This window comes from Prevotella sp. FD3004, assembly GCF_000746155.1.
GTDB lineage: Bacteria > Bacteroidota > Bacteroidia > Bacteroidales > Bacteroidaceae > Prevotella.
The window spans coordinates 196,969-312,311 of sequence record NZ_KN050820.1 but is presented as its reverse complement, the minus strand read 5'-3'; the positions used below and the strand labels follow the sequence as shown (position 1 = coordinate 312,311).

General features: G+C 46.4%; 84 protein-coding genes and 2 pseudogenes (2 of these 86 only partly in view). 61 read left to right on the top strand and 25 right to left on the bottom strand.

Annotation, left to right across the window (positions count from 1 at the left end; translation table 11 throughout):
• The 3 genes in view from T325_RS11800 to T325_RS12635 are tightly spaced (at most 20 nt apart) and all read right to left on the bottom strand, a layout consistent with a single transcriptional unit that may run on beyond the window.
• Nucleotides 1-219, bottom strand: the 5' portion of a protein-coding gene (locus T325_RS11800; protein WP_197051347.1) for a glycoside hydrolase family 76 protein. 1,233 nt of this gene lie to the left of the window's left edge; 219 of the gene's 1,452 nt are visible here — the first part of the coding sequence; it begins with the start codon at nt 217-219; the stop codon falls past the left edge of the window.
• A gap of 20 nt (nt 220-239) precedes the next feature.
• Nucleotides 240-1,712: a carboxypeptidase regulatory-like domain-containing protein gene (locus tag T325_RS11795; protein ID WP_051949879.1), complete on the bottom strand. Its 1,473-nt coding sequence runs from the start codon at nt 1,710-1,712 to the stop codon at nt 240-242.
• A 15-nt stretch (nt 1,713-1,727) separates the two neighbouring features.
• Nucleotides 1,728-2,045 (bottom strand): carboxypeptidase-like regulatory domain-containing protein, encoded by a 318-nt coding sequence (locus T325_RS12635; RefSeq protein WP_081911218.1) that lies wholly within the window; start codon nt 2,043-2,045, stop codon nt 1,728-1,730.
• Between the two features lie 209 nt (nt 2,046-2,254).
• Between T325_RS12635 and T325_RS11790 the strand changes: the two genes are divergently transcribed.
• From T325_RS11790 to T325_RS11780, 3 genes are read left to right on the top strand one after another with little or no spacing between them, the layout of a single operon-like run.
• Nucleotides 2,255-4,732, top strand: coding sequence for a hypothetical protein (locus tag T325_RS11790; protein WP_051949878.1), 2,478 nt, complete (start codon nt 2,255-2,257; stop codon nt 4,730-4,732).
• A gap of 53 nt (nt 4,733-4,785) precedes the next feature.
• Nucleotides 4,786-7,431 carry a GH92 family glycosyl hydrolase gene (locus T325_RS11785; RefSeq protein ID WP_036914259.1) on the top strand — a complete coding sequence of 882 codons (2,646 nt, stop codon included), beginning with the start codon at nt 4,786-4,788 and terminating at the stop codon, nt 7,429-7,431.
• Nucleotides 7,432-7,436: 5 nt separating this feature from the next.
• The gene (locus tag T325_RS11780) at nt 7,437-10,676 is read left to right on the top strand and encodes a GH92 family glycosyl hydrolase (protein ID WP_036914256.1); all 3,240 of its coding nucleotides are present in this window, start codon (nt 7,437-7,439) and stop codon (nt 10,674-10,676) included.
• Here T325_RS11780 and T325_RS11775 read toward each other — a convergent pair.
• Nucleotides 10,673-11,698, bottom strand: a complete 1,026-nt coding sequence (locus T325_RS11775) for a glycosyltransferase family protein (RefSeq protein WP_036914253.1) — start codon at nt 11,696-11,698, stop codon at nt 10,673-10,675. The genes T325_RS11780 and T325_RS11775 overlap by 4 nt on opposite strands.
• Before the next feature lie 79 nt (nt 11,699-11,777).
• Between T325_RS11775 and T325_RS11770 the strand changes: the two genes are divergently transcribed.
• Genes T325_RS11770 through T325_RS11755 form a run of 3 tightly spaced genes read left to right on the top strand, consistent with a single transcriptional unit; the run spans nt 11,778 to nt 16,427 of the window.
• A complete protein-coding gene (locus T325_RS11770; protein WP_036914250.1) occupies nt 11,778-13,592 on the top strand; it encodes an aminotransferase class I/II-fold pyridoxal phosphate-dependent enzyme in 1,815 nt (604 codons plus the stop codon).
• Nucleotides 13,589-15,364, top strand: coding sequence for an NAD/NADP octopine/nopaline dehydrogenase family protein (locus T325_RS12955; protein ID WP_081911216.1), 1,776 nt, complete (start codon nt 13,589-13,591; stop codon nt 15,362-15,364). The genes T325_RS11770 and T325_RS12955 overlap by 4 nt, the downstream gene beginning before the upstream one ends.
• On the top strand, nt 15,336-16,427 hold the full coding sequence (locus T325_RS11755; protein WP_036914247.1) for an acyltransferase family protein: 1,092 nt from the start codon (nt 15,336-15,338) through the stop codon (nt 16,425-16,427). Before T325_RS12955 ends, T325_RS11755 begins: the two co-directional genes overlap by 29 nt.
• Here the strand turns inward: T325_RS11755 and T325_RS11750 are convergent.
• A complete protein-coding gene (locus T325_RS11750; protein WP_036914244.1) occupies nt 16,402-17,853 on the bottom strand; it encodes a lipopolysaccharide biosynthesis protein in 1,452 nt (483 codons plus the stop codon). The two genes, T325_RS11755 and T325_RS11750, sit on opposite strands and share 26 nt — an antisense overlap.
• A 195-nt stretch (nt 17,854-18,048) precedes the next feature.
• Here T325_RS11750 and T325_RS11745 point away from each other — a divergent pair, with 195 nt between their 5' ends.
• The 9 genes from T325_RS11745 to T325_RS11705 all read left to right on the top strand — a co-directional run bounded on the left by T325_RS11745 (nt 18,049) and on the right by T325_RS11705 (nt 28,389).
• Nucleotides 18,049-20,466, top strand: coding sequence for a CotH kinase family protein (locus tag T325_RS11745; RefSeq protein ID WP_036914242.1), 2,418 nt, complete (start codon nt 18,049-18,051; stop codon nt 20,464-20,466).
• Nucleotides 20,467-20,528: 62 nt separating this feature from the next.
• Nucleotides 20,529-21,404 carry a YicC/YloC family endoribonuclease gene (locus T325_RS11740; protein WP_036914239.1) on the top strand — a complete coding sequence of 292 codons (876 nt, stop codon included), beginning with the start codon at nt 20,529-20,531 and terminating at the stop codon, nt 21,402-21,404.
• On the top strand, nt 21,405-21,977 hold the full coding sequence (gene gmk, locus T325_RS11735) for a guanylate kinase (RefSeq protein ID WP_036914237.1): 573 nt from the start codon (nt 21,405-21,407) through the stop codon (nt 21,975-21,977).
• A complete protein-coding gene (gene nadD / locus T325_RS11730) occupies nt 21,970-22,503 on the top strand; it encodes a nicotinate (nicotinamide) nucleotide adenylyltransferase (RefSeq protein WP_036914235.1) in 534 nt (177 codons plus the stop codon). The genes gmk and nadD overlap by 8 nt, the downstream gene beginning before the upstream one ends.
• Nucleotides 22,496-24,328: a phosphoethanolamine transferase gene (locus T325_RS11725; protein WP_156097687.1), complete on the top strand. Its 1,833-nt coding sequence runs from the start codon at nt 22,496-22,498 to the stop codon at nt 24,326-24,328. Before nadD ends, T325_RS11725 begins: the two co-directional genes overlap by 8 nt.
• A complete protein-coding gene (locus T325_RS11720) occupies nt 24,325-25,404 on the top strand; it encodes an acyltransferase family protein (RefSeq protein WP_036914234.1) in 1,080 nt (359 codons plus the stop codon). Before T325_RS11725 ends, T325_RS11720 begins: the two co-directional genes overlap by 4 nt.
• Nucleotides 25,401-26,384: an acyltransferase family protein gene (locus tag T325_RS11715; protein ID WP_036914232.1), complete on the top strand. Its 984-nt coding sequence runs from the start codon at nt 25,401-25,403 to the stop codon at nt 26,382-26,384. Before T325_RS11720 ends, T325_RS11715 begins: the two co-directional genes overlap by 4 nt.
• Nucleotides 26,381-26,983, top strand: a complete 603-nt coding sequence (locus T325_RS11710; RefSeq protein WP_036914230.1) for an HAD-IB family hydrolase — start codon at nt 26,381-26,383, stop codon at nt 26,981-26,983. Before T325_RS11715 ends, T325_RS11710 begins: the two co-directional genes overlap by 4 nt.
• A complete protein-coding gene (locus T325_RS11705) occupies nt 26,980-28,389 on the top strand; it encodes a DUF6080 domain-containing protein (protein WP_036914227.1) in 1,410 nt (469 codons plus the stop codon). Before T325_RS11710 ends, T325_RS11705 begins: the two co-directional genes overlap by 4 nt.
• Nucleotides 28,390-28,840: 451 nt before the next feature.
• Here T325_RS11705 and T325_RS11695 read toward each other — a convergent pair whose 3' ends face one another.
• A complete protein-coding gene (locus T325_RS11695; RefSeq protein WP_036914220.1) occupies nt 28,841-31,024 on the bottom strand; it encodes an alpha-galactosidase in 2,184 nt (727 codons plus the stop codon).
• 135 nt (nt 31,025-31,159) lie between these two features.
• Here T325_RS11695 and T325_RS11690 point away from each other — a divergent pair, with 135 nt between their 5' ends.
• The 3 genes and pseudogenes from T325_RS11690 (at nt 31,160) to T325_RS11680 (ending at nt 33,629) form a co-directional block, all read left to right on the top strand.
• Nucleotides 31,160-31,729, top strand: a complete 570-nt coding sequence (locus T325_RS11690; RefSeq protein WP_036914217.1) for a manganese efflux pump MntP — start codon at nt 31,160-31,162, stop codon at nt 31,727-31,729.
• A 64-nt stretch (nt 31,730-31,793) separates the two neighbouring features.
• Nucleotides 31,794-32,558: pseudogene (locus tag T325_RS11685) on the top strand (ABC transporter ATP-binding protein); the annotation flags it as partial.
• Between the two features lie 51 nt (nt 32,559-32,609).
• The gene (locus T325_RS11680; RefSeq protein ID WP_036914210.1) at nt 32,610-33,629 is read left to right on the top strand and encodes a pyridoxal phosphate-dependent aminotransferase; all 1,020 of its coding nucleotides are present in this window, start codon (nt 32,610-32,612) and stop codon (nt 33,627-33,629) included.
• Here the strand turns inward: T325_RS11680 and T325_RS11675 are convergent.
• A complete protein-coding gene (locus tag T325_RS11675; RefSeq protein WP_036914207.1) occupies nt 33,619-34,017 on the bottom strand; it encodes a PaaI family thioesterase in 399 nt (132 codons plus the stop codon). The two genes, T325_RS11680 and T325_RS11675, sit on opposite strands and share 11 nt — an antisense overlap.
• 234 nt (nt 34,018-34,251) lie before the next feature.
• Here T325_RS11675 and T325_RS11670 point away from each other — a divergent pair, with 234 nt between their 5' ends.
• The 4 genes from T325_RS11670 to T325_RS11655 are packed head-to-tail and all read left to right on the top strand — an operon-like array spanning nt 34,252 to nt 39,493.
• A complete protein-coding gene (locus T325_RS11670; RefSeq protein ID WP_156097686.1) occupies nt 34,252-35,142 on the top strand; it encodes a PD-(D/E)XK nuclease family protein in 891 nt (296 codons plus the stop codon).
• A 54-nt stretch (nt 35,143-35,196) separates the two neighbouring features.
• Nucleotides 35,197-37,200: a TonB-dependent receptor plug domain-containing protein gene (locus T325_RS11665; protein WP_081911213.1), complete on the top strand. Its 2,004-nt coding sequence runs from the start codon at nt 35,197-35,199 to the stop codon at nt 37,198-37,200.
• 17 nt (nt 37,201-37,217) lie between these two features.
• Complete coding sequence (locus tag T325_RS11660) at nt 37,218-38,369, top strand: YncE family protein (protein WP_036914203.1); 1,152 nt, start codon at nt 37,218-37,220, stop codon at nt 38,367-38,369.
• 8 nt (nt 38,370-38,377) lie between these two features.
• A complete protein-coding gene (locus T325_RS11655) occupies nt 38,378-39,493 on the top strand; it encodes an ABC transporter substrate-binding protein (protein WP_036914201.1) in 1,116 nt (371 codons plus the stop codon).
• Here T325_RS11655 and T325_RS11650 read toward each other — a convergent pair.
• On the bottom strand, nt 39,485-40,639 hold the full coding sequence (locus T325_RS11650) for a TlpA disulfide reductase family protein (RefSeq protein ID WP_036914200.1): 1,155 nt from the start codon (nt 40,637-40,639) through the stop codon (nt 39,485-39,487). The genes T325_RS11655 and T325_RS11650 overlap by 9 nt on opposite strands.
• 176 nt (nt 40,640-40,815) lie before the next feature.
• On the opposite strand from T325_RS11650, the gene pnp reads away from it, so the two are divergent.
• From pnp to T325_RS11575, 16 genes are all read left to right on the top strand, one after another.
• The gene (pnp, locus tag T325_RS11645) at nt 40,816-43,164 is read left to right on the top strand and encodes a polyribonucleotide nucleotidyltransferase (RefSeq protein WP_036914198.1); all 2,349 of its coding nucleotides are present in this window, start codon (nt 40,816-40,818) and stop codon (nt 43,162-43,164) included.
• A gap of 77 nt (nt 43,165-43,241) precedes the next feature.
• On the top strand, nt 43,242-44,771 hold the full coding sequence (locus T325_RS11640; RefSeq protein WP_036914195.1) for an amino acid adenylation domain-containing protein: 1,530 nt from the start codon (nt 43,242-43,244) through the stop codon (nt 44,769-44,771).
• 11 nt (nt 44,772-44,782) lie between these two features.
• Nucleotides 44,783-45,013, top strand: coding sequence for a phosphopantetheine-binding protein (locus T325_RS11635; RefSeq protein ID WP_036914193.1), 231 nt, complete (start codon nt 44,783-44,785; stop codon nt 45,011-45,013).
• On the top strand, nt 45,000-45,776 hold the full coding sequence (locus T325_RS11630; RefSeq protein ID WP_081911211.1) for an AAC(3) family N-acetyltransferase: 777 nt from the start codon (nt 45,000-45,002) through the stop codon (nt 45,774-45,776). The genes T325_RS11635 and T325_RS11630 overlap by 14 nt, the downstream gene beginning before the upstream one ends.
• 295 nt (nt 45,777-46,071) lie before the next feature.
• Nucleotides 46,072-46,533 (top strand): 50S ribosomal protein L13, encoded by a 462-nt coding sequence (gene rplM / locus T325_RS11625; RefSeq protein ID WP_036914189.1) that lies wholly within the window; start codon nt 46,072-46,074, stop codon nt 46,531-46,533.
• 9 nt (nt 46,534-46,542) lie between these two features.
• Nucleotides 46,543-46,929, top strand: coding sequence for a 30S ribosomal protein S9 (gene rpsI / locus T325_RS11620; RefSeq protein ID WP_036914187.1), 387 nt, complete (start codon nt 46,543-46,545; stop codon nt 46,927-46,929).
• A 120-nt stretch (nt 46,930-47,049) separates the two neighbouring features.
• Nucleotides 47,050-47,865 carry a 30S ribosomal protein S2 gene (gene rpsB / locus T325_RS11615; protein WP_036914185.1) on the top strand — a complete coding sequence of 272 codons (816 nt, stop codon included), beginning with the start codon at nt 47,050-47,052 and terminating at the stop codon, nt 47,863-47,865.
• A gap of 41 nt (nt 47,866-47,906) precedes the next feature.
• Nucleotides 47,907-48,902 carry a translation elongation factor Ts gene (tsf, locus tag T325_RS11610; RefSeq protein WP_036914183.1) on the top strand — a complete coding sequence of 332 codons (996 nt, stop codon included), beginning with the start codon at nt 47,907-47,909 and terminating at the stop codon, nt 48,900-48,902.
• A gap of 87 nt (nt 48,903-48,989) precedes the next feature.
• Entirely contained in the window at nt 48,990-49,607 is a 618-nt protein-coding gene (locus T325_RS11605; RefSeq protein ID WP_036914180.1) for a fumarylacetoacetate hydrolase family protein, read from the top strand.
• A gap of 202 nt (nt 49,608-49,809) precedes the next feature.
• Nucleotides 49,810-53,313: a type IX secretion system sortase PorU gene (porU, locus tag T325_RS11600; protein ID WP_156097691.1), complete on the top strand. Its 3,504-nt coding sequence runs from the start codon at nt 49,810-49,812 to the stop codon at nt 53,311-53,313.
• Between the two features lie 72 nt (nt 53,314-53,385).
• Nucleotides 53,386-54,525, top strand: a complete 1,140-nt coding sequence (gene porV / locus T325_RS11595; protein ID WP_036914177.1) for a type IX secretion system outer membrane channel protein PorV — start codon at nt 53,386-53,388, stop codon at nt 54,523-54,525.
• A 17-nt stretch (nt 54,526-54,542) separates the two neighbouring features.
• Nucleotides 54,543-55,022, top strand: a complete 480-nt coding sequence (gene ispF, locus T325_RS11590; RefSeq protein ID WP_036914174.1) for a 2-C-methyl-D-erythritol 2,4-cyclodiphosphate synthase — start codon at nt 54,543-54,545, stop codon at nt 55,020-55,022.
• A 270-nt stretch (nt 55,023-55,292) separates the two neighbouring features.
• The gene (locus T325_RS11585) at nt 55,293-56,555 is read left to right on the top strand and encodes a fimbrillin family protein (RefSeq protein ID WP_081911210.1); all 1,263 of its coding nucleotides are present in this window, start codon (nt 55,293-55,295) and stop codon (nt 56,553-56,555) included.
• A 77-nt stretch (nt 56,556-56,632) separates the two neighbouring features.
• Entirely contained in the window at nt 56,633-56,761 is a 129-nt protein-coding gene (locus T325_RS12985; protein WP_255327780.1) for a hypothetical protein, read from the top strand.
• Nucleotides 56,762-57,210: 449 nt separating this feature from the next.
• Entirely contained in the window at nt 57,211-58,470 is a 1,260-nt protein-coding gene (locus tag T325_RS11580) for a glycosyltransferase family 4 protein (protein WP_036914168.1), read from the top strand.
• Nucleotides 58,467-59,246 carry a glycosyltransferase family 2 protein gene (locus tag T325_RS11575; protein ID WP_036914165.1) on the top strand — a complete coding sequence of 260 codons (780 nt, stop codon included), beginning with the start codon at nt 58,467-58,469 and terminating at the stop codon, nt 59,244-59,246. The genes T325_RS11580 and T325_RS11575 overlap by 4 nt, the downstream gene beginning before the upstream one ends.
• A 38-nt stretch (nt 59,247-59,284) precedes the next feature.
• On the opposite strand, the gene T325_RS11570 is transcribed toward T325_RS11575, so the two are convergent.
• The 4 genes from T325_RS11570 to T325_RS11555 all read right to left on the bottom strand — a co-directional run bounded on the left by T325_RS11570 (nt 59,285) and on the right by T325_RS11555 (nt 65,275).
• Nucleotides 59,285-61,885: a carboxypeptidase-like regulatory domain-containing protein gene (locus T325_RS11570; protein ID WP_036914162.1), complete on the bottom strand. Its 2,601-nt coding sequence runs from the start codon at nt 61,883-61,885 to the stop codon at nt 59,285-59,287.
• Nucleotides 61,886-61,893: 8 nt separating this feature from the next.
• Entirely contained in the window at nt 61,894-62,586 is a 693-nt protein-coding gene (locus tag T325_RS11565; protein ID WP_081911209.1) for a GLPGLI family protein, read from the bottom strand.
• A 72-nt stretch (nt 62,587-62,658) separates the two neighbouring features.
• Nucleotides 62,659-62,853 (bottom strand): hypothetical protein, encoded by a 195-nt coding sequence (locus T325_RS11560; RefSeq protein WP_036914156.1) that lies wholly within the window; start codon nt 62,851-62,853, stop codon nt 62,659-62,661.
• Nucleotides 62,854-63,436: 583 nt separating this feature from the next.
• On the bottom strand, nt 63,437-65,275 hold the full coding sequence (locus tag T325_RS11555; protein WP_081911208.1) for an alpha-amylase family glycosyl hydrolase: 1,839 nt from the start codon (nt 65,273-65,275) through the stop codon (nt 63,437-63,439).
• A 504-nt stretch (nt 65,276-65,779) separates the two neighbouring features.
• Between T325_RS11555 and T325_RS11550 the strand changes: the two genes are divergently transcribed.
• Nucleotides 65,780-67,294: a PDC sensor domain-containing protein gene (locus T325_RS11550; protein WP_036914153.1), complete on the top strand. Its 1,515-nt coding sequence runs from the start codon at nt 65,780-65,782 to the stop codon at nt 67,292-67,294.
• Entirely contained in the window at nt 67,287-69,200 is a 1,914-nt protein-coding gene (locus tag T325_RS11545; RefSeq protein ID WP_231622233.1) for an ATP-binding protein, read from the top strand. The genes T325_RS11550 and T325_RS11545 overlap by 8 nt, the downstream gene beginning before the upstream one ends.
• Nucleotides 69,201-69,286: 86 nt before the next feature.
• Here the strand turns inward: T325_RS11545 and T325_RS11540 are convergent, their stop codons facing one another.
• The 4 genes from T325_RS11540 to T325_RS11525 are packed head-to-tail and all read right to left on the bottom strand — an operon-like array spanning nt 69,287 to nt 76,693.
• A complete protein-coding gene (locus tag T325_RS11540; RefSeq protein ID WP_081911205.1) occupies nt 69,287-70,654 on the bottom strand; it encodes an Outer membrane protein SusF domain-containing protein in 1,368 nt (455 codons plus the stop codon).
• 16 nt (nt 70,655-70,670) lie between these two features.
• Nucleotides 70,671-71,855 carry a SusE domain-containing protein gene (locus T325_RS11535; RefSeq protein ID WP_036914148.1) on the bottom strand — a complete coding sequence of 395 codons (1,185 nt, stop codon included), beginning with the start codon at nt 71,853-71,855 and terminating at the stop codon, nt 70,671-70,673.
• Nucleotides 71,856-71,879: 24 nt separating this feature from the next.
• On the bottom strand, nt 71,880-73,490 hold the full coding sequence (locus T325_RS11530; protein ID WP_036914145.1) for a RagB/SusD family nutrient uptake outer membrane protein: 1,611 nt from the start codon (nt 73,488-73,490) through the stop codon (nt 71,880-71,882).
• A 23-nt stretch (nt 73,491-73,513) separates the two neighbouring features.
• Entirely contained in the window at nt 73,514-76,693 is a 3,180-nt protein-coding gene (locus T325_RS11525; protein WP_036914142.1) for a SusC/RagA family TonB-linked outer membrane protein, read from the bottom strand.
• A gap of 270 nt (nt 76,694-76,963) precedes the next feature.
• On the opposite strand from T325_RS11525, the gene T325_RS11520 reads away from it, so the two are divergent.
• On the top strand, nt 76,964-77,989 hold the full coding sequence (locus tag T325_RS11520; RefSeq protein ID WP_036914139.1) for a LacI family DNA-binding transcriptional regulator: 1,026 nt from the start codon (nt 76,964-76,966) through the stop codon (nt 77,987-77,989).
• A gap of 35 nt (nt 77,990-78,024) precedes the next feature.
• The gene (locus T325_RS11515; RefSeq protein WP_036914137.1) at nt 78,025-79,326 is read left to right on the top strand and encodes an MFS transporter; all 1,302 of its coding nucleotides are present in this window, start codon (nt 78,025-78,027) and stop codon (nt 79,324-79,326) included.
• A gap of 4 nt (nt 79,327-79,330) precedes the next feature.
• Here the strand turns inward: T325_RS11515 and T325_RS11510 are convergent, their stop codons facing one another.
• From T325_RS11510 to T325_RS11500, 3 genes are read right to left on the bottom strand one after another with little or no spacing between them, the layout of a single operon-like run.
• Nucleotides 79,331-79,807: a DUF4625 domain-containing protein gene (locus T325_RS11510; RefSeq protein WP_036914135.1), complete on the bottom strand. Its 477-nt coding sequence runs from the start codon at nt 79,805-79,807 to the stop codon at nt 79,331-79,333.
• Nucleotides 79,808-79,819: 12 nt separating this feature from the next.
• Nucleotides 79,820-80,239 carry a hypothetical protein gene (locus tag T325_RS11505; protein WP_036914133.1) on the bottom strand — a complete coding sequence of 140 codons (420 nt, stop codon included), beginning with the start codon at nt 80,237-80,239 and terminating at the stop codon, nt 79,820-79,822.
• Nucleotides 80,240-80,270: 31 nt separating this feature from the next.
• A complete protein-coding gene (locus T325_RS11500; RefSeq protein WP_036914130.1) occupies nt 80,271-82,385 on the bottom strand; it encodes a TonB-dependent receptor in 2,115 nt (704 codons plus the stop codon).
• Between T325_RS11500 and T325_RS12760 the strand changes: the two genes are divergently transcribed.
• Nucleotides 82,372-82,575 carry a hypothetical protein gene (locus tag T325_RS12760; protein ID WP_156097685.1) on the top strand — a complete coding sequence of 68 codons (204 nt, stop codon included), beginning with the start codon at nt 82,372-82,374 and terminating at the stop codon, nt 82,573-82,575. The genes T325_RS11500 and T325_RS12760 overlap by 14 nt on opposite strands.
• 405 nt (nt 82,576-82,980) lie before the next feature.
• On the opposite strand, the gene T325_RS11495 is transcribed toward T325_RS12760, so the two are convergent.
• The 5 genes from T325_RS11495 to gltB all read right to left on the bottom strand — a co-directional run bounded on the left by T325_RS11495 (nt 82,981) and on the right by gltB (nt 93,337).
• On the bottom strand, nt 82,981-85,197 hold the full coding sequence (locus T325_RS11495; protein WP_036914128.1) for a glutamine synthetase III family protein: 2,217 nt from the start codon (nt 85,195-85,197) through the stop codon (nt 82,981-82,983).
• 11 nt (nt 85,198-85,208) lie between these two features.
• On the bottom strand, nt 85,209-86,444 hold the full coding sequence (locus T325_RS11490; protein WP_036914125.1) for an LL-diaminopimelate aminotransferase: 1,236 nt from the start codon (nt 86,442-86,444) through the stop codon (nt 85,209-85,211).
• A 5-nt stretch (nt 86,445-86,449) separates the two neighbouring features.
• Nucleotides 86,450-87,268, bottom strand: coding sequence for a diaminopimelate epimerase (gene dapF / locus T325_RS11485; protein ID WP_036914123.1), 819 nt, complete (start codon nt 87,266-87,268; stop codon nt 86,450-86,452).
• A 180-nt stretch (nt 87,269-87,448) separates the two neighbouring features.
• Nucleotides 87,449-88,810 carry a glutamate synthase subunit beta gene (locus T325_RS11480; protein WP_036914120.1) on the bottom strand — a complete coding sequence of 454 codons (1,362 nt, stop codon included), beginning with the start codon at nt 88,808-88,810 and terminating at the stop codon, nt 87,449-87,451.
• A 33-nt stretch (nt 88,811-88,843) separates the two neighbouring features.
• Nucleotides 88,844-93,337, bottom strand: coding sequence for a glutamate synthase large subunit (gene gltB, locus T325_RS11475; protein ID WP_036914117.1), 4,494 nt, complete (start codon nt 93,335-93,337; stop codon nt 88,844-88,846).
• A 921-nt stretch (nt 93,338-94,258) separates the two neighbouring features.
• Between gltB and T325_RS11470 the strand changes: the two genes are divergently transcribed.
• The 18 genes and pseudogenes from T325_RS11470 to T325_RS11385 all read left to right on the top strand — a co-directional run bounded on the left by T325_RS11470 (nt 94,259) and on the right by T325_RS11385 (nt 114,699).
• Nucleotides 94,259-94,606, top strand: coding sequence for a P-II family nitrogen regulator (locus tag T325_RS11470; protein ID WP_036914114.1), 348 nt, complete (start codon nt 94,259-94,261; stop codon nt 94,604-94,606).
• A 45-nt stretch (nt 94,607-94,651) separates the two neighbouring features.
• Nucleotides 94,652-95,905 carry an ammonium transporter gene (locus T325_RS11465; RefSeq protein ID WP_036914111.1) on the top strand — a complete coding sequence of 418 codons (1,254 nt, stop codon included), beginning with the start codon at nt 94,652-94,654 and terminating at the stop codon, nt 95,903-95,905.
• A 34-nt stretch (nt 95,906-95,939) separates the two neighbouring features.
• The gene (locus T325_RS11460) at nt 95,940-96,650 is read left to right on the top strand and encodes a hypothetical protein (protein ID WP_036914109.1); all 711 of its coding nucleotides are present in this window, start codon (nt 95,940-95,942) and stop codon (nt 96,648-96,650) included.
• Between the two features lie 278 nt (nt 96,651-96,928).
• On the top strand, nt 96,929-97,600 hold the full coding sequence (locus tag T325_RS11455; protein ID WP_081911203.1) for a UpxY family transcription antiterminator: 672 nt from the start codon (nt 96,929-96,931) through the stop codon (nt 97,598-97,600).
• A 95-nt stretch (nt 97,601-97,695) separates the two neighbouring features.
• Nucleotides 97,696-99,180, top strand: a complete 1,485-nt coding sequence (locus tag T325_RS11450) for a lipopolysaccharide biosynthesis protein (protein WP_051949872.1) — start codon at nt 97,696-97,698, stop codon at nt 99,178-99,180.
• Between the two features lie 21 nt (nt 99,181-99,201).
• A complete protein-coding gene (locus tag T325_RS11445) occupies nt 99,202-100,476 on the top strand; it encodes an O-antigen polymerase (protein ID WP_197051345.1) in 1,275 nt (424 codons plus the stop codon).
• Between the two features lie 178 nt (nt 100,477-100,654).
• Nucleotides 100,655-101,152, top strand: a complete 498-nt coding sequence (locus tag T325_RS12475) for an acyltransferase (protein WP_181020771.1) — start codon at nt 100,655-100,657, stop codon at nt 101,150-101,152.
• Complete coding sequence (locus T325_RS11435; protein WP_036914099.1) at nt 101,146-101,979, top strand: glycosyltransferase family 2 protein; 834 nt, start codon at nt 101,146-101,148, stop codon at nt 101,977-101,979. Before T325_RS12475 ends, T325_RS11435 begins: the two co-directional genes overlap by 7 nt.
• Nucleotides 101,976-103,103, top strand: a complete 1,128-nt coding sequence (locus T325_RS11430) for a glycosyltransferase (protein ID WP_036914096.1) — start codon at nt 101,976-101,978, stop codon at nt 103,101-103,103. Before T325_RS11435 ends, T325_RS11430 begins: the two co-directional genes overlap by 4 nt.
• An 11-nt stretch (nt 103,104-103,114) precedes the next feature.
• On the top strand, nt 103,115-104,092 hold the full coding sequence (locus T325_RS11425; RefSeq protein WP_036914094.1) for an acyltransferase family protein: 978 nt from the start codon (nt 103,115-103,117) through the stop codon (nt 104,090-104,092).
• Nucleotides 104,093-104,126: 34 nt separating this feature from the next.
• Complete coding sequence (locus tag T325_RS11420; protein WP_036914092.1) at nt 104,127-104,690, top strand: LbetaH domain-containing protein; 564 nt, start codon at nt 104,127-104,129, stop codon at nt 104,688-104,690.
• Complete coding sequence (locus T325_RS11415; RefSeq protein WP_036914090.1) at nt 104,683-105,633, top strand: glycosyltransferase family 2 protein; 951 nt, start codon at nt 104,683-104,685, stop codon at nt 105,631-105,633. The genes T325_RS11420 and T325_RS11415 overlap by 8 nt, the downstream gene beginning before the upstream one ends.
• Nucleotides 105,634-106,005: 372 nt before the next feature.
• On the top strand, nt 106,006-107,658 hold the full coding sequence (locus T325_RS11410; RefSeq protein WP_051949869.1) for a CTP synthase: 1,653 nt from the start codon (nt 106,006-106,008) through the stop codon (nt 107,656-107,658).
• Nucleotides 107,639-109,420 carry an amidophosphoribosyltransferase gene (locus T325_RS11405; RefSeq protein WP_036914088.1) on the top strand — a complete coding sequence of 594 codons (1,782 nt, stop codon included), beginning with the start codon at nt 107,639-107,641 and terminating at the stop codon, nt 109,418-109,420. The genes T325_RS11410 and T325_RS11405 overlap by 20 nt, the downstream gene beginning before the upstream one ends.
• Nucleotides 109,421-109,428: 8 nt before the next feature.
• Nucleotides 109,429-110,514, top strand: coding sequence for a glutamine-hydrolyzing carbamoyl-phosphate synthase small subunit (gene carA, locus T325_RS11400; protein WP_036914086.1), 1,086 nt, complete (start codon nt 109,429-109,431; stop codon nt 110,512-110,514).
• Nucleotides 110,514-112,205 (top strand): annotated as a pseudogene (gene carB, locus T325_RS11395) (carbamoyl-phosphate synthase large subunit); the annotation flags it as partial. The gene carA and the pseudogene carB, both read left to right, overlap by 1 nt.
• Nucleotides 112,206-112,223: 18 nt before the next feature.
• Entirely contained in the window at nt 112,224-113,888 is a 1,665-nt protein-coding gene (asnB, locus tag T325_RS11390) for an asparagine synthase B (RefSeq protein WP_036914084.1), read from the top strand.
• Between the two features lie 166 nt (nt 113,889-114,054).
• Nucleotides 114,055-114,699, top strand: a complete 645-nt coding sequence (locus T325_RS11385; RefSeq protein ID WP_036914081.1) for a helix-turn-helix transcriptional regulator — start codon at nt 114,055-114,057, stop codon at nt 114,697-114,699.
• Nucleotides 114,700-114,728: 29 nt separating this feature from the next.
• On the opposite strand, the gene T325_RS11380 is transcribed toward T325_RS11385, so the two are convergent.
• On the bottom strand, nt 114,729-115,343 hold the 3' portion of the coding sequence (locus T325_RS11380; protein WP_036914078.1) for a PLP-dependent transferase. 618 nt of this gene lie beyond the right edge of the window; only the last 615 of its 1,233 coding nucleotides appear in the window; its start codon lies off the right edge, out of view; it ends in the stop codon at nt 114,729-114,731.

Here is a 115,343-nt window from a genome sequence, read left to right as displayed (position 1 = left end):
GGCCATTTTCATTTCACCACTAATATAATGCTGCATGGCAGCATCAAATAGGATGGTTGCTCTTGTGAGATTTCGAACGCTAATATCGTTATTCTCAACGGGCTGAGGAGTAACGGGCGTGTTAGGGCTATCTGGTAAAATGTCGTTGTTGCTACCGCAACTAGCCGTTGTGGTTATGGCAATGACAAGGCTAGCCATAGTCAGAATTCCTTTTTTCATTTTCTTATTCATATTATTGTTTAATTCAAGTCGATACTATAGATGGTTACCTTATTCTCATCGCCATTCTCCTCGCCCTTATAAACAGCAAGAACAAGTGTTACGTTCTTACCTTTATATTGTGAGAGATCGAATACGAATTTTCCATAGTTCTCAGGGTGTCCTGTATCGCCATTCTTATGCTTGAACTTGATGGTGCCGTCGGGGCCCTCTGCCAGTTCGTCTACTTTCGAATCCTTAGTAGGCTGGAGATATTTCACGTTCATATCATCTGTGATGGCAATCAGTTTGTAGTATGTTGGATAATCACCGAAGTTGCGTGCACGGAGGGTAAATGTCTTATTGTTATCATCGATAGCGAACTTGCTATAGAGATAGCTCTCGGCTTTCGATGTGCTGACAATACCGTTGCCACCACGTGTTTTGATGGTGTAACCCTCGTTAGTGAACACGTCACAGTCCTTGGTGATTGACGTCATACCCCAGTATGCAGCTACGTGCCCTGTCTTATTCCAGTCACGATATGCCCATACATATTCATCACGATCCTTACGTCCATCGTAGGTGCTTATTCCTGTAAACGACTTTCGCTCGTTTGGCATAGTACCACGCACCATCTCTTGTGTCAGATGTAAATCTTCGAGTGCATCATTGATAGGACTACCTGGTAACCAAGCAAGACCGTTGGTGGCTGAAGGTGCAAAGCTGATACGACGCAGTACAAGTTGAACCCACTCGCCAGAATAGTATGTTCCTACGGCAATGGCTATGTCTTTGCCAACATACGCACTGAGGTCGAATACAAAGTTCTTGTAGTTGCCATCTTGGAATGAGATGTTGTCACCCAACTTCTTTGCCTGTGGCTTCGATTCGTTTAAGTCTACAACAACTACATTCCATATTGCAGGCCCTTGATGGGTACGGGCAAAGATTGTCATAATCTTATTATCTTCTGTGATATGCTTTCTACCATATATAAACGTGTTAAGATTTTCCAAATCAGGGGAGCTACTCTTACTTTCATCTACTCTCATCGTGGTCCCCTCATTCTGTTCTTCCCAGTTACCCGTCATATCAAGAGTACACATATAATCGACGCTCCAGTCAAATTGAGGATAGTTGTCGGCATTACGACCACCACGATATTCGTTATACATCCAAGGAGTACATGACTTTAAATCGATCAAAGTTAGCCCTGGTAGGATTTCTTCACCGCCCAGCAAAATATCAGGCAGTTGGGCAATACCGTCTATAAAATCGTCAACCTTCACATTTCGTGTCACAATATTATAGTCGGCATACGAGAACGTTACGGAATAATTGTCTAAGGGTAATTGTGATAGGGTGTAAATACCCTCACTGTTTGTTTGAACAGATGTACCACCTAGAGAAACCGAAACTCCTGCTAAGGGTTTTTTGCCGTTTTTTGCATCAAGGATACGGCCAGTAATACGTGCAGCAGCATAACGCAGGGATGTTCTGACGTAAGCCATACCACCAACCCATGACTATGGTGCTACAGTGCAAAAAACAGTCTGATAGTCTGTTTTGCTAAATGAAATAACATGCTTACCAATAGGCACTCCTACTAAGGTGTAGCTACCAGAGGCATCGGTTGTTGTACTTATGTCGGTGTCAATTACCGTCACTAATACTCCTTGTAGAGGTGAATTATGATCATCAACGATGATACCACTTACATCACCTTCTCCTAAATGATTTGCATCATTGTTGGTGTCGTCACTACAACTGAAGTTGATAAACACCATGAAGCATATTGCGAACAAATATGCTACAATCTTTGAGGTCTTGGTTCTTTGATTCATAAAAATGTTTTTTGTTAATTAGCTATTGTTAGAATCCATTTTAATTATTCTCAGAAATCGAAAAAACGAAATCGGATGCAAAAATAGTTTCGCCAACTTAATCAATGGGTTAATTATGGGTTATTTTACGATTAAAAGTGTTAATCCTAGTTGTATTTATCGTTTTTATCCTTCAAAAATGTTACATTTGCACCACCTAATATAACTGTATGCCCAAATTCTACAAAATACTATTGCTTGTACTGATTATAGGCAATATCATTGAATCATCGGCTCAAGGACTCAGATTCTTGAACCCTACCGACTCTATCGATGGCCGAACCTCGTATGTTGTGTTTAAAGGAAAGAAGCCTGTATTTACGCAACAACTGAATATTTCATTTGACCTTCAGATGCCACGAGTGGATGAGGTGGGATATTTACTGCATCTGATAGATGATAAAAGAGGAGTAAACTATAATCTTTTCTATGACGGAAGAGGTCATGATTGGTTTGAGTTTAATGAAGAGGGTAAGACAACTCTTTTCAGAAGTCATTTTGACAAGAAAGCGTTATTAGATAAGGGTTGGGTTAAGTTCTCACTTTGTCTGGACCTTGACAGGAAAAAGATACTAATGACCATAGACGGAAAACAGACACAGGCTCAAGTGGACAACCTGCCTGCTGTGTTATCACCGATGATAGTGTTTGGACGTTATGATTATCTGATCGAAGTACCATCAGCTATTATCAAGAATTTGCATATTCAAGGAGGTGGAGCAACCGATTATTTTTTTCCTCTATCGCAAAGCAGAAGTAATGATGTGTATGACCAGAACCAGCGGAAGGTGGGGCATGTAGACAATCCGTATTGGGTTATCAATGATTGTTACCATTGGCAGAAACTTGTCAGTATGCATTTCTCAAACAATGCCGGAGCCAATTTTCATCCCAAGCGTCATTTGTTTTATGGCTATACGCGTGACACCTTATTTATATATAATGCAGATAATCACGACATTCTTTATCGTGCTTTCTCGGCAGCATGTCCTGTAGATATTAATCTTGGAATGAATTTCATTGATACACGATCTGATAGACTATATACATACGAGGTGTTCAAATATGATCGGCTAGAAGACAGACCGCGTGATGAACCATCTATTGCCAGTCTGGACCTCAACACATTCGAATGGACGCCAGAGTCTTATGACCAATTACCAACCCAACTACATCATCATGGAAATATTCTCGATACACTAAGGAACAGATTTTGTATTTTTGGCGGATTTGGCAGCATGTTATATTTCCGTAATCTTAACATCTATGACATAAAAGAACATCGTTGGGAAGAAGCCAAAACCCTTAAAACATGCACTCCGCGCTATTTTACTTCGCTTGGTATTGATTCGCAGTGCCGTTATGCTTACATCTTTGGTGGAATGGGAAATGAATCTGGTAATCAGTCTGTAGGTAGACGATATTTATATGATCTTTATCAGGTTGATCTGGAAAACTACTCTACCAAACTATTATGGAGTCTTGAACGGGGGAAACAGCAAAATACTGTGCCAGTTCGCAACATGTTTATCATGGGCAATTATTTCTATACGCTCTGCTATCCAGAAGCTCTTTCTGAATCTCACCTCCGACTCTGCAGATATTCACTTACTGACGGAAGTATGGAGATGTTGGGCGACTCTATTCCCATACAGTCAGATAAAATAGCGACAAATGCCAACATCTACTACGATCCCATCGTAGATAAATTCTATGTCTGTGTCCAGGAGTTCACTGATGATATCGCCTCGACAATAACTCTCTATTCCATTCAATTGCCAGTATTGTCTGATGCTGAGTTTGCCAGAGTCTCAAAGCTCCCCATTGATACCAAGTTGGTATATATTGGAATAACGTTGTTCGCAATGTTTGCTGCTGCATTATTCTATTTGTATTATAGACGTTGTAAGCAAAAGAAGTTGGTAAGGTATAATGAAAAACTTGATGTACAAGTAGCGGAGAGTAGAGCAAATGCCATCTATCTTTTTGGTAATTTTACGGCGTTTGATCGAAAGAATAAAGATATTTCCTATCTCTTTACAGACAAGTTGCGTGAACTGACATGCCTGTTGTTCTGGTACAATAAACGAGGTGGCATCTCTTCAAAGCTTATCGGAACGATGCTATGGGGAGATAAGCCTGCAGACAAGGTTAAGAACTCGCGAAGTGTAATCATGAATCATCTAAGAAAGGTGCTTGAAGAGATAGATGGTATCGAACTGGCTTATGTGGATGGATTCTATCAATTCATCATTAAAAAACCTTTCTATTGTGACTATCTGGACTATGAGCATCAGGTAATGACAGAGACATATACAGAACAAAGTCTGTTGAGTATTCTTCGTCGAGGCAAATTCCTGCAATCACAGAACATGCCTACTCTCGATCAGTTTAAATCAGAAACAGAGCGTGTTATGTCGCCAATCATTCTGCGTCTTATGAAACGTACTTATGCTAATAGCGAGCTGAAGTTGACGTTATATCTGACAGAGGTGATGCTCTACATTGACCCTTATCATATTGAGGCGTTCTCATATCAGATGAAAGCACTGAAACGTTTAGGGAAAGTCTATGAGGCCCAGGATATATCAAGGGCTTTCCACGAGGAGTATATCAAGGCATTTGGCGAAGATTTCACTAATAGCTAAAATATCAGTCTGCTCTTCGCTGTCTTTTGGAGATTTTTTCATATCTTTGCAGCATGAAACTAAAAACAATTTTTCTAACCGCATGGATGCTGTTCGCCTCGATGACTGCTGTGGCGCAAGTATGGCAGTTTGTCGATCCGAGAATAGGTAGCGAGGGTGTAGGACGAACGTTTCCAGGACCTTCGATGCCCTTTGGAATGTGTAAACCAGGCCCTGATTGCACAGTGAAGCCAAACGCTGGTTGGGCGAAGATGCCTGAAGTGGTAACAGGTTTTTCGCAAACTCATGTCAGTGGTACTGGTGGTGGGCAGAAATATGGTAATATACTTATCCAACCAGGTGTCGTGCCTCAGCTCAGAGTGAATGAGGAATTTTCATTAGGCTATTATACGACGACTTTCGAAAATGGCATCCGTACAGAGATTACGACATCAGATCGATGCGCTTTCTATAGAATACATTATCCGAAAAATGGGGAGTTGCTCATTGATGCTACCCACTACTTAGGCAAGAACCCTATACCCGATTTGCGTGAGCAGCAACAGTTTATTGGTGGTGAGGTAGAAGTGGTTAGTGCCCATGAGGTGCGAGGCTATTCGCGGGTTCGCGGAGGCTGGAATAATGGCGAAGCCTATACAGTCTATTTCTGTCTGATGAGCGATAAGCCTTTTATACAGAAGAGCGAAAACACAATAGAGTTTACAGACTCTTTGTTAAATATAAAGGTCGGCATCTCGTATGTCAGTGAGCAACAAGCCAAGCGGAATATTCCAGAGTGCGGCTTTGATGCCCAACTGACACAATTGCGCGAGAACTGGGAGGTCTTGCTGAGGCGTGTTCATATTGATGGCACAGACCAGCAGAAGCGTATGTTCTATACTGCCCTTTATCACACGATGCTGATGCCTGTAGATAAAACAGGTGAGAATCCCAAATGGACAGAAAGGCCTTATTATGATGATTACTATGCCATCTGGGATACCTATCGTTCCAGTTCGCCACTCATTACGCTGATAGACGAGAAACGTGAGGCGGATATCGTTAATTCGCTCATAAATATCTATAAGCGAGAAGGTTATATGCCGGATGCCCGTAGCGGCGACTCCAACGGAAGGACTCAAGGCGGCTCGAATGCAGAAGTGGTTATTGCTGATGCCTTTGTGAAAGGTGTAAAGGGTATCGACTATGACTTTGCCCTTGAGGCAATGTTGAAAGATGCCGAAGTGGATCCTGGAGCAGATCATGAGAAGCACGGACGAGGCGGACTGAAGGAGTATTTGGAGTATGGCTATCTGCCCTATGGCGTCGATCGAGCTGGCACACGAACCATAGAATATGCCTATAACGACTATTGTATCGCTCAGGTGGCGAAAGGTTTGGGTCGCATGGATATCCATGATCGGTATCTGAAACAGTCGCAGAACTGGAAAAACCTCTGGCGTTCTGACTATGAATGGGACGACGTGAAAGGCTACATTATGCCAAAGGACGCAAACGGCCAATGGCTCGACTCTGTGCCCTGGGGTAAGTCGAAAGTCTTCCATCCCACAATACCCTACACCCCAGTAACAAAAGTGGCTCCTTGGTATCTGCCTTGGTGGAGTACGTTTTTCTACGAAGCGCTCTCTGCAGAATATTCATTAAGCATCCCTCACGATGTTGAAGGCCTGATTGAGGCTTGTGGCGGGTCAGAGACCTTCCGCAAACGTTTGGATATGTTCTTCAGTCGTAAACGCTATAACGTGGGTAACGAACCATCCTTCCTCACCCCATGCCTGTATCATTGGATTGGTCGCCCTGACTTGACTTCGGATTGTGTCCGTCAGATTATCGCGGAGAATTACAGCGACCAGCCCGACGGACTGCCTGGTAATGATGATAGTGGTGCCATGTCTTCGTGGCTGGCTTTCCATATGATGGGCATCTATCCCAATGCAGGACAGAGCTACTATCTGTTACATGCGCCATTGATTCCAAAATGGACTTTACAACTCACCAATGGCAAGACGTTGCGTGCAATAATTAAAGGCAAGGGTACTCATTTTGAAAAAGTAACGCTGAATGGCAGACAGCTTGATGGCGCTCGCTTAGAACACGCGGACTTGATGGAGGGGGGAGAACTTGTATTCTACATCTCATCAAAGCGACAGGAAAAAGTGCACTCAGACTATATTCCGAGCACACTCGAGCTTGGGCCTGCTATCAACGGGGCGCAGAAAGTCCAGTTTTCCTCGGAGCAAAGTCCTGCTCCTCTCGGAGCAAAACGCCAGTCGTGTACGCCCTTCTATTCAGGAAAGATTGCTTTTACGCTGAACAAGCAGTTCCGAACATGGCCTCTTACCTATCGTTGGCAAGACAATGTGATGAGCGTCTCCTGTAAAGAGGCAATCTATCAGATACCCGAGTCTGTTGTGGAAAATGGCAAAGGCTTCTGTTGGGAGATGCCAGCAGACGGCGCAGAGTATCAGGTACATGGAACTTTTGCGTTCATCTCTCGTCAAGCTCTCCGCAATTTAAAGGAGAATGGCAGTTTTGTTTATGATGGTATTACGTGGCGACTTTTGGATCAAACGAAGGATGCCTTACATGTTCGTGCTGATATTGATCGTACAGAGATGTGGATTTCACCCAATGAAAGACTTCCTTTGGTGCTTGAAATGCGAAATAATCCATTAGGGATTGATTGGAAAATAGAATAGACATCATGAGAAAACTACTACTTGCTACTTTACTATGCATCTGTGCTCTTGCGAAAGCACAGCAAAAAACAAACGAACAGATGGGAGGCGTATATTATGCCTATCCCGTCGAGAAAACAGAACTTGCTGAGGCTCCTGAGGGTTACGAGCCTTTCTATATATCGCATTACGGGCGTCATGGCTCACGTTGGCTGACAAATGACAATAGGTATCTCTGGGTGAACCAGCATTTCGAGGACAAGAAAAATCTTACGAAGTTGGGTAAGAGTGTTCGCAAGCGATTGAAAATGGTGTGGAAGAACGCTAAAGGCAATGGTGGATTGCTAACACCCTTAGGAGTTCGTCAGCATCGGGGAATTGCTCGTAGAATGTTCCATAACTTTCCACAGCTCTTCACGGCCGATGCTCATCTCACAGCCCATTCCAGTACATATCAGCGTTGTAAGTCGAGTATGAATAACTTCGTGTCTGAGCTGCAGTCGCTCAATCCTTCTATACATATCGACCCAGTCACCCGAGAGGAGGATATGGCTTGGATTGCCTATACCTCACCAGAAGAGAAGGCTTTGGAGAATCGCACCAATGTGCCCTTGATGATATCGCCAGACAGATTCATCAAAGCCCTTTTCATGGATCCATCGAAGATAGAGAACCCAACGAAACTGCTTACAGAACTGCATACCATCGCATCGGATATGCAGGATGTAGAGCTCAATGTTTCGCTTTACGATATTTTTACTCCTGAGGAACTGAAGGCGGTTTACAATAAGAATAATCGTAGCATGACAATAGTTCATGGCGACCTGATTGAGAACGAAGGCATCCCTGCTCGTAGTGCCATCTCTCTTTGGCAACGCATTGAGAAAGAGGTGGATGCGGCAATCGTTCGTGGTGGAACAGGGGCAGATCTTCGCTTTGGGCATGATTCTAATCTCTATCGCCTGATGACGCTGATGGGGATAAAACTTCGAGGTGTAGAAGGAGTAAGAACAGAGCAGTATGATTATATGGATAAGATTCTGCCGATGGCGGCAAATCTCCAGATGATATTCTATAAGAATGCACAAGGTGATGTGCTTGTGCAATTACTGCTTAACGAAAAAACTGCAAGCCTTGGCGAATTTGATTATAAGGCTTTTTATAGTTGGAAAGAATTAAAGCAGAAAGTAAATGACAACATCCATTTCTTTGAACATCTTCGCCAACTGAATGCCTTGAACACAATGGTAGGCACAGCTCCTGCTAACACTAAGACAGCAGGTCTGTTTGGCAAAGGTTCTGAGGAACATGGACAAACCTTGCCTGCAGTACTCGTGCCCAATGGTCAGAACTTCTGGACTCCACAAACTCAAGATACAGAGAAGAAGTGCATAGCACCTTATTATTATACTGACTCGCTGTTTCAAGGCATTCGCAACAGTCACTGGATAGTAGGTGGCTGCACTCAGGATTATGGGTCGTTCACCCTTGCTGCACTTAGTGGCAAACTACGTAAAACTCCCACAGAGCGTGCTACACCCTTCTCGCATTCGCAAGAGGTTTCACATCCTCATTACTATGCAGTCCGTCTGCCTAAAGAGCGACTGAAGCTAGAGGTAACTGGTTCTAGTCACGCAGCCATCTTCCGCATCACGCCAGAGGTGGATGGGCCTATCCACATAGTGCTTAATCATAACAGCGACTACAAGGAGGGCTATCTCGAGATAGACAATTTGGCCAAGACCATCTATGGCTACAACCCTGTGCATCGTATCTATCAGGGTTGGGGCGAACAGACCGGTTTCGAGGGCCATTATCTGTTGCAGTCCTACGATGAAATCAAGGATTTTGGTGTCGATAGTCTTTGCGCTTGGTTTACTTTCGATGGCAAGGCTAGTCAGCCTATCATATTGAAAGCAGCCTCATCGTTCACATCAAAAAAGGGTGCCTATAATAACTTTGCCTTCGAGGCAGAAGCCTACGATTTTGACGGTATGATGGCACAGACAGCCCTGCAATGGATAGACCGCCTACATACCATCGATGTAGAAGACACGAATACTGCTCGCGCCAATCAGTTCTATGGTGCGCTCTATCGCTGTTCGTTCCTCCCTCGCGAGATGAGTGATGTTGACGGCACATATCCCAAGTTTGCTGATGGGACACTCCAGACATCAAAAAAAAGGAAATACTATGGCGACTTTTCAATGTGGGATACCTATCGTGCCTTGCATCCGCTCTATACGCTGATAGCTCCGGACAAAGCTGCTGATATGATGCAATCGCTGGTCACCATGTATGAGGAGGGAGGATGGCTACCAATCTTCCCCTGCTGGAACTCCTATACCGCTGCCATGATAGGCGATCATTGTAGTGCTACTTTGGCTGATGCATATATAAAAGGAGTTCGCAATTTTGATGTAGAAAAAGCTTATGAAGGCATGCGGAAGAATGCCTTTGAAACACCCGTTCTTTTGGAGTATAAGAATGGTATGGGGCGTAGAGCGCTTGAGAGCTATCTGAAGTATGGTTATATACCTTTGGAGGATGGCATAAAAGATGCATATCATCAGGATGAGCAAACCTCGCGCACTTTGGAATATGCTTTTGATGATTTTGCTGTAGCTCAACTGGCCAAGGCTTTAGGCAAAAAACAAGACTATACAGAACTGATGCGCCGTTCAGAGAATTGGCGAAACGTAATTAATCCCCAAACGGGCTACTGCGATGGTCGTCATCAAGATGGAATGTTCGAGAACAACACCGACTTTATCCATCGTAAACCTTATATTACAGAGGGAGCTACTTGTCACTATACATGGTATGTGCCACATAATGTGGAGGGACTGGTTGAAACTTTGGGTGGCAAGGAAAAGTTTGAGGCAAGACTCGATTCTATGTTCACAGCAGGTAGATATTGGCATGGTAATGAGCCTTGTCATCAGATAGCTTGGCTCTATGATTATATTGATAAGCGCGAGAAGACAATCGAGCGTGTGACCCATATTCTCGATACAGAGTATAACGACACTCCTGGCGGACTCTCTGGCAACGATGATGCCGGTCAGATGTCAGCATGGTATGTCTTCGCATCCATGGGTTTTTATCCTGTCTGTCCAGCCACAGATCGCTATATGTTGTCTGTGCCTCGTTTCGAGAAGGTTACGTTGAACCTGATGGATGGCAGGTGTTACACTATTACGCCAACATCCCTGCCAGCAGACAGAAACTACATTACTCAAAGCGAGATTACTCGTGGAAATTAATGGTGCTTCTCTGTGCCCGTCCATTTACGGAGGCGACGAGAGAGGGATTTAAGAATATGTTTGAAGTTCCCATAACGCAGGTTTAGAAAAAGTTCTTCGACAGAATTCTGAACCTTTATCCATGGATGGTTCCAGGCGTTGGCTTTATAAAGACGTTCCAGATATTTTTTATTTTCTGCTACAACGGCAGGGTGTTTCAATGGAAACGGCAATTCATGGCGCATCATGGTAAACATTTTGCGAATCCTGTGTGGTGTGGTTTTCAGTTCTGCAGAGAAATGAGTAGAGTCAGTCATCAGTCCGATGTTATTGATCTGATTCTTAGCTGGCATAATCGCCAAGGAGTCGTGCAACAGCATATCTGCCCAGTAAATCGTCTCAAAGTATTCTTTACCACTCTGACTGTGGTCATGAAACATCTGCAAAATATCGCTGCGCAGATGTCTTTCTCTGACGATACGCTCCAGTTGTCGGTGTTTCTCTGGGTCGCGCATAAAGCCATAGTCTGAATCCCAGCGTTCTGCCACTCGTCGCCACGATGCCCACCCCCAGATGCTAAAGGCTGACGTAAAGAAATAGCTATCCTCACAATCAGGTGATACCTCATCAATATTGAACCCTGCAATCATCGAGATACGTTCGTTATTCTCGTATTTATCGAGCATTTCTTTACAAAATGGGAAGAACGATTGTGAAGGCACCACATCATCCTCCAACACGATGACCTTATCTGCCAGTGAGAAAGCCCATTGGTGGGAACGGAAACCAGAAGGATCGCAGCCTTCGTTATGGTCCAAATAGTTACGATGCACCTCGCATTCCCAGTCGATATTTTTATCGCTTGCAATCTCACGACACGCCTCGACATCTGCCTTATCGCATTCACCGCGAGGGCCGTCTTGATAAAGCAACAACTTAGAGGGACGAGCCTTACGTACAGCTTCAAATACTTGCTTGAAAGTGTTGCTGCGATTAAAAAACAACAACAGAACTGCAATATCGGTTTTGGCAGGATGCTTCATATCAACACTTTTTCGCTGCAAAGATACAAATTTTCCCTAAAAAGTTGTACCTTTGCGCCAAAATAAAGCGTAAACCGATATGCAAGCAATCATTTTGGCGGCAGGAATGGGTCGCAGACTTGGAGAATTGACAAAGGATAATACGAAATGTATGGTTCCTGTTAATGGAGTGCGGCTGATTGATCGTCTGCTTGGACAGCTCTCTCAACTCTCTCTGAATCGTGTCATTATTGTTGTAGGGTATCAGGGACAAAAGCTGATAAACTATATTGGCCATCGCTACGACGACAAGTTGAAGATTGAGTATGCTGATAATCCTATCTACGACAAGACAAATAATATCTACTCTCTCTCACTTGTGAAGAACCAGTTAATGGAAGATGACACTCTGTTAATTGAAAGCGACCTCATTTTCAGCGACCGCCTCTTTTCTATGATTCTTGACAATCCCTATCCCAATCTGGCGCTTGTTGCTAAGTACGAATCATGGATGGATGGGACGATGGTACGCCTTGATGGTGATAACAATATAGTAAACTTTGTACCTAAGAAGGCATTTAAATATGATGATGTAGACCACTACTACAAGACAGTCAACATCTATAAGTTTTCGAAAGCATTCTCGCAGCATAAGTATGTACCTTTTCTTGAGGCCTATTGCCATGCTTTGGGTAACAATGAATACTACGAACAGGTATTGCGTGTCATCACTTTACTCGACAACGCCGAGTTGAAAGCTCTGCCTATAGGTAGTGAGAAATGGTATGAGATTGACGATGTGCAAGATCTTGACATCGCTGAGACTATTTTTGCTGAAGACGAGGAGATGCTCCGTCGATTTAACTATCGCTATGGCGGCCATTGGAGATTTCCCAAGATGCTTGACTATTGTTATCTGGTGAATCCTTATTTCCCAACCCAGCAGATGAAAGATGAACTGCGTAGCAGTTTTGACACGCTGCTTACAGAATATCCTTCGGGCATGTTTGTAAATTCTCTATTGGCAGGAAAGTATTTTGGAATCCGTCAAGATTATGTGGTAGTGGGTAATGGCGCAGCGGAGCTTATAAAAAGCCTAATGGAGGATTCTGATGGTAAAATGGGTGTTATATACCCCACATTTGAAGAATATCCGCATCGCTTGAGGACAGAGAATATTGTTGCTTTTTCACCACGGAACAACAATCTGAAATATACAGAAGACGACCTTATCGCCTTCTTTAGTGATAAGAATATACAGAGCCTGTTGTTAATCAATCCCGATAACCCCTCGGGTAACTTTATTGGCATGGAAGGACTTCAGAAGCTGATTGTTTGGAGTCGAGAGTTGGGCGTTCGCCTGATTGTCGACGAGTCATTTGTGGATTTCAGTGATGATTTTGAGCACAATACATTACTTTCCAATGATATTCTTTCTGCAAATCCTCATCTGGTAGTGATGAAAAGTATCTCTAAGTCGTATGGTGTGCCAGGCTTGCGTCTTGGTGTACTAGCTAGTGGTGATACCGAGCTCATCAAGTGGGTTAAGAAAGATATCTCGATATGGAATATCAACTCGTTTGCTGAGTTCTATATGCAGATTTTTGGGAAATACGAAAACGATTACAAGAAAGCGTGTCGCCAGTTTATAGCTGAGCGTCGGCGTTTTGAGGTACAGCTAAAGCAGATACCTTATATGCGTGTATTGCCAACTCAGGCCAATTACTTCTGTATAGAACTTATTGACAAATACTCTTCTACAGAACTCACTAAACTTCTTTTAGCACGCTATAACATCATGATTAAGGATTGTGATTCAAAGAATGGGCTTAAGGGAAGGAATTTTATCCGTGTCTCTGTTCGCAGTCAGGAAGATAACGATCAACTGATTAGTGCTCTGAAAGAACTGGCATGAAGACTAATGTATGTATCTGTGGTGGCGGCAATTTAGGCCATGTGGTGACGGGATTTCTCGCTGCCCATGATAATTGTGAGGTTTCATTGCTAACGCGCCATCCTGAGCGCTGGCAGAAACAACTGTCTATCAATACTCCCGAAGGAATACATTTGCAAGGTTCTGTCAGTCATATAAGTGCAAATCCTGCAGAGGTGATTCCTGAGGCCGATATCGTGCTGCTCTGTCTTCCTGGTTTCTCCATCCGCGAGGAACTACAATTGATTTGTCCATTCCTTAGCACAAAGACTGCTGTGGGCTCCATTGTCAGCAGTACAGGCTTCTTTTTCGAGGCAAAGGCGACTCTTCCTGCTAAGACTCCGTTGTTTGGCTTTCAACGCGTGCCATTCATAGCACGAACCACAGAGTATGGACGCTCTGCAACCTTGTTGGGCTATAAACCAACGTTACATGTGGCCATCGAGCAGACGGAGGAGAAAGAATCTCTTCGCGCTCTGATAGAGCAACTACTATCTACACCGACGGTGCTGATGGAGAGCTTTTATGAGGTGAGCCTTACAAACAGCAATCCCATTCTGCATCCTTCACGTCTTTACACTATGTGGAAGGGCTGGCATGAGGGCGTAATTTATCCAGAACCCTCCTTATTCTATGAGGAATGGACTGATGAAGCCTCGCAACTGCTCATCGATATGGATCGCGAGTTCTTTAAGTTATTAGACGTACTACCTGTTCGTAAAGGCAGCATCCCCACTATTCTCGACTACTATGAGAGTACCGATGCCCCTTCCCTTACTCGAAAGTTACAATCTATCGATGCCTTTAAGGGTATTCATTCGCCCATGAAGCAGGTTGAAGGAGGTTACATCCCCGATTTTGACAGTCGTTACTTCACGGAAGACTTCCCCTATGGATTGTATATCATTCAGAAGTTGGCTAGAGAATATCATATTAATACGCCCATCATCGATAAAGTGATGGCATGGGGGCTTCGTACTCGTTTTAATCTCGAAGGCTCACTTTTACGTCGCCAGCAAATGCGGATGCTCGAGATATTGCTCGAGGTGGATAAGATATGCAAGAAACATCACATACGCTATTGGCTTAGTAGTGGTACTTTGATTGGCGCCATGCGCCACAATGGATATATACCTTGGGATGATGATCTCGATATAGAGATGCTTCGTTCTGATTATGTGCGATTGATGGAGGTCCTGCCAAAAGAGTTGCCAAACTGGCTCGCTCTTCAGAATAGCGATACAGACCCTAATTATTTCTACTTTTATGCTAAGGTGCGCGATCGTCGTTCTCGCATGCTTGAACAGAACGGTTACGACCGCTTGTGGCAAGAGCAGGGCATCTACATCGATATCTTTCCAATGGAACAGCACCCCATCTGGCTTCATAAACTCACAGAGAAGACCGTGGGCCATATGTATAAGATATGGCGTACGAGTACTAATGATAAAAAGGCAATACGTTCTGTACGTCGTATTTTTAATATAAATAATAAAGTCTTATTCCCGATTCTGCGCTTAATCTGTAAAATACTGCCAGGGAAAGTGATTACAAGTGGCATGGGGATTCCCTTCCATAACCCTCGATATATAGATGAGATATTCCCACTTACTACCCATGAGTTCGAAGGTCATCTGTTGCCTGTTCCAGGTAATGCCGATGCCCATCTGCGTCATATCTTTGGTGATTATATGCAACTGCCAGATTTAAACAAACTAACACTTCATGTTGGAAAACTTGAATTCCTCGATTAAGAAGTCACGTATGGGGTGGCTCGATGCTCTGCGTGGCTTTACTATGCTACTTGTGGTTACCAACCATATAGCCCTTAAGTCGTTTGGCATGCAGATCCGTTGGTCAGCTGCCCTCCAGTTCTTCCTGCTCTTCCGTATGCCGTTGTTCTTTTTTATCAGCGGATTCTTAGCCTATAAAGCCAGTCGTGTATGGAACGGACAGACCCTTCGTGAACTATCCTGGAAGAAGTTTAAGGTGCAGATTATCCCTACAGTGGTGTTCTTCCTACTGTACTTAGCCATGATACCCACCGATCCCTTTGCCAAGAGTTTCTCTGATGCGATGGCGTCCTCGATGAAGGCAGGCTATTGGTTCACGCTGGTATTGCTCTATATGTTGCTGACCTACTATGTCTTCTCTTACGCAGAGAGTAAGCTGCGTATCAAGTCGTGGATACCCATTACTCTACTTTTTGTTATTTCATTGGGTTTCTTCGAGACCTGTTATCTGCCTCGCTATTTCTCTTGGGCATTAGGACATAAGGGACCTCAGAACGAGTTTCTCAACTATACCAGTTTAGTTGAGATGATGCGCTATTTTCCTTTTTTCCTCTTCGGAAATATCGTGCATCGTTATTGGGACAAGGCTCAACAACTGATGGATAGTAATTGGTTTTTTCCTATAATCACCATATTGGCTGTGGTTTGTACACTCGATGTCATTGTGTGGCACAATTTGCGACACGAATGGACTTCTTTGCCACATACTTTGGCCATGTTTCTGTTGCTCTCTATGGTTTTTATGTTCTTCAGACACTATCAGGAGTTTTTCTCTGATAAGACAATGGTAGGTCGGAGTCTTCAGTTCATTGGTCGTCGGACGCTCGATATTTATCTGCTTCACTATTTCTTTCTGCCAAAGATGACAGCAGTAGGCGTCTATTTTCAGACCAACCGCCACAACTTTATACTCGATACCACAGCATCGTTTGCGGTTGCCCTGATTGTTGTAGGCTTCTGCATCATTACCTCTCAATTGCTTCGTGTGAGTCCTTTCTTCAAGAAATACCTTTTCGGAAGATAAAGGCCATGATCTCCTTCAGAATCACTGTTCCTGCCAGGCGCATCACAACAAGATAGAGAATGGTGGCCATCACCACCCTACTCAGTAACCTTAGCCAAAGGGCTGATATGCTCTGTGTGGCTAAACCCGTCACTACCATCACTGCTGCTGCTGCCAAGGCAAACGGAATGATGTCTTTCAGGAAAGCCAGAAGACGATAGTTCATCAATCGACGAACAAAGAAATGCCACACAAATACCCATACTATATTTAATAAGGTATAAGCAATCACCATGGTGTAGATGCCTTCTCGCCAAAGACTTACCATCAAGCCTATCTGCAGGATACCTAAAGCAACCGTACTCCACAGATAGATATCGCTGCGATGCAGACTAATGATGGAATCCGTGAGCAGTGTAGAGAGGGGTATAAAGGCGCCACAAAGACAGAGTAGGGGCAACAGCGAAGCCGAGAAAGCCCACTTCTCACCAATGGCCAGCACGATAAACTCATGCGACACCAACCCCAAGCCAAAAAGCAATGGGAAAGAGATAAAGGCAGTAAAGCGCATCATCTTACGGAGTACAGCTAATTGGCGTTCGCGTTCGTCATGCAGTCCGACCAATACGGTCTGGTCTACTTGTTTCAGCATATTCCCCACCAGCATAAAACACTTGGAACTCCACTGATAAGCCTGATTATAGTGGCCAGTATTCGTCTCACCATAATAACGTCCCAGCAACAGATTCATGATGTTATTGTTCACTTGCGTGAAGATGGCAGAGAGCATGATCTTAAAACTAAAGGGGAAAAGTCTTTTCAGGGGTGAGATGAGAGATGAGAGAGGTGAGAGTGTAGGACGCCACTCGCTGAAGTACCATAATAACAAGGTGTTGACAGCAATATACATCAGATACTGTGTGGCGAGGGCCCAATAGCCAAAACCAAGGGCAGCCAGTATCACACTGACAATACTCGATGTCAACGTGGCTGTCATACCACACTGGGCTATCTGCTTTATCTGCATCTGTTTGGTGAGATAAGCGGATTGTGCCATACCGAAACTCGAGAACACAAAGCCTAAAAAGACATAACGGCTCAGGGGAATCAGATCGAGCTTGTCGTAATAATCAGCTATCAGAGGCGCACAGAACCATAGTACTACATAGATAAATGTTCCCGCGAGAATATTAAACCAAAACACAGCATTATAGTCTTCGTGCTTGGGCTCTTTCAGATTAATGAGCGCAGTTTTAAATCCGCTTGATTGTAGTTCGTTGGCTATCACAGAGAATACTGCCAACATCGCCGTCATACCATAATCTGAAGGATCGAGTAGTCGACCTAAGATAATGCCAAAGGCTAGACCGAGCAACTGCTGCACGCCGTTGTTCATTCCGCCCCAGAAGAGCCCTTTCGCAGTTTGCTCCTTCAATGTTCCTGCCATATTCTGCTGCAAAGATACAAATAAGTGATTGAATAACCAAATTCATGTGGGTATTATTCGCTTGAAGATTTTCATTTGATTAACAGTTTATATTGTGGTTTTCTTTGGATTTGTGCTACCTTTGCATCCCGAATGAATTAATTACCGATGAAGAAAACCTTATTTGCCGCAATTCTATTATGCTGCTTTCAGACTATGAAGGCACAACTTGTTATCAACGAACTCATGCAGTCGAACATTGACTGCGTGATGGATGATTTGAAAGAATTCCCTGATTCATGGGTGGAACTATATAATCCGACTTCGCAAGGCGTCAATCTGCAAGAGTTTCGATTGGGTACTAGTGACAAAGAGAGTGAATCATGGATATTGCCTAACGTGATGGTGGGGGGTGGTCAGTATGCGCTTATTTATTGTGACAAAGAAGCCAAATACTTGCATACCAATTTCCGTTTAGACTCAGGTAAAGGCTGTTCTGTGTATTTGTTTAAATCGGGCGATATAATTGATAAAGTGGAAAACCTGAAAAAGCAGCCTGCACCCAATATTGCCTATGGACGCAAGACAGATGGAGCAGAAGAATGGGGTTACCAGTTGACTCCAACACCCAAAGAAGCTAACGCAGGTAATATCTGCGACCATGATCACATTTTGGGTGAGCCTGTGTTCAGCGAATTGGGACGTGTGATGAATGGAGTTCAGGCTTTCAACCTGCAACTCTCTTTGCCCGAGGGCAGTCCGGAAGGCACGGAGATTCATTATACTACTAATGGTACTGAACCAACGATTTACAGCACCAGATACACCGCAGAGATACCCATCAATAAGTCTACGGCCATTCGTGCCAAACTGTTTTGCAAAGGCTGGCTTTCACCTAGAAGTAGCGTTCAGTCGTACATCTTTCATGATCGAAAGTTGTCAATACCAGTTATCAGTATTGTGACAGACAACAAGTATCTCAATGATTATAGTATCGGTATCTTTGTAAACAACAAGACGCATGAAAAGAACAGACAGGTAGACTGGCGTCGCCCCATCAATATAGAGCTTTTCGATGAAGAGGGACAGCCTTCACAGATTAATCAGCTCTGTGAGACCCGTATCACGGGAGCCTATTCGAGAGAAGCCAGTAGGCAGTCGATGGCCATATACAGCCATAAACGTTTTGGGAAGAAAAATATGGATTATGAATTTTTCCCTGACCAGTGTCCAAACCTTACCAATTATAAGTCTGTTGTGCTCCGTAATGCTGGTAATGATCGCGATTACATCTATATGCGTGATGCTGTAGCCCAGCGTTCTATGGCAGAATATACAGACATTGATTATCAGGCTTGGCGCCCAGCAGTTATCTATATCAATGGTAACTATTGGTGTATTCTAAATATCCGTGAGCGAGCTAACGAGAACAATATCATCACCCACTACGACGGACTGGAAGATATTGATTTGATAGAAAATGGTGAGTTGAAAGAGGGAACTATCGATAACTTCAGAGCTTTTACCAGATTTTATAACGAACATGGCCACACGTTGGCAGAATATGCAGAGCTCATGGACTGGGAGGAGTATATCAGAATCACAGCTATGAACTTTTATTTTAATAATCTCGACTATCCTGGCAATAACAACGTGATGTGGCGCCCAAGAGCAGAGGGTGGCAAGTGGCGATGGATAGCCAAAGATCTTGATTATAGTATGGGCCTTTATGGAGGTAATGCTGGTGAGTCAGGAGGGTACGATCATAGGATTATCGCCCAGTGGTATAACCCGAATGACTGGAATCTCCATAAAGGTGCCAACTTCTCTATCACCAGTGAGTCTACTCGTCTTTTCCGTCGCCTGATGGAAGATAAGGATTTCTGTCGCGAGTTCATCGACCGTTTTAGTATCTATATGGGTGACTTCCTGAATGAGAAAGGCATTCGAGCCGTCTGGGATCCGATGTATTTGAAAATAAAAGATGAATGGAAACATCACAGAAGTGTTGTTTATGATAATCCATGGTGGCCTAACTATGACGATGAGTTGAGAAATGCTCGTAATTGGGTGTCGAGACGTACTGCGGAGATGTATAAGCAACTTGGCGAGCAGTTTGATTTGGGTAGTCCTATTCCTATGACAGTTAACACATCGGTTTTCCCTATTGATGGTTTGGAGATGAAGTTCAATAATGTCCCTCTCAGTCGTGGGCGCTTCGATGGCAAGTTCTTTGCCAATCATACTGTCACCTTGGAAGGGCGTGCGCCTGAGGGTAAAGTGATTACTGGCTGGAACATTATTAGTAAGACGAGCGCAGGTATCGAAGAAAGTCAGCTAAAAGGAAGTTCTTGTAGTTTCGTCATGCCTCAATGCAGCTCTATTTCCATTAATGCAATTATAGGAGATGCTTTAGCCATTAATGCGGTAGAGGAATCTCTTTGGACTTGGCATAAGGATGGCAGTTGCCTTTGGCTCACAGGGGTTCCTGCTGGTACGAGAATTGATCTTTATGATTTACGTGGAATGCTGCTCTCTTCAACCGTCTCTGATGGCTCTGTAATCATGTTGCCCTTCCATGCAGGACAGTTACATGTGTTGAAGGTTGGCGGAAAAGCCATAAAACTTAAATAATATTTGGTTTTTCGTGCGATTTGTTGTACCTTTGCCCCAAATTATAATAAATTAAGGTACACATGATACAGTCAATGACAGGCTATGGTAAGGCAGTCGTAGCCTACAAAGAGAAGAAAATCCATGCAGAGGTGAAGTCGCTCAATTCAAAGCAGCTTGACCTGAACACGCGTATTGCACCCCTCTATCGTGAGAAGGAGATGGAAGTGCGCCAGATGGTGGCTGAGGCTCTTATCCGAGGGAAAGTAGATATGAGCATCTGGATAGAGAAGGAGATGGCCGTAGACCCTACACCTATCAATGCTACTCTTGTTGAGAATTATTATAAACAGATAAAGGATATTGCTGATAAAACAGGTATTCCCCAGCCTGAGGATTGGTTCTACACCCTGCTTCGTATGCCAGACGTGCTGACTAAGACAGATGTTGAAGAGTTGGATGAAGAAGAGTGGAATGCTGTAAAAGGAGCTGTTAGCGAAGCTCTGAAAAATCTGGTAGACTTCCGCATTCAGGAAGGTGCTGCTCTTGAGAAGAAGTTCTCAGAGAAGGTAGATAATATAGCCCAGTTGCTGGCTGAGATTGAACCATATGAGAAGAGCCGTGTTGAGAAAATAAAGGCTCGCATTGTAGATGGTTTGCAACAGATTCCTGGTGTGGAGTATGACAAGAACCGTATGGAGCAGGAGTTGATATACTACATTGAGAAACTTGACATCAGTGAGGAAAAGCAGCGCCTGACAAATCACCTGAAGTATTTCCGCGACACGATGAACGAGCCAGCTGGTCAGGGGAAAAAGCTTGGTTTTATTGCTCAGGAGATGGGGCGTGAAATCAATACCACTGGTTCGAAGAGCAATCAGGCTGAGATGCAGAACATTGTGGTGAAGATGAAGGATGAACTTGAGCAGATTAAAGAACAGGTGTTAAATGCATTGTAAATGAGAGGCAAGTTAATCATTATATCGGCTCCCAGTGGTACGGGAAAATCTACGATTATCTCGTGGCTGATGAAAGAGCACAAAGAACTGAACTTGGCTTATTCTATCAGTTGTACCTCGCGTCCGCCAAGAGGTTCTGAGCAGAATGGCGTAGACTACTTCTTCCTGACCCCAGAGGAGTTCCGTCAGAGAATAGAGAACGATGAGTTCCTTGAGTATGAGGAGGTGTATACCAATCGCTTCTACGGTACGCTGAAATCACAGGTTGACAACCAGTTGGAGGCGGGTCAGAATGTGGTGTTCGATGTTGACGTGAAAGGTGGTGTGAACATCAAGAACTATTATGGTGAGCAGGCTCTGAGCCTGTTTATTCAGCCTCCCTCGATAGCGGAATTGCGTAAGCGTTTGGAAGGTAGGGCGACTGATGCCCCTGAGGTGATAGACCAGCGTATAGCCCGAGCAGAGTTTGAACTGACCTTTGCAGAGAAGTTCGACAAGATTGTGGTGAATGATGTGCTGGAATATGCTGAAGCTGATGCACTGAAGGTGATACAGGAATTTCTGAATGATTAGAACAGGAATCTTCGGAGGGTCGTTTAATCCGATTCATAACGGGCACATCTTGCTGGCCAGACAACTGAAAGAGCGGGCGAGACTTGACGAAGTGTGGCTGATGGTATCACCACAGAATCCTCTGAAGAAAGGCGATGATTTGCTTGACGACGATAAGCGCATGGAAATGGCCCGTATGGCTGTAGCAGACGAAAAAGGCATCATTGCCAGTGACTATGAGATGCACCTTCCCAAACCATCTTACACATGGAATACGCTCGAAGCGCTGAAAAGAGACTATCCTGATCGCGAGTTCGTGCTCATGATAGGGGGCGACAACTGGGAGTTGTTCGACAAATGGTATCGAGCAGATGATATTAAGGCCAACTATGAGGTTGTTGTTTACACAAGAACCCCTGGTGATGAAGGCTTTATCGACATTTCCAGTACGGATATTCGGCAGCGTGTGAAAGCAGGTAGGAGTATCAGAAGCCTTGTGCCTAAGGCCGTTGCAGATTTTATTAAGAAAAACGGATACTATGCATAAACGACAGAAGATGAACCCGCTGAAATGGATAGGCTGGCTGTTTGCCCCTATTGAGAAGAACAGTGCATTCTTCGTCTTTATGTTTGTGCTGGGGTGGCTCTGTACACAGTTGGAAATCATGCCTTACTATCTGAGAGGCAGAGGTGCAAAACCTTATGAGCTCTCCCTCCCCGAGCTTTTTCTCGATATATATGTGGTATGCGCCATCCTTGCGCTGATTCCCAGAAAGATACGTATCTGGATCAAAGCCCTGTTCTATATAATCCTTTATGGTGTGGCTTTGGTAGATATGTATTGCTACGAGCGTTTTGAGTCGACACTGACCCCTACGATGCTGATGCTGGTAGGCGAGACCAATGGGCAAGAGGCTCAGGAGTTCATGCAGGGCTATCTGAGTTGGGATGTAGTAAAGAGCAATGTGGGCTGGATTCTGCTGTTAATACTGATACATATCCTGTGGACCGTCATTCGCCAGCGACTCTCCAAACTGCGCAAACGAATGATTCTGCCTAAGGTGAATCCTGGTTTCATAACAGGACTCAAAGCAGTGCTTGGGTGCTTGGTGGCTTGGCTGCTATATAGTAGCGTCTGTCAGACCTGGGATAACAAGGTGGCTATGCATAGGCTCTTCTCCTGTGATACAGTAGGACAGGTAGAGCATGAGCTGACCAAGAAGGATCAGGCTAAGCTTTATGTTCCTGTCTATCGTTTGGCTTTTGGGCTTTACGCTAACCATCTTGCCAGCCATCAGGTAGTACAACTGAAGAAGGCCAGCCAGCTCGTACAGGTTGACAGCTGTAGCTATCGTGTGCCCAATATCATACTCGTAATAGGCGAGAGTTATAATAAACACCACTCTCAGCTGTATGGTTATGAGAAGCCGACTACTCCCAGACAACAGGCGATGGCGGCAGAGGGCAGTCTGATACCCTTTAGTGATGTGGTAGCCTCGTGGAATCTGACGAGTTTTGTTTTCAAGCACATGCTTTCTCTTTATGCTGTTGGTGATAGTGGCGAGTGGTGCGACAAGCCTCTCTTCCCCGAAGTGTTCAGAAAGGCCGGCTATCAGGTGACGTTTATCACTAACCAGTTCCAGCCTAAGGCAAAGGAGGCTGTCTATGATTTCAGTGGAAACTTCTTCTTAAACGACCCGTCACTGAGCAAGGCGCAGTTTGATGTGAGGAATGCGAGAACCTACCGCTTTGACGACGGGGTACTGAAAGAGTATGACGCACTTAGTAAACAGAAGGCAGAACACCAGATGGTGATTCTCCATCTGATGGGCTCCCATGTAGACTATCGGGCTCGCTATCCCCAGCCTCAGTTCAGATTGTTTACACCTCAGATGTACAATCGTCCAGAGCTGACAGACAAGCAGAAACGGATTCTCTCCGACTACGATAATTCTTTGTTGTATAACGACTCTATCCTCTTTGCCATCACCCAGCGCTTCATGGATAAGGACGCTGTGATAATCTATGTGCCAGACCATGGTGAAGAGATTTTCGATGGGAAGCCTTATATGTATGGACGTATGCATGGAGCTAATATCGACTATCGTCTGGCCCGCAATGAGATGGAAATCCCATTCTGGATATGGGGCTCTCCCAAGTACCGGGAGAACCATCCTTATGGCTGGCAGGCCATTCAGGCAGCCAAGGATCTGCCCATGATGACAGATGCCCTACCGCATCTGCTGCTCTATCTTGGTGGCATCGCCACACCTCTCTATCGCCCGGAACTGAACATTATCAGTTCTGAATACAACAAGCAACGCCCCCGCATCTTAAAGGGAGTGACTGACTATAACACGCTGAAGAAATGAAGGAGATGCTGACACGGACAGAATGTGAAGCTATGCGAGGTATTGCAATTATCGCTATCGTGCTTCACAATTACTGTCATTTTATCGGTAGAATCGTGAAAGAGAACGAATACCAGTATCTGGGTTTCAACAACGACCGTTTGTGGCAAGTGCTCACAAATCCTGACGAGCTGTTGCCTGTACATCTGTTCTCCTATTTCGGCCACTATGGCGTGCCCGTTTTCCTGTTTCTGAGTGGCTTCGGGCTGGTAAGGAAGTATGAGAGATTCCCGTATTCTGCCGGGACTGGGGCATTTCTCCGCTATCATTATCTGAAACTGTTCAGAATGCTGATAGTGGGTTTCTCACTGTTCGTGTGTGTGGATATGGTGACACCAGGTCGTTTCCCCTTCCATTGGGATAACGTGTTGGCTCAGCTTTTCATGTATATCAATGTATTGCCTGAGCCTGATAAGATTATCTGGCCAGGTATCTACTGGTTCTTTGGCCTGATGATGGAACTGTATATAGTCTATCGTCTGTTGCTTTATCGCAGGAGTTCGTGGTTCGTGGTAGCCTTGATTGTCGCTTGTTGGCTCCTTCAGGTGTTCTGTGCTCCTGATAGTGAAACGCTGAACCGCTTGCGTTATAACTTCATCGGAGGCGCTCTGCCTTTCGGTGTCGGTATACTCTTCGCCAGAGTTTCCGCGGAGCAAAGTGGAAGTTTGCTCCGAGTAAAGTGGAAGTTTACCCGGAGTAAAGTCCTGGTGTGGTTGATGCTTCTGCTTCTCTCCGTCGTCCTGACTGTCGCCATGAGCTATCATTTCCATACGTGGTTCTGGATACCTGTTGTCGTTATCCTTGGCACCATCGCCTTGGTAAAGTTGATGCCAGAGTATGTGCAGAAGTTATTCGTTTGGTTTGGGGGCATCTCGGCAGCCATGTTTGTGGCTCATCCCATTGCCCGTAAGCTCTTCATCACCGTGGCCTGGAAACAGGATATCTACGACGGATTGATGCTCTACGTTGTCGTAACGATTGCTCTTTCGTGGGCTATCAAGCAGATTATTGACCGTATCCCGTCGCCAAAGCTATGAGAATCCGGGAGATAGAACTGGCTGATGTGAGTCGCTATCGTGGCGAACTGATGGGGGCAGCCATTCTGTTCATCATCCTCTTCCACGTGCCGCTGGCTCGAAACGATATGTTCTTTGGCTTGCGCAGATGTGGGAATATCGGTGTTGATATGTTTCTTTTCCTCAGTGGTGTGGGGCTTTGGTATTCTTGGGTGAAGCATCCTTCCGTCAAATACTTCTATAGGCGCCGTCTGTTGCGTATCTTTCCCACCTGGCTGGTCATCTCGTCTCTGTTCTATCTCCAGCGTTTTAACTTCGAGACTGGCGACTATGTTGACTTGTTTCTCGACATCACCGTTAACTGGGGCTTCTGGCTTAACGACGAGCTAACCTTCTGGTATATGCCAGCCATTATGATGCTTTATCTTTGGGCGCCGCTTTATATGATGCTGATTCAGAAACATCCTGTGTTCCGATGGCTGCCTGTGCTGATGGTGTGCTGGTGCTGTATCGTGCAATGGGTCGTGCCGATTCATCAGGCTGTGGGCCATATAGAGATATTCTGGAGTCGCGTGCCTATCTTCTTCATTGGGATAAATGCTGGTGAACTGGTTAGAAAAGAGACTCGCATCGAACCTGCGGGTCGCTGGCTGGTGCTCATCACTTTCCTGATGACTGCTACAACATGTATCTGGCTGGAACAGATGAGGCATGGGCGTTTCCCGCTTTTCGCAGAGCGGATGATTTATATACCGCTTACGATCTCTCTGATTCTTCTGCTCGACGACCTTTTTCGAAAGATGCCCAAATGGCTGAACCATGCGTTCTTCTTCCTCGGAGGAGTGAGCTTGGAGATATATCTTATTCACAATCATTTTGTGATGCAATACCTGATTCCTTACCGTCTGGGCTATTGGCCTACGGTGCTGCTGACGATTGTCCTCACGTTGCCACTTGCATGGCTTCTTCAACAAATCATCAAACGCCTCTTGCCTTCATGAAGAAAATCTATGTCTTTGATTTCGACGGAACGTTGACTACGAGAGATACGCTGTTGCAGTTTATCCTCTACGTTTGGGGCAGAAGGACATTCTGTGTAGGACTTCTGTGCTATAGTCCTTTGCTCGTGCTGATGAAACTAGGGGTTTATCCTAACTGGAAAGCAAAGCAGAAGGTTTTTGCTCATTTCTTTAAAGGGATGACTCTTGAGAAGTTCAATGATTGGGGACGTCGATTTGCAGAGAGCGCTCATCATTTGTTGAGAGAGAAAGGGCTTGAGATGTTACGACAGGCTCAGGCTGAAGGTTCGGAAGTGGTCATCGTGAGTGCATCTATCGACAACTGGGTGCAGCCGTTCTTTACAGGGCAAAGCGGCATTCCAGAGGTGAAGGTCTTGGGAACACAGGTAGAAGTGGAGAACGGACGACTGACAGGCCGCTTCCTCACGAAGAACTGCTACGGACAAGAGAAGGTGAATCGAATGCTCGTCCTCTATCCGAATCGTAGTGAATACAAACTCATAGCCTTTGGCGACAGTCGTGGCGACAAGGAAATGCTGGCTTTCGCTGACGAGGCATATTATAAACCTTTTCGCGTATGACACCTTTCAAAATCTTTAAGATCAAGCCCGAGGAACGGGTGCAGGCTTTGGTCATGCTTGCTGTGATAGTGGTATTCAACGCCTTGTTCATCTATCGCATGCACGATTTGTTCATGCAGGAGGGCTTCGGCCCTTACTGGAAAGTGTTTGAACGTGAGTTGCACCTCTCTGGTTATGATCCGCTTACCTATCTCGGAGTGAGCAACTGGGACGTGGTCTACAATGTCTATCGTCATCCGCTGCTGGCCTTCCTGATATGGCCTCTCTATCTGTTGAACGAGGGGCTGACGGCCATCTTCGGCATCAACTTTGTGCAGTATATCGTGGCTGTCCCCGTCATATTCGCTTCGTTCTATTCTTACATATTTACATATAGAATACATCGTGAGGTGATACAGTTGCGGCGCTATGATGCCACTCTGCTTTCTGCCTTCTATTTTTCTATGGCCTACATCATGCTATCAGTGATAGTGCCCGATCACTTCACCATCTCCATGTTCCTGTTGCTGATAACGCTTTACATCTCTGGTAAGTGTATCCAGAAGGGCAGGGAGCTCCGTTGGTGGCAATCGGCCATCTTCTTCTTCATCACGGCAGGTGTGACGCTGAGCAATGGCGCAAAGATATTCCTTTCTGGCTTCTTTGTTAATCTGAAGCATTTCTTCCGTCCTAAGTATCTTCTGTTGGGAGTTGTTCTCCCAGCCGCTCTGTTGTGGGGCGTAGCAGTGACGGAATATCGCACCTCTGTGCTCCCCAAGGAGAAGGCACGTAAGGAGGCAAAGATTGCCAAACAGAAGAGGTTGGAGGAGCAGCTGGCTCTGATGACGCCTGAACAGAAACAGGCATATGAGCAGAAGCAGTTGCAGCGCAAAGTCCGTCAGAGACTTCAGGCGGCAAAGTCTGGAACCCCCATGAAGCAGTATGGTTTCTGGAAATGGACCGATGTCACCACCTCACGCACCAAGACCATCTACGAGAATCTCTTTGGCGAGACCATCCAGTTTCATCAAAAACACTTCTTGGAAGATACGCTTGTATTCCGTCCTGTGTTTGTGAAATACGACTGGCTGTGGAATTATATCGTAGAGGCCGTTATCCTCCTGCTGGCAGCGATAGGCATCTGGTGTGGGCGCCGTTCACGATTCCTCTGGCTCGCGCTCTCTTACTTTGGGTTCGACATGTTTATCCACCTGATACTGGGCTTTGGCATCAATGAGATTTTTATTATGGCGCCCCATTGGCTCTTCGTCATTCCCTTTGCCATTGGTTATGTCTTCTACCGCTCAAAAGGCTGTCAGCACAAGATTCTCCAACTCTCCGTCCTTGGGCTGACATGTTATCTCTGGGCCTACAACGGCTGGCTGCTTCTGAACTTCCTCCGCACGCCCATCAGTGCTGTGCTGTAATACTGATTCTTTGTTTCGGACAGAATTGTAAAGAATATATGCCTGAGAAAGCGCTTCCTGAGTTGCTCAATCTAGAGCAGCGGAAGGCGCTTTTATGGGTTAGTACTGACAGAAAACGGGTTAGTCGTAAGGAAACTATGGGTTATATTACGACAAGCCCAGGGTTTCATTACGACAAACTTAGGGTCTTTTCAGGTAAAACAACTTGTTTTACTTTTGTGGAGATAGTCTCCAAAGGTGGAAGAGATAGCCTCTTCGAGTACAAAACAACTTGTTTTGTTCCGAAAGATGACGCCTTAACGAGCGCTAAGGATTGTCTGCTTCTGTAACAGGCATGTTTTCAGGCATTTACGAAAACGGCTCAAAACTCGCGTATTTGCAGCCAACATACCATCTGCTGACTAATATGCGAGTTTTGAGAACCGTTTTGTTAATATAATTATAAGTTTGATTATTGAGCCTCAAGGCTGAGGACGCGGCTCGACCAGTCGTTCTTCTTCGAGTGTTCTGGCTCGTTGCGGTAAGGCATCTCCAGGCCGTGGTTCATCAGGTAAGCACCGCTGAACACCTTACCTTCTACATCCATTGGCTGCAGGTCGATGCGGTTCAACTCGTGTATCTTATACATCTTGTTGGCATCGAGGCCGGCCATCTTTACTCGAGGCAGATGCTCGTTCTGGAACGACTCCGTCTTCCACCAGAAGAATACGCTCTTGGTCTTCTGTTCATTAACGTACATCAGCGAAGCCAGACCCAGCTTGTCGTAAGGAGAAACCAGGCGGTAAAGGTCGCCGAACTGCACGATGGGACGAATCTGCTTATACTCTGCGATGGCGTTCTTACAAAGTGCCTTTTCCTCGTCGCTCATGTTCTTGGGCTGAATCTCCATGCCTAAGCGGCCGCTCATGGCCACGTCAATGCGATATTTCATGGCAGTGGTGCGGAAGACGGTATGGTTGGGAGTTGCCGAGATGTGCGAGGCCATAGCGATGGCTGGGAAGAAGTAGCTGGTGCCCCACTGCATGTAGATGCGCTGGAGGGCATCAGTGTTGTCGCTCACCCAGAACTCATCGAAATAAGGCAGCACGCCCCAGTTGGCTCGTCCGCCACCAGAGGCACAGGCCTGAATGGTCAAATCGGGATATTTGGCACGGATGCGCTGACAGGCCTTCTGCAATCCACGGTGATACTCGATATTGAGATGGCTCTGGTCGTTCATGGTGAGATACTGGGAACCATGATTCAGAATAGGCATGTTGGCGTCCCATTTGATATAGTCGATCTCTGGGTATTTAGTCATGAGGTTATCCACGATAGAGAACACGAAGTCCTGCACTTTCGGATTGCTCATGTCGAGCACCAACTGGGTGCCGCCGCGGCCTTGTATGGCTTCACGCTTAGGCGCCTTTACAATCCAGTCCGGGTGGGCGTCGTAGAGTTCTGATACAGAGTTTGTCATCTCGGGCTCAATCCAGATGCCGAACTTAATGCCGTGCTTCTTAGCATCGCGCAACAGCCCCTCAATGCCTTCAGGAAGCTTACTCTTGTCTACCACCCAGTCGCCAAGGGCACAGTTATCGGTCTTGCGGGGATACTTGTCGCCAAACCATCCGTCGTCCATCACGAAGAGCTCGCCACCCATAGAGGCAATGTCGCCCATCATCTGGTCCATACCCTTCTGGTTGATGTCGAAGTAAACGCCCTCCCATGAGTTGAGCAGAATCTTTCGCTCCTTATTGCCATGCATGAGCATATACTTACGGCCCCATTTGTGGAAATTGCGTGAGATGCCGGACAGTCCGCGCTGAGAGAAGCTCAGCGCCACCTTTGGTGTGGTGAAACTCTCGCCTTTCTTCAGGTGGTACTCGGAGTTGTCGGGATTGATACCTGCGAAGAAGTAGTGAAAATCAGTATCGTCGGTATCGATTTTCAATTGGAAATTACCAGAATAGCAGAGAGCCGCACCAATTACGTCGCCGCAATTTTCCTGACCTTTACCATCGAGCGAGAACATCACCTCAGCATGGTCGGTATGTGAGTTGCGGGTGCCGTCTTTGTTCTTGATGACCTTCTCGCCTGGCAGGATGGGTTCTTCTACAAGGCGAGTCTCATTACCCCAGGAACCGTGGAAGTGAGAGAGCCACACGTTGCCACGACGGATGGGCAGACTGATAGAGGCAAACTGCGTCAGCGTGACGGGCTTGGCCTCACCGTTTCTGACCTCTGTCCACGTCTCAATCATGTCTTCGTCCTGATAGGCTTTGTAGAAGAGTGTAACGGAAGTGGGATATACTGGGTCTTTCAGAACGATGCGAGTCAGGTCGCCTTGGCGCTCGATATCTGTGGTATAGAGTTCCGTTGACATGTTGCCGTCAGCATGTTTCATGGCAAAGGCTGCTTCAGCAGGGCAGTTCATACCATAGGCAGGATAAGCGTCCATACGTCCGCCTCTTGGAGCCTGCAGGTGCTTCAGGTCTGTGTCGCTCAGCGAAGCACCATAATAAACATACTGGGGTTGTTTCCCTTTTTCTACCTCAAGAACCATTGTAGAGTTCTTGGTGTTGATAACCACTTGCTCGGCCATTGCCATCTGGGCACTGGTCAAGAGTAGCGCTATTGCTAATAGTTTTTTCATTTAAAATTGATTTAGTTATTGTTGATTTGAATCCAGTGTGCAAAGATACAAAATAATTTAGAAACGAGGATGATGAATTAAGAGTTTTTTTGTAATTTTGCAGCAGAAATGAAGGATTGAACAAATAAATACTATATGAACCTGCTTGATATCATATTGTTGGCTGTGGCTTTGGCAATGGATTGCTTCGCTGTCTCCATTGTGAGCGGCATTACCAATGGTCGTGGGCGATGGGTGATAAGGATGGCACTGCTCTTCGGCTTCTTCCAGGCCATGATGCCTCTTATTGGCTGGCTAGGTATCTGTCATTTCAGTCGGATGCTGGAGGCTTATGATCACTGGATAGCCTTTGGCTTGTTGCTGCTGATTGGTGGAAAGATGATTCGTGAAGCTTTTGGACCGGAAGAGGAGCAGCACTTTAATCCCCGTAACCTTCATGTCCAGTTTCTGTTGGCCATCGCTACGAGTATCGATGCCCTTGCCATTGGCATCTCTTTTGCCTGTATAGGATACAGCCAGTTGTCCCAGCTCACCATCCCCCTTATTATAATAGGTGTGGTGTCTTTCCTTTTCAGCATCTTCGGTAATTTCCTTGGCGCCCGTTTTGGCAGGACTATTGCCCGTAGACTAAAGCCAGGGCTCCTGGGCGGTGTTATCCTCATTGCAATTGGCGTAAAGATTCTTGTTTCTCACTTACTTGAGTGAGAATCATCAAAAAAAACTGATAAAGATACATTAAATAGAAAAAAATGTTTATCTTTGCAGCACGATGACAGACGGAGAAACAATACAACTTATAAACCTTGGCATCGGCTACATGACGAAGCATGGCGTCAGAACGGTGGCCGAAGGCATCAATGGAACTATCCGTAAAGGAGAGCTTACTTGTTTGTTGGGAGCTAATGGCGTCGGCAAGTCTACCTTGCTGCGTACACTCTCGGCCTTTCAGCCTATGACAGCAGGTGAGGTGCTAATTGAAGGACATGATATGACATCCTTCTCCGACAAGGAAATGAGCCGTCTGATAGGTGTCGTGCTGACAGAGAAACCCGACGTGAGGAATATGAGGGTACGCGAGCTGGTTAGCCTTGGTCGCTCTCCCTATACCGGTTTCTGGGGAACTTATTCCAAAGAGGATCTGAAGATTGTCGATGAAGCCATCAGCCTTGTCGGCATCGACACGCTGAGCAGGCGCATGGTACACACGCTGAGCGATGGTGAGCGACAGAAGGTGATGATAGCAAAAGCGCTGGCTCAGCAGACGCCCGTCATCTATCTCGATGAGCCGACGGCTTTTCTCGACTATCCCAGTAAAGTTGAAGTATTGCAATTGCTTCGTCGTATCAGCCGTGAGGCGGGGAAAACCATATTCCTCTCGACCCACGACGTTGAACTGGCTTTGCAGCTGGCCGATACGGTCTGGTTGATGAGCCATGAAGAGGGCATGACTGTAGGAACGCCACGACAGCTGGCTCAACAAGGGGCTCTCAGTCGGTTTATAGAGCGTGAGGGAATAACCTTCGATGCTGAGACGCTGACAATCAAAATCAAGAAGATTGACTGATTGACAAGATAATATCTGCCTATGATTTACGGACACGGCGACGATGCCTTTCGTTATGGCGATAAGATTAAGATGAATTTCAGCTCAAATGTGTATAGCAGGGCTGACTATTCAGAACTCAAGGAGTATCTTTGGGCACACTTTGATGTTGTAGGGCATTATCCTGAACCTGACGCCCGCACTTTAGAGCGCATGCTCTCAGAGCGGTTAAGTGTGCCAGAGGATTCGATTATGGTGACTAATGGTGCCAACGAGGCCATCTACCTGATTGCACAGCTATACAGAGGCTGGGCTTCTGTCATTCCGCAGCCAACGTTTACTGAGTATGAGGATGCTTGCAGAACTTTCGGCCATCTGATATCATACGATTGTGCTGATGAACTGGAAGTGCTTCCTGACGACCGTATCTATTGGCTTTGCAATCCCAATAATCCCACAGGCAATGTGTTGGGGAAGAGCCTTATTAATCACATTATCCGCAAGAATCCACGCTATTTGTATGTAGTCGACCAGTCGTATGCCGATTATACCTTATGTCCAATGCTTGAACCCAAGGAGATGACGGATTGTTATAATCTGATGCTTCTTTATTCCTTGTCAAAGAAGTATTGTATTCCTGGTTTGCGACTCGGGTATGTGGTGGCTTCTCCAATCATCATCGACCGATTGAAACAGATTCGTCAGCCTTGGTCTGTCAATGCTTTCGCAATAGAGGCAGGCAAATTCCTGGTGCAAAATGATTCCAAGATGATTCCTGATTTGGAGGAATATCTGTCTGAGACACAGCGGCTTTTCAAGAATCTATCTGAGGTTGAGGGCGTGATGGTATTGAAAACCGATACAAACTTTATGCTTGTGACTATTGACAAGGGCAACACTCATGAGCTGAAGAACTGGCTGATTGATAATTATGGTATTCTGATTCGCGATGCCTCTAACTTCAGGGGACTTGGCAACCATTGTTTTCGAGTAACTGCCCAGACAGCAGAGGAAGACGACGTGCTTGTTGAGGCCTTGAAGGCCTATCGGGCTACTTTATAGCAATGCCTTTGCGATACCCCATACCTGTGACGTGACAGATAAGTCGCCCTTCCTGATTGGTGACGCTCACCTCTACGGCTGGTATCTTATGATGATTGGCCACGCTGACGGCTTCAGCCCTGAGCGCATCGCCAAGTCGTGCACTTGATACAAACATCATACTGTTCGAGATGCCGAAAGTCAGCTCTCCTCTAAAGTTCATCAAAGCCGCAATGGCAAGATCGGCCAGGGTGAAGAGTGCACCGCCCTGACAAACGTTTCCACCATTCAGATGGCTTTCCGTCACAGTCATCACAGCCACCGCATGGTACTCATCCACTTCCGTCAACTTGCAACCGGCCTTAGCTGCAAACCTGTCTGTCCTATTCAGTAGTTCCTTAATATCCATTGTTAGATCATCAGACGTTTTTGTCTGCCTCTGCAAAGGTACTGCAATATTTCTCTCCCACCAAAACTTTTTCTCGAAAAAACACCCTACTACTTGAGAACTATCCTCGTCTCCATTGCGTAAACATGCAAAAGAGCTAGAGGTACAGAGCGACAGATTATATCTGAATTAGCCAAATAGTAATTATTGATTCTTCTTTTTCAAGAGAAATGTGTACCTTTGCATTCTAAAAAGATGGATGCAATGACAAACGAATATAATGAAAGGCTTTTTGCTTTCACCCGCTCCAGAGAGATGGAGGAGAAAATGAGGTCGTTTACCGATGCCGGGCTCTATGAGCAGGATCGGTATATTGACTTTGAACCCGAGGAACATATCTATACTTACAAAGGACAGACGAGACTGCTGCCAGTCAGTTCGCTAATTGCCTATTTCTTTGAGCAGTTCGATGCTCAAGCCGCGGCCCAGCGCCAGTGGGAGCGCTATCATATTCCTGTGGAGGAATCGTTGACAAAATGGGAGCGGATAGGTAAGAAAGCCAGTGAGGTGGGTACTTTCGTGCATGCCCAGACGGAGAACTATTTTCGTGACGGGTCGTTCGAGACCGAATGCCCTTTCTGTTTCAGAGGCGAGACAGAGGTGGTAAGTGTGGAGCAAGAGAAACAGCATTTTCTCCATTTCATCGATGATTATAAGATACGTCCTTATCGTCAGGAGTGGCCTGTCTACGATACGAAGCTGAACATTGCCGGTACCATCGATATGGTTTGCAAGGAGCAGGATGGTGAGTTGACCATCTACGACTGGAAGCGCAGCTCAAAGGTGGTGAATCCTCTGGGGCAGCCTATTGTTGAGGCTTTTGGCGGCAGGACTGGCTTCAACGGCATTACGCTGCCTGATACGGCCTTCTATCACTACTGCATGCAACAGAACCTGTATCGCTATATACTGGAGCAGCATTATGGAGTCCGGGTGAAGGCTATGAACCTGGTGGTGCTCTGCCCTGACTATCCCACTTACTATGTGGCTCAAGTACCAAAGATGGACGAGGTAATCGATCAGATTGTGGCGGCATGCCATAGGGAAGACTTGGGCCACAGGCTGATTAAGAATAAAAATTCTTAATTCTTACACTTCTTACTGTAAATTAATAAAATAATTCTTAACTTTGCACCTTGTATGATGCGCAGTTTGCTGAATGCAGCCTTAACCATGTCGTGTTTGCTTGTGATGAAGGCAAACGGACAGGTGGTCCGACATGATTCCATAGCGGACAGGGAGCATCAGTTACGAGAGGTGACCATCACAGAGAGTCGTCGTCAACACGAAGCGACAAGTACAGCCCCCTTGCATATTATTGACAGAGAACAGATGCTGAGTCTGGGCATCACCGATGTGGCTGATGCGTTGCACCGCATTCCTGGTGTGACCATTCGCGATTATGGTGGGGCTGGAGGCATGAAGACGGTCTCGGTAAGAGGTTTCGGAGCGAAGCATACGGGAGTGAGCTATGATGGTGTCATGATCAGTGACTGCCAGAGTGGTGAGATCGATCTGTCGCGTTATAGCCTTGACAACGTGGACCAGCTATCGCTTGTGATTGGCGATAACGATGATATATTCATTCCTGCCCGCAACGCCTCGACGCCTGCTTTGCTGAACATACAGACCATAGGAATGCCTACAGACGACAGCAATCTGCACCTGACAACCCAGTTGAGGGTGGGTTCATTTGGTTATGTGAATCCTTTTGTGCGCTTTGAAAAGAACCTGACCAACAAGGTGGCTCTCTCTATGATAGGTGAGTACATCTATGCGGAGAATGACTATCCGTTTGAGTTGCGTAATGTCTCAAAGATAACCCATGAGCGACGAACCAATAGTCGTATGAACCAAGGACATGCGGAACTGAATCTGGTGTGGAAGATTGACAATATGAACTGCCTGAGCGGAAAGTTGTTCTATTATGACAACGATCGCCAGTTGCCAGGACAAGTGCATTACTATACCGACCTGAATAGGGAGACACTACGGGACAGGAACATCTTCGGACAGATACAGTATCAGAGGCGTAACCAGTCGGGATGGTCGACGAAATGGAGCTCGAAGTACAACTGGAATGCCTCAATCTATCATGATCCGTTAGCTCCCAACAGTCATAATGATGCCAGTTACTGGCAGCGTGAGGCCTATACCTCGCTAGCTGTACTTTTTGTGCCTTCAGAGGTGTGGGCCTTCGACTATTCTGGCGACTTGGCATATAACAACCTGACTAGTTCGGCAGAGAGGACAGTGAGCAACAAGCCCTTCAGACTCACCATGCAACAGTCTTTGACAGCCAAATATCGCACAAGACGGCTGACGGCCTTGGCGCGACTTCTGCATTCGGTTTATCTGAACGATTCGAAGGGTGGAAACTCAGCAAGGAACATGCGCAAGCTTTCTCCGTCGTTATCGCTGTCGTATCGTTTGCTGGAAGATGAAAATCTTCTGATAAGAGCGTCGTATAAGAACATCTTCCGCTCGCCGACTTTCAACGAGAGCTATTATTTCCACTATGGTAGTACCGACCTGTTGCCTGAGAGTACAGACCAGCTGAATGTCGGTGTAACTTATAATTGTCAGGCATCAAACTTTGATATACAGATGACAGCCGACGGTTATTATAACCATGTGAAGGATATGATTGTAGCTGTGCCCTATAATATGTTTATATGGACCTGCGTGAATGTGGCTAAGGTAAATGTGTTAGGGGCCGATGTGACGTTGGAGGCATCGCGTCAGCTTTATGAAGGGCACGCTCTGAAGTTCTCAGGCAACTATAGTTATCAGCAAGCAGAGAACCGTACAAATCCCGAGTCGCCTTACTATGGTAATCAGATAGCCTATATGCCAAAGCATTCGGGAAGCGCTGCCGTAGGGTGGGAAAATCCGTGGGCCAACATGTCTGTTCATGTGACAGGCGTGAGCAGTCGATGGGCCAACAATCAGCATTATGATGGAACAGAAATTGACGGTTATTGGGACATGGGTCTGACCGTTTACCGCACCTTCCGTTGGAAAGACCAGAGTTTGGAGGCCAGGATGGACGTGAAGAATATTCTCAACATGCAGTATGAGATAGTAAGGTTCTATCCTATGCCAGGACGCAGTTGGCAAGTGTCAGTGAAGTATCAACTATAAATTAAATAATTAACAACATGAAAAAGTTTCTTTTAAGTTTCGCCGTGATGCTGATGGGTTCATCCCTCCTCACGAGCTGTTTGGAAAGCGATGACAACAAAAATCAGGTACAGGAGTATGTTGCCACCCAAGGTGCACTGATTATCAACAATGGTAGTGTATCCAGTAGTATTGACGGCAGTCTTACTTTCCTCGACTTTACGACCGATCCTTATTCTGTTCAGCAGAATGTATTCAAGAATGCCAATGGTCAGAGTCTGGGCGGCACCCCTAATGATGTGATTGTGCATGGTAATAAGATATATATTACCGGCTCTGATGAGAATGCTGTCTTTGTTTTGGACAAGAAGAGCTTCAGGCTGATTCAGAAAATCAGCACGACCAAGGACATGGGTGAAGCAGAGGGTGTTACTCCGCGCCATCTTCAGGGTTATGCTGATAAGGTGTATGTCTCTACCTATGGTGGTTATGTAGGTGTGATTGATACGCTGTCACTGAGTATTCGTGATATGTTCAAAGTTGGTTCTGCTCCTGAAGGACTGGCTATCGGTGGTACTTCTGATGAAGATGTATCCCTCTATGTGGCAAATAGTGACTATGGTTATGGAAACGGCTCTATCTCAAAGATTAATCTGGCAACAAAATCGGTAACGGAAATCAAGAATGAGAAGATTCGCAACCCGCAACAGATGGCGGTGGCAGGAAACGTAATCTATCTGCTTGACTGGGGATACTATGATGAAAACTGGAACCAGAAGGAAGCTGGTGTCTATAAGATTGAGGGCGGTGCTGTTACAAAAGTTATTCCTGATGCGACGGGCATGGCTGCATCAGGACAAACCATCGTTACCTACAACTATCCTTATGGCAGTTCTAAACCCACCTATAATATCTATAATATTGTTTATGGCGCGTTGAGCACATTCCATCTGGAAGGAGGTAATCCTATTGAAAGTCCTTGTGCTATCAACATTGAGCCAAATGCAGGCTGGGTGTATATTGCCTCTCGACCAATCGATCCTGACACTGGTTATCCCAGCTACACAACGCCAGGCTATGTGAATATATATGATGGCAATGGACAGTTCAAAGCCGCATGTTCCTACGCTACAGGTGTAGAGCCCCATGCGATTGCATTTACCTATGGTATTGTTAAGTTGAACTACTAACCCCAACAATGAAACAACTATTTGGACTCTTTATCGTACTGACGCTATTCTCTTGCAACGGGCGTATGTCCCGTTTGCTGGGGGATGGCGACAGTATCGCTTTCAAATATGCTACCCTGCCCTCAATCGTTGAATATGATGGTTACACTGTAGTTACCATAGCTAATCCTTGGAAGGAGGATAAAGCTCTGCATAGTTACATTCTTGTGCCTCGTGATGCGGAAGTACCTGTACATCTGCCGAAGGGAACCGTTATTCGTACTCCGTTAGAGCGTGTTGTTGTGTTTACGACAGTTCACAGTTCTCTGTTGATGAATCTTGGTTGCGAAGACCGTATAGCTGGTGTGGCAGATCTGAAATACATCAAAATACCTTGGATTCAGAAACAAGTGAAGGCTGGACGTATTGTGGATTGTGGCGATGGTATGAGTCCTGTCATAGAAAAGATTATCGATCTGCATCCTGATGCTATTCTGCTATCTCCTTTTGAGAACAGTGGTGGCTACGGCAGATTGGAAGAGATAGATATCCCGTTGGTGGAATGTGCGGAGTATATGGAGGTTTCGCCTTTGGCGAGAGCTGAATGGATGCGCTTCTACGGACTGCTTTTCGGTTGCCAAGATAAGGCCGACGAACTCTTTGATGAGGTTGATAAGAATTATAACGACCTTAAGCAGTTGGCTGAAAAAGCAGGCAAAGGCCGCTCTGTTATAGTCGACAAGCAAGTGGGTTCTGTATGGTATGTTCCAGGTGGGCGTAGCACCATTGGACAAATGATTCAGGATGCGGGTGGACAATATGCATGGTCTGAAGACGATCATAGTGGCTCTTTGTCTTTACCTTTTGAGACTGTTCTCGAATATACTCAGAATGCGGAAGTATGGATGCTCCGCTATGAAGGTGAACGTCAGATGACATTAAACGAACTTCTCAATGAGAAGGAGGGTTATAGCCAGTTTAATGCTTTCCGGACAGGAGAGGTATATGGTTGCAATGTGCGTACCTCACGATTCTACGAAGAATCGCCCTTCAGACCTGACAGGCTTCTGGGCGATTATATTCAGATTCTACATCCTGGAATTCAGGGCGTAGGTCCGTTGCGATATTATCGGAAACTACAGTAGCTTCTTGATTTCTGCTTCCAAATCCTTGATTTGAGCAGCACGCTTTACAAGATTGTTTCCGCGATCAATCAGGAAGAAATCAGGAACTGCCTGAATGTTATATAGCATAAGGCGCTGAGAGTTGATTCCTTCGCCATCGCGAACGCTAATCCAAGGCAGGGCAGCGGTCTGCTGCTTCCAGAAATGTTCATCACCGTCGAGTGATATCTGATAGATTTCAAGTCCCTGAGCGTGATATTTGTTGTAGAGCTCACGAAGCATGATAATGCGGGTGGGAGAGTCTTCAAGGGCAAAGACATGGAAGTCGAGCAGTACAACCTGGCCTTTCAAATCAGTCAAGTGGCGCTCTTGTCCTTTATTGTCGATGAGTGCGATGTCTAGTACTCCAGACTCCTGAACTTTACTGGCGTCAACCTGTATATCAGCGTTTTGTGCATCAACAAGGCGCTGATTTTTCATGCCTTCAATGGCAATGTTGTGCAGGTTCTGTCCGCGCTCTGCGTGGGGATAATATGTGTCCCAACTGGTAGCCACAGCGGCAAAGGCCTTAATGTCATCTTTGCTGGTGCGGGGGTTGAAAATCAGATAGTTGCCAATGGCTTGGAAAAGGGCGAAGTATGAATAGGCCTTCATCGGCTCTTTGTAGATGTAGTTAAGCTTGACATCCTCTTTGTAAGCGTTGATGAGGCTCTGGATGCTATCGTTGGCAGCGGCGATACCAAGAGTGGTGTTCTGCTGAAGTGCAATAGCCTGACTCTGTAGGGCCATCTGCTTCAGGGTTAACTCCTTAATCTTCTCGCAGTTCTCAGAACCGCTTACGGTGTAGTTGGAGGCCATACCGGGGTATTCGCCTTTAATCTGGACCGTCTCTGTAGAGTCTATGCTGACGTTAATAATCTGATCGGCGATTCTCAAACGATAGAACTCAGGAGCGCTTGTGGCGTCCTCCTTGAAAGAGAAATCGCCATTTTCACTTAACTTGACGGAATCGAGAACGTTTATGCCCTCGATACCTACATTTTCAAAGTAGAGCAAAGAGTCTTTGGCGTTCGTAATCTGTCCTTCAACCGTGAACTTATTATCGTTACACGAGGTAATCGTAAATGCTGCCATCATAAAGGCAGTTGCTTTCCAAATATGTTTCATTTTGTTGTTAAGATTTTCTTTTCGTGGGTGCAAAGGTAGCACATTTTTCATAAAAAACGAAAAATAATCAGCTTTTCTTCGTTTATTAATATAATAATGTGTAACTTTGCGCCGTTTTTGCGACGTAACAGCGCTTATGTCGCACCAAGTATTTTTATTTTTAGATGTTTTAAAAGATGAATGTAATTACAAAAACCCTTCAATTGGCTGATGGAAGAACTATCACCATTGAAACCGGGAAAGTGGCAAAACAGACCGATGGTGCTGTCATGCTTCGCATGAACAATACTGTACTCCTAGCCACTGTTTGTGCCGCAAAAGATGCAGTTCCCGGAACCGATTTCATGCCCTTGCAGGTAGATTATCGCGAACAGTACAGCGCAGCTGGTCGTTTCCCTGGCGGATTCACCAAGCGCGAAGGTAAAGCCTCTGACAATGAAATCCTGACGTCACGACTGGTGGATCGTGTTCTTCGTCCACTCTTCCCAAGTAACTATCACGCAGAAGTATTCGTAAACGTTATGCTGCTCAGTGCCGATGGCGTTGACCAGCCCGATGCACTTGCCGGTTTTGCTGCCTCTGCAGCTTTGGCATGTTCGGATATACCTTTCGAGTGCCCTATCTCGGAAGTTCGCGTAGCTCGTATTAATGGCGAGTATGTCATCGATCCAACCTTTGAGCAGATGAAGGAAGCCGACATGGATATCATGGTAGGTGCCTCTGCCGAGAACATCATGATGGTGGAAGGTGAGATGAAGGAGGTTAGCGAGCAGGATATGATTGGCGCTCTGAAAGCTGCCATGGCTGCTATCAAGCCTATGTGTGAACTTCAGGCTGAGCTCTCTAAGGAACTTGGTAAGGACGTGAAGCGCGAGTACGATCATGAGGTGAATGACGAGGAACTGCGTGAGCAGATGAACAAGGAGCTCTATCAGCCTGCCTATGACATCACCAAACAGGCTCTCGAGAAACAGGCACGTGCTGAGGCCTTCGAGAAGATTCTTGCTGACTTTAAGGAGAAGTATGCTGCCGGCCATGCTGACCTCACAGAGGATGAGCTGGAGGAGAAATATGCTATGATGGATCGCTACTACCACGATGTGGAGCGTGACGCTATGCGCCGTTGTATTCTCGATGAAGGTATCCGTCTTGATGGTCGTAAGACTGATGAGATCCGTCCTATCTGGTGCGAGGTCTCTCCGCTGCCCATGCCTCACGGAAGTTCTATCTTCACTCGTGGTGAGACGCAGTCTCTGTCTACTTGTACTCTTGGTACAAAACTCGACGAGAAGTTGGTTGACGATGTTTTGGAGCGTGGATATCAGCGTTTCCTCCTGCACTATAACTTCCCACCGTTCTGTACTGGTGAGGCCAAGGCTCAGCGTGGCGTAGGTCGTCGTGAGATTGGTCATGGTCATCTCGCATGGCGTGGCTTAAAGGGTCAGATTCCTGAGGACTTCCCTTACACCGTACGTCTGGTATCTCAGATTCTTGAGTCAAACGGTTCTTCTTCAATGGCTACCGTATGTGCCGGTACACTCGCCCTGATGGACGCAGGTGTTCCCATGAAGAAGCCTGTTTCCGGTATTGCCATGGGTCTGATCAAGAATCCTGGAGAAGACAAGTATGCAGTTCTCTCAGATATCCTCGGCGATGAGGACCACCTGGGCGATATGGACTTTAAGACCACTGGTACGAAAGATGGTCTGACCGCTACCCAGATGGATATCAAGTGCGACGGTCTGTCGTTCGATATCCTCGAGAAGGCCCTTATGCAGGCTAAGGCTGGTCGTGAGCACATCCTGAAGTGTCTTACCGATACCATCGCAGAGCCTCGTGCAGATATGAAGCCTCAGGTTCCCCGCATCGTTCAGATGGAGATTCCTAAGGAGTTCATCGGTGCCGTTATCGGCCCTGGTGGTAAGATTATCCAGCAGATGCAGGAAGATACAGGCGCAACCATCACTATCGACGAGGTTGATGGCGTAGGTAAGGTGCAGGTGTCTGCTCCTAACAAGGAGAGCATTGATGCTGCTATCGGTAAGATTAAGGCTATTGTGGCAATTCCTGAGGTGGGTGAAATCTACGAGGGAACAGTTCGTTCAATCATGCCTTATGGTTGCTTTGTAGAAATCATGCCAGGTAAGGATGGTTTGCTTCATATCTCAGAGATTGACTGGAAACGTCTTGAGACCGTAGAGGAGGCTGGCATTAAGGAAGGCGATAAGATTCAGGTGAAGTTGCTTGAGATTGATCCGAAGACAGGCAAGTACAAGCTTTCTCACCGCGTGCTGATTGAAAAGCCAGCCGATTATGTGGAGCCCCAGCAGCGTCGTCGTGAGCGTGGAGATCGCCCTGAGCGCGGTGAGCGCCGTGACCGTCGTCCGGATCGTGGCGATCGTCGTGAACGCCGTGACCGTGGTGAACATGGAGAACATCGCCCACGTCCTGAGCATCAGGAAGAGGCTCCTGCAGAGAACCAGCCGAAAGACTTCAGCGATTCTCTCGATAACATGGACTTTTAATTAAAAAGAGTCAAGATAATGAAGCACCGGGGCTCTGAAGTTCCGGTGCTTTTCAGCAAACAAACACCGACTATTGTATGAAAATCAATTTGATAGAATTATTTGAGGAATCAGTCAGAACGTATCCGCAGAAGGTTGCAGTGATTGATAAGGACAGAGAGATAACCTTCTCTGACCTGCATCAGAATTCTCTACAGTTAGCAGCCAAGATTACTGCCATGGGGGTGGGGCAGAATAAGCCTATAGGCGTATTCCTCGACAAGTCAATAGAGAGTGTTTATGCCGACTTAGGTGTCCTTTATGCCGGAGATTTCTATATGAACCTCGACATCAAGACACCAGCCGAGCGTATTCGCAATATTATTCAGTTGGTGGAACCTGCTGTTATCATTTCTACGAGCCGACAGGTTAAATCTATTTTGGCCATTATTCCTGAGACTGTCAAGGTTATTCTACTTGATGAGGAGGAATGGCCTGCCGAGGTTGACGCAGAAACAATTATAGGGAAATTGTCGACAATCATCGATACGGATCCTTCTTGTATCATCAACACGTCGGGTTCTACGGGAACACCGAAAGGCGTTGTGCTGAATCATAAGAGTTTCTTTGATTTTATCGATTGGGCCATAGATACCTTCCACTTTGGCGAAGATCTTGTGATGGGGTCTCTCTCGCCAATCGTGTTTGATATCTACAGCTTTGAACTCTGCATGCTAATGGCTAAAGCAAGTACATTGGTGGTATTACCTGCCCATCTGGCTGCCTTCCCGGCAAAGATTCTTGAGGTGCTTGAGCAGCACAAGGTAAACTTTTTGTTCTGGGTGCCTACTATCATGGTAAACATTGCTAATATGGATTTGCTTTCTACGTTTAAACTGGAGAACCTTCGTACAGTGTGGTTTGCTGGTGAGGTGTTCCCCACTAAGCAATACAACTATTGGCATCACCATCTACCTGAAGTGACCTTTGCAAATCTTTATGGTCCGATAGAGATAACCCTTGATTGCACCTATTATATTATTAATAAAGAGATACCAGATGAACAGCCTCTGCCCATTGGCTATCCTTGTCGTAATACCGATATTCTGATTCTTGACGATGAAGATTGCTTGATAACTGAGCCAAATGCGGAAGGAGAACTTTGTGTACGTGGTACGTCTCTAGCTATGGGGTATTATAATAATCCGGAGAAGACTGCCGCAGCTTTTGTGCAGAACCCATTGAATAAGGCCTATCCTGAGGTGATTTACCGTACTGGCGATATCGTCTGCTACGATGCTGACGGACTAATTCTGTTTAAGGGACGTAAGGATAATATTGTGAAGCACATGGGCTATCGTACTGACCTTGGTGAGATAGAACACGTAATCATCAATACCTTGAAGTTAGTTAAGAACGGTTGTATCGTTTATAATCAGGCCGAGAAACAGATTACGCTTTTCTATGAGGCGGCAGAAGAGATTCCTGCCTCAGAATTCCGTCTGCAGATTGGTAAGGTGCTGCCAAAGTATATGATTCCTACGTCATTTCATCATCTGGAGCTTCTGCAGCGCAATGCCAATGGAAAGATTGATCGTCTCTTCTATAAGAAGCAGGTTAATGGATAAATGAGAAAAATATGAAAGAAAAAATATTGGAGATTCTATCTACCATACGTCCTGAGTGTGATTTTACTGAGGATGTTGACTTTATGGAGGCTGGTTTGCTTGACTCATATGATATTGTAAGTCTAGTGACCAACTTGGAGATTACTTTCAATTTCAGAATTAATGGCGTGGATGTTGTTCCAGAGAACTTTACTTCTGTTGACAGTATCATTGCCATGCTAGGAAAGTATGGCGTACATTAGTTATTTGGATTTGCCCAAATACTGGGGACTGGAGCGCGGAGACCGGGTGCTGCTCACATCCGACATCATGCAATTGATGTTTACAACCATGCGTAATGGGGAACGCTTCGACCGTGATGCGTTTCTTGATGCAATCCTCGGTGTGATAGGTGAAGAGGGTACCCTGCTGATTCCCACTTTCAATTGGGACTTCTGTCATGGTGTGGCTTTCGACTATCATAAGACACCCTGTAAGACAGGTGCATTAGGAGGGTTCGCATTGAGTCGTCCCGATTTCCGTCGTACTCAGCATCCTCTCTACTCATTCGCTGTTGCGGGTAAAGACCAACAGTTGCTTTGTGACATGCAGAATGTCTCGTCCTTCGGAGTTGATTCTCCTTTTGGCTATCTGGAGAAAAACCATGGTAAGAATGTTATTATCGGCATACACTATACCGACTGCTTTACGTTTGTGCATCACTGCGAGGAGGTCTGTGGTGTAGATACCTATCGGTTTTCTAAGACCTTTACGGGTCAGTATATTGATGCGGAAGGACAGGAGTCAACTCGTAGTTACTCTATGCTTGTGCGTTCTTATGAACTCTATGAAGCCACTGACCTGACACTCATTGGTGAGAAGATGGAACGGGCGGGGGTCGCTCATGTGATTGTCCTTAATGAAATTCCTTACCGTATTGTCGATCTGACGGCTGCGGCGCCAGTGATTTGCGATGATATAAAAAATAATTCGAGTCGGGGAATTTGTAAGCATAAGCTGCAGTAGATAGTTAAAAAAATATAAATATCTATTTCTTGGACTGCAAAGGTGTGCATGAATAAATAAATATGTGTACCTTTGCAGTCCGATTATTGGGGAGAGACTTAGAATCCCCGTGAATCAGGGTGTGAATAGCGGCGTCTTTGGCCGGGCGCAGTGGTTCGTGAATCGCTGGTTCATCAGCGGAATCGTATGATTCCGGCGTTCGTTAGACTTGCAACCGAGTGTTAGACCTCGGGTGTGAGTTTGTGTGCGCAAATATAGTTAAACTGTTTTTTAGTAGTAAAATTAAATTTTTGAAATGAACACTTTAAGTTACAAGACGCTTTCCGTAAACAAGGAAACAGCAAAGAAGGAGTGGGTGGTTATCGATGCCACAGACCAGGTTGTTGGTCGTCTCGCTTCAAAGGTAGCTAAGCTGATTCGCGGAAAGTACAAGCCAACTTTCACTCCACACGTTGACTGTGGTGACAATGTAATCCTTATCAACGCCGATAAGGTTGTATTCACTGGTAAGAAAGAGACCGATAAGGTCTACACTCGTTACACAGGTTATCCTGGTGGACAGCGCTTCAATACTCCTGCCGAGCTTCGTAAGAAGAATGGTGGTGTAGACAAGATGCTTCGTCATGCTGTAAAGGGTATGCTGCCAAAGGGTCCCCTCGGACGCAGCCTGCTGAATAACCTCTATATTTATGAGGGTACCGAGCATCCACATGCCGCTCAGCAGCCAAAGACTATTGATATTAACCAGTATAAATAATAAGGAAAGATGGAAGTAATTAACGCAATAGGTCGTCGTAAGAGCTCTGTAGCCCGCGTATACGTTTCTGAGGGTACAGGCAAGATCACGATCAATAAGAAGGATTTAGAGGTATATTTCCCTTCAGCTATTCTGCAGTATGTTGTTAAGCAGCCGCTTAACCTGCTCGAAGTTGCTGAGAAGTATGATATCAAGGTAAACCTCGATGGTGGTGGTTTCACAGGTCAGAGCCAGGCTCTGCGTCTCGCTATCGCCCGTGCACTGGTGAAGATCAATGCCGAGGATAAGAAGAAGCTTAAGGATGCAGGCTTCATGACACGTGATAGCCGTGAGGTTGAGCGTAAGAAGCCAGGTCGTCCCAAGGCACGTCGTCGCTTCCAGTTCAGTAAGCGTTAATCCTGCTGGACTGCTAGCGAAAAGTTTAGTATCTAAACCCGTTGGATTCCTTTGGACTACCATCGGGCTGATTCTGGACAGAATTAAAAAGAAAGTAAACAATTTAAAGAATTTAGCAAAATGTCAAGAACAAATTTTGATCAGTTGCTCCAGGCTGGTTGTCATTTCGGCCACCTGAAGCGTAAGTGGAACCCTGCAATGGCTCCTTACATCTATACCGAGCGTAATGGTATCCATATCATTGACCTTCACAAGACAGTAGCCAAGATCGACGAGGCTGCTGATGCACTGAAGCAGATTGCCAAGAGTGGCAAGAAAGTGCTGTTCGTCGCTACTAAAAAACAGACAAAGGAAGTGATTGCCGAGAAGGCTGCCTCTATCAACATGCCTTATGTTATTGAGCGTTGGCCAGGTGGTATGCTCACCAACTTCCCGACAATTCGCAAGGCCGTTAAGAAAATGGCGAACATCGATCGTCTGATGGCAGATGGAACCTACTCAAACCTCTCAAAGCGTGAGTTGCTGCAGATTACTCGTCAGCGTGCTAAGCTTGAGAAGAACCTCGGTTCGATTGCAGATCTGACTCGTCTTCCAAGTGCACTCTTCGTAGTTGACGTACTGAAGGAGCAGATTGCCGTTCGTGAAGCCAACCGTCTGGGTATTCCTGTATTCGGTATCGTTGATACCAACTCTGATCCTAATAATATCGACTTCGTTATCCCAGCTAACGATGATGCTAAGGATAGCGTAGAGACTATTCTCAACGCTTGCTGCGGTGCTATTGCTGAGGGTATCGAGGAGCGCAAGGCAGAGAAGGCTGATGAGAAGGCTGCTGACGCTCAGGCAGAAGGCGAGGAGGAAGTAAAGCCCAAGCGTGCTGCTCGCAAGGCTCGCAAGGACGCTCCCGCTACTGAGGAGGCCCCTGCTGCTGAGTAATATTCAAGATATAAGGTAAAAAAAGTAAAAAAGTTAATAAAATGGCAATTTCAATTGACGATATCAAGAAGCTTCGCGCAATGACTGGCGCAGGTCTGGCTGACGTAAAGAAGGCTTTGACTGAGGCTGAGGGCGACTTTGACAAGGCTAAGGAGCTCCTTCGTGAGCGTGGCCTCGCTATTGCTGCTAAGCGTAGCGACCGTGAGACTTCAAATGGTTGTGTACTCGTAAAGAAGGTTGATGGCTTTGCTGCCATGATCGCCTTGAAGTGCGAGACCGACTTTGTGGCTAACGGTGCCGATTTTATTGCTCTGACTCAGAGTATCCTCGACGCTGCTATTGCTGCTAAGGCTACCGATATTGAGGCTGTTAAGGCTCTCGATATCAATGGTCAGACTGCACAGGAAGCTGTTACACAGCGCTCAGGTATCACTGGTGAGAAGATGGAGCTTGATGGTTACCTCGTACTCGAGGGCGATAATGTAGAGGTTTACGACCACATGGGTAAACATACTCTCTGCACCATGGTACAGACCAATAAGCCCGCTGCTGAGCAGGGTCATCTCGTAGCTATGCAGGTGGCTGCCATGAAGCCCGTAGCTCTCGATGCTCAGAGCGTTGACCAGAAGATTCTCGACGAGGAGTACAAGACCTCTTTCGAGAAGACTAAGCTCGAGCAGGTAGAGAAGTATGTTGAGATGAAGTTGAAGAAGGCAGGTCTGAACCCCAACCTCGTTGACTCTGAGGATCATATTGAGAGTAATATGTCTAAGGGTTGGTTGACTCAGGCTCAGGCTGATGAGGCTCGTAAGATCATTGCTGAGGCTAAACCCGAGGGTGAGGCTCAGCTGAAGATGCCTATGATCGAGAACATCGCTAAGGGTCGTGTTCAGAAGTTCCTGAAGGAGAACTGCCTGGTTGACCAGGAGTTCCAGTTCGGTGATGGTGATAAGGCTACTGTTGCTCAGTGGCTCGCTAAGCAGGACAAGGATCTGAAGATCACCGCTTTCAAACGCTTCACACTCGTTGCTGACTAATCCATTAGTCACTATATTAAAAAAGAATCGGCATTGTTTGTGCAGTGCCGATTTTTTTTGTACCTTTGTCTCCAAAACCATAGCATTATGAAGATATTCGCCATTGGCATGAACTATGCCGCGCATAATCAGGAGTTACATGGCACGCTGAAGCGCCCTGATGACCCCGTCATATTCACGAAGGCCGATTCTGCCTTTCTTAATCAGGGTAAGCCTTTCTTTATTCCTGACCATCTGGGACGTATCGACTACGAAACTGAGGTGGTTGTGCGTATCTGCCGTTTGGGTAAGAATATCCCTGAACGTTTTGCTCATCGCTATTATGATGCGGTGACTGTGGGTATCGATTTTACGGCGCGCGACCTGCAGAAGAAGGCTTCGGAGGCAGGACAGCCCTGGACTATCTGCAAGGGGTTCGACGGCTCTGCAGCTATAGGCGAGTGGGTACCTAAGGAGAAGTTTCTTGATATTCAAGCCATTCATTTCCATCTTGACATCAATGGAAATACCGTTCAGGAAGGATGTACCAGCGACATGCTCTATCGTGTTGACGAGATTATCGCCTATATTTCTCAGTTCTTTACATTGAAGACAGGTGATATCCTCTATACTGGCACCCCCGCAGGTGTGGGGCCTGTTCATATTGATGATCATCTCGAAGGCTACCTCGAAGAACGCAAGGTGCTTGAATTTAATTGTAAATAAGTATTGCTTGTTGTTTCTTCTCGTGTGCTTATATGTATATATAGTTGTAATACTTACTTTTTACCCCACACTTCCCGCACGTAAAGAAATCGCCTCCTCAAATGACATCCTTTGCAGTTCTTTTGCCATACTTTGTTGGGCAAATAGGTAGGATGACGCAATAAAGGAGCGGGAGATTTCGTTTATAAAGGTAGTGATAAGAATCTTTAGGCTGATAATTGGTTTGGTGCTTTTGTCTCTCTGTCGGCAGGCAGAGGCGCAAGAGTATTTTGACTTGACTGCCAGTCAGGTTAAGATAGATTCACTGCTGCCTGTCTTTAGTTGGCATAAGACGTTGGGGCCGCACTATGCTGACTCTGTCTATGCTGTGACTATAGAGTATCCAGAATTCATTGACATGCAGCCTGCAGACGTTTGCCGCTATAAGCAGATTAGTGATGGCTTATCTTTGCCAGTAATGCCTGTGGTGAGTCAATCAATAGGTGTGGTGAGGAAACATGGGGTACTTGAAGTGTCGTTTGTGCCATTGGTGTTCCGCAATGGCAAGTATCAGAAACTTGTGAGTTTTAAGTTGGACGTAAGGAGTCAACGGGCTGATAGTAGAAACCTGACGCGTGGTTCGTTTAACCGCTATGCTGACCACTCTGTATTGCGAGAGGGCACATGGGCTAAGATCCGTATTTCTGAGAGTGGCTTCTATCAACTTTCAGATGCTCTAATCCGAAAGGCTGGTTTCTCTGATATTAATAAAGTGAAAATATATGGATATGGAGGTGCCTTGCAGACAGAAAGTCTGACAGGTGACTATCTCTCGGCTACAGACGACTTGCACGAGGTGCCAACCTGTACCATCAATGGACGTAAGGTGTTTTATGGCGTTGGACCTGTGACATGGGAACAAAAAGACGTACCTCAGCGTATACGCAATCCTTATAGTGACTATGGCTATTATTTTCTGACAGAAAGCGATGACAAACCTCTATCCGTCAGTCAGGAGACTATATTAGCTGATAACTATCCATCTAATAATGATTATCACACCCTCTACGAGATAGACGACTATGCTTGGTATCATGGCGGACGTAACCTCTATGATAAGACCCTCTTCAATATTGGATTTCCTCAAACCTATAATCTCAAAGCCGTTGGCAGCAAAGGAAAGCTGACGGTTGCGTTGACCTATGATGGAAATTTTGAGGCTGTGATAGAGGTAAATGGTGCTGTGGTGGGTACAATAGCCCGCGACGTTAGATTAGATGCCTATAGTAAGGCTGATAGGCATGCGGAAACTTATGAGTTGGAGAATCTGCAAGCAGAGAACATTATTCGTATTACGCAGACTGCAGGTAACCATGTAAGACTTGACTTCCTGGACCTCTATCATGAGACGCCTAATGCCCAGCCCGACTTGCAGACGGTTTATCTGCCAGAACCAGAATATGTTTGCCAAATAACGAACCAGAACCATCATGCTGATGAGGCGGCCGATATGATAATCATCATACCTACTACTCAGAAATGGCTAACTCAGGCAGAGCGTATCAAGGCTCACCACGAACAGAAGGATGGATTGAGGGTAAGGATTGTGCCTGCTGATGAACTATATAACGAATTCTCAAGCGGAACTCCTGACGCAACCGCCTATCGTCGTTATATGAAGATGCTCTATGATAGAGCTATGACAGAGGCGGATATGCCTAAGTTTCTGTTGCTTTTCGGCGACGGTGCCTGGGACAACCGTATGCGCTGCTCAGAGTGGAAAGACTATGACCCTGACGACTTCCTGCTTTGCTATGAGAGTGAGAACTCGTTCAGCTCAGTGAACTGTTTTGTGAGTGATGATTTTTTCTGTCTGTTAGATGATGAGGAACAGATACGGCAATCTGCAGGCGGCGGCTACATCTATCAGGGTAAGCCCGACGTAGCGGTGGGACGATTTCCAGTACGAACGCCAGAAGAGGCACAGATACTGGTAGATAAGACACTCAGTTATGCTAATAACGAGCAGGCGGACGCTTGGCAGAACACTATCTGCATGATGGGTGACGACGGCAACGGCAATGCTCACATGACGACAGCTGACAAGGTGGCCACTCTTGTGGAAACCAACTATCCTGGCTATCAGCTGAAAAAAATCTACTGGGATGCTTATACCCGTACTTCTTCGTCTACGGGCTATAGTTACCCAGATGTGACGCGTCTCATCAAACAGCAGATGGAGAGTGGAGCACTGATTATGAACTATTGTGGTCATGGCGCTCCTTACGCATTCTCCCATGAATTAGTTCTGAAACTGGCTGATTTTGAGGAGTCTGTAACAAAGAGATTGCCTTTATGGGTGACGGCTTCTTGCGATATCATGCCTTTCGATGGACAGGAAGAGAATATCGGTGAGACGGTGATGCTCAGCAAACGGGGTGGTGGTGTGGCTTTCTTTGGCACCACCCGTACTGTCTATGCTTCTTATAATGAAGCCATGAATCTGGCTTTCACCAGTTATGTACTTTCGCCAGAGAATACCATTGGTGAAGCTGTGCGACGAGCAAAATGCGACCTTGTGAGTCAAGGTAGAGATACCTCACCTAACAAATTGCAATACACCTTACTGGGTGATCCAGCTTTGAAACTGGCTCTCCCAACAGCCAGTGTGATTATTGACAGTATCAACGGTCAGGTTGTGGGCGATGATGTTATCCAGCTGGCAGCAGGTGCTGTGGTGCGAATAAAGGGTCGTGTGGAGCAGATGATTAACGGCATTGTAACGGCCACGGTAAGGGATGCCGAGGAAACAATCGTCTGCAAATTGAACAGTCAGGATGCTGATGGTGCCGAAGAGCCTTTTGTGTATAAAGACCGCACGAAAACCCTTTTCAGTGGGTCAGATAGTATACGTGATGGACAATTCCAAATAACCTTTGTAGTACCAAAAGATATCAGTTATACTGATGGCAAAGGTCTGATAACCCTGTATGCTGTTAATGCTGATAAGACGCTGACAGCTCATGGGGCGTATGACGGATTCATTCTTTCTGCCGGCAATGGCTTGCAGACCGATTCTATCGGGCCTAGTATTTATTGTTATCTGAACGCTAAGACCTTTATGAATGGTGACAAAGTGAATGCTACGCCATACTTTATGGCAGAACTATACGATGATAGTGGTATTAACGCCTCAGGCAGTAGCATTGGTCATGATTTGGAATTGGTTATCGATGGTGAAGCGTTGAAAACGTATAATTTGAACGATTACTTCACATACGACTTTGGTGACTATCGTAGCGGTAAAGTGGGCTTCAGCATTCCTGAACTCAGCGAAGGGCAGCACCGACTGCGTTTCAGGGCTTGGGATGTTTTAAACAACTCATCGACTTCCGAACTGGTGTTCAATGTAGTAAAGGGATATGAGTCAAATCAATTTAATGTGGTTTGTACGAAGAATCCTGCCACAGAAAACACCTCGTTTATCATCACACACGACCGAATGGGAGGGGAGTTGACAGTGACTCTCGATGTGTTTGACCTCTCTGGGCGACAACTATGGAGTCACACGGATACTGGTATGTCGTCAGACAATACCTATACCATTGACTGGGATCTTCGTCTCGCAGGTGGCAACCGTATGCAAACGGGTGTCTATATGTGCCGATTCCAGCTCGATGGCGGTGTTTCAAAAACGGTAAAATTGATTGTATTAAGCAATAATTAGCGTGTGTATACGTTATATGAATGAAGGTATATGAAGAAAAAAGGAGATAGAGGAAATTTGCTAAAGTGGGTGATGGTAATACTATTCACTGTTCACTATTCACTCACTTCTATGGCTCAGGATGGTAAGAATGTAATGTTCAATCCCGTTGAACATGCTGTTATCTCACAGACCATTGCCCCAGATGCCCGTTCTGCAGGAATGGGTGATGTGGGCGTTGCTACCGACCCTGATGTCAATTCACAATATTGGAATCCTGCAAAGTATCCGTTCTGTATCAGTCGTGCAGGTATTGCTCTGAACTATACTCCTTGGCTTCGTCAGTTGGTCAATGATATCGACCTTGCTTATCTGGCAGGCTACTATCGTATCGGTGACTATTCGGCCATCTCTGGGTCGTTGCGTTATTTTTCGCTTGGTGAGGTGTTTGCAAACGATGGTATGACGGTGAAACCTTACGAGATGTCGTTCGATGTAGCTTACTCGCTGATGCTGAGTGAAAAACTTTCGTTGGCGGCAGCCATCCGATGGATATATAGTGACCTGCGCTATGACTATAGTGAGGACTCCAAGCCAGCCTCAGCCTTTGCTGCCGATTTGGCTATGTATTATAATAATTACGTGATGATGGGTAGTCGCGAGTGTCAGTTGGGATTTGGTCTGAATATGTCGAACATAGGTAGCAAAATATCCTACTATGGCGATGAGGAGAGTCAGTTTCTTCCAGCTAATCTGCGTCTTGGTGCTTCGCTGATGGTTCCTGTTGATGAGTATAATCGCTTCTCCATCTCAGCCGATGCAAACAAGCTGTTGGTGCCTACGGTGCCTCGTCAGGAAGAAGGTGAATCGAACAGCGACTATCAGGATCGCGTCCGCCGTGAGTATAGCGATATCAGTGCCGTCAGTGGCATCTTCAAGAGTTTTAGTGATGCCCCAGGCGGCCTTAGTGAGGAACTGAAAGAGATTCAGTGGAGTGTAGGTGCCGAATATGTGTATCATGATCAGTTCTCGCTTCGTGCAGGTTATCATCATCAGAGTGAATCAAAGGGCAACTTGAAGTACTTCACCGTGGGTGGCGGCTTCCGCATGAATGTTTTCTCACTCGATGTTGGCTATGTCATCTCTACTGCACGAAGTAATCCTTTGGATCAGACCCTGCGTTTCACTTTGGCCTTCGATATGGATGGCATCAAAGACTTGTTTAAGAGGTAATAATATAAGAAAAAGATATGAAAATTAGAGTTGGAATGGGCTATGATGTCCATCAGTTGGTAGAAAACCGTGACCTGTGGATGGGCGGCATTAAGATTGAGCATAGTAAAGGATTGTTGGGGCATAGTGATGCTGATGTGTTGTTGCATGCTGTCTGTGATGCCCTTCTTGGTGCGGCAAATATGCGCGACATTGGTTATCATTTCCCTGATACCGCTGCCGAGACTGACGGCATGGACAGTAAGGTTATTCTTAAAAAAACCATCGAACTGATAGCTACGAAAGGCTATCGTTTGGGTAATATCGATGCTACCATCTGTGCCGAACGTCCCAAGATGAATCCGCATATCCCACAGATGAGGACCTGTATGGCACAGATATGCGGTTGCGACGAGGATGATATTTCCATCAAGGCGACAACCACCGAGAAGCTTGGCTTCACTGGTCGTGAGGAGGGCATCTCGGCCTATGCCGTCGTACTGATCGAGAGGGTTTAGATTGTGTAAGTACCGACCCGGATCTTTGATAATGATATATCGGCAATGGTAATTGCCGATATTTTTTTGCTCTTTAGAAAAAAAAGGATAAATAATATTTGCGAATTAAAAAAAATGTTTAACTTTGCCATTGTTTACAACCAAATGTCGTATCAATGGTGAGGGTACGCTCAGCGCCTAGCTATAAAACGACAACTAGAAATTACTGATTATCAACCAATAAACCTTGTAAGTCTTTTGGATTATACTATTTTTATAACATCTGTTAATATGAAAAAAACTATTTGGATGGCTGTCATGACGGCAGTCACAGTAGCCCTTGTCGGTTGCTCAAGCGAGGACTCACTGACTGGTAATGAAAATCCGGCAGAGGGTAAGACATCTGGAATTCCATTCGTTGTTAAAGTTGCCAACAACGATGCAACCCGTGGAACTGCCATCAGTACTGTCAGTTCGTTTAACATGGTGGGTATTCAAGGTACTTCCAATAAATGGATGGATAACTATCTGTTCACAAAGCCCAACGGCAGTTGGGTTGCTGATGGGCATGCGAATCTGACATGGCCCGATGGCGCAGATACTCATACCTTCTATGCTACCAGTGACAATACTGATGATGTGCCAGCCATCACTGACGGGACGTTCGTGTACACCGTGCCGACTACTGTCAGAAATCAGAAGGACTTGTTGGTCGCTGTGAGCGAAGATAATGAAGCCGGCAATCCTGTTACTCTGAGCTTCAAACATGCGCTCTCGTCGGTAAAGTTCAAGATCGGATTCGACAAGGATGCACGTGGTGGAGAAGATGACCTTCATATCAAAGTTACGAAAATCACGTTGCATCATATCGCCACCAAGGGCACTTTCGATTTCGCCAACTTTGCCACCAACCCCTGGACTGTTGATCCGGAAGATGCAGAATATATGGATATCGACATCGAGCTGAAGAGCCCGGTAGAGTTCACTCCTTCTGCTGTAGATGACTTCATCACGCTGGATGAGAATATTGATGGCGAAATCTATGTAATGCCACATAAGCCGACACCATGGGATACAGACGGGACTCCTGGACATCCGTTGAAAGACAGCTACATCGGTGTCACCTGCCAGGCCGTCGAATACAGGACCAAAGACACGCCGACCTATTATGATCTGGCCTGTCTCGATGAGGATTCCAATGAAGATGAGTATGATGAAGCAAAGGAAATGTATATCGACTTTTATGAGGGATTTGCATCGACGGATAATGACGATTGGCTCAACGACAAAGTGGTCGGAATGATCGTCCCGACGAATGAAGACTGGGGCATGAACGTCGTTCTTGAAAGTATCCTGAACCATAGGAACGCAGAGGCAGCTGCCTACGGCACCGAGGATAATGTCGAAAAGGTGTTTATCCCGCTGGAGATGGCCAATGGCTTCGGGTTCGGCAAGACGAATGTCATCAATATCAGAATGGACAAGATGAAGTACAGTAACGGAAAAGACTTCTATGCTCCATGGATTCCCATTATTATTCCGGTAAATCCTTAATGTTCATCATTAGCCAGATGAACATCATGGATATAGAGCTCAAACAAACAAATTAATCAGAAAAAAAAGAAGGAAGTATGAAAGCAAAATATGTAAAACCAGAAGCAACAGTCGTGGAAGTAGAATATTCAGGTATTCTCTGTGCATCAACTTTTGATTATTTCAGCGATCCTACAATTATCGAACGTGAAATGGAGGAGGACTAAGGGCCATGGTACTGAACCTTGAAATACCATAAAGCATAAAAGAATGATGGCGTTACTCTCTCGAGCAGCGCCATCAAAAAAGCCTATGTTTAACTAAAAATCCTTTTCTTTAAAAGAAATCTTCAGCTCACAAGAGCTAAAAATTTGAAAGTTTAAAAGGGAGCTTCGCAGCGACCTCCTGTTATCCTACAGTTGAAAACTTTCTTTTACCAATAACTAAAAACCTAAAACTATAAATATTACTACTAACCTAAAACAATCTATTAACCTTTTGACGATGCAAAGGTACGACGTTTTTTCGTAACTTGCAAGAATTTCAATGCGTTAAGTGTATATTTTCCTCTTATTCTTGACCTATATCAAGCACTTGTGTGCGATAACAACAAATATTCACGCTTTTTTGCTTGCATTTAACAAAAGATGTTGTACCTTTGCATCAAAGAAGAAAAATGAGAGTACTGATTGTCAATACGAGCGAAAAAACGGGTGGGGCTGCGGTTGCTGCCAGCCGTTTGATGCGTGCTTTAAACAATAACGGCGTAAAGGCAAAAATGCTGGTTCGCGACAAGGAGACAGATGCGCTGACGGTGGTGGAACTGCCCAAGTCGCCCCTATTACGCTGGCATTTCCTATGGGAACGGTTGGTGGTGTTTCTTCATCTGCGTTTCTCTCGTAAACACTTGTTTGAAATTGATATTGCCAATGTAGGATCAGACATTACGAAACTTCCAGAGTTTAAAGAGGCCGATATCATCCACCTGCATTGGATTAATCAAGGCATGCTCTCCCTTGGTTCAATACGTAAGATATTACGTAGTGGTAAGCCTGTTGTGTGGACTATGCATGACATCTGGCCTGCTACGGCTATCTGTCATGTTACGCTGGGCTGTCGTCGTTTCACCACTCAGTGTAGTAATTGTCGTTTGCTGCCAGGGAGTGGCTCAAAGAGTGATCTGTCGACCAGTGTCTGGCAAAAGAAGATGCGCTTGGTGAATCATGAGAACATCTACTATGTGGCTTGCAGTCATTGGTTGGAGTCAGAGGCTAAGAAGAGTGCACTGCTAAAGGGACAGAAGATTACGAGTGTCCCTAATCCGATAGATACCCATATATATAATAGGTATAACAAACAAGAGGCGCGTGAACGGCTGGAGCTGCCGCATGACAGGAAACTGATACTTTTTGCCTCACAGCGTGTCACCAACGAGAACAAGGGCATGAGCTATCTGATAGAGGCTTGCCAACAGTTGAAGGATATTCCGCAATTAGGCGTCGTTATTCTTGGAGGTCATGCAGAGGAGGTCGTAGAGCAGTTACCATTAGAGACATTCCCGCTTGGTTATGTAAACGATGAACAGCGTATTGTTGATGTGTATAACGCTGTTGATGTTTTTGTGCTGCCTTCGCTGTCTGAGAACCTGCCTAATACTATCATGGAGGCAATGGCCTGTGGTGTGCCTTGTGTTGGGTTCAAGGTGGGAGGTATACCAGAAGAGATCGATCATAAGAAGAATGGCTATGTGGCAGAATACCGTCAGGCCGACGATCTGGCAAGAGGTATCCGTTGGATTTTGACAGAAGCCGATTACGAGGCTCTGAGCGAGCAGGCTGTACGTAAGGTGGCACACAGCTATTCGCAGCAAAGTGTGGCTATGAAGTATCTCGATGTATATGATCAGGCCATAGCCTTTAAACATTACAAGCTATGATCAGAATAACTTACGTCACGATTACCTATAATGCCGCTGGTGTGTTGCAGCGTACGCTCGACAGCGTTCTATCACAGGATTATCCTGATATCACACACTTGATAATCGATGGGGCATCGACAGATGGTACGCTGAAGATGGTTGACGATTATATCGGACGTTCCAATGCAGCAGATAATGGGCATCGGATACAAGTGATGTCGGAACCCGACGAGGGTATCTACGATGCTATGAACAAGGGACTTCGTTCACTTGACGGTGACTATGTGTGTTTTCTGAATGCAGGTGACTTCCTTCCTGCCGCTGATACTGTCAGCAAGATTGTAGGGTATATTTCCCTTGCTGCTGGAGAGGAAAATATGCCCGCTGTACTTTATGGCGATACGGATATCGTTGATGGCGAAGGCCGTTTCCTGCACCATCGTCGTCTCTCGCCGCCCGAGAATCTCTCATGGAAATCGTTCCGTCAAGGCATGCTTGTATGCCATCAAGCTTTTTATGCGCGGGCTGACTTTGCCATAGCCACGCCTTATGACATGCAGTATCGCTATTCGGCTGATGTCGACTGGTGCATCCGAGTGATGAAGGCTGCGGCGAAGGAGAATGTGCCTTTGTTGAATCTGAAGATGGTGGTGGCCAACTATACCCAAGAGGGACAAACAACACTCCATCACCGTGAGTCGCTTATGGAGCGCTATCGGGTGATGGAGCGTCATTACGGCCGCATTCAGACGTTCCTGCTACATTGCTGGTTCGCTGTCAGGATGTTAACTTGAATGGCATGACTGGTTCGAAATAATATGCCTTTGGGCTATTAAAACATTTTTTTCAGACCAACGACAATATAGCCAGGTAGTCGTTTATCTACGACAGTCTCCATGTAATCATGCTCCGCATCAACAGTGATGCGCTCGAAGCACTTGGTATGCAGAAGATTCTTTCCATCAGCAAAGAATGTCCAACGCCCTTTCGTGTAACTGGCCAGAATGGCACAGTCAAAATAGCTGAAGTGCTGGGCACCCGATTGGTCATGAATATATATTATCGGCAGACTTACATCCCATTTCCCTTTTTTTACCAAAAATGGTCTGACATAAGTTTCATAAGACCTGAAGTTCAGTACAGAGGAGGTAAGCCCGATTTTGCTTTGCTGGAAGCTGAATCGGCATCCCACCTCCATATTGAGCAATGCCCTCTTGAACTTACTAGTTATAGACACCTCACTATCAACCTCAGAATGCCGATTGTTGCTTATCTTCTGAAAATAGGCTGACTGATAGAGGCTATTAGACATGGTCGATTTCAATGACAAAGTGATTGGGAACCTGAACCCTTTTTTGACGTTGATATATATATGTTGCAATACTTGGTCCCGATTTGTCTGTATCAGCGAAGCATAAATGGTGTTTCCAAAACCATCATTGCTAAATATGTATGGATTTTCCGTGAAGGAACACCCAGCATCCATAATCCATGAGAAATCAGAGAGTACATTAAAATAATGACTACTGAGTGTCAGATTGTGATGCTTGTGCATCAAATTCTCCTTGCCGTCATAGACCGTCAATTGCCTATAGTCATTAATCACTGTTCCCCGAGCGAAATAACTATCATCCCTCTTATAACCTGTCGTATAAGATAGCATCAGGGAGTTGATAGAGCTAAACGCCAATTCTATTGACGCATTAGGCAGCACAACAACTTTATCATCAGTGCAACCTTGGTTCAGATAAGCGAGGTCAAAGCCTGCATCAAAACGTAATAGCCCCTTATTCTTTTGTATGGAAAGTCCGTAACTATATAGGCGGGTTGTTTCCTTATCTTTCTTAGCAATGGGCTGAATAGAAGACGGAGTAACCAACATAGTAGAGTGGATCGCGTTCCATGCCGTGTTCATTTTAAACAGCCATGCCTTAGAGAGCCGGTGTGTCCATGAGGCTGCCAGATGATGATCCAACAAGGTGATACGCTGTCTCTGCGAGACCGAATGTATCTGTAACTCTGGTACATAAAGGAGACTGTCAGCAGACTCGACATCAATCGTCCGGTGGATATTGTTATATACGAGTTGCGAACTGACAGACAGGAGGTTCCTGTTATTCCAATTTTTGACAAAAGCCAGATTATGACTGAAGTTCCACACATCCGTCTTTTCATCCCAAGAATAAACTCCAAGCCAGTTCTGGCTTGTCTGAGGCATAGCTGTCACAGTGAACTTCCAGTCTAAAGCAGCATTACTAGCCATCACACTTTTCGTGCTAACTCCCACATGGTGAAAATTGCGTTTCGCGTCAGTAGACTGACTCATCGTCTCGATAGTGTTTCTTGTCCAATAAGACCTAGTTATGTCATACTGGCCTTTGCTCTGTTCGTGGTTGAATAGATAATAAGCATTTATCTTGAAACGATTACTGGGATTCCATGCAATATTGGCAGAAGCCATCCCGTTTGTGCGTTGGTATGTGTTGATGTTATTGTCGATATATGACACTGGAGAATATCCGTTGTCGATAATTTTGTCGGAACCTCCCACTGCCTTCGCATAATCCTTTATGCTGCCCATCAGCTTAACATAGTCAACCAGAGTCATCATCTCCTCACCAGTATTGAACAGTTTCGTATTAATACCCCACATCACCTTCTCACCAAAAGAAAAAAGGTTCATCGCCCCTCTGTATTTGTCGCGATAACCTCCCAATACCTCAGCGTTTCCTGTCACATTGCCAGAATGTAACGAGTCGATTGTCACGTTTAGGGCTGTCGTCTTACGAGTCTTGAAACCTTCTACGAAAGAGTATTCGCTGTAATTCTTCCGCAACTGAATCTTGTCAACATAGTCAGAAGGGAGGTTATTGGTAACCTGCTCATTGTGGTCTCCAAAGAAGTCCTGTCCATTAATGAGAATCTTCTTAACTGCTTCACCATTAGCCGTTACCTGTCCTTTGTCATTAACGTCCATCCCTGGGAGTTTCATCAGGATGTCTTTCAACACCTTCTCAGAGCCGTCGGTATATTTCTGATAGTTATAGTCTATCGTGTCGCCACGCACCTTGAAACCTGGCATACGTCCTTTCACCACAACATTTTTCAGCAACACTGCATCTGGCTGCATAGAGATGCATAAACTGTCATGAGCAGAAGACAGCTCTACCTCAGCAGTCTTATAGCCCAGACAGGAAACCTTTAACAGCAAACGGCCATCTTCAGAGGTAGCCAGCGAGAACAGACCCTCATCGTCGGTAACAGCAAAGCCAAGCAGCGTACTATCTGGCAAAGCATAAGCCATGACATTGGCAAAAGAGATATTACTATCAGTCGATGCATCTTTTACAATGCCTTTTACAGGTCTGCATTCTGCTATATAAGGCACAACGACATTTAGCAGCCATAGAAACAGCAAAAACTTGTATCTCATTTTAAATACTAATCATTCAACCTACGCTTTCGTATTTCTTCGAACAGCTCTGCTGACACTTTCTTTCCGCGCTTCTTCTCAGCAACAGCAGAATGAGAATTGGTGTTGATGGACATGCAATGATAGATGTTCCGTTCATCCTCCAGATCCAAAATCAAACCAGGCAAGCCTGCGTACACATCGGGGCCATCACCCACGGGAATTTCAGGATAGAACCATGCCGTAATGGTCCCGTTTAGGGTCGCCCGATAACATTTCATCCCCATAATCTCCTTGCTTTCCGAGCATACCTTCCAGTCATATTGAGGAATAGGAGTCTCTATAATATAAGTAACTGCTAGGAAGTCTTTCGCCTCAACCATCGTCCGAGTGGTCAGATTTTTATATACAGCATGATCTTCCTCACTGTAGTCTCCACCAACAAGAATAATCTTCACATCACCATCATCGCCCAGATCCTCCTCCGGCTCAATACGGACATAAGAAGATTGTCTGTCCTTGATTACAAGACAGAAAGAGTCTTCCTTTTCTACTTCCATACCGGAGAATAGACCCTTATGTTCCAGGTTTTGACGGTTACCCATGATTTTCTCTATCTGTTCTTTTCGCTGTTTGGAGAATACCGAGTACTTCACTTCTATACTCTGCGCAAGACACAGCATCGGAAGCATCATCAGTACAAATAACGTTTTTATCTTCATAATAAAACTATAAAAGGAATAATCCCGCCCTCCTTAACATAAAAACGGGGGGCAGGATAATACTACGTTCGTTTATTTTGATTTTATCACAATTATATCTTTAATTGTTCCATCAGGATTATATACAACAATAACCTTTTGCTTCCCATTTTTTTGCACATTGGTCACCTCCTGAATATTAGGAGAGGGAACACCTGCTACTGGTGATGCCATTGAAGTTGATACCACTCCTAAAAAGATGGCCAGAGACAATAATAACTTTTTCATTTCTACTTAGTTTTAATTATCTGCACCTACTCCGTAAAGCTTTTCGGTTTCCGCTCCTTTTTCCCAGTCTGGTCTGTCTCAATTCTTCCGGAATATATTGATGATTATTTCAACTATTATGACTTATTCTAGCATAAATACTCCTTCATAGGAACTGCTGCCAAGTGATATTATGATAGCATATTCTCCGTCTGGAAGGAAATTTATAATTTTATTGGTTTATGATTGTGGGGGCAAAAATAGCGAAATTGAATAGAACAACCAAAAAAAATTTGTTTCATCTTGTTTCACATACTGCAAATGAAACAAGATGAAACAAAAAAAGCTCCCAAAAACGCTGTTTTTTATATTTTTGCATTCGGATGGTGCTAATGCCTGTGATATAGTTGCTAGTTACATCGTTCACCAGATACTTGTCGCCTGGCCAACTATACCCAAGAGGGACAAACAACACTCCATCACCGTGAGTCGCTCTTGGAGCGCTATCGGGTGATGGAGCGTCATTACGGCCGCATTCAGACGTTCCTGCTACATTGCTGGTTCGCCATTAGGGCCTTTCTTTAACTAACTAACTAAACTCAGATTATTTATATATGAATTTCTTCCCGTTGATGATATAGACTCCTTTCTTGAGTCCGTTGAGGGCTTCCTGACTGTTCTTGCCCGTACGTAGCAGTCTGCCATCGAGCGTGTAGATCTTCATGACACCATCAGTCTCAACCATGGCGTCTCTGATGCCAGTAGAGGAGACCACTGCCTGCAGACCTTCCTGATTGTAATAGCCACCATTAGTAAAGGCTAAGTCAGCAGTCTGGTTCGTGCCGTCGTTGAAGATGATTCCCTCATTGCTACTGCTTTGGTTCTTACGATCAGAGGCGTTGTATGTCCATTTCCAAACGGTATGGCCTTTGCTGTCTTCTCCCAGTTTCTCGCAGTTCACGCCAGGCCACTTGTTACCTGTATAGTTATACTGCCTGTCCCAGCGCCAGCACTTAATCTGACTGCCCCAACTCTTGGGAGCTACGAAGAAGGCGCAAGTTTCACCCTCGTTGACGGTGCAGAACGATGGAACCTCCACAGGCGTATCGTCCTCAGGTGATTCGTCTGCTTCAGTGATGGCATTGACCTTCGAAAGATCTATGCTGGCATCTGCGTAGACGGCGAACTTCTTGCCACTGACTGCCAGCGTTATGTCGGCAGTGGTGTTGATGAGCTCGGGCTGTACGTTGCCTAATAGCAGATGTAGCGTTCCGTTCTTACCCTTGACACTTAGCTCAAACCCGCCATCGGTGGTCTTAGCAGTTGTAATCTCACTCTCATTGCTGATACCAGCCGCCTTGCGCAGAGCAATCAGTTTCTTCAGTGTACCCTTGTTCGACATCCAGTGCTTCAGGAAAAGACATGGAGTTCCAGGCATGGTGAGGATATAGGCGTTGGCGGCGCAGATGTTGGCCGTCAGCGGATCGCCGCCGTCGCTCTTTGAGCGGAAAGAGTCGTGGTTGTCTACAAAAGTCACGCTATAGCGCTTGTAGGCGTTATCGTTGCTTAGCACCTGGTCTTTGAGGGCGCCCCAGTTACCACCGCCAAAGGCAGAGTTGATCTTGTACTTCAGGGGGAAGTCGAAGGCGGCACTCTGTATCTTACCGTCCACCTTTGTGCCATTGATCCAGTTGGTGACTACCGTCTTATTGCCGTCCCAGCACTCACCGACGCTGTAGGTCGGATTGGCCGCCGTGTTGTAGAGACCCGTATACTTGGCAGCATAGCCTTTAACGAAGTCATAACGGAAACCTACATAACCAAGATCGTTGAGCAGGAAGTCAAGATAGGCCTTCACGTTCTTCTGAACATTAGCACCGCTATGATCCAAGTCGCGTGCACCGCCCCAGGCCTCACCAGAGTCTTTGGCTCCTGTAGGCTTGAAGCCGCTGTTCTTGCTCTCGTCGTCCTGACAGATGTCTGCTGCTGTCAGTTGGTAGGTCTCGCCCTTGTAGGTCTCGGCGGGGAAGTGGAGCCAGTCGTTGTCCACACTGGCGCGGTGATTGATTACCACATCCTCGATGAATCCTACACCTTTTTTCTTAAAGGTTTGAATCATTGAGCGCAGCTCAGCCTCTGTGCCGAAAGCGCTTTTATGGTCGAACCAATATACGGGATGATAACCCATGTTGTTCGTCAGGGCGTTGGCATAAGCAGAGTTGGGTACCCAGATGATGTCGAAGTACTCTGACAGTTCGTCAGCCTGTTTCTCCAGTGTCGTCCACCTCGAGTCTGCATAGCCGTCCCAGTAGAATCCCTGCAGCATGACGCCCTTATAGTCTGAAGGCCAGCCTTGGGCTGATGCTGTAAACAGTGAACAATGGATAGCAATGACTAGTAGCGCTATCCGCCATATGATGGAATGTCTTGTTGATGAGTGCATATGCTCTTAGTTTTGATTGTTGTTTCTGAATGCAAAGTTAAGAAAAAAGCCGTTTGGTTGTTATTCAAGCAGCTCTATTTCTGGTAGTTATGTTGTGCAAACGGTTGCACTGGCAGAGTGGTATTGGCGTAGACATATTCGCTTTGTTACTGATAAACATCTGGTTATCGTATTGTTCCCCCAAAGTACCCATGAAGGGAACAGTGAGTTCCTACGGCGGGAACAGTCTGTTCCCATGGGAGGAACTGGTAGTTCCCTCCGTGGGAACTGCGGGGAAAAACTATCCGGACAAGTGAAGGAAACGGCACTTTTGAGGGGTTGATAACCGTAGGATGATGGGTTGTTAAAATTATATAATTTTTAGAGGATAATATTGCATGTTTAATGAAAATTGCCTATATTTGCAATTAGTATAATAGTTGAACCAATTAAAAACAATTATCCGAAACAGTTCCGATAGCTGCTTTAGGATTTGTTGTATGGCAGATTTGCCTTTAAGGAAAAATGAAGAAATGGCCTGAAATAATAACTAAAGCCCTATCAATCAGATTAAGTCTGCTGATTGTCTTTGAGGTGGCATTGTTGCTTCTGACTTCATTGGTTGTGATGTTTTATTTCTCACGTCAGGCATTGAGGAAGGAAGAGTTGAACAATGCGGAGCAGACGTTGGAGAGTACTGTCCAGCGTATAGACAATATTCTGCTGGGCGTGGAACAGCTGACTGATAATGTCTATAGGGATTTATTGTTGCATCTTGATGAACCCGATCGCATGTTCTACTATAGTCGCAGAATTGTGGAATGCAATCCTTATATTGTGGGATGTGCCATTGTCTTTAAGCCTTATTATTACCCAGGCCGTGAGCTGTTCATGGCTTATGTCCATCGTAAAGGCAATAGCCTGTCGTCAGACGGGAATTCGGAACTGCTGACTCAGGACACGTTTACAAATAAGCCTTATACACAGCAGACGTGGTATACAGAGCCCATGACTACTTGCAAGGCCTGTTGGACAAACCCGCTTAAAAACGAGTATACTGAAAATGAAGCGCTCAGCACCTTCTGTTTACCGATACTTGACCAGGATTCTGAATGCGTGGGTGTCATAGCTGTTGATTTACCTATCGCGCTGTTCTCAAAGACAATCCTTGATGTCAAGCCTTCGCCCAATGGATACGCTATGTTATTGGCTCGCAACGGTTCGTATATCGTACATCCGGATTCAGAGAAGCTGTTGCATCAGACGGTATTTGTCCAAATGGGACAAGGGGCAGATAATACCGTACTGGAGGCTGCCGAGGCAATGGTGGCTGGTGAGACTGGTCATAAGCTTTTCCGTATGAATGGTCGTAAGTGGTATGTGTTCTATAAGCCTTTCGAACGTGCTGATATGCCAGGGCGTTATGTGAATAAAGTTGGGTGGAGTGTCGGTGTCGTTTATCCAGAGGACGACATTGCTGGCGATTATAATTTGCTGTTTTGCTATTTGCTGATCATCGCCCTGATAGGAATAATTCTCATATTTGTATTCTGTCGCATGATTACCCACCGTCAGTTGCTCCCTTTGGACTTACTGACGCACTTTACACAGCGTATTGCTGAAGGACACTACGACGAGTCTATCCCCGATGGAAAGAGCAAAGATGAGGTAGGGCGATTACAAGACCACCTCCAACAGATGCAAAAGGCGCTGGCAATACATGTTGGTGAATTAGAGAAGTCGTCCTCCATGCAACAGGAACGTACCAAAGTGCTGGAAGATGCCTATGACAAGGCACAGGAAGCAGATAAGATGAAGATGGCTTTCCTCCATTACATAACGAATCAGATGATTGAGCCTTCTAATGTTATCGACAAAAGTGTCACGACTTTCTGTAATAACTATTATAGCATTAGTCTTGAAGAGGCCGATAAAAAGGTGAATGACATCCGACAGCAGAGTCAGGCCATCATCACCCTGCTTGACTATATGCTTCATACAGCAGAAAATGAAACAAGAAAGGAGGAGAGCCATGAGTAAAGTAAACCACAGTCTTTCCATGAAGCTCAGTCTAGGCATTCTACTGATAGTAGCTCCCGTCTTCATATTGGCTTTGGGTGCTCTATTCCTTCAGTCGCGATACTTTATCCGGCAGGAAGCTTCTGAGCATGCCAACAGTTTGCTTAACACAGCCGTTCAGCGGGTGAGAAAGTGTATGAGTGCGGTTGAAACATCGATTAATGCGAATGCATGGTTGATTGAAGACGACTTCCGTCTAGAGACTCTGCCTGCCTCTTCACACCGCATTGTACAATTCAATCCCATTGTGCGTTATAGCTCTATTAGTGTCCAACCGAATATGTTTCCCCAGAATGGACGCTATTTCTCTGTCTGTTCCCTCAATAAGGGTGACACGGTGGTTACTGTTCGTGAGACAAACAAAGAGTATCTCGACAGAGCATGTTACAGAATACCGATAGAAACTGGTAAGACCTGCTGGGTGGAACCGTCTTATGAGCAGGCAGAGTGTGAGCTCAGCCTTAACGAGGCGGTGGCTTCTTATTGTAGACCCATCCGACTGAAAAACGGCAAGATTGCTGGTGTCGTTTCTGCCAGTCTCTCCTTCAGACAACTTGCTGAAGCTATGAATGTGGGCGATAGCACCTATCCTGATGCCTATTTCGCTCTGTTAGGTAGTGACGGGCGTTACCTTATCCATCCCGACTCTACGCGTCTTTTCAAGAAGACCATCTATACCGATGTTGACCCAGGTTCACAATCAGAGATGATTGCATTAGGGCATGAGATGACGGCGGGTAATCAAGGGAATATGCGTATGAAAATCAATGGAAAACTGTGCCATGTATGCTATTCTCCTGTTCCAGACACAAACTGGAGTCTTGCGCTGATATGTCCAGATACTGTAATTCTGAGTAACTACTATCTGCTGACATACATTATTATAGTACTTATCGTTATTGGTTTGCTGGTTATTCTGTGGCTGTGCAACAGAAGCGTCAGATATGCCATCAGGCCACTCAGCAGACTTCTCAGACTCTCACAAAAGATAGCTGATGGCGAGTATAGTGAAGTGATACCTTATTCTAAGCGTAAGGACGTTATAGGCAGGTTGCAGAATAATTTTGCAATCATGCAGCAGTCACTTTACCATCATGTGAATGGTATATGCCAAACGACAAAAGAGACGGAGAAACGTAATGACGAGCTGGTACATGCCATGAAATCGACAGAGGAGGCAGTCAGTCAGAAGGACCGGTTTATACAGAACATATCGCATCAGATACGTACGCCGATGAATATTATTCTAGGCTTTGCCGATGTGTTGCGCGACGGTCTGGCATCGTGTAATACAAATATGATTCAGGCAGAAGACCAGCAGCAGATCATCCGCATGATGAAATATAATGCCATGCACTTGAACCGTATGATATTAATGCTCTACGATAGTTCTGAGTCGGGCACTTCACGTGAGTTGATGATTTCCAGAAATGACCAGATGTCATGTAATGAACTGGCTCGGGAATGTATAAACTATACCTACACCCACTTCCCAGTTCAGGCCATAGAGTATAAGACAGAACTTCCTGATGCCGTATGTATCCTAACCAACCATCTTTATCTGATGCGCTCGCTTCGTGAACTGCTCTATAACTCAGCAAAGTTCTCTGACGGAAAGCATATCAAACTGAGTGTTTCCCAGACAGAGACAACTGTTCGTTTCGTTGTCGAGGATGTTGGGCCGGGCTTATCTGAGGAATCAAGGGATCAGCTTTTCAAATCGTTTACAAAAATGGATGATTTATCTGATGGCCTTGGTCTTGGCTTACCACTTACAAAGCGTCATGCCATCAACCTTGGTGGTAACCTTGTTCTCGACACCAGCTATAACGAAGGTTGCCGTTTCGTTCTTGTTGTGCCGAAGTAAAAAACATAAAACATAAAAAATAAAGTCGGGCCGCTCTTCACTAGGGCGGCCCGACGGGCTTATTATGAGCGAATATGCTCGGGGAATTACTTGATGGTTACCTTGTGGGCTCCGTTGTAAGAGAGGTAGAGCTTGAAGGTGTGTGTGCCAGCTGTAATATTGAGGTTCGCACCGTCCTGAGTCAGAGCGTTTACATCGCCACCCCAGTTGATACCCCAGTCGTGGTTAGCACGGAACTTGAACTCACCTGACACAGCGTCGGTTGTTACCTCCCAGCAGCCATCGGCAGTGTTGTAAGTCATCTCTACATCGCCGCTCCAGTCGTTGAAACCGCCGATGAGGCTGACGCTCTCAATCTTGGTAAGGTTGTAGCTGAGGCTGGCTGCATCGAGGTCGATTTTGTAGAAACCTGCACCTGGGTCTGGGCAGTTAGGACCGCCAGCAGAGGTTAACGTACCGTTTATGGTTGTGCCGTTTACATACTCAAGGTCGTCGTCCCAGTTGTCGGCATTGGGCTTGAACTTAAACTCGCCGTCGAGGTAGTAGAATCCTGTGTATTTACCATCGCCGTCAGCGCCATAAAGAGCATGGCTGATGCCCCAACCGCCTTCGTTACCAATTTCGTAGAAGAACTCACCGAATTTGAGTGCCGTTGAGGTCCATGTTTGATTCATCATGTCGAACTGAATGCGATAGAACTTGGCGCCCTCAACGTAAGCCACCTTGAGATTCCCACCAGCATTATCAGTGGCGAAAGACCCCTCGGTCTCAGACGCGGTGAGACACTTGCTCCAGTCACCGCCGAGACCAGACTTCGGCGTAACTTTGAACTCGATGTCGCCTGTTACCACGCTTCCGGGAATCAGCACCGTAAATACGGGATTCTCATAGGCATCGGCGCCACCGTTTGACAATTCATAATCCGTGTTGCTGTTGTTCCAGCCGTTCACTGTACCTGTGATGTAGTAAGCGTCCTCAATTATTGGCGCGTTGGGTGTTGCGGTGAGGGTGGTGCTGCCTGTTGCCGCGATTGTTGTACCGTTGATGTCAACCAGACCTACGACGTTTACAGGTATGGTACGTGCTACTGGGCGGCGTCCCCAGAGGTTATTGACGGCACTCTCAAGTTCGGTGGTGCTCACGTAGCCGTTACCGTTAACCTCAAGAGGAATCGACCTGCTGCCGTCCTCGTTGGTGATTTCGGCGCTATACATGGCCTCTACGCTCTCGTTTGCGCCGTCAACAATTTCCAAGCCCGTAACAGAGGCATTGAACAATTGTACGGTCTCGTTGGTATAAGTGGCAAAGTCGACGGCACTTGTGGGGCTGACGCTGATGCCTACGTTGAGGGCTTCCTCAGGTCCGTTGGTGATAGGGTCGGCCCAGTCTTTATAATCGTCGGTACAGCCTGTCATCAGCAAGGCGATACCAATCATTGACAATAACTTTTTCATACTTCAAAGATGTTTTTTATTTTTCAACAAACATGAACTGACCTGTGATGTCGTTCAGGAATACAGTGTAGCTGCCTTCCTTGTAAGGAATGTTGGCTCCGCCCTGAGTACCCTGTCCGTAGGGGAATGAATCAGTACCCCAGTTGAAGTCCCAAGCGCCATCGGCAGCGAACTTCAGTTCTCCAGCCTCACTGGCGTCGAAAGTAGCTGTCCATGCGTGGTTCTCGCCACCATAGGTGTTGAAGGCGTTCATCAGGTTTGCGTTGACATCCCAGCCGTTGTATCCGCCAGGCATACCCATTGTGGTGAATGCACGAGGTGCACCGTCGTATGGCTCAATGGTCAGAACATTATTCTTGGTGTCGAGCTTCACAGTGTAGTAACCGTCAGAAGGAACGGTGATATTTCCTGAACCGCCATCGTTCTTCACGTAGCCGGCATCGCCTGCTCCCCACTGTTCATTCCAGTCACCAGGAGTCTTGATGAGCTTGAAGCCCTTGCCTCCAGGGAACCAGCCAGTGAAGGCAATCACACCCTGACCTGTTGCCTTGTCGTAGCTCTCGTCAGCAAGTGTCATCAGCGGGAAGATTGCTGTGCCGATGCCACCAACAGAGTTATTCCAAGAGCCGTCACCAACACACTCGCCAACAAGATACCAGAGTTCAGGTGCTGCCTCCTTCAGAGCAACATAGAAGGGTATGACGTTGATGGTTACTGTGTTAGAGTAAACGGTGGGAGCGCCTGGTGTTTCGGCAGCCAGACGAGCATAGACTGTTGTGCTTGCTGGTACAGAATTCTCATTCCATCCGGCTAGTTGGACAAGACCTTTTGCCAACTGAGCGGCATCTACTGTACCACTGCAGCCATTGTAAACCTGATCTAGAATTACATAGTCTGCAACTGCTGTTCCAGTCTCATCAGCCTCGACTTCTGCGACAGATGTCGTGAAGCTATCAGAGAGAGAGAATGCCATCTGATACTGAGCAGCAACAGGGAATCCGCCATAGTCAGGCTGCGACCATGTGAAGTTCAGACCAGAAGAGGTCTTCAGATCTACGTTAAAAGCCGAATAGGCCGGTGTGTTCAGGGAGAACGTTGCCGGTACGGTCAGCGTCGGATTTGAGTCATTATCGTCTGCGCATGAAGCAAACAGATACGCACCGCATAAGAGCAGTAATGATGACTTGAATATATTCTTCATAAACTATTTCCTTTCTATTATTGATTAGTATCCAGGATTCTGCACATTGTCGTAAGTAGGCAACTGTGATGCGGGAATAGCATAGATGTTGCGGTATGTGTCAAAATTACGACCAGCATATGTACCACCCTTCCATTGCCACTTATAGTCAGAGTTTCCGCCAAACTTACCGAAGCGGATCAGGTCTACACGGCGACGGCCCTCGAAGTAGAACTCACGAGCCCACTCATCAAGAATATCATCCAGTGAATAACTTGTCTTTTGTGTAGCATGAGCACGAGCACGAACGGCATTGATAGCATTAACAGCTTCAGCTGTTGCTTTGCCACCATTAGCACGGGTCAGAGCTTCTGCATAGGTAAGATAGGCTTCAGCAGCACGGAGGAAGAAGAAATCTGCATCCATAAAAGTAGCATCGTGACCAGAACTTCCATCAGACTTGTAGTTGATGAACTTGGCAACTGCATAGCCGTTCTTAAAGGTGGCACGGTCAAGATTGTTCAATTCACGGCCAACACCATCAAAGATGGCACGATCATCGCCTGCAGCAACTACCATCTCATATGAAGGTACCTGAGGAGCATCCAGATTCGGGAAGAACTTCTGAATCAGACTTGGACGGGTGCGGTTACCGCCCCATACCTGACCTGACAGGCCGTTTGTACCATTAGGATCATTGGGGTTAGCATGCATGTCGCTGTCAAAGCTTCCTGCACACAGGAACTGAGAGGTACCCCATGATGTGGTGGTCAGACCATCCTGGAGAATGGGGAAAATTGCTTCTACAGAAGCTGCGCTCTCACCATTGTCGCCCATAAAGAGCATCTGGTAAGCAGACCATCCGTTAACAGATGTGGTATTCAGCTTGTAAGCAGAGTCAATCACCTTCTTGGCGTACTCGGCTGCCTTTGCCCACTGTGCGGTACCTGTGTAGACCTCTGCATTCAGATATAGACGTGAGAGCAGGATCCAGGCTGCAGCCTTATCAACACGGCCGTATCCGCTATCTGAGGACTTCTTGGGTGCTGCGGCAGAAAGGTTTGGCTCGATATTCGTGAGGAGTTCCTCCTCCAGCCAGCTATAAATCTCCTGGCGGCTCATGATAACTGGCTTGGCTAGTGTCTCAGAGAAAGGAACGCGTCCGAAAGCATCCATCAACAGATAATAGTCCAAAGCACGAAGGAAACGAACCTCGGCAGTCATCGTAGCATCATAGTCGGCTGCGATATTCAGATACTGGTTACAATAGGTAATACCTGTTGTCAGACGTGCAAAATATCCATTCAGCATGGGGTGAGACTCGTCGTATGTGTTGAAGCAAGATTGTTCGATACCATCATCACCCCAGCCATTGATAGCCTCATCGGTAGGTAATTCGTTTGAATTCCACATCTGGCGAATGAAACCTGATGTACCGCCATCGATACCGTCAATATCACAGTCGCCGTTAGCACCGCCGTTGCCGGCCATAGCTATGTTTGCATAGCACTTGTTGAACAGACCTTCTGCGCTGACCTCTGTAGACATGTTGGGATCCAGTGGATCAACATCGAGGTCCTTGACACATGATGTGGCGCCAAATACAAGTGTAAGGCCTGCTGCGATAGGCATTATATTCTTGATAAACTTTTTCATTGTCTTATTTTCTTAATGGTAAATTAAAGACTCAAATTGACACCAAGGATGAATGAGATAGGACGCGGATACATGTTGCTGTCAAAGCCGTTAGCTACCTCAGGATCAAGCCCTTTGTATTTGGTGATTGTAAACACGTTGCTAACTGTTCCGTAAACACGGCCGTTCAGTTTCTTGAAGAGATCGCTGAAGCTATAGCCGAGAGTGATATTATCACACTTCAGGAACGAAGCATTGTGCACGTAGAAGTCAGAGAGCTGTGACGTAATCTGGTATGTCTGCCAGTTACGGCCAATAGCCTCATGTGTATAGTTATTCATATAAAGCAGCGAACTCTTCCATACCTCAGTCGGGCTTACGTTGGCCATTCCCTGCTCAATATTGTTGTACACATAGTTACCAATGCTGGCACGGAGAGAGAATCCGAAGTCCCAATCCTTATATTCCATACGAGAGGCAAGACCCATGGTTACGGGAGGTGCCGGGCTCTTATAGAAGTACTTGTCGGCCTGTGTAATAATACCATCACCATTACGGTCTACAACAGCGTTCTCAATGGGCTTTCCATTCTGATCGTATGCCTGCTGGAATACCAGGAATGAGTTGATGGGGTGACCCACCTGCTGATACTCGAGATAACGGTCTACACCGATCTTCACGTCTTTGGTCTGTGGAACGGGAGAACCATCACTTGACACACCGTTCAGGTCGGTAATCTCATTATGGTTATATGTGAAGTTGTAATCAATTGTCCAATAGAAATCTTTGTTCTGGATCGCCTTCCAACTGATGGTAGCTTCAATACCCTTGTTCTCCAGTGAGCCGATGTTCTGCCAACTCTGGTTACGATATGCAGAGAGTGCCAGTGTAGGAGCATAGTTCAGAAGGTCTGTCGTCTTGCGATAGTATACATCAACTGTTCCTGTCAGACGCTGGTTGAACAATCCCCAGTCAAGACCGATATTGTAGGTGGTCGTTGTCTCCCACTTCAACTCTGGTGTGTAGTTGTCTGGACGGTAAAGTAAACCGTCTCCCGCTACTGGATAGTAACTGTCGGTACCTTTGTTCTTGGTATAGGTAGCAATCCAGCTGTAGTCGGGAACGGCACCTGCCTGCTGACCTGTCTTACCATAGCTCAGACGGAGTTTGAGATCACTCAGAGCCTCCACATTCTTCAGGAAAGGCTCTTCGTTGATTTTCCATGCCAAAGCCAGCGATGGGAACAATGCCCAATGTTCCTTGAAACGAGAAGAACCGTCATTACGGAGTGTAAAGGTCAGCATGTAGCGGTCTAACAGAGAATAATTGGCACGTCCGAAGAATGATACCAGATAGCTGTCGGTACGGAAATGATATGGCGTATGGGGACGTTCGTTGACGGCATTGCCATAAGGCATATTTGTTTCCGGATTGATTGACATAGGATCTATCCATCTTGGACTAGTTGAAGGATAGTATCCACAATAGTCACTCTTCTCATCACGCCAGAAGTGTTGCCATTCATAACCAGCCATCACATCAACATGATTCTTAAGCTGATCATTGAAGTCATGATAATATTGGGCATAGGTTGACAACTGAAGGTTACGCTTCAGAATCTTCTCATCTCCCCAGTTTCCATAATAGATAGACTTTGGATACCAAGGCTGCTCGTTTCTATACTGCTTACCTTCTGAGACGTCAGCACCAAGAGTCAAGTGCAGGCGCAGATCCTCAAAGCCATGGACTTTATAGTCGATGTCAGCACTACCGATGAACGAACGGCTGTTAGCATGCTCATTGCGACCATACAACAATGATAATGGGTTTGGCATGCTGGCTACGCCATTAACGGTATAAGGCCATGTCGTATCCTTGTCATAGTCAGCAGCTACGGGCCACTGGAAGTATCCATTGAAGTTTCTTAAGGTCTGATCCAGCTTGTCACCCAGCAAATCCTTATGATACTGTGACGTAAATCCGTAAGGACTCTGAGTCGGGTCAAAAAATACAGCAGAACTGATAGCGGCCATCTCGGCATATCTTGTCTTGGCATACATTCCCTTTGCATTAAGATTCATGGTTAAGTGATTGTCCATGAAAGAAGGATTCAGGTTCAGGGCTGCTGTCACACGCTGGAAATCAGTCGTCTTCAAAATACCCTCCTGATCGGTGTAGCCCACAGAAGCACGGTATGGCAAATTTTTCAGAGCACCAGCAATAGTTACATTATGATCATGGCTGACAGCGGTACGATAAATTTCGTTCTGCCAATCAGTATTGGCGGTACCTAATGCATAAATAGGCAGAATAGTATTCCCGTCAGTATCTACATATTGACCTTCGGCATTTGTAAGGAACTGTCCATCGGCATTTCTTACGCCATACATATTCTTGATAAAATCGCGATACTCGTTGCCATTCATCACATCAATCGTGCTCTTCTTGGCGCTGACAGTCATGGAGCCACTGTAGGTCACGGTCGGCTTCATACCATTACGTCCCTTCTTTGTGGTGATAATGATTACGCCATTAGATCCACGGCTACCGTAGATAGCTGTAGCGGAAGCATCCTTCAGAACGTTGAATGACTCGATATCCTGCGGATTAATCATTGACAATGCATTGGACAAACCTTTGACACCTTCGTTGTCCATTGCCAAACCGTCAATAACAATCAATGGGTCGTTTGAGGCATTCAGTGAAGAGCCGCCACGGACACGAATCTGTGCACCTGCACCAGGAGCACCATCGTTGGTGACGATGTTCACACCAGCAACCTTTCCGGATAACATGTCCTGCGGGTTAACCACAAGACCCTTATTCTTGGCATCTGGCTTGAGTGCGGCAACAGAACCTGTCAAGTCACTCTTCTTCACTGCACCATAACCGATAACCACAACCTCATTGAGCACTGCGGCATCGTCTTGCAGAATTACTTCTACAGTAGGAGCTGCCTTTACCGTCTGTGGCTGGTAGCCGATATAGGTGACGGTAATGTTTGCATCTTGATTGGCTTTCAAGACGAAGTTACCATCGAAATCAGTCACGGTAGCGGTCTGAGTGCCGTCAACGCGTACTGTTGCACCGATAATGGGTTCGCCTGTAGCATCTTTCACATGGCCTTTGACATCAATCTGAGCAAAGGCGCCTACCGATAGGAATAGCCCGAATAAAAGGGCAAGCATCCTAAGCGGAAACTGAATGTTTACCTGCTTCATCATTACTTTTAATTAGAGTTATTTTTGTTATATGTTATATTGTCTTAAGCTTGTTGGGCTTGGTTTTAATTTATCGTAAATTGACGTCTGTCAGTGGTTTATGGTGCAAAGTTAGTTTTTCTTTCAATACGTTGTACTTTTTTTGCTTAAAAAGATGCGAAAGAGCCGCGCAAACGTTTGCATACGAGTGTACTTATTTAAATATATACTAAAATTTGGTTATTATCACGAATTGCACTATCTTTGCAAACGCATCTTCATAATTAAAAACCAATGGAAGAAAAGATTCCGATGACAATGAAGGACATCGCTAAAGAATTCGGAGTTTCTGTAGCGACGGTTTCGCGTGCGTTGAAGGATTCGCCTCGTATCAGTGAAGAGCGGCGGCGAGTTATTCAGCAATATGCTCGTGAACATAATTTCTATCCTAATGCCATTGGTGAAGCCTTGCGCCATAGTAGGGTGATGCCCCAACGAGTGATAGGTGTCATCGTGCCAGAGTTTACACATTATTATTTTTCTTCAATTCTGACAGGCATTGAAGAATCCGCGGCATTGCGTGGCTATCGCATCATGGTGGCTCTCAGTGGCGAACAGTATGAACGTGAGGCTTATATTTGTGAGAATTTCCTTCGCTATAAGGTGTGTGGGGTTATTGTTTCTCAGGCCAAGGATACGAAAAACTATGATCATTACCAAAGACTGTTGGATGCTGGTATCCCTTTGGTGTTCTACGATCGTATTTGTACAGGTGTTAATGCCAGTCGTGTGGTGGTTGATGACTATATGGGAGCCTATAATGCTGTGACTCATCTAATAGAAACGGGATGTAAACGTATTGCGTTCTATGGAGGTCCAATGCAGTTGGAGATTTCCAAGAATCGTTTTAATGGTTACAAGGATGCGCTATTGAAACATGGAATGAAAGTTGACGAGTCAATTATCCGAGTATGTGATAACCGCGGTGAGGCCGAAGTTATGACGCCTGAGATTCTTGCCATGGATAATCGTCCCGATGGTTTCTTTGCTGTTAATGATGATACGGCCATTGGTGTTCTATATACAGCAAAACATGCAGGTTTCAGGGTACCAGAGGATATTTCTATTTGCGGATTTACTAATGGGCAACGTGCGGTGGCTTGTGACCCCATGTTAACGACAGTAGAGCAACGAGGACATCGCGTGGGAGAGGAAGCTGTTGGGATTCTTATGGATAAGGTTGAAGGTCTCTTGCCGTTGGATAAGGTAGAGAAACGTGTTGTTCGTACTCGACTTGTCATCCGCGGTACAACTCGCTAAAATCATTGTTAGATAACTAAAAAACTAAATATAATATGAAAGTTAAACCCGATTTGTCCTTTTGGAAACTGTGGAATCTGAGTTTTGGATTTTTTGGTGTGCAGATAGCTTATGCTCTGCAAAGTGCGAACATCTCACGTATCTTTGCTACGTTAGGTGCAGACCCTCATAATCTGAGTTATTTCTGGATATTGCCTCCGTTGATGGGTATCCTTGTACAGCCCATAGTCGGTACTCTGAGCGACAGAACCTGGACACGTTTTGGTCGACGTATACCTTATTTATTTATAGGTGCTGCTGTCGCTGTATTGGTCATGTGCTTGTTGCCTAATTCCGGCTCTCTTGGTCTGACTATAGGAGCGGCTATGATTTTCGGACTGGTTGCCCTGATGTTTCTTGATACGAGTATCAATATGGCTATGCAGCCTTTTAAAATGCTAGTGGGTGATATGGTTAACGAGAAACAGAAAGCCAAGGCTTATTCGATACAGTCTTTTCTTTGTAACGCAGGTTCGGTGATGGGTTATGTATTCCCATTCGTATTTACATTTATCGGCATTAGCAATGTGGCCGAGAAGGGTGTTGTGCCAGACTCTGTTATTTGGTCGTTCTATATAGGTGCCGCTATTCTTATTCTTTGTGTTATTTATACCACTTCCAAAGTCAAGGAATGGAATCCGCAGGATTATGCGGAGTATAATCCGGTTTCTGAAGAGAAAGAAGATAGTGCTAGTTGGATTAGTCTATTGAAGAATGCTCCTTCTACGTTTTGGAAAGTTGGATTGGTGCAGTTCTTTTCTTGGGCGGCTATGCTGTATATGTGGAATTATACCACAGGTTCTATTGCAGAGGTTGTTTGGAATACGACAGATGCTTCGAGTGAGGCATTCCAAGAGGCAGGAAACTGGACAGGTATCCTTTTCGCTGTTCAGGCTGTTGGTTCTGTGCTATGGGCTGTGCTTCTGCCTCAGTTCAAGAATACGAAGGTGGCCTATTCCGTTAGTCTCGTTATTGGTGCAGTTGGCTTCTGTATGGTACCTTATCTTCACAATCAATACATGCAGTTTATTCCGTTCTTGATGATTGGCTGTGCTTGGGCTGCTATGCTCGCTATGCCTTTCACTTTCGTGACGAATGCTTTACAAGGATACGGGCATATGGGAGCTTATCTCGGTCTTTTCAATGGAACCATATGTATTCCACAGATTGTGGCCGCTCTCTGTGGTGGAGTCCTCCTCTCGCTTGTTGGTCACCACCAGTCTACAATGATGATTGTTGCAGGTATCTGTTTTCTGATTGCTTCTGCCTGTGTCTTTGTGATTAAGGATAAGAAATAGTAATCTACTCTACAATCTTGATGGCCACGGCATGGAGCTGTTGCCAACCAGCGCGATCGGTGAGGCGAATCATGAAATGATAGTCGCCAGGATCGATATCGGCGGGAATCTGAATGTCATGGCGGGCATCGTAAGTGCGCTGACCAGAAGGAATGGAGAAGTCTCGGTTATAGACCCAGGGATTCTTTGGGTCTTTCTGCGCATCCATGGGACATTCGGCGGCGGTGGTGCTGTGGGTGTGGTGGTCGAAGTTGTTGTGAATCTCGATGTTGTAAGCACCCAATTCTTGGTCGTCGGTCATAATATAATGAAAGGGAATAACGTCGCCGCGGTGGTACTGCTGGCAGTCAATAGGGTTGGCGGTGATCCCCTGTTCGCTGATGACGGGCTGCTGCATGTCTTTCTGCTCCTCGTCATCGCTGCCGCTGCACGCACTGAGTGCGCACAGCAGCATGACGGAATAGATAGTGTTTCGTTTCATATCGTGTAATTATTATTCGTCTTCATCTTCCTCCTCAGCCGTGATGTCCTTCTGAGCAGTAACTGATTGTCCTTCGGCATCTGTGACGGTCATCTTGAGCAGGTCACCCTCCTCGACGTTCTTTCCGTTGATATCGACGTGTACGTGGAAGCCGTCAATATTGAGAACACCTATATATTTGTTATCAGTCACAGGGTATGTGACTTTGGTACTCCCGTCCTTGCCTGTAATGGTGAGCAAGATGGCTGATGTGCGACCTTTGGCTATGACGTCGGCCTGAACACAGAGAATGTCACCTTCAATGTTTGCTTCATTAAGGGTAATCTGGGGTGCTGGCAACTTGTCGTCGTCATCGTTGCTGCATGCAGTGAAACAGATAGTGAGTACTGTGAAGAGAGCCAGCATAAGGCTCATATTGATAATCTTTTTCATTGTTGTATACTTTTATTTAATGAATGAATGTTTAGAACTCCAGCCCCACCATTAGTGAGACATTACGCCCGGGTTCGGGTACGTCAATAAGGCGGTAATAGCTGGTGTGGTCGTAATATCGGCGATTGAGCAGGTTGTCAGCGTGCAGGGCGATATTGTACTTGCAACCATGTAAGGAAATCTGCTTGCCTGCCGAGAGATTCAGCGTCCAATGACCATCGGTAGGTTTCTCGGGCGGCACTATTTCGTGCTGCGCTCCTACAATGTGGGCGTTCAAGCCCACGAAGGTATTGCCATGCCATTGGAACGAATATTTCACGTCTGCATCCACCGACCATGGTGTACTGAAGGGTAGCGTGTAGCCTTTCTTCTGTCCCGAGAGTTGCTCGGCATAGAGGTACTCGCCTTTCAGCTCACTCTCCCAGTGGCGGTTGATGACCCATGTCGCCTGTGCCTCTACACCATAGCGTAGCACACGGGCCTGGGTGTAGTGGTAGAGTTGAAGCCCTTCCACATACTGAGCCGTTGGGTTCAGGTAGATGTAGTTAGGGAAGTAGTTCACGTAGGGATCCACCTGTAAACACACTACGTCGTTGTCCCAATGGATGCCCATGTCAATCTGGTAGCTCTCCTCAGGGTCAAGATCGGCATTGCCACGCTCGTAACGGAAAATGTGATAGTTTACCCCGTCTGCTCCCAATTCCTTGGGGATGGGTACGCGGAAACTCTTACCCACATTGGCTTTCAGTATCCATTGGCCTACGGCGTAGTTGATACCTGTCGACCAGGTAAGACTCGTGAAACGCCGGTCTATATCGGCTGAGCGCTCCTTATAGACAGAGTCACTATTGACTGTCGGCGTGAGGAACCAGTCGTGATAGCTGCTGATATGAGTATTGGCATGGTCAAGTCTGACACCAGCGTTCAGCTTCAGCCGTTCGTTGATGGTGTAGCAGTCCATCGCGTAAACACCTATGCTAGCCGTTTCGAAGTCGGGGATGATAAAGCCCCAGCCGCCGCGTCGGTTGTGTTGATACTCACCGTTCATACCCATGCTTAACTCATGATGCTTGCTCAATTCGAAATGCATGCCGATGTTGGCTGTCAGTGTATTCTTCACGAAGCGGCGTTCCAATGTGCCGTTGGGCTTTGGCATATAACCATGACTCACGGGTTCGCTTAGTTCCTCGCGATGATTGTTCTGCCACGCCAGATTTGCTTCCCAACGCAGACGGTCGCCCTGCCATGAGGTATGGCTAAGCACTTTCAGATGATTTACCCACTGATAGGGCAGGTCCACGTCACGTCGCGAGCTGTCGTAATCGATGTCTGAGAGACGAACCTCCAGACCATGGGCATTAGCAAAGAAACCGCTCTTTGAATACGAGTCGCTGATGCGTATGTCTGTATGGAAACGGTAGCCTGCATAGCCTATCATCACGCTGCCGTCGCGCTCGCACCCAGCGGTATTTCGAAGTCGGCGGTCTTTCAGACGAATCCAGTAGCTGTAATACTGAATACTATCAGTTGGTACACGGTAGTCGGCATAATCGATGAGTGTAGCACCGGCGCGGAAGAACCAGTTCCCTCGGTGTCCGCCAAACTTCGCCGTCACCCCCAGTTGTTCATTGTTCGAGCGCCCGAAAAACTGCACGCTGCCGCTTAAGGGCTCTGTGGGCATATGGTTGGTGTAGAGGCTAAGGACGCCGCCGATGGCATCGCTGCCATAGAGTAGTGCTGCCGGACCTTTGATGACCTCTGCGCGATCTACCGCAAATTGGTCTATCTCCAGCCCATGGTCGTCGCCCCACTGCTGTCCTTCGTGCTTGATACCGTCCTCACTCACTACCATACGATTATAGCCTAGCCCGCGTATTGTTGGCTTCGACTGTCCTGAGCCGATGGCCATCGCCTTTACGCCGGGAATGCCTTCCAAAGTCTGCATTAGCGAACCCGAGAAATGCTGCTGCAGGTAGTCGTGGCTTACCTGCACTGCCGACTGCGACGAGCGCATCTGATAGTCACGCTGTCGCTGTCCGCTTACAGTCACGCCTCTCAGCACCACTGTCGTATCCTCTGGAGCTATCTGGCTCTGATTATCGGCCACGCACACCATCAGTGCCGCAGCCAGAATGGATAATGTCATGATTCTGTCTCCATTTCTAGTGTTAATAAGAATCGGCTATGCCGCTTGCCTAAGCAAGAACTACTGCTGGCATCCTTTGTTGGATGTCAGTTTCCCTTCTGATGCTAAATGGAGAAAGCAGGAGGAGCCCGTAGGCCAACGATGCCGCTGTAGGCAACACAGACATGGTGCTGCCGAGCATCGATTCTGACGCTGACCACATTATTTAAAATAATAAGACAGACAGCGGCAGTAGCAATAAAAGTGAGGGAAAGAAACTGGCATAATACGCAGTCGTGCGCCCAATGGGACATAGTCGTCATGTGGCCATGACAGCTATGATGTATGCAATCGGCACACTCAGTCTCAGCCGTTGAGGCACTGCCCTCATGAATATGAAGTGACGAGAAAACTAGCATTGGCAGGAAAACCGCCAATAGTATCCACGAGGCAATATGTCGTTTTGTTTTCAAGTTCACGGCTGCAAAGGTAGTGCTTTTTTCTTTTTTCACCAAATTCTCTCTTCAAAATAACATTAAATAGGTATATAACATAAACCCGATGCAATCACTGCATCGGGTTTACTGCAAGTTTCAAACAACCAAAATGTTGAATACTATCGGATGAAGAGTAGTTCGCGATATTTTGGTAATGGCCAGAGACTGTCATCAACGATGAGCTCCAACTTATCTATCTGATAGCGGATTTCATCGAGCTTCGGCTCAACCTTATCGTGATAGGCGATGGCTTTATCATACTCGCCCTCAATCTTGTTGGCCAGTTTACGAGCATTGACAAGTTCCTCAACACCCTTCTCTATGGTGCTGGTACGCTCGGCAATCTCCTCGATAATCTTCAGGTTGCGTGCGTTCAGCTTCTCTGCCTTTTCAACAGAAAAGACTGTTGAGACACTATCAACGTTCTTCAGCAGCGCACTCTGATAACGTGTGGCTACAGGGATGATATGGTTCATTGAGAGGTCTCCCAATACGCGGGCCTCAATTTGAATTTTCTTAGTGTAGGTCTCCCACTTCACCTCGTTGCGAGCTTCGAGCTCTTTCTTGGTCATCACGCCCAGACTCTCAAACATCTCGATGCTCTCCTTGTCAAGGTAACGCTCAAAGATCTTCGGGCAAGACTTCTCAACATCGAGTCCGCGTTTTTCTGCCTCAGCGACCCACTCGTCAGAGTAACCGTTGCCGTCGAAACGGATAGGCTTGCAGGCCTTGATATCATCACGCAGCACATCAATGATGGCATGGAAAGTGGCGCTATGTCCTGTGCCTTCGAGTTTCTTAGTAAGTTCAGGGATGCGGGCATCAACGCGTTTCTTGAACGAGATGAGAGCCTCGGCGACAGCAGAGTTAAGTGCAATCATCGCACTGGCGCAGTTGGCCTCAGAACCTACGGCACGGAATTCGAAACGGTTACCGGTAAAAGCGAAAGGCGATGTGCGGTTACGATCGGTATTGTCAATGAGCAGTTCTGGAATCTCGGGGATGTCCATCTTCATGCCCTGCTTGCCCGCCATGGCGAGGATGTCGTCCTGATCAGCCTTCTCAATATGGTCGAGCAACTCACTTACCTGACGACCCAAGAAAGAAGATATGATGGCAGGAGGAGCCTCGTTGGCGCCCAGACGATGAGCGTTGGTAGCACTCATGATAGAAGCCTTCAGCAGTCCGTTGTGCTTGTATACACCCATCAGAGTCTCAACGATGAAGGTTGCGAAGCGCAAGTTCTGCTCGGGGGTCTTACCTGGTGCGTGAAGAAGAATGCCGTTGTCGGTGCTCAGGCTCCAGTTGTTGTGCTTACCGCTACCATTGATACCTGCGAAAGGTTTCTCATGGAGCAGAACACGGAAGCCGTGCTTGCGAGCCACTTTCTTCATGACAGACATGAGCAGCATATTGTGGTCAACAGCCAAATTAGTCTCTTCGAAGATAGGTGCCAATTCGAACTGGTTAGGTGCCACCTCGTTGTGACGTGTCTTGCAAGGAATACCCAGTTCAAGAGCTTCTATCTCCAACTCACGCATGAAAGCAGCCACACGTTCGGGGATGGAGCCGAAATAGTGGTCATCCATCTGCTGGTTCTTTGCAGAGTCGTGTCCCATCAGCGTACGGCCTGTCAGCAGCAGGTCGGGACGGGCAGCATATAGTCCTTCGTCAACAAGGAAGTATTCCTGTTCCCATCCGAGGTTTGAAGTAACTTTCTTCACGCTGGGGTCGAAATAATGGCAAACATCAGTAGCAGCCACGTTAACAGCATGAAGGGCACGGAGCAAAGGTGCTTTATAGTCAAGTGCCTCACCGCTATAGGAAATAAATACGGTAGGGATACAAAGAGTGTCTTCGATAATGAATACAGGACTTGTGGGATCCCATGCAGAATATCCGCGAGCCTCAAAGGTTGAACGGATACCGCCAGAGGGGAATGAAGAGGCATCAGGCTCCTGCTGAACGAGCAGTTTGCCGGTGAACTCCTCAACCATACCGCCCTTGCCGTCGTGCTCAATGAATGAGTCGTGCTTCTCGGCGGTGCCTTCAGTCAGAGGTTGGAACCAGTGTGTATAGTGTGTAACGCCGTTTTCGGTGGCCCATTGCTTCATACCTTCAGCCACGGCGTCGGCAATCTTACGATCCAGACGTGCACCATTGTCCATTACGTCAATCATCTTCTCATAGACGTCCTTGGGCAGGTACTTGTACATCTTCTCACGGTTAAAGACCTTGCTTCCGAAGAACTTTGCTGGTCTTTCACTTGGTGTTTTTACGTCGAGTGGCTTTTTCTTGAAAGCCTCACCGACAACCTGAAATCTTAATGTTTCCATAATGTGTAGTTTTAATGTGATTTTGTCCAGTTCTCTATTCTCTGTAATGCCTCTTCCGTCTTTTCATGACTTCCGAAAGCAGTAAACCTTACATAACCTTCACCAGCGGGTCCAAAACCGACACCAGGGGTGCAGACTACGTTGGCTCCATAGAGCAGATTCTCGAAAAATTGCCATGAGCCGCTACTGTCAGGAGTGCGCATCCAGATGTAGGGCGCATTCTCGCCGCCATATACCTCAAAGCCCAATGCGCGAAGAGTGCTGAGCATCTTGTGGGCGTTCTGCATATAGTAGTCGATGGTGGCTTTTACCTGTTCTTTGCCGTCAGGGGTGTAGATGGCTTCGGCTGCACGCTGACTAATATAGCTGGTACCATTGAACTTCGTACATTGACGACGGTACCACAATGGGTTTAAGGGAATACGCTCGCCCGTAAGTGTTGAGGCTGTCAGGTCTTTAGGCACTACGGTGTAGCCACAGCGGATGCCCGTGAAACCGGCAGTCTTCGAGTATGAGTGGAACTCGATAGCACAACGGCGGGCACCACGTATTTCATAGATGGAGTGCGGGATGTCGTCGTCCTGAATATAAGCTTGATAAGCGGCATCATAGAAAATGAGCGTATCGTTCTTCAGGGCGTAGTTCACCCACTTGCGCAATTCTTTCTTTGTGATGACCATACCTGTGGGGTTGTTCGGATAACACAGGTAGATAACATCAACGCGACGGTCGGGAATCTGGGGCACGAAGCCGTTCTCAGCCGTACAAGGCATGTAAATCACGTTCGACCATTTGCCATTCTCTACCGTTCCTGCACGGCCTATCATGACATTCGAGTCGATATATACGGGATAGATAGGGTCTGTGACGCCAATGGAGTTGTCCCAGCGGATGAGTTCCTGGATGTTACCAGTATCGCTCTTTGCTCCGTCGTTAATGAAAATCTCGTCAATATCAAGGTGGATGCCACGAGGCAGGAAGTCGTTCTTCAGGATGGCTTCACGCAGGAAGTCATAGCCTTGTTCCGGACCATAGCCTCTGAAGCCGTCGGCAGTTCCCATTTCGTCGGCAGCCTTGTGCATGGCTTCTACAACAGCGGGACAGAGTGGTTGTGTTACATCGCCGATACCAAGCGAAATAACGTCTGCCTTTGGATGCATCACCTTGAAAGCATTCACTTTCTTGGCAATGTCTGCAAACAGATAGTTGTTTGGCAGTTTCAGGAAATGTTCGTTTACTAATGCCATATGTGTTATATTTCTATTTGTCCGTCAAAAACAAATTCAGCGGGACCTGTCATGTATACATGATTATCGGCTTCACGCCATTCGATAGAGAGTGTTCCGCCATCCATCACGATTTGTGATGTGCGCCCAGCCTGCCCTGTGATAGCTGCTGCAACGGCAGTTGCGCAGGCACCTGTTCCACAGGCTTGTGTAATGCCGCTTCCGCGTTCCCAGACACGGGTTCGTATATTGCCGTCGGGCCTGATATTGGCAAACTCGATGTTGCAGCGTTGCGGGAAAGCGGGATGCTGCTCAAGTATGTGTCCGCTCTCGCCTACCTGCTCCACATTGTCAGTAAAGATCACATAATGAGGATTGCCCATCGAGACGAAAGTGCCATGACCTGGATTGCGTGATTCGATGAACTGCGATTCTTCCTCAAGAACAGGTTTTCCCATATCGACAGTGACACTTTCTACGACACCATCGTTGACAAGCAGGTTTAGTGTCTTGACGCCTGAGAGCGTCAACAGGCGGATTTCTGTCTGCTGCGTGAGCCCGCGTTCATATAGATATTTACCGATACACCTTGACGCATTTCCGCACATCATGGCTTCGCTGCCGTCGGCATTGAAGATGCGCATGGTAAAGTCGGCTTCGGGTACAGACGATTTGCCTATCAGCACCAGACCGTCGGAACCAATCCCTTTATGGCGGTCGCTCCAGCGTCGTGCTGTTTCAGAAGGATCGGGCACTTCATAGAGCATCGTGTTGACGTAGATGTAGTCGTTGCCACAACCATGCATCTTCGTAAAACCGATTTTCCGTGTCTCTTGATTGCTCATTGTCTTACAATTATGATCCTTTTGTTATTACTGGGTGCAAAATTAATGCAAAAAGTTAGAAAGACAAAACAATTCTAAACTTTTTGCATTAATAAAACAAAGCAAACTTTCAATTTGTTATTATTTAAAGCTAATATTCTTCCGAATTGTTACTCTAAATACACAAAACGTAGCATTTTGTTATAAATTGTAAGTTTTGCGAATATACTGGTCTACCTTTGTAGCAGTCTGACGTCCGCTGGCCATCGCACGTACTACGAGCGAGGCTCCGTTAGCGGCATCGCCACATACAAACACGTTCTCTGCATACTGAGGATGTTCGGGTTTCAGGAATCCCATGGCCAGCAGTACGAGTTCTGCCTTGATAATCTCGGGTTTGCCTTTCTCTACCATGATGGGACGCCCGCCCTCAGGATTGGGTTTCCAGTCAATCTCCTGCACTTTCACGCCTGTGAGTTTGCCGTCTTTGCCCAGGAATTCGAGGGTGTTGATGTTCCATCGACGCGTACAGCCTTCCTCGTGACTGCTTGTGGTCTTGAGAGTACGAGGCCAGTTAGGCCATGGATTCTGCGGGTCTTCAGGACCTTCAACGGGGCGTGGCATGATTTCAATCTGTGTCACGCTCTTACAACCCTGACGATGAGAAGTACCTATGCAGTCGCTACCTGTATCTCCGCCGCCAATCACGAGTACATTCTTGTCTTTGGCGGTGATGCGTTCGTCTTTCGAGAATTCCATACCTGCCAGTATGCGGTTCTGCTGGCTCAGCAGCTCTAGCGCGAAGTGTACACCTTTCAATTCACGGCCGGGAGCTTTCAAGTCTCTGGCTGTAGGAGTACCGGTGGCTACCACAACAGCGTCGTATTGCTTGGCGAATGCCTCGTCGCATTCGATGGCCTTGCCGTATTCGAACTTAATGCCCTCTTCTTCCAGAAGGTGCAGACGGCGGTCGATGATGGTCTTGTTGAGTTTGAAGTTGGGGATGCCGTAGCGCAGCAAACCGCCGATCGCCTCATTCTTCTCAAACACCGTCACCTCGTAGCCCATCAGGTTCAGGTCGTAGGCAGCTACAAGTCCTGCGGGCCCGGCTCCGATAACAGCCACTTTCTTACCGTTACGCACGATATCGGTGTGTGGCTGGATATATCCTTCGCGGAAAGCAGCCTCGGTGATGGCGCACTCGTCTTCTCGGTTGGTGGTCGGTTCGTGGTTGAAACGGTTCAGCACGCAAGCCTTCTCGCAGAGTGCAGGACAGATACGGCCCGTGAACTCGGGGAAGGGATTTGTGCTGTTCAGCAGGCGATAAGCCAGCTCCCAGTCGCCTTTATACAGAGCGTCGTTCCACTCGGGTGCTTTGTTGCCAAGCGGACAAGCCCAGTGGCAGAAAGGCACGCCGCAGTCCATGCAGCGGCTTGCCTGCAACTTACGTTCGCGGGTGCTCAGTGTTTGCTCCACCTCGCCGAAATCGTGTATTCTATCGTGAATCGGACGGTAGCCCGCCTCTTGGCGGTGTATCTCTAAAAATGCTTTTGGATTTCCCATCGTTATTTGCTTTTTTACCTTTTAACTTTCCGTTTAATAGTCGCGCTGCATATCAGCGATCTTCTGGCGCAGCTTGCTCATCTGTTCCTCCTGGAGCACACGTTTGTACTCGATAGGCACTACCTGGATGAAGTCTTCCACATAGCGCTGCCAATCGTCGAGCATGCGTCCTGCGAGTGCAGAACCTGTGTGCAGATAATGTTGGCGAATCAGTTCCAGCAGTTCCTTGCGCGAAACAGAGTCCTCTACGAGTCCGAGTTCCACCATATCCATGTTGCAGAAGTAGTCGAATGTGTGGTCGGGATCGTAGACATAAGCCACGCCGCCCGACATGCCGGCAGCGAAGTTGCGGCCAGTCTTGCCCAGTACTACCACGCGTCCGCCAGTCATGTATTCGCAGCAGTGGTCGCCGGCACCCTCGATGACGGCGATGGCGCCTGAGTTGCGCACACCGAAGCGCTCGCCCACCTTACCGTTGATGTAGAGCTCGCCCGAGGTGGCACCATAGAGACCTGTGTTGCCCGCAATGATGTTCTCTTCGGCATGGAAATTCTCACCGCTGCGTACAGGAGGCAGAATCGAGATGCGTCCGCCGCTGAGTCCCTTGCCGAAATAGTCGTTACACTCGCCTTCGAGTTTCAGGTTAACACCTCGGACGGCAAAGGCACCGAAGCTCTGTCCTGCCGACCCCTTGAACTTGATGTTGATGGTGCTGTCGGGCAGCCCCTGTTCTCCGTATTTCTTTGCGATGACGCCCGAGAGCATCGTTGTCACGGCGCGGTCTGTGTTACGGATAGCATAGTCGAGGGTTACCTCTTCTTGCGTATCGATGGCCTTCTTGGCTGCTTTGATTATCTCCTCGTCCTTCACGCCATGAACCTTTGTGAACTCGCCGCGGTCCCAATACAGAGGCTTGTCGGTCTCTGGCTTATGCAGCAGTCGGGCGAAGTCTATTGTCTTCTGTTTGTCTGTGGCGTTTGCGGTGTTCACCTCAATCAGTTCCGTGTGTCCGATAATCTCTTTCAGGCTCTTCACGCCGATTTCAGCGAGGTATTCGCGTACCTGTTCAGCGAGGAAGGTGAAGAAATTCACCACATATTCGGCACGGCCCTCGAAATGTTTGCGCAACTCAGGGTTCTGAGTGGCTACGCCCATCGGACACGTATTCGTGTTACACTTACGCATCATCACACAGCCCAGGACAATCAGCGGCAGCGTACCGAACGAGAACTCGTCGGCACCCAGCATGGCCATGATGATGACATCCTTGGCAGTCTTCAGCTGACCGTCGGTCTGTAGGCGAACCTGATTGCGCAGTCCGTTGATGACCAGTGTCTGCTGTGTCTCTGCGAGACCAATCTCGGGCGAGATACCTGCGAAGCGCATAGAGCTGGCAGGACTGGCGCCCGTACCGCCCTCGGCACCGCTGATCACGATGAGGTCGGCCTTGGCCTTGGCCACACCGGCGGCAATCGTTCCCACGCCGCTTTCGGCTACGAGTTTCACGCTCACGGCTGCCGTGGGGTTGATATTCTTCAGGTCGAAGATGAGCTGTGCCAGGTCTTCGATGCTGTAGATGTCGTGGTGAGGTGGGGGAGAGATGAGCGAGATGCCAGGAATGGCGTTACGCGTCTTGGCGATGATCTCGTTCACCTTAAAGCCAGGCAGCTGTCCGCCCTCACCGGGCTTCGCACCTTGTGCCACCTTAATCTGTATTTCCTCTGCGTTTACGAGGTATTCGGCAGTCACGCCAAAGCGTCCGCTGGCTATCTGTTTCGTTTTGCTGCTCAGGCTCACACCGTCCACCTCCGAGTGGTAGCGTGCGTTATCCTCGCCGCCCTCACCGGTATTCGAGCGTGCACCCAGTTTGTTCATTGCCAGCGCCAAAGCCTCGTGGGCTTCGATGCTCAGGGCTCCGAAACTCATGGCGCCCGTCACGAAGTGCTTCACGATGCTCTCTACGGGCTCCACCTCGTCGATAGGTGTGGGTTTTGCAGCCTTCTTCCAGCCGAAGAAGTCGCGTATGAAGATAGGACTGTCTTTTTCGTCCACGATGGCCGACCACTCCTTGAACTTCTTGTAGCTTCCCAGACGGGTGGCCAGTTGCAGGTTGGCGATGGTCTCGGGGTTCCAGGCGTGCTTGATGCCGTCTTTGCGCCATGCAAACTGTCCCTGGTTTTTCAAGAGAGTCTGTTCCTTCGCCTCTTCATGCAGTCGGATGGCGTCGCGCGCAATCTCTTTCAGTCCGATGCCGCCGATGGTGCTCACCTCTGTGCCGAAGTAGCGTCTCAGCAAGTCCTCGCTCAGTCCGATGCTCTCGAAGATCTTCGCACCGCGATAAGAGCGGATGGTCGAGATACCCATCTTCGACATAATCTTCTTCAGTCCCTTGTCCACAGCCTTGATATAGTTCTTTTCGGCCGTAGCATATTCCTCCTGAATCTTTCCTTTCTTCACGAGGTCGTCGAGGATGGCGAATGTCATATACGGACAGAGTGCTGAGGCACCGTAGCCCAGCAGCAGCGCTGCGTGCATCGTCTCGCGAATCTCGCCGCTCTCAACAATCAGTGCGGTCTGTACGCGCTTGCCCACGCTGATCAGGTAGTGGTGTACGGCGCTCACAGCCAACAGCGATGGGATGGCAGCGTGCTTCTCATCGATGTCGCGGTCTGTGAGGATGATGTAGTTCACACCCTCGTCGACGCTTGCCTCCGCCGCATGACAGAGGTCGTCGAGCGCTTTGCGCAGTCCCTCTTCGCCCTGCTCCATGTCGAAGAGCATGGCAAGCTTCTGCGTCTTGAATCCTTTGTATCGTATGTTGCACAGAATGTCGAGCTGCGTATTTGTCAGCACGGGCTGGGGCAGTCTCACCATCTTGCAGTTCGAGGCGTCAGGTGTCAGGATGTTGGTACCCACGGCACCGATATACTCCGTCAGACTCATCACCAGCTCCTCGCGGATGGGGTCGATGGCGGGGTTGGTCACCTGTGCGAACTGCTGACGGAAGTAGTTGAACAATACCTGCGGGCGGTCGCTCACCACAGCCAGCGGCGTGTCGTTACCCATGGCGGCTACAGGCTCCTGTCCTGCTGTGGCCATCGGTACGATTGTCTTGTCGATATCCTCCTGTCCGAAGCCGAACATCACGAGCTTCTGGGCATAGTCGCTTACCGCGTTGTCCACCTTGCGGCCGCTCTTCAGCTTCTCCAGCTGCACGCGGTTCTCGTTCAGCCATTCGCGGTAGGGATGAGCCTTTGCCAGCTGCTCTTTTATCTCACCGTCGTAGTATATCTTACCCTCTTGCGTGTCGATGAGCAGAATCTTGCCAGGCTGCAGTCGGCCCTTGCTCACCACGTCGCCCGGTTCGAAGTCCATCACGCCCACCTCGCTGGCCACAACCATCATACCGCCTTTGGTGATGGTGTAGCGGCTGGGGCGCAGTCCGTTGCGGTCGAGCATACCGCCAGCGAAACGTCCGTCGCTGAACAGCAGCGCTGCGGGACCGTCCCACGGCTCCATCAGGATAGAGTGATATTCGTAGAATGCCTTCAGGTCTTCGCTGATCGGGTTTTTGTCGTTGAAGCTCTCAGGCACCAGGATGGCCATCGCCTGAGGCAGCGAGAGTCCGCTCATCATCAGGAACTCAAACACGTTGTCGAGGCTGGCGCTGTCGCTCATGCCGTCCTGTACGATGGGGCGCAGTGCCTTGATGTCGCCCAGCGCCTCACTGCTCAGCACGCTCTCGCGAGCCTTCATCCATCCGCGGTTGCCGCGAATGGTGTTGATCTCGCCGTTGTGAGCCAGCAGTCGGAACGGCTGAGCCAGTTTCCACTTCGGGAACGTGTTGGTCGAGAAGCGCGAGTGTACCAGAGCCAGTCCGCTCGTGAAGTAGTCGTTCGACAGGTCGGGGAAGTAGCGTCGCAGCTGTCCGCTGGTCAGCATACCCTTGTAGATGATGTTCTTGTTCGACAGCGAGCAGATATAGAAGTCCTCGTTGTCAATGCGGTTCTCAATCTTCTTGCGAACCTTATATAATATGCGTTCAAACACGGGAACGTCCTCATCCGACACGCCCGTCACGAAAATCTGCTTGATGTCGGGCTCCACCTCGCGGGCTCCCGCTCCCAGCACCTCTGGATTGGTAGGCACGGCGCGCAAGTGCATCAGCTGCAGTCCTTCGCGCTCTATCTCCTCTATCATCACGCTCAGAATCTCCTGCTGAGCCTTCTGCTCTTTCGGTAGGAATACCAGTCCTGTGCCGTATTTCCCCTTTTCGGGCACGGGGATGCCCTGCAACAGAATAAACTCGTGGGGAATCTGAACCATGATGCCCGCACCGTCGCCAGTCTTGTCGCGTGTCTCAGCGCCTCGGTGCTCCATGTTCTCCAGCACTTTCAGCGCGTTGTCTACCAGCTCATGGCTCTTGTTGCCATGAATGTTCACCACCATGCCCACGCCGCAGGCATCGTGCTCATACGCTTGTTGGTAGAGTCCTTTTTCTTGGTCTTGATTTTTACACTTTGTCATATTATCCTTGCTTTTTCTATCTTTCTGTTCAAATTTGGCTGCAAAATTATATCAAAATGTAAATATAGGAGAATAGTGTCTTGCTTTTTAAATCTTAAAATCGCCCTCAACTTTCAGTTTGTAACAATCAGCCCCCTTTTTCTTTCAATACGATAAAAACGCCCCTTTATATCCCGTCCTCAACTTTCAATCTGTTATTTGAAGGTCTGTCAAACACTCGCGCTGCATCCTTTTGCCTCTACCCTTTTCTGCCTGAGTGTGTAGACGCATTTTGCTGCAGTTGTTGCAGTGTTGCAGTTCAAATCATGAAGTGTAAAAAGTGAAAAATTAATACTATATATTATATATATTATATATATATAAATATATAGACATATTTTTTAGGGTGCGGCAGTCTTGCAAACAACTGCAACACTGCAACAACTGCAGCAAATACGTCCGAAGTCCCAGGGCAAAGTGAGCCAGTTTGCTCGGAGTAAAGTGAGGGTTTCATTTATCGAACCCCCGACTTTCCTCAGAGTTTAATTCTTTTGATTTATTAGGTTCGTCACCGCCTTCGCCATATCATCTTTTTCCCCTTTCTTACTCTCAGCAACGAACGGGATGTTCTCTTTTGATAATGATTATAAGGATAAAGATTGGTTTGATATGACAAAGCTTTTTGCTGAAATTTGCATCTTTTTTGAATGAATAACCGCCAATGTGATAATCTGTAGTTTTTTGGCGCTAATTTGTTATAAATCGTAAGCAAAACAAAAGTAAATGGTTTTGAACTGTTAGATTGTGTGCGTTTTAACGTACAAACTGAAAGTTATATGCTTGATATTCTGTCAAAATGTACTACTTTTGCAGCAGAAAGCTTTCAAAGTGTAAGCCAAAAGGCTGTAATAGTATTAATAAGGTAATAAAGAGAAGACAGGTATGAAAAGAATCGAAGCAATCATCCGTAAGACCAAGTTTGAGGATGTAAAGGAGGCATTGTTGCAGTCGGATATCGACTGGTTTGAATACCACAACGTGCATGGTATCGGCCAGAGCCGCGAGGAACGTATCTACCGCGGCGTGCAGTACTCTACCGACGTGATAGAGCGTGTGGCACTGACCATTGTGTGCCGCGACCAGTTTGTGGAGCCTACGGTGAAGGTGATACTGAGTGTGGCTCACACGGGTGAGGTTGGCGATGGTCGTATCTTCGTGAGCGATATGATTGACACTTGGAGTATCCGCACGGGTGAGAACGGCGACACCGTTCTGAGAGACAAGAAGTGATGTGAATAGGTAAGAAGGTAAAAAGGTAAAAAAAGTAAGAAGATTATGAACGAAATTGGATTATCACTCGATACTGTATGGATGTTGTTGGCGGCCATGTTGGTTTTCTGGATGCAGCCTGGTTTTGCGCTGTGTGAGGCTGGTTTTACACGAGGCAAGAACACGGCCAACATCCTGATGAAGAACTTTGTGGACTTCATGTTCGGCTCGCTCTTGTTTTTCTTCCTCGGCTTCGGCTTCATGTTCGGCAGCGAGGGTGCCGGTTTTATCGGCATGCCTAACTGGGGCGACCTGAGTTTCTATAAGGGCGACCTGCCCGTTGAGGGCTTCCTGATTTTCGAGACGGTGTTCTGTGCCACGTCGGCCACAATCGTGAGCGGCGCCATGGCCGAGCGTACCAAGTTCTCGATGTATCTGGTCTACAGCGCTGTGATCTCGCTGTTCATCTATCCCATCGAGGGACACTGGACATGGGGCGGCGGCTGGCTCTGCAACGACGCTGCCGACAGCTTTATGATGACTACCTTCGGCGACGTGTTCCACGACTTTGCCGGTTCTGCTATCGTACATAGCGTGGGTGGTGTGCTGGCTCTGATTGGTGCCATCGCGCTCGGTCCCCGTATCGGCAAGTATGCCAAGGACGGCAAGAGCCGCGCTATTCCCGGTCACAACCTGACAATGGCTGCCCTGGGCGTCTTCATCCTCTGGTTGGGATGGTTCGGATTCAACCCCGGTTCTCAGCTGGCTGCCTCTGGCGAGGTGAACCGCGTGGCTATCTCACACGTGTTCCTGACCACTAACCTGGCTGCTGCTGCGGGCGGTGTGGCTACGATGTTCCTCACATGGTGGAAGTATGGCAAACCGTCGCTCTCTCTGACGCTGAACGGTGTACTGGCCGGTCTTGTGGGCATCACGGCTGGTTGTGACCTCGTATCGCCTGTTGGTGCCGTGGTGATAGGTTTTGTCTGCGGACTGGTGCTGGTTTACGCCATCGAGTTCATCGACCACAAGCTTCACATCGACGACCCCGTGGGTGCTTCTTCTGTACACGGCGTGTGCGGTATTCTTGGCACTCTGATGACTGGTCTGCTCTCTACCTCTAACGGCGCCTTCTATGGTGGCGGCTGGGGATTCTTCGGCGCTGAGCTCTTCGGTATCCTCGTGATCGACCTCTGGGCTGCCGCTTGTGGACTGGCTCTTTTCTACGGTATCAAGAAACTGCACGGACTGCGCGTTGGTGCGCGTGTTGAGGAGGAAGGTCTCGATATCTACGAGCATGGTGAAAGTTGCTATAACTAAATAAGTTTTTTTAAGTGTGTTTTATTTGGAAGGTATGAAAAAGATTGTTTTATTTGCCATGGGTCTGGTTGCGTGTGCAACCACCCATGCACAGGAGACGGAAAGTGTAGAGACAACCGTAGCGGCGGACGTTGTGAGCCAGTATATCTGGCGTGGTCAGGACTTGGGAAGCGTGTCGCTCCAGCCAACACTCGGCATCGGCTATAAGGGCCTGAGCCTCTCGGCGTGGGGCAGTGTGGGCCTCTCAGAGCCTGCCGACACAAAGGAGTTTGACCTGACGCTCGCTTACACCGCTGGCGGTTTCAATATCGGGCTGACAGACTATTGGTTCAACGCTGGTCTCGACCCCGAGGGCCGCTACTTCAAGTACGACGCCCACGGAACGAACCACGTGTTTGAGGCCAACATCGGTTACGATTTCGGAGTGGCCAGTCTGCAGTGGTATACTAATATTGCCGGCAACGACGGCGAAAACAAGGACGGCAAACGGGCCTACAGCAGTTATGTTGAAGCTACTGTTCCATTCAAACTTGCCACGGTTGACTGGGCTGCTACGGCCGGTGCCGTCCCCTTCGCCACCACGTTCTACGGAACAACGGGATTCGCGGTGACCAATCTCTCGCTGAAGGCAACGAAAGATATTAAAGTCACCGATACGTTCTCGATACCTATCTTCGGACAGGTTGTAGCAAATCCTTGTTCGCAGAAGGCATACCTGGTTCTTGGTTTTACGCTGCAACCTTAATCTAGCCAGGTGTGACTGCCCCACCCATCCATCCGTTTGCAATCAGATGGGTGGGCTTTTTTTTGTGTCGTTTTTCCGTTAAGGGAAGCAGCTTGTTATTGTTCTTGCACATTCAAGGTACAAGAAATTGCAAAAATAAGCAATAATTATTGCTTTTTTGAATATTGTTTTCGTTATATGTCTATTTTTTTGTACTTTTGCACTTGATTCTCAAAGTCGTAAGACTCAGAATCTAAGCATTGAACCGACCGATAAACCAAAACTCGAAAAGGTTTGATATGAGCACATTGTCTAATGTGGAAACTCGACGAGGCGAGGCTAAACCTCCATGTGTCAGGCTTACCCCTGATACCATCCCCGAAGCGATCAGCTCAAAGACAGGGGCGTCGGTAAGATATGCGCCAGACGAAAATAAGAGGTGGTATGTGTTTCGTGCTTCATACCGAAGGGAAGATAAGGCGTTTGACATGATCGTTGAAGACGGAACCTATTGCTATATTGCCAAGCGCTATGTGCGCAAAACCGACAAACAAGGTAAAGACAAACGAGTACTCGAGGCTCTGATTCCGAACCTTCTGTTTGTCTATACCACAGAAGACAAAGCCGAGGAATATATCAAGGGCACTCCCGAACTCTCCTTTCTCACATATTACTATAATCACTTCGAACTGGATGAAGACTCAAAGAATCCTCCACTGACTATTCCATGTCGTGAAATGGAGAATTTCATCTGTGCCACCTCTAATAAGAGCGAGCATCTGATGTATGTTAAGGAAGAACAATGCCATTTCAAGGGAGGCGAGACGGTAAGGGTCATTGACGGTCTGTTCAAAGGGGTGGAAGGAAAGGTTGCAAGAGTTTCTGGACAACAGCGTGTGATCGTTTCTATAACAGCCGTAGGCCTTGTATCGACAGCATATATCCCCAGCGCTTTTATTATGGAAATCTGAAAGTAGGTATATTGTATAACAAGTGCTCTAAGTAAGAGGAAGTCATGTCCACGGTAAACAGAGTAGTAAAGAATACATTATTCCTTTATGCACGTATGGGAACATCAATTGTTGTTTCCGTATTGACTACTCGTATTCTGTTGGATGCTTTAGGCGCATCTGATTATGGACTCTATAATGTGGTTGCTGGTGCATTGGCTATGTTGGGTTTCCTTAGTGCTTCTATGAGTACAGCCTCCTTGCGTTATATGAGTTATGCAGAGGGAAAGGGAGATATTACCGCCATACAGACAATCTTTAATTCCTCAGTTCGTCTGCATCGTATGTTGGCTTTGTTGGTTTGTGGACTGTATATCATAGCTGGCTTCTTTTTATTTAATGGTATTCTTAATATCCCGAGTGGTAGGGAAACAACGGCCATGATTGTTTATGGGTGTTTGATTTTCAGTACCGTATTTTCAATTACTATAACGCCTTATGATGCTGTTCTGAATGCTCATGAGAACATGTTTTTTTATTCACTTGTAGGAATAATAGACGTGTTCTTGAAACTGACAATCGCTGTATTAATATCATATTCAGACTATGACAGATTACTTTTTTATGGACTATTGATGGCTGGAGAGTCGTGGTTGTTGCGATTCATTACTAAATGCTACTGCGATAGGACTTATCCTGTATGTAGAGCAAAAAGTATAAAGGAACATGATAATGAGATCTTGAAGAAAATGGCATCTTTTGCAGGCTGGAACATGCTGAATATTTGTGCTGGGATGATTTCACTTTATGGTATGACTATTGCGATAAACCATTTCTTTGGGACTCTATTGAATGCAGCATTGGGAATAGCTACACAACTGCAAGGGGCGTTGATGGGCGTTTCTGGTAATATGTCAAAGGCATTGACACCAGTCCTTGTCAAAAAGGAAGGAGCAAACCAAAGGCACCAAATGCTTGAGATTTCATACGCAGGCTGTAAGTTCTCATTTCTCTTATTCTCCTTTTTTGCACTTCCTATATTGTTCTCTATGCCTGTCGTGTTGCAATTGTGGCTAAAGGAAGTGCCTGAGTGGACTGTTCTGTTTTGCATGTTATGGTTCGTTTCTGGGCTTATTGAGCAATTGTATCATTTCTTGTATCAGGCTATTCAGGCAGAAGGAAACATCAAGCGGTTTAATATTTGTAGTTCGATAGCAAACATTATTCCAATTATATTGACATGTGTTGAATTTCAATTTGGCTTTCAGCCATATTGGGCAATTCTTAATTGGATAATCTTCCGTATTATGGTAGATGGAATAATTTATATTTATTTCGCACACAAACTTATTGGTTTATCTGTTTTAAGATGGATCAAGTATGTGTTAATCCCATGTTTGGCTTCATTTGTTTGCATATCATGTATTTATTGGAGAATCCGTCCACAGGTTTCTGATAGCCTGTTGGTACAACTTTCATTACTCATAATTATGTTTATCATAAGTCTACCTGTGTATTGGTATGTTGCATTGTCACGAAATGACAGACATGTATTTTCTTCAATTGTTACAAATATGAGAAGAAGGAAGTCTTTATACTAAATGCTATTGGTAGCTTTGTTAATGGAAAATATTGATTTCCTATATAGTTTTATTTTATGTGTTGTTTTTGCAATAGCCAATTTTTTAAAGTTGGGTATGCGAAACAAAACATACGTTCTTCCGTCAACATTCTTTGCTTTGATGTGGGGATTGACTTCTTTGGGAGGATTCCTATATTCGAATCTGTTGGTTGGTGTTACCGACTATTATAATGGTGCTGATTATCTTCAGGAAATAAGTTCTTACCAATTAATGATATTGATTGTTGTCTTTTCTGCATTCCTATTAGCTCGATTTAAGCGAAAAAAAGTTGCAGTTGAGGTAACGGCGAATTTTGGTAATGCAGATATTGTATCCATTAGACGTAAGATGCGATGGGTTCTATATCTTTTTTTTGCTATTGGAATGTATCGACTGGTTTCTGTTGTATCGGTAACTGGTTGGGATTATTCTGCAATGAGATCATATTATATTGATTCTCGTTCGCATTTTAGTTTTTTTGACTCCAATGTAATCCGTATTGGTAGTTATCTGTGCCAGTTTGCTGTATTCTATATCTGTATTCTAGGTATGGAAACTGCATTACAAGGTATTCGTTTGAAAAAAATTATTCGGGAGTTCCTTTTGTTTATACCATTCCAGATGTCGTTTGGCGGACGTTTGTTCATCCTTTCTTTCTTCGTTCCTTTTATTTTTTCCTATCTTCTTACATATTCAATAGCAGTAATAAGGGATAAGGATAAAAAGATAGATAGGAAGTTTTTGTTGGTCCTTGCTTCGCCAATAATAATGCTTGTTGTCGTACAGATTCTGAAGATGAATGAGACAATAAACATGAAAACGATAGAGGCTTACTCATCTGAAATTTTCTATACTTCTACTTCCTATATACACATGAATGAGCTATGGGGTAGTCTGCCACCCGAATATTCGTTGGGATATGGCCTGAATTGTTTAGGTATTGGCTCATCTGTATATAATCATATTATTGAAATGTGGAATGTTGTGTATAACCCTGCATCAGTATGTGTGCCTTCTATGATACCACAGGTATTCCTTGACTTTGGAAAGTGTGGTAGTCTTGTATTTTTCTTTATCGTTTTCTATATGATAGAAGAAAAGGCCATAGCATGCTTGAAGAATCTTACAACAAGGAATATGCTGCTTATTATCCTGCTTTGTCAGACAACATATCAAACAGCAAGCTCAAGTGCTTTTGACTGTTTACGTGCTTTTATCGTAGGATATATAACTTTGGTACTTTTTGCACATATGACCCAGTTGAAATCCTTATAATTTTTTGCTTATAATGTCCAATTCTATATTCATACATAACATTATAAAGATTATATATGTTAATTTCCATTTCTTGCCATTCAGACAAGCAATAAAGTTTCCTATTGACGTTTATGGCAAACTACGGGTTGTAGGTAATAGTGGAAAATTGTGTATAAATGGAACTGTTAGACCAGGAATGATAAAACTTGGATCACAAGGGCGTGATATGTTTCCACTCGATCCTGTTATTCTTGATATCAGAGGGAGTCTTTGTTTCAATGGCTCTTTCTATATAGGTTGTGGTAGTACAATAAGGGTAGAGCCTGGGGCAAATATGTCGATAGGGGCAAAATCGAGATTCGGTGCTCAGTCGATTCTGTTCTGTGAGGACAATATAAAAATCGGTTCACAGGTTGGAGGCTCATGGAGATGCCAGTTGATGGATACAGACAGGCATGAAATCATGAATCTGAATACAGGAACGATATCTCCTTCGCACAAGCCAATAGTAATAGGCGACAATGTATGGATTGGGAATAATGTTTGTATTAACAAAGGAACTGTAATCCCTGATAACACAATCGTTGCCTCCAATTCTTTCTGTAATAAGAACTATTCAGATGTGGCACCATTTTCTGTTCTTGGAGGTATCCCGGCTAAAGTCGTATCATCAGGCAAACAAAGAGTATGGTAACAATAGCAGTCCTCATAACCTGTCATAATCGTAAGGATACTACATTGTCGTGTCTTGGCAGACTATTCTCTATCAGGAAGGATATTGATGTCTATTGTGTCGATGACAATTCAACTGATGGTACTGCTGAGGCTATTCGTGAAGAATTTCCTCAGGTGAATCTCATTCATGGAGATGGTAATCTCTTTTGGTCAAGGGGAATGAGAACCGCATGGATAGAAGCGGCAAAAAACAAGAAGTACGACTTCTATTTATGGCTTAATGATGACCTCATGCTCTATGCCGATTGTTTCGATGAGATGCTTGAATGTAGTAGAATCATGGAGCATAAGGCTGTAATAGCCGGCTTAGTACAGGAAACAACAACCAGGCAAGTTGTATATGGTGGTTATGATAAATCCAAGCATCTTATACCTGCTAATGGTGAGTTGAATGAGGTTTTTCGCATGAATGGCAACTTCGTCCTTGTGCCTAAATATGTATTTGAGAAGAATGGTTTATTTGATCCTGTATATCATCATGATTTGGGTGATGTAGCCTATGGTTATGAGACTCATAAGAACGGGCTTCATGTATGCACATCAAGAAAATATATAGGATGTACGGATGCTGCATTACAACGTGGGAATCCAAGGATACGCCTTAATGGTGTATCGGTAGTTAAAAGATTCAACAAACTATATTCTCCTTTAGGAAGTAATCCGTTCATCACATTCCATTATCTCAATAGATATGAAGGAGTGTTCAAAGCTGTATTGTTCTTTATTTACGTTCATGTTATAAATCTTCTGCCAGATTGTATCTGGTCAAGAATCTCTCGATCATGAAAATTCTCTCATTCGTATCTTCTCTGGATTTGGCATGTGGTGGTCCATCCCGTAGTGTTCCTATGCTCGTCAAGGGATTGGCTGAGCTAGGTGTGGATATCACTCTTATGACGATCCGCTCTAAAGACATGAATACGCATGCGCTTGAAGGAACTACAGCAAAACTGAAGGTACTTGAACCTTCTTTCTCGAAGAAGGATATTGCAAAATATCTTGCAGATGAGAAGTTCGAACTGATTCAGATTCAGAGTATGTGGGATTTGCCTTATCATAAGGTGATGGTTGAGGCTCGCAGATTAGGTATTCCGTATGTCGTCACTCCTCGAGGCATGCTTGAGCCTTGGAGTCTATCACAGAAGAAATGGAAAAAGATATTGGCTTGGTGGCTGTACCAGCGTAAGGATGTGCAGAAATCTGCCTGTATCTTTACTACGGCTAAGATGGAGGCAGAACATGTGAGTGAACTCGCTATCACGACCTGTAAGGCAGTTATTCCAAATGGTATAGAAACAAATGCTTATCCATGCAAGACGTCTATTGATGTTGTTAAGAAGCAAGTGCTGTTTCTTAGTCGCATACATGTAAAGAAGGGTATAGAAATCCTATTTGATGCTTGGAAACGTATTCATTCTGATTTTTCTGACTGGCAGTTGCTTGTTGTAGGTAATGGCGAGGCAGAATATGTTCATAGTTTAGAGATGAATGTGGAAAGTTTAGGGTTGAAAAATAGTATCAAGATTCTTCCGCCTGTATTTGGAGAGGCTAAGATAAAGCTTTATCAGGAGTCTGCCCTTTTCTGTTTGCCTTCGTTTAGCGAGAGTTTTGGAATGGTGATAGCTGAAGCGATGTCGTGCGGAACGCCTGTTGTAACTACAACAAACTGTCCTTGGAAAACACTTAATGAGACAAAGACGGGTTGGTGTATTGGCCTTAGTGTGGATAATCTTGAACATACACTTCGTGAGGCTTTGAACATGAGTCCTACTGTTCTCTATGATATGGGACAAAGAGCAAGCAAACTTATCTATGATAACTTTGGCTACCGAAGCGTTACTCGTAAGACTTTACACCTTTATGAGTGGTTACTGAATGGTGGTGAGAAGCCGGAATTTGTATTAAAGTGAAATAAAGATATATGGTATTTGGAAAGGAAAATGTACTTGACAAGAAGGACAATACGAAAAGAATTCAAGAGATTGACATGGCTAAAGGATTATTAATCCTTCTTATGGTGGCTTTCCATCTTGGATTGTTTAATGCAAAGTATCCTCATGCGTGTCAAATAGTATATGCATTCCACATGTCTGGCTTTCTGTTGATTAGTGGTTACTTGTTTTCTGTGAATAAAGAGCCTAAAAAGTTTTTAAAAAGTATATATGGTATTGTGGTGCCATATATTGCCTTTGAGATCGTATATCTGTTGGGATTAGGCATGTTTGGAAAATTCATTGGAGCCTCTAACACCTTTGATGGTGGAGTGCTAACTCTGTTGAGTAAGATCGCATTTTTGCCTTCTGGCACTTACTGGTATTTACATACAATGGCTATCTGTTTGACGATCTATTATATAGTTAATCGTTATGTAATGAAAGGATTGTCTGGCATTCTGATTTCATCTATCATCCTGTATACTTTGTCTGTTGGAATACCAGGTTTTAAATGGGGAGACATAATCTATTTTATAATAGGTATTCTATTTAGAAATGCGAATTTTGAAATAAATGAGAAATTAAAGTCGCCGATATCATTATTGTGTTTTGTTTTGATTATTATATTTGCCAATGACATTTCAAGATGTTCTATTCCAGGCATTGGACTAACTCTTACATTTCTAGGCTTTATTTTTGATTTGAAAGATAGAATACCGAAGTGTATATCCAATTATATATCGTATATAGGAAGGAATTCTCTTGCTATTGTACTTTTCTCTCCGTTGTTTACAGTTGTTGCAAAGGTATGCGCTCCGTTCTTTGCCTTTGATGGCACAAGAATTATTGGGACGATATGCTGTTTGTCGATGATAGTTACACTATGTCTGTTTTGTGCAATATTGTTTGACAGGTCATCGTTATCTCGTATTATTGTTGGAAAGAATATATACTCTAAACTATAAACCAAAGGACTAAATACATTTATTGAATTTGTATATGACTAAAACAAAAATCGATTTGTCAAAATATGAGAATCACTTGGGGCGGAAGCATCAGATGATTCGTCTTTTGTGGAATATCACTTGGGCATTGTGTGCAAGGTGGCTGCCTAGGAGTGTTGGTAAGGGCTGGAAAAATTTCCTTCTTCGTCTCTTTGGGGCAAAGATTGCAAAAACGGCTCATGTATATAGTTCTGCAAAGGTATATTATCCACCTTTCCTCACGATGGGAGAGTATGCTTGTCTTGCCGGTGATGTTGAATGCTATAATGTGGCTCCTGTCACAATCGGAGCTAATACTACGGTATCTCAAGGGACGTATCTCTGTACAGCCAGTCATGATGTCACAAATCCTTTAAATCCGCTCATAACGGCTCCTATCGTTATCGAGGACCAGGCATGGATATGTACTAAAGCGTATGTTGGCATGGGCGTTACGATTGGTCGAGGTGCCGTTGTTGGTGCTACGGCAAGCGTATATAAAGATGTGGAACCTTGGACAATTGTTGGCGGTAATCCTGCTAAGTTCATAAAAAAGAGGGAGATTATAGAAAATGCTTGATATTACAACCATAATCCTCACATATAATGAGGAACTTCATATAAAACGTTGTCTGGATATTATATGTCCTGTCGTCAAGGATGTTTTTGTGATAGACTGTTTCTCTGAGGATAGGACAGTGGAAATTGCCCAATCCTATGCTAATGTTCATGTTCTTCAGCATGAATGGCCTACAACAAAACATGCGGGACAACTTAATTGGGCATTGGAGAATGCTCCTATCACCACTAAATGGGTGATGAGATTGGATGCTGACGAGTATCCTATGAAGGATTTGGTAGAGGAAATGCAGCAAAAAATCCCTTCACTTGGTGATGAAATTACGGGAATTGTGCTAAAAAGAAGGCATATTTTCATGGGGAAATGGATGAAAGGAGGTATTTATCCTGTAAAGCTTCTTAGAATCTTCCGCTACAGAAAGGCGATGTGCGAGCGGAGGTTTATGGATGAACATATCCAGTTGCTTGAGGGAAAGAGTGTGGAGTTTGAACATGATTTCTGTGATCATTCACTGATAAATATCTCAGAATATTGCAAGAAACACATAAATTATGCATATAGTGAGGCTACTCAGGTGTTGAATGAGATGTATCATCTTACGGGAAGTGCGTCTGATAATATAACACATCTTGGGAAACAGGCGGAAAAAAAGCATAGGATAAAATGCAAATATAACAGGCTGCCACTCTTTTGGCGCTCGTTTGCATACTTCGTTTACCGTTACTTCCTACGAGGCGGATTCCTTGACGGAAAGGAAGGATTCATTTTTGCTTTCATTCAAGGTTGGTGGTATCGCACGCTCGTAGATGTGAAGGTTCTTGAGGTAATGAAGTGGATGAAAGCCAATCATTTGGATGCTAATTCTCCAGAAGGCAGACAAGCACTGAAGCAATATATCAAGGATCATTGGGGAATCGTCTTGTCGTCAAGAGGCTCCGTCTGAATATCGTAATTTTGTGATTAATATCATTTCTATTTTAACTAACTGTATATCAGTTTGTTTAGTAAGGTGGTCTCAAAGGTTTTGAGGTCACCTGTTTTACTTTTTCCCCAATGTTTAAAAGGAACTGATGAGGAGGCCTTTCGAGGTAGCCTTCGCCTTTTTATGTGTATAGGTCTAAAGTGCTGTTTGTGTGTAGGCCGTGTTTCGGATTGAAAGGTTTTCAAATGAAAATGGTTGCGAATTGAAAGGTTTTTGGTTTTAAAAACTTACAATCTGAAAGTTGTCCGCATTTTTAACACTCAAAATATAAATGTTCACGCGCGTATTATTCCGAAATGCTGTACCTTTGCAGTCCATAGAAACGATTGTTTTATGGAGACAAAGTACATTTTTATCACCGGAGGTGTAGCCTCTTCACTGGGAAAAGGCATTATCTCAGCCTCGCTGGGAAAACTCTTGCAAGCAAGAGGCTACAGGATTACCATCCAAAAATTCGACCCCTATATCAATATCGACCCAGGCACGCTGAATCCCTACGAGCACGGTGAGTGCTACGTGACGGCCGATGGTATGGAAACAGATCTCGACTTAGGACACTACGAGCGATTCACTGGTATCGAGACCACGCGCGACAACAGCGTAACTACAGGGCGTATCTATCTGAGCGTCATCGAACGCGAGCGCCGAGGCGACTACTTGGGAAAGACCATTCAGGTGGTGCCTCATATCACCGACGAGATTAAGCGCCGTATACTGATGAACGCCACCAAGCAAGATCTCGACTTCGTCATTACCGAAATAGGCGGTACCATCGGCGACATCGAGAGTCAGCCCTTCCTCGAGGCTATTCGCCAGCTGCGCTGGGAGCTGGGTCCCCAGAGGGCGCTGAACGTCCATCTTACCTACGTGCCCTATCTGGCTGCCGCTGGCGAGCTGAAGACAAAACCTACCCAGACCAGCGTGAAGCAGCTGCAAGGACTGGGCATACAGCCCGAAGTGCTCGTACTGCGCACAGAACACAACCTGAACGACGATATAAAAAGCAAGGTGGCCCACTTCTGTAACGTCGACTCAAAAGCCGTTATTCAGAGTCAGGATCTGCCGTCAATCTATGAAGTACCTGTAAACATGCAGCGACAGGGCCTCGATGCTATCATCCTCAAGAAGATGGGCCTCGAGCCAGGAAAGACACCCGAACTGGGACCCTGGCGCTCGTTCCTCGAGAGAAGGAAAAAAGCTACTAAGGAAATGAAGATTGCCCTTGTGGGCAAGTATGATCTGCAAGACGCCTACAAGAGCATTATCGAGAGTCTTGCACACGCTGGAACCTACAACGATCGCAAGGTGAAGGCCGTGTTTGTGAACAGTGAGGAAATTACCCGTGAGAACATTGCAGAGCGACTGAGCGGCATGGCGGGAGTTGTCATCTGCCCAGGCTTTGGCACGCGAGGTATTGAAGGCAAGATCATTGCCGCCGAATATACCCGCACGCATGACATTCCTACATTCGGTATCTGTCTAGGCATGCAGATGATGGTCATCGAGTTCGCACGTAACGTGCTGGGTTATAAGGATGCCAACAGTGCCGAGATGAACCCCAAGACGCCCCACAACGTGATTGACATGATGGAGGAGCAGAAGAACATCACCCAGATGGGCGGCACGATGCGACTAGGCGCTTATGAGTGTGAGCTCGTGACGGGCAGTCGCACATGGGAGGCTTATGGCGAAGAGACGCTCATCAAGGAACGCCATCGTCACCGCTATGAGTTTAATAATAAGTATCAGGAGGAGTTTGAGAACAAGGGCATGAAATGTGTGGGCATCAATCCCGCATCCGACTTGGTGGAGATTGTGGAGATTCCCGATATGAATTGGTATATCGGTACTCAGTTCCACCCAGAATACTCGTCAACGGTGCTTAATCCGCACCCCCTGTTTATGTCGTTTGTGAAGGCTGCAATTGAGCAAGAGCAGTCTCGAATGAAATTCAAAGCATGTATCGATGGAGCAACTGAAGCATGAATGTGGCGTGGCCATGATTCGCCTGCTCAAGCCGCTGAGCTATTATGAGCAGAAGTATGGCACGTGGCGATATGGGCTGAACAAGCTCTACCTGATGATGGAGAAACAGCACAACCGAGGCCAGGAAGGCGCTGGTGTCGGTTGTGTAAACCTCAACGCTCCTGCCGGCGAGGAATATATGTTCCGCGAGAAGGCGGAAGGTAAGGATGCCATTACCGAGATATTCAAACGGATATCCCACCCGTCAGCCGATGGTAGTTCGCCGCAAGCCGGAGAGCAACCGGCGTTTGCAGGTCAACTCTACATGGGGCATCTGCGCTACTCCACAACGGGTAAGAGCGGATTGCAATATGTGCATCCATTCCTGCGTAGAAATAACTGGCGAGCAAAAAACCTCTGTCTGTGTGGTAATTTCAATATGACCAACATTGACGAGGTTTTTTCTTTTCTGACAGCTCAGGGACAGTCGCCCCGCATATATGGCGACTCGTACATCACGCTGGAACTGATGGGCCATCGCCTGGATCGTGAGGTGGAGCGCCTGTTTCAGAAAGCTCAGGAGCAAGGTTTACAGGGCACAGATATCACCGACTATATAGACAACCATGTGGAGATGGGCAACGTGCTGAAGACCACGATGAAGCATTTCGATGGCGGCTACGTGATGTGTGGACTCACAGGCAGCGGCGAGATGTTTGCAGTGCGCGATCCTTGGGGCATACGTCCTGCGTTCTGGTATCAGGACGACGAAGTGGTGGTGCTGGCATCAGAGCGCCCCGTCATTCAGACCACCTTCGACCTTCAGGCCGAGAATATCAAAGAGCTGAAGCCAGGGCAGTCGCTCATCGTGCGTAAGAGTGGCGAGATAGTCCAGCAGCAGATCATGCCTGCCAGGCAGTTGAGCGCCTGCAGCTTTGAGCGCATCTACTTCAGTCGCGGTTCCGACCGTGATATCTATTTGGAACGTAAGCGTCTAGGTGAGCAACTTACGCCTGCCATCATGCAGGCCATCGACAGCGATGTGGCGCATACGGTGTTCTCGTATATCCCCAACACCGCTGAAGTGGCCTTCCACGGCATGACCGACGGCGTGAGAAGGCTGAATCAGGAAGTGCGCATCGAGAAGGTGGTGTGGAAAGACATCAAACTGCGCACTTTCATCACAGAAGGCAATGAGCGTAACGACCTTGCTGCCCATGTTTACGACATCACTTATGGCTCGCTAGTACCCTATGAGGACAATCTGGTCATCATCGATGACTCGATAGTGCGTGGCACAACGCTGCGAGAGAGCATCTTCAAAATCCTCGACCGTCTGCATCCCAAGAAAATCGTCATGGTGTCGAGCTCGCCGCAGATACGTTATCCAGACTATTATGGCATTGATATGTCGCGTTTGGAAGAACTCTGTGCTTTCCGTGCCGCCATTGCGCTGATAAAAGACCGGGGCTTGGAACAAGTGATAGCCGAGACGTATAGGGCCTGTAAGACTGAGCCCACGACAAAGAACCATGTGCGGGCCATCTATGCCCCGTTTACCGTTGAAGAGATTAACCGCAAGATTGTTGAAATGCTGCGCCCCGATGGCATGCAAGCTCCTATCGAGCTGGTTTATCAGAGCATCGAGGGGCTGCACGAGGCTTGTCCGAACCATCCTGGCGACTGGTATTTCACGGGTCATTATCCCACCAATGGTGGTATCCGCCTCTGTAACGGGGCTTTTGTGAATTATGTTGAGAGTGTATTGAATTTACAATTGTAATAGTATATATGAGAGAAGCAAAACTGATACTTGACGATGGCAGTCAATTCTGCGGCTGGTCGTTTGGCTATGAAGCCGGAACGACTGGCGAGGTGGTGTTTAATACAGCCATGACGGGCTATCCTGAGAGTTTGACAGATCCCAGCTATGCTGGACAGATACTGGTGACGACCTATCCGCTGATAGGCAACTACGGCGTACCTGATACGGGTATGGAAGAAAACGGTCTTCCACTTTTTATGGAGAGCGACCGCATTCATGCCAAAGCGCTGGTGGTGGCTGACTATAGCAAGACTTATTCACACTGGAATGCAAAGGAGTCGCTTGATGCCTGGCTGAAACGCGAAGGTGTGCCTGCCATCACTGGCATTGATACCCGAAGACTTACTAAGTTGCTGAGAGAGCATGGTGTAATGATGGGAAAGATTGTGTTGGAAGACTCAGAGAGTGTGCTGCCATCAGAGGACTATGGTTCCGTGAACTGGGTTGAGAAGGTAAGCTGCACGGAAGTGATTACCTATCAGCCAGAAGGTGAAAGGAAACATCGCGTGGTGCTGGTAGATTGCGGCGTGAAGGCAAATATCATACGCTGTCTTATCAAGCGCGGCATCGAGGTGGTGCGTGTGCCTTGGGACTATGATTTCAATAAATTGGATTTCGATGGCCTTTTCCTGGCTAACGGCCCTGGCGATCCTGAGCGTTGCGAGAAGACGGTGGCCAATATCCGTACCTTCCTGAACAGCAAAGAGGTGCGGCCGTGTATGGGTATTTGTCTTGGCAACCAACTTCTGGCAAAAGCAGCTGGCGCGAAGACCTACAAACTGAAATACGGTCACCGTTCACATAACCAGCCTGTGCAAAAGGTTGGTACTACACAGTGCTTCATAACCTCGCAGAACCATGGCTATGCAGTTGATGATTCCACACTGCCCGGAGATTGGAAGCCTTTGTTCGTGAATATGAACGACGGTTCTAACGAAGGCATCTGCCACAAGTCAAATCCATGGATGTCTGCGCAGTTCCATCCTGAAGCCTGCTCGGGGCCTGTAGATACAGAGTTTTTGTTTGATGAATTTGTAAAAATGCTAGGATGATGGAGAAAAAAGAAATAAAGAAGGTTTTGCTGCTTGGTAGCGGCGCTTTGAAGATAGGTCAGGCGGGTGAGTTTGACTACAGTGGTGCTCAGGCACTGAAGGCTCTGAAGGAAGAAGGCATACACTCAGTGCTCATCAACCCTAACATTGCCACCGTACAGACTTCTGAAGGCGTGGCCGACACGGTTTACTTCCAGCCCGTGAAGCCCGATTTCGTGGAGCGTGTCATAGAAAAGGAACGGCCTGATGGCATTTTACTCTCGTTTGGTGGACAGACGGCACTCAATTGCGGCGTAGAACTCTATCAGCGTGGCGTGCTGGAGAAGTATGGTGTAGAGGTGCTGGGTACTCCCGTACAAGCCATCATCGACACCGAAGACCGTGACTTGTTTGTGAAGCGCCTTGATGAGATTGGCGTGAAAACCATAAAGAGTGAGGCTTGCAACACCGTTGAGGAAGTGCAGCGGGCGGCTCATGAGTTAGGATTCCCCGTTATTCTCCGTGCGGCTTATGCTCTTGGCGGTCTTGGCTCTGGTTTCTGCGATAATGAAGAAGAACTCCTGTCCCAGGCTGAAGAAGCTTTCTCTTTTTCACCGCAGGTCTTGGTTGAAAAGTCGTTGAAAGGTTGGAAGGAGATTGAATACGAGGTGGTGCGCGACCAATACGATAACTGTATCACCGTCTGCAACATGGAGAACTTCGATCCGCTGGGCATCCATACTGGTGAGAGTATCGTGGTGGCTCCCTCGCAGACTCTTTCGAACGCAGAGTATCATAAACTTCGTGCCCTCGCCATCAAGATTATCCGCCACATCGGCATTGTTGGCGAGTGTAATGTGCAATATGCACTTGACCCGCAATCGGAGGATTATCGCGTGATTGAGGTCAATGCCCGTCTCTCCCGTTCATCTGCACTGGCTTCGAAGGCTACGGGCTATCCATTGGCATTCGTAGCTGCAAAACTGGGACTCGGTTATGGACTCTTTGAACTGAAAAACTCGGTTACGAAGACCACAAGTGCTTTCTTTGAGCCCGCCCTCGACTATGTGGTAGTGAAAATTCCACGCTGGGACCTTACTAAGTTCCATGGTGTGAAGCGCCAGCTGGGCTCGTCGATGAAGAGCGTGGGCGAGGTGATGGCTGTTGGCCGTACTTTTGAAGAGGCACTGCAAAAAGGCTTGCGTATGATTGGGCAGGGTATGCATGGCTTCATAGAGAATCACGAAATAAAAATCGCAGATATCGACAAGTCGCTCCACGAACCTACGGATATGCGTATCTTCGTGGTCTCAAAGGCTTTACAGATAGGATATACCGTTGAGCAGATTCATCAGCTCACAAAGATTGACCGTTGGTTCCTGCAAAAGCTACAGCATCTTGTTGACATCGATCAGCAGCTGAAGCAATTTGCCCAGTTCTCCGAGATGGCTGAGTTCATGGAGAATACAGAGTTGCTGGAGTATCTTGAGACACCAGAGTTCGTGAACCTGCTGCGTGAGGCCAAGGTTTATGGATTCTCTGATTTCCAGATAGCGCGTGCGTTAGGCTTCGAGTCACGTATGAGTATGGAGGATGCGGGATTGACGGTGCGCGCATGGCGCAAGAATCTGGGTGTCGTACCTACCGTCAGTCAGATAGATACGCTGGCCGCTGAGTATCCAGCCCAGACTAATTACCTTTATTTGTCGTACCTTTAAAATAGAAAGATTATGTGTGGAATCGTAGCTATATTAGATGTAAAAGAGCAAACACATGAGTTGCGTGAAAAGGCACTGAAGATGAGTCAGAAAATCCGCCATCGTGGTCCTGACTGGAGTGGAATATATTGTGGCGGCAGTGCTGTCCTCGCTCACGAGCGACTGAGCATTGTTGATCCCGAGAGTGGTGGACAGCCTTTGTTCTCGCCTGATAAGAAGCAAGTGCTGGCTGTGAATGGTGAGATTTATAATCATCAGGAGATTCGCCGCCGCTTTGCTGGTCAGTATGAGTTTCAGACGGGTTCTGACTGTGAAGTGATTCTTGCACTTTATCGTGAGAAGGGAGTGAACTTCCTTGAAGATCTGAGCGGAATTTTTGCTTTTGTGCTTTACGACGAGGAACGTAATGAGTTCCTCATTGCTCGCGACCCTATTGGTGTGATTCCTCTTTATATCGGCTACGATGCTGATGGTACGGTTTATGTTGCTTCAGAGTTGAAGGCCCTCGAAGGTCAGTGTGAGCGCTATGAACCTTTCCTGCCAGGACATTTCTATTGGAGCAAGGAGCCTGGCATGAAACGTTACTATCAGCGCGATTGGTTTGAATATGATGCTGTTAAGGATAGTCCTGCCTCTGTGGCTGCCATCCACGACGCGCTCGAAGACGCGGTAAAGCGCCAGTTGATGTCCGATGTTCCTTACGGCGTACTGCTCTCGGGCGGACTCGATTCTTCTGTCATCTCTGCCATTGCCGAGAAATACTCGGAGATGCGTATTGAGGACGACTCGAAGACAAAAGCCTATTGGCCCCGACTGCACTCGTTTGCCGTGGGTTTGAAAGGAGCTCCGGACTTGGCTAAGGCTAAGTTGGTGGCTGACTATATCGGTACCGTTCACCACGAAATAAACTATACTATCCAAGAGGGGCTTGATGCTATCCGCGATGTAATTTATTATATAGAGACCTACGATGTCACCACCGTGCGCGCCTCTACACCGATGTATTTGCTGGCTCGTGTCATCAAATCAATGGGTATCAAGATGGTGCTCTCTGGCGAGGGCGCAGATGAAATCTTCGGCGGCTATCTCTACTTCCACAAAGCACCAGATGCCAAGGCTTTCCATGAAGAGACCGTACGTAAATTAGGCAAGCTCTATATGTACGACTGTCTGCGTGCCAATAAGAGTCTTAGCGCTTGGGGCGTTGAAGGTCGCGTGCCTTTCCTTGATAAGGAATTCCTAGATGTGGCTATGCGTACTAACCCAGAAGCTAAAATGTGTCCTGGCAACACGATGGAGAAGAAAATCGTTCGTGAAGCCTTTGCTGATATGCTACCTGAGAAAGTGGCTTGGCGCCAGAAGGAGCAGTTCAGCGATGGTGTAGGCTATTCGTGGATAGACACGCTTAAGGCCATAACGACAGCGGCTGTTTCCGATGAACAGATGGCGCATGCTGCAGAGCGTTTCCCCATCAACCCGCCAAAGAACAAGGAGGAGTATTACTATCGTAGCATCTTTGCCGAACACTTCCCCAGCGATTCTGCTGCCCGCAGTGTGCCTAGTGAGGCTTCGGTAGCATGCTCAACGGCTATTGCCCTCGAGTGGGATGCCGCCTTCAAAGGCATGAATGATCCCAGTGGTAGGGCCGTTAAAGGCGTGCATGAGCAGGCCTACTAGAATATTATTCTTTGATACACCTTACTAAATCGGGAAATCAGAAAAATCATAAGGCAAATCCTTTTTTGTTGCTAATTTTTTCTGATTTCCTTCTTTATTTTGGCGCATTGTTCTGAAATTCGTATCTTTGCACCCACAAAATGGTTATGGTTCAATTATAACGGAAATGAGACAATATATATTGGCAGATAATCAGGACTTGACGCGTTTCGCACTGGAAAGTCTGATCAGGCAGGATGAAGATAACGTGTTGCACAGGGCTGTCGACAAGGCTGGATTGGTGCAGCTGTTGAAAGAGCACGAGAATGCTGTTGTGTTGCTCGACTACACGTTGTTCGACTTTGCCGATGTAGAACAGCTGCTGATTGTGGGTGAGCGTTTTGCACTGTCGCAGTGGATACTTATCAGTGATGAGTTAACACCAGCTTTCATACGTCGTGTGGTCTATTCATCCCATCAGTTCAGTATCGTGTTTAAGGACGGTCCGCTAAGAGATGTGCGCGAGGCGTTGCAAGCCGTCGTGCAGCATAACAGGTTCATCAGTCAGCGAGCGCTTGAGGTCATCATCAACCATCAGCAGGAAGAGGATGAACGCCCTAGTGTGCTGACCTCGACGGAGATAGAGATTGTGAAAGCCATCGCACAGGGTAAGTCAACGAAGGAAATTGCCAACGAGCGCTTCTCGAGTATTCATACCATCACCACTCACCGTAAGAACATTTTCCGTAAGCTAGGTGTCAACACAGCCCATGAAGTTATTAAGTATGCTTTAAGAGCAGGACTTGTCGACTCTTCAGAATTCTATATTTAAACAAAGATAAGAGTGAAAATGCTTCACTCTTATCTTAAACTCTGCTTAATATCCTCTAACAAGTCTTCTCCGTTTTCAAGACCGATACTCAGACGAACGGTGGTGTCAGGTACAGACATCTCTGCACATTGTTCGGCAGAGAACAGTCCAAAAATTGTTGAGGCGGGATGGATGGCTAGTGATTTACGATCAAAGAGGTTTGTAGCACGACGGATAATCTGTAGCTTATCGATAAATGCAAAGGCTGCTTCTTTCGAAGCGAGGTCGATGGTGAAAACAGCACCTGGCAGCGGGCCGAATTGTTGACGTGACAGTTCATAGAAAGAATTATCCTCCAAGCCTGTGTAGTTCACTCGTTTAATTTCTGGCAACTCTTGACACTGACGGGCAAGCCACAACGTTGTATCTGACTGACGACGGAAACGAATGTCAAGTGTATCAAGGCCGAGTGTCTCCATATAAGCCACTTGTGGCGTCATCAGTGCTCCGAGGTTTGTTACAAGTTCCGTTTTTACACGAGCCGTAAAGGCCATCTTCTTGCCAACACGCTTGGTACGCGCTTGTAGGGTAGGAGATGGTGACAGGCTCCAGTCAAACTGCCCGTAATCAATGAGAAGACCACCAAGTCCTGTGCCGCCACCAGA

Coding starts and splice junctions, on each gene's coding strand:
- T325_RS11795 (WP_051949879.1), bottom strand. CDS start 1,712: ATGGCTTACGTCAGAACATCCCTGCGTTATGCTGCTGCACGTATTACT.
- T325_RS12635 (WP_081911218.1), bottom strand. CDS start 2,045: ATGAATCAAAGAACCAAGACCTCAAAGATTGTAGCATATTTGTTCGCA.
- T325_RS11790 (WP_051949878.1), top strand. CDS start 2,255: ATGCCCAAATTCTACAAAATACTATTGCTTGTACTGATTATAGGCAAT.
- T325_RS11785 (WP_036914259.1), top strand. CDS start 4,786: ATGAAACTAAAAACAATTTTTCTAACCGCATGGATGCTGTTCGCCTCG.
- T325_RS11780 (WP_036914256.1), top strand. CDS start 7,437: ATGAGAAAACTACTACTTGCTACTTTACTATGCATCTGTGCTCTTGCG.
- T325_RS11775 (WP_036914253.1), bottom strand. CDS start 11,698: ATGAAGCATCCTGCCAAAACCGATATTGCAGTTCTGTTGTTGTTTTTT.
- T325_RS11770 (WP_036914250.1), top strand. CDS start 11,778: ATGCAAGCAATCATTTTGGCGGCAGGAATGGGTCGCAGACTTGGAGAA.
- T325_RS12955 (WP_081911216.1), top strand. CDS start 13,589: ATGAAGACTAATGTATGTATCTGTGGTGGCGGCAATTTAGGCCATGTG.
- T325_RS11755 (WP_036914247.1), top strand. CDS start 15,336: ATGTTGGAAAACTTGAATTCCTCGATTAAGAAGTCACGTATGGGGTGG.
- T325_RS11750 (WP_036914244.1), bottom strand. CDS start 17,853: ATGGCAGGAACATTGAAGGAGCAAACTGCGAAAGGGCTCTTCTGGGGC.
- T325_RS11745 (WP_036914242.1), top strand. CDS start 18,049: ATGAAGGCACAACTTGTTATCAACGAACTCATGCAGTCGAACATTGAC.
- T325_RS11740 (WP_036914239.1), top strand. CDS start 20,529: ATGATACAGTCAATGACAGGCTATGGTAAGGCAGTCGTAGCCTACAAA.
- gmk (WP_036914237.1), top strand. CDS start 21,405: ATGAGAGGCAAGTTAATCATTATATCGGCTCCCAGTGGTACGGGAAAA.
- nadD (WP_036914235.1), top strand. CDS start 21,970: ATGATTAGAACAGGAATCTTCGGAGGGTCGTTTAATCCGATTCATAAC.
- T325_RS11725 (WP_156097687.1), top strand. CDS start 22,496: ATGCATAAACGACAGAAGATGAACCCGCTGAAATGGATAGGCTGGCTG.
- T325_RS11720 (WP_036914234.1), top strand. CDS start 24,325: ATGAAGGAGATGCTGACACGGACAGAATGTGAAGCTATGCGAGGTATT.
- T325_RS11715 (WP_036914232.1), top strand. CDS start 25,401: ATGAGAATCCGGGAGATAGAACTGGCTGATGTGAGTCGCTATCGTGGC.
- T325_RS11710 (WP_036914230.1), top strand. CDS start 26,381: ATGAAGAAAATCTATGTCTTTGATTTCGACGGAACGTTGACTACGAGA.
- T325_RS11705 (WP_036914227.1), top strand. CDS start 26,980: ATGACACCTTTCAAAATCTTTAAGATCAAGCCCGAGGAACGGGTGCAG.
- T325_RS11695 (WP_036914220.1), bottom strand. CDS start 31,024: ATGAAAAAACTATTAGCAATAGCGCTACTCTTGACCAGTGCCCAGATG.
- T325_RS11690 (WP_036914217.1), top strand. CDS start 31,160: ATGAACCTGCTTGATATCATATTGTTGGCTGTGGCTTTGGCAATGGAT.
- T325_RS11680 (WP_036914210.1), top strand. CDS start 32,610: ATGATTTACGGACACGGCGACGATGCCTTTCGTTATGGCGATAAGATT.
- T325_RS11675 (WP_036914207.1), bottom strand. CDS start 34,017: ATGGATATTAAGGAACTACTGAATAGGACAGACAGGTTTGCAGCTAAG.
- T325_RS11670 (WP_156097686.1), top strand. CDS start 34,252: ATGGATGCAATGACAAACGAATATAATGAAAGGCTTTTTGCTTTCACC.
- T325_RS11665 (WP_081911213.1), top strand. CDS start 35,197: ATGATGCGCAGTTTGCTGAATGCAGCCTTAACCATGTCGTGTTTGCTT.
- T325_RS11660 (WP_036914203.1), top strand. CDS start 37,218: ATGAAAAAGTTTCTTTTAAGTTTCGCCGTGATGCTGATGGGTTCATCC.
- T325_RS11655 (WP_036914201.1), top strand. CDS start 38,378: ATGAAACAACTATTTGGACTCTTTATCGTACTGACGCTATTCTCTTGC.
- T325_RS11650 (WP_036914200.1), bottom strand. CDS start 40,639: ATGAAACATATTTGGAAAGCAACTGCCTTTATGATGGCAGCATTTACG.
- pnp (WP_036914198.1), top strand. CDS start 40,816: ATGAATGTAATTACAAAAACCCTTCAATTGGCTGATGGAAGAACTATC.
- T325_RS11640 (WP_036914195.1), top strand. CDS start 43,242: ATGAAAATCAATTTGATAGAATTATTTGAGGAATCAGTCAGAACGTAT.
- T325_RS11635 (WP_036914193.1), top strand. CDS start 44,783: ATGAAAGAAAAAATATTGGAGATTCTATCTACCATACGTCCTGAGTGT.
- T325_RS11630 (WP_081911211.1), top strand. CDS start 45,000: ATGGCGTACATTAGTTATTTGGATTTGCCCAAATACTGGGGACTGGAG.
- rplM (WP_036914189.1), top strand. CDS start 46,072: ATGAACACTTTAAGTTACAAGACGCTTTCCGTAAACAAGGAAACAGCA.
- rpsI (WP_036914187.1), top strand. CDS start 46,543: ATGGAAGTAATTAACGCAATAGGTCGTCGTAAGAGCTCTGTAGCCCGC.
- rpsB (WP_036914185.1), top strand. CDS start 47,050: ATGTCAAGAACAAATTTTGATCAGTTGCTCCAGGCTGGTTGTCATTTC.
- tsf (WP_036914183.1), top strand. CDS start 47,907: ATGGCAATTTCAATTGACGATATCAAGAAGCTTCGCGCAATGACTGGC.
- T325_RS11605 (WP_036914180.1), top strand. CDS start 48,990: ATGAAGATATTCGCCATTGGCATGAACTATGCCGCGCATAATCAGGAG.
- porV (WP_036914177.1), top strand. CDS start 53,386: ATGGTAATACTATTCACTGTTCACTATTCACTCACTTCTATGGCTCAG.
- ispF (WP_036914174.1), top strand. CDS start 54,543: ATGAAAATTAGAGTTGGAATGGGCTATGATGTCCATCAGTTGGTAGAA.
- T325_RS11585 (WP_081911210.1), top strand. CDS start 55,293: ATGAAAAAAACTATTTGGATGGCTGTCATGACGGCAGTCACAGTAGCC.
- T325_RS12985 (WP_255327780.1), top strand. CDS start 56,633: ATGAAAGCAAAATATGTAAAACCAGAAGCAACAGTCGTGGAAGTAGAA.
- T325_RS11580 (WP_036914168.1), top strand. CDS start 57,211: ATGAGAGTACTGATTGTCAATACGAGCGAAAAAACGGGTGGGGCTGCG.
- T325_RS11575 (WP_036914165.1), top strand. CDS start 58,467: ATGATCAGAATAACTTACGTCACGATTACCTATAATGCCGCTGGTGTG.
- T325_RS11570 (WP_036914162.1), bottom strand. CDS start 61,885: ATGAGATACAAGTTTTTGCTGTTTCTATGGCTGCTAAATGTCGTTGTG.
- T325_RS11565 (WP_081911209.1), bottom strand. CDS start 62,586: ATGAAGATAAAAACGTTATTTGTACTGATGATGCTTCCGATGCTGTGT.
- T325_RS11560 (WP_036914156.1), bottom strand. CDS start 62,853: ATGAAAAAGTTATTATTGTCTCTGGCCATCTTTTTAGGAGTGGTATCA.
- T325_RS11555 (WP_081911208.1), bottom strand. CDS start 65,275: ATGCACTCATCAACAAGACATTCCATCATATGGCGGATAGCGCTACTA.
- T325_RS11550 (WP_036914153.1), top strand. CDS start 65,780: ATGAAGAAATGGCCTGAAATAATAACTAAAGCCCTATCAATCAGATTA.
- T325_RS11545 (WP_231622233.1), top strand. CDS start 67,287: ATGAGTAAAGTAAACCACAGTCTTTCCATGAAGCTCAGTCTAGGCATT.
- T325_RS11540 (WP_081911205.1), bottom strand. CDS start 70,654: ATGAAAAAGTTATTGTCAATGATTGGTATCGCCTTGCTGATGACAGGC.
- T325_RS11535 (WP_036914148.1), bottom strand. CDS start 71,855: ATGAAGAATATATTCAAGTCATCATTACTGCTCTTATGCGGTGCGTAT.
- T325_RS11530 (WP_036914145.1), bottom strand. CDS start 73,490: ATGAAAAAGTTTATCAAGAATATAATGCCTATCGCAGCAGGCCTTACA.
- T325_RS11525 (WP_036914142.1), bottom strand. CDS start 76,693: ATGATGAAGCAGGTAAACATTCAGTTTCCGCTTAGGATGCTTGCCCTT.
- T325_RS11520 (WP_036914139.1), top strand. CDS start 76,964: ATGGAAGAAAAGATTCCGATGACAATGAAGGACATCGCTAAAGAATTC.
- T325_RS11515 (WP_036914137.1), top strand. CDS start 78,025: ATGAAAGTTAAACCCGATTTGTCCTTTTGGAAACTGTGGAATCTGAGT.
- T325_RS11510 (WP_036914135.1), bottom strand. CDS start 79,807: ATGAAACGAAACACTATCTATTCCGTCATGCTGCTGTGCGCACTCAGT.
- T325_RS11505 (WP_036914133.1), bottom strand. CDS start 80,239: ATGAAAAAGATTATCAATATGAGCCTTATGCTGGCTCTCTTCACAGTA.
- T325_RS12760 (WP_156097685.1), top strand. CDS start 82,372: ATGGATAATGTCATGATTCTGTCTCCATTTCTAGTGTTAATAAGAATC.
- T325_RS11500 (WP_036914130.1), bottom strand. CDS start 82,385: ATGACATTATCCATTCTGGCTGCGGCACTGATGGTGTGCGTGGCCGAT.
- T325_RS11495 (WP_036914128.1), bottom strand. CDS start 85,197: ATGGAAACATTAAGATTTCAGGTTGTCGGTGAGGCTTTCAAGAAAAAG.
- T325_RS11490 (WP_036914125.1), bottom strand. CDS start 86,444: ATGGCATTAGTAAACGAACATTTCCTGAAACTGCCAAACAACTATCTG.
- dapF (WP_036914123.1), bottom strand. CDS start 87,268: ATGAGCAATCAAGAGACACGGAAAATCGGTTTTACGAAGATGCATGGT.
- T325_RS11480 (WP_036914120.1), bottom strand. CDS start 88,810: ATGGGAAATCCAAAAGCATTTTTAGAGATACACCGCCAAGAGGCGGGC.
- gltB (WP_036914117.1), bottom strand. CDS start 93,337: ATGACAAAGTGTAAAAATCAAGACCAAGAAAAAGGACTCTACCAACAA.
- T325_RS11470 (WP_036914114.1), top strand. CDS start 94,259: ATGAAAAGAATCGAAGCAATCATCCGTAAGACCAAGTTTGAGGATGTA.
- T325_RS11465 (WP_036914111.1), top strand. CDS start 94,652: ATGAACGAAATTGGATTATCACTCGATACTGTATGGATGTTGTTGGCG.
- T325_RS11460 (WP_036914109.1), top strand. CDS start 95,940: ATGAAAAAGATTGTTTTATTTGCCATGGGTCTGGTTGCGTGTGCAACC.
- T325_RS11455 (WP_081911203.1), top strand. CDS start 96,929: ATGAGCACATTGTCTAATGTGGAAACTCGACGAGGCGAGGCTAAACCT.
- T325_RS11450 (WP_051949872.1), top strand. CDS start 97,696: ATGGGAACATCAATTGTTGTTTCCGTATTGACTACTCGTATTCTGTTG.
- T325_RS11445 (WP_197051345.1), top strand. CDS start 99,202: ATGGAAAATATTGATTTCCTATATAGTTTTATTTTATGTGTTGTTTTT.
- T325_RS12475 (WP_181020771.1), top strand. CDS start 100,655: ATGATAAAACTTGGATCACAAGGGCGTGATATGTTTCCACTCGATCCT.
- T325_RS11435 (WP_036914099.1), top strand. CDS start 101,146: ATGGTAACAATAGCAGTCCTCATAACCTGTCATAATCGTAAGGATACT.
- T325_RS11430 (WP_036914096.1), top strand. CDS start 101,976: ATGAAAATTCTCTCATTCGTATCTTCTCTGGATTTGGCATGTGGTGGT.
- T325_RS11425 (WP_036914094.1), top strand. CDS start 103,115: ATGGTATTTGGAAAGGAAAATGTACTTGACAAGAAGGACAATACGAAA.
- T325_RS11420 (WP_036914092.1), top strand. CDS start 104,127: ATGACTAAAACAAAAATCGATTTGTCAAAATATGAGAATCACTTGGGG.
- T325_RS11415 (WP_036914090.1), top strand. CDS start 104,683: ATGCTTGATATTACAACCATAATCCTCACATATAATGAGGAACTTCAT.
- T325_RS11410 (WP_051949869.1), top strand. CDS start 106,006: ATGGAGACAAAGTACATTTTTATCACCGGAGGTGTAGCCTCTTCACTG.
- T325_RS11405 (WP_036914088.1), top strand. CDS start 107,639: ATGGAGCAACTGAAGCATGAATGTGGCGTGGCCATGATTCGCCTGCTC.
- carA (WP_036914086.1), top strand. CDS start 109,429: ATGAGAGAAGCAAAACTGATACTTGACGATGGCAGTCAATTCTGCGGC.
- asnB (WP_036914084.1), top strand. CDS start 112,224: ATGTGTGGAATCGTAGCTATATTAGATGTAAAAGAGCAAACACATGAG.
- T325_RS11385 (WP_036914081.1), top strand. CDS start 114,055: ATGAGACAATATATATTGGCAGATAATCAGGACTTGACGCGTTTCGCA.